This window comes from Pseudomonas asiatica (assembly GCF_040214835.1).
GTDB classification, from domain to species: Bacteria; Pseudomonadota; Gammaproteobacteria; order Pseudomonadales; family Pseudomonadaceae; genus Aquipseudomonas; species Aquipseudomonas putida_Z.
Window position 1 is genome coordinate 3,574,983 of the sequence record NZ_CP157874.1, and the last position, 108,729, is coordinate 3,683,711.

The 108,729-nt window shown below is 62.5% G+C and carries 111 protein-coding genes, 3 tRNA genes and 4 pseudogenes (2 of these 118 running past the window's edge); 73 read left to right on the top strand and 45 right to left on the bottom strand.

Annotated elements, in window-relative coordinates:
* The 4 genes in view from ABNP31_RS15950 to ABNP31_RS15965 are tightly spaced (each overlapping or abutting the next) and all read left to right on the top strand, a layout consistent with a single transcriptional unit that may run on beyond the window.
* Positions 1-727, top strand: partial view of a metal ABC transporter substrate-binding protein gene (locus tag ABNP31_RS15950; protein ID WP_025338673.1) — the 3' portion only. The gene continues 176 nt to the left of window position 1, outside the view; the window shows 727 of its 903 coding nt (coding positions 177-903); its start codon lies beyond the left edge, outside the window; it ends in the stop codon at positions 725-727.
* Positions 724-1,470 (top strand): metal ABC transporter ATP-binding protein, encoded by a 747-nt coding sequence (locus tag ABNP31_RS15955; RefSeq protein ID WP_350012511.1) that lies wholly within the window; start codon positions 724-726, stop codon positions 1,468-1,470. The genes ABNP31_RS15950 and ABNP31_RS15955 overlap by 4 nt, the downstream gene beginning before the upstream one ends.
* Complete coding sequence (locus ABNP31_RS15960; RefSeq protein WP_085665169.1) at positions 1,470-2,369, top strand: metal ABC transporter permease; 900 nt, start codon at positions 1,470-1,472, stop codon at positions 2,367-2,369. The genes ABNP31_RS15955 and ABNP31_RS15960 overlap by 1 nt, the downstream gene beginning before the upstream one ends.
* Positions 2,366-3,229 (top strand): metal ABC transporter solute-binding protein, Zn/Mn family, encoded by an 864-nt coding sequence (locus ABNP31_RS15965; protein WP_350012512.1) that lies wholly within the window; start codon positions 2,366-2,368, stop codon positions 3,227-3,229. Before ABNP31_RS15960 ends, ABNP31_RS15965 begins: the two co-directional genes overlap by 4 nt.
* 177 nt (positions 3,230-3,406) lie before the next feature.
* On the opposite strand, the gene ABNP31_RS15970 is transcribed toward ABNP31_RS15965, so the two are convergent.
* The 5 genes from ABNP31_RS15970 to ABNP31_RS15990 form a co-directional block, all read right to left on the bottom strand.
* A complete protein-coding gene (locus ABNP31_RS15970) occupies positions 3,407-4,459 on the bottom strand; it encodes a DUF1615 domain-containing protein (RefSeq protein ID WP_085665171.1) in 1,053 nt (350 codons plus the stop codon).
* A gap of 26 nt (positions 4,460-4,485) precedes the next feature.
* Positions 4,486-5,037 (bottom strand): hydrolase, encoded by a 552-nt coding sequence (locus ABNP31_RS15975; protein WP_025338669.1) that lies wholly within the window; start codon positions 5,035-5,037, stop codon positions 4,486-4,488.
* Between the two features lie 57 nt (positions 5,038-5,094).
* A complete protein-coding gene (locus tag ABNP31_RS15980; RefSeq protein ID WP_350012513.1) occupies positions 5,095-5,814 on the bottom strand; it encodes a thioesterase II family protein in 720 nt (239 codons plus the stop codon).
* Positions 5,811-6,032 carry an MbtH family protein gene (locus ABNP31_RS15985; RefSeq protein ID WP_016711157.1) on the bottom strand — a complete coding sequence of 74 codons (222 nt, stop codon included), beginning with the start codon at positions 6,030-6,032 and terminating at the stop codon, positions 5,811-5,813. The genes ABNP31_RS15980 and ABNP31_RS15985 overlap by 4 nt, the downstream gene beginning before the upstream one ends.
* Positions 6,033-6,290: 258 nt before the next feature.
* Positions 6,291-6,692, bottom strand: coding sequence for a hypothetical protein (locus tag ABNP31_RS15990; protein ID WP_025338667.1), 402 nt, complete (start codon positions 6,690-6,692; stop codon positions 6,291-6,293).
* 263 nt (positions 6,693-6,955) lie between these two features.
* On the opposite strand from ABNP31_RS15990, the gene purU reads away from it, so the two are divergent.
* From purU to ABNP31_RS16020, 6 genes are read left to right on the top strand one after another with little or no spacing between them, the layout of a single operon-like run.
* The gene (gene purU, locus ABNP31_RS15995) at positions 6,956-7,822 is read left to right on the top strand and encodes a formyltetrahydrofolate deformylase (protein ID WP_350012514.1); all 867 of its coding nucleotides are present in this window, start codon (positions 6,956-6,958) and stop codon (positions 7,820-7,822) included.
* On the top strand, positions 7,819-8,730 hold the full coding sequence (folD, locus tag ABNP31_RS16000) for a bifunctional methylenetetrahydrofolate dehydrogenase/methenyltetrahydrofolate cyclohydrolase FolD (protein WP_350012515.1): 912 nt from the start codon (positions 7,819-7,821) through the stop codon (positions 8,728-8,730). The genes purU and folD overlap by 4 nt, the downstream gene beginning before the upstream one ends.
* Positions 8,712-9,953: an FAD-dependent oxidoreductase gene (locus ABNP31_RS16005; RefSeq protein WP_013973144.1), complete on the top strand. Its 1,242-nt coding sequence runs from the start codon at positions 8,712-8,714 to the stop codon at positions 9,951-9,953. The genes folD and ABNP31_RS16005 overlap by 19 nt, the downstream gene beginning before the upstream one ends.
* 12 nt (positions 9,954-9,965) lie before the next feature.
* Positions 9,966-10,271, top strand: coding sequence for a sarcosine oxidase subunit delta (locus ABNP31_RS16010; protein ID WP_075044863.1), 306 nt, complete (start codon positions 9,966-9,968; stop codon positions 10,269-10,271).
* Complete coding sequence (locus tag ABNP31_RS16015) at positions 10,268-13,171, top strand: 2Fe-2S iron-sulfur cluster-binding protein (RefSeq protein WP_350012516.1); 2,904 nt, start codon at positions 10,268-10,270, stop codon at positions 13,169-13,171. Before ABNP31_RS16010 ends, ABNP31_RS16015 begins: the two co-directional genes overlap by 4 nt.
* Before the next feature lie 3 nt (positions 13,172-13,174).
* Positions 13,175-13,780 (top strand): sarcosine oxidase, encoded by a 606-nt coding sequence (locus ABNP31_RS16020; RefSeq protein ID WP_350012517.1) that lies wholly within the window; start codon positions 13,175-13,177, stop codon positions 13,778-13,780.
* Positions 13,781-14,367: 587 nt separating this feature from the next.
* On the opposite strand, the gene ABNP31_RS16025 is transcribed toward ABNP31_RS16020, so the two are convergent.
* Positions 14,368-15,252, bottom strand: a complete 885-nt coding sequence (locus ABNP31_RS16025) for a LysR family transcriptional regulator (protein WP_085615154.1) — start codon at positions 15,250-15,252, stop codon at positions 14,368-14,370.
* Between the two features lie 145 nt (positions 15,253-15,397).
* Here ABNP31_RS16025 and ABNP31_RS16030 point away from each other — a divergent pair, with 145 nt between their 5' ends.
* Positions 15,398-16,417, top strand: coding sequence for an alpha/beta hydrolase (locus tag ABNP31_RS16030; protein WP_350012518.1), 1,020 nt, complete (start codon positions 15,398-15,400; stop codon positions 16,415-16,417).
* Between the two features lie 40 nt (positions 16,418-16,457).
* Here the strand turns inward: ABNP31_RS16030 and ABNP31_RS16035 are convergent, their stop codons facing one another.
* A complete protein-coding gene (locus ABNP31_RS16035; RefSeq protein WP_236222574.1) occupies positions 16,458-16,844 on the bottom strand; it encodes a hypothetical protein in 387 nt (128 codons plus the stop codon).
* Complete coding sequence (locus tag ABNP31_RS16040; RefSeq protein ID WP_350012519.1) at positions 16,831-17,895, bottom strand: polymorphic toxin type 44 domain-containing protein; 1,065 nt, start codon at positions 17,893-17,895, stop codon at positions 16,831-16,833. Before ABNP31_RS16040 ends, ABNP31_RS16035 begins: the two co-directional genes overlap by 14 nt.
* Positions 17,896-18,120: 225 nt before the next feature.
* On the opposite strand from ABNP31_RS16040, the gene ABNP31_RS16045 reads away from it, so the two are divergent.
* Entirely contained in the window at positions 18,121-18,843 is a 723-nt protein-coding gene (locus ABNP31_RS16045; RefSeq protein WP_085665179.1) for a pirin family protein, read from the top strand.
* A gap of 114 nt (positions 18,844-18,957) precedes the next feature.
* Here ABNP31_RS16045 and ABNP31_RS16050 read toward each other — a convergent pair whose 3' ends face one another.
* Positions 18,958-19,251, bottom strand: coding sequence for a DUF1330 domain-containing protein (locus ABNP31_RS16050; RefSeq protein WP_085665180.1), 294 nt, complete (start codon positions 19,249-19,251; stop codon positions 18,958-18,960).
* Positions 19,252-19,329: 78 nt separating this feature from the next.
* On the opposite strand from ABNP31_RS16050, the gene ribBA reads away from it, so the two are divergent.
* From ribBA to ABNP31_RS16085, 7 genes are all read left to right on the top strand, one after another.
* Complete coding sequence (gene ribBA, locus ABNP31_RS16055; RefSeq protein ID WP_085665181.1) at positions 19,330-20,451, top strand: bifunctional 3,4-dihydroxy-2-butanone-4-phosphate synthase/GTP cyclohydrolase II; 1,122 nt, start codon at positions 19,330-19,332, stop codon at positions 20,449-20,451.
* A gap of 355 nt (positions 20,452-20,806) precedes the next feature.
* The gene (locus ABNP31_RS16060; protein ID WP_025339643.1) at positions 20,807-21,832 is read left to right on the top strand and encodes an ABC transporter substrate-binding protein; all 1,026 of its coding nucleotides are present in this window, start codon (positions 20,807-20,809) and stop codon (positions 21,830-21,832) included.
* Positions 21,829-22,746 carry an ABC transporter permease gene (locus tag ABNP31_RS16065; RefSeq protein WP_350012520.1) on the top strand — a complete coding sequence of 306 codons (918 nt, stop codon included), beginning with the start codon at positions 21,829-21,831 and terminating at the stop codon, positions 22,744-22,746. Before ABNP31_RS16060 ends, ABNP31_RS16065 begins: the two co-directional genes overlap by 4 nt.
* Before the next feature lie 6 nt (positions 22,747-22,752).
* Entirely contained in the window at positions 22,753-23,562 is an 810-nt protein-coding gene (locus tag ABNP31_RS16070) for an ABC transporter permease (RefSeq protein ID WP_015270845.1), read from the top strand.
* Positions 23,563-23,581: 19 nt separating this feature from the next.
* The gene (locus ABNP31_RS16075; protein ID WP_075045597.1) at positions 23,582-24,730 is read left to right on the top strand and encodes an ABC transporter ATP-binding protein; all 1,149 of its coding nucleotides are present in this window, start codon (positions 23,582-23,584) and stop codon (positions 24,728-24,730) included.
* Positions 24,731-24,887: 157 nt separating this feature from the next.
* On the top strand, positions 24,888-26,195 hold the full coding sequence (locus tag ABNP31_RS16080; protein WP_274120601.1) for a substrate-binding domain-containing protein: 1,308 nt from the start codon (positions 24,888-24,890) through the stop codon (positions 26,193-26,195).
* A 300-nt stretch (positions 26,196-26,495) separates the two neighbouring features.
* Positions 26,496-27,560: a TerC family protein gene (locus tag ABNP31_RS16085; RefSeq protein ID WP_238066529.1), complete on the top strand. Its 1,065-nt coding sequence runs from the start codon at positions 26,496-26,498 to the stop codon at positions 27,558-27,560.
* A gap of 327 nt (positions 27,561-27,887) precedes the next feature.
* On the opposite strand, the gene ABNP31_RS16090 is transcribed toward ABNP31_RS16085, so the two are convergent.
* Positions 27,888-29,117 (bottom strand): acyl-CoA dehydrogenase, encoded by a 1,230-nt coding sequence (locus ABNP31_RS16090; protein ID WP_350012521.1) that lies wholly within the window; start codon positions 29,115-29,117, stop codon positions 27,888-27,890.
* 140 nt (positions 29,118-29,257) lie between these two features.
* Here ABNP31_RS16090 and ABNP31_RS16095 point away from each other — a divergent pair, with 140 nt between their 5' ends.
* Both ABNP31_RS16095 and ABNP31_RS16100 read left to right on the top strand, forming a co-directional pair.
* Positions 29,258-30,184: a LysR family transcriptional regulator gene (locus ABNP31_RS16095; protein WP_013973160.1), complete on the top strand. Its 927-nt coding sequence runs from the start codon at positions 29,258-29,260 to the stop codon at positions 30,182-30,184.
* A gap of 195 nt (positions 30,185-30,379) precedes the next feature.
* Positions 30,380-31,534, top strand: a complete 1,155-nt coding sequence (locus ABNP31_RS16100; RefSeq protein WP_085665186.1) for a cysteine desulfurase family protein — start codon at positions 30,380-30,382, stop codon at positions 31,532-31,534.
* Positions 31,535-31,541: 7 nt separating this feature from the next.
* Here ABNP31_RS16100 and ABNP31_RS16105 read toward each other — a convergent pair whose 3' ends face one another.
* The 3 genes from ABNP31_RS16105 to nfsB all read right to left on the bottom strand — a co-directional run bounded on the left by ABNP31_RS16105 (position 31,542) and on the right by nfsB (position 33,229).
* On the bottom strand, positions 31,542-31,979 hold the full coding sequence (locus ABNP31_RS16105; protein WP_015270851.1) for an RES family NAD+ phosphorylase: 438 nt from the start codon (positions 31,977-31,979) through the stop codon (positions 31,542-31,544).
* Positions 31,976-32,425, bottom strand: coding sequence for an antitoxin Xre/MbcA/ParS toxin-binding domain-containing protein (locus ABNP31_RS16110; protein WP_350012522.1), 450 nt, complete (start codon positions 32,423-32,425; stop codon positions 31,976-31,978). The genes ABNP31_RS16105 and ABNP31_RS16110 overlap by 4 nt, the downstream gene beginning before the upstream one ends.
* Before the next feature lie 150 nt (positions 32,426-32,575).
* The gene (gene nfsB, locus ABNP31_RS16115) at positions 32,576-33,229 is read right to left on the bottom strand and encodes an oxygen-insensitive NAD(P)H nitroreductase (protein ID WP_085665187.1); all 654 of its coding nucleotides are present in this window, start codon (positions 33,227-33,229) and stop codon (positions 32,576-32,578) included.
* 104 nt (positions 33,230-33,333) lie between these two features.
* On the opposite strand from nfsB, the gene ABNP31_RS16120 reads away from it, so the two are divergent.
* Genes ABNP31_RS16120 through ABNP31_RS16130 form a run of 3 tightly spaced genes read left to right on the top strand, consistent with a single transcriptional unit; the run spans position 33,334 to position 35,770 of the window.
* Positions 33,334-34,257 (top strand): LysR family transcriptional regulator, encoded by a 924-nt coding sequence (locus tag ABNP31_RS16120; RefSeq protein WP_085615136.1) that lies wholly within the window; start codon positions 33,334-33,336, stop codon positions 34,255-34,257.
* A 47-nt stretch (positions 34,258-34,304) separates the two neighbouring features.
* Positions 34,305-35,135: an AraC family transcriptional regulator gene (locus ABNP31_RS16125; protein ID WP_350012523.1), complete on the top strand. Its 831-nt coding sequence runs from the start codon at positions 34,305-34,307 to the stop codon at positions 35,133-35,135.
* Between the two features lie 50 nt (positions 35,136-35,185).
* On the top strand, positions 35,186-35,770 hold the full coding sequence (locus tag ABNP31_RS16130) for a LysE family translocator (protein ID WP_085665190.1): 585 nt from the start codon (positions 35,186-35,188) through the stop codon (positions 35,768-35,770).
* A gap of 172 nt (positions 35,771-35,942) precedes the next feature.
* Here the strand turns inward: ABNP31_RS16130 and ABNP31_RS16135 are convergent, their stop codons facing one another.
* Entirely contained in the window at positions 35,943-37,142 is a 1,200-nt protein-coding gene (locus ABNP31_RS16135; protein WP_085615130.1) for a sugar transporter, read from the bottom strand.
* A gap of 204 nt (positions 37,143-37,346) precedes the next feature.
* Between ABNP31_RS16135 and ABNP31_RS16140 the strand changes: the two genes are divergently transcribed.
* Positions 37,347-38,666: a hypothetical protein gene (locus ABNP31_RS16140; RefSeq protein WP_350012524.1), complete on the top strand. Its 1,320-nt coding sequence runs from the start codon at positions 37,347-37,349 to the stop codon at positions 38,664-38,666.
* Between the two features lie 179 nt (positions 38,667-38,845).
* On the opposite strand, the gene calA is transcribed toward ABNP31_RS16140, so the two are convergent.
* Complete coding sequence (gene calA, locus ABNP31_RS16145) at positions 38,846-39,898, bottom strand: vanillin reductase (protein ID WP_085615128.1); 1,053 nt, start codon at positions 39,896-39,898, stop codon at positions 38,846-38,848.
* A gap of 180 nt (positions 39,899-40,078) precedes the next feature.
* On the opposite strand from calA, the gene ABNP31_RS16150 reads away from it, so the two are divergent.
* Positions 40,079-40,984 carry an AraC family transcriptional regulator gene (locus ABNP31_RS16150; RefSeq protein WP_054572090.1) on the top strand — a complete coding sequence of 302 codons (906 nt, stop codon included), beginning with the start codon at positions 40,079-40,081 and terminating at the stop codon, positions 40,982-40,984.
* Positions 40,985-41,116: 132 nt separating this feature from the next.
* Here the strand turns inward: ABNP31_RS16150 and ABNP31_RS16155 are convergent, their stop codons facing one another.
* Positions 41,117-41,713 carry a TetR/AcrR family transcriptional regulator gene (locus ABNP31_RS16155; RefSeq protein WP_054572091.1) on the bottom strand — a complete coding sequence of 199 codons (597 nt, stop codon included), beginning with the start codon at positions 41,711-41,713 and terminating at the stop codon, positions 41,117-41,119.
* A 93-nt stretch (positions 41,714-41,806) separates the two neighbouring features.
* Here ABNP31_RS16155 and ABNP31_RS16160 point away from each other — a divergent pair, with 93 nt between their 5' ends.
* Positions 41,807-42,403, top strand: coding sequence for an NAD(P)H-dependent oxidoreductase (locus ABNP31_RS16160; RefSeq protein ID WP_350012525.1), 597 nt, complete (start codon positions 41,807-41,809; stop codon positions 42,401-42,403).
* A 1-nt stretch (position 42,404) separates the two neighbouring features.
* Here the strand turns inward: ABNP31_RS16160 and thpR are convergent, their stop codons facing one another.
* The gene (gene thpR / locus ABNP31_RS16165) at positions 42,405-42,950 is read right to left on the bottom strand and encodes an RNA 2',3'-cyclic phosphodiesterase (protein WP_350012526.1); all 546 of its coding nucleotides are present in this window, start codon (positions 42,948-42,950) and stop codon (positions 42,405-42,407) included.
* A 123-nt stretch (positions 42,951-43,073) separates the two neighbouring features.
* Between thpR and ABNP31_RS16170 the strand changes: the two genes are divergently transcribed.
* From ABNP31_RS16170 to ABNP31_RS16195, 6 genes are all read left to right on the top strand, one after another.
* Positions 43,074-43,877 (top strand): hypothetical protein, encoded by an 804-nt coding sequence (locus tag ABNP31_RS16170; RefSeq protein WP_085665196.1) that lies wholly within the window; start codon positions 43,074-43,076, stop codon positions 43,875-43,877.
* A 148-nt stretch (positions 43,878-44,025) separates the two neighbouring features.
* Positions 44,026-44,925, top strand: a complete 900-nt coding sequence (gene lpxO / locus ABNP31_RS16175; RefSeq protein WP_013973173.1) for a lipid A hydroxylase LpxO — start codon at positions 44,026-44,028, stop codon at positions 44,923-44,925.
* Positions 44,926-45,044: 119 nt separating this feature from the next.
* A complete protein-coding gene (locus ABNP31_RS16180) occupies positions 45,045-45,389 on the top strand; it encodes a carboxymuconolactone decarboxylase family protein (protein WP_013973174.1) in 345 nt (114 codons plus the stop codon).
* Between the two features lie 78 nt (positions 45,390-45,467).
* Positions 45,468-46,037, top strand: a complete 570-nt coding sequence (locus ABNP31_RS16185; protein WP_085665197.1) for a GNAT family N-acetyltransferase — start codon at positions 45,468-45,470, stop codon at positions 46,035-46,037.
* Between the two features lie 78 nt (positions 46,038-46,115).
* On the top strand, positions 46,116-47,324 hold the full coding sequence (gene sstT, locus ABNP31_RS16190) for a serine/threonine transporter SstT (RefSeq protein WP_075045610.1): 1,209 nt from the start codon (positions 46,116-46,118) through the stop codon (positions 47,322-47,324).
* 167 nt (positions 47,325-47,491) lie between these two features.
* Complete coding sequence (locus tag ABNP31_RS16195; RefSeq protein WP_025339663.1) at positions 47,492-48,139, top strand: YceH family protein; 648 nt, start codon at positions 47,492-47,494, stop codon at positions 48,137-48,139.
* A gap of 4 nt (positions 48,140-48,143) precedes the next feature.
* Here the strand turns inward: ABNP31_RS16195 and ABNP31_RS16200 are convergent, their stop codons facing one another.
* The 8 genes from ABNP31_RS16200 to ABNP31_RS16235 all read right to left on the bottom strand — a co-directional run bounded on the left by ABNP31_RS16200 (position 48,144) and on the right by ABNP31_RS16235 (position 55,764).
* The gene (locus ABNP31_RS16200) at positions 48,144-48,332 is read right to left on the bottom strand and encodes a hypothetical protein (protein ID WP_013973178.1); all 189 of its coding nucleotides are present in this window, start codon (positions 48,330-48,332) and stop codon (positions 48,144-48,146) included.
* A 169-nt stretch (positions 48,333-48,501) separates the two neighbouring features.
* Positions 48,502-50,064, bottom strand: a complete 1,563-nt coding sequence (gene ahpF, locus ABNP31_RS16205) for an alkyl hydroperoxide reductase subunit F (RefSeq protein ID WP_075045611.1) — start codon at positions 50,062-50,064, stop codon at positions 48,502-48,504.
* A 125-nt stretch (positions 50,065-50,189) separates the two neighbouring features.
* The gene (ahpC, locus tag ABNP31_RS16210) at positions 50,190-50,753 is read right to left on the bottom strand and encodes an alkyl hydroperoxide reductase subunit C (protein WP_004375926.1); all 564 of its coding nucleotides are present in this window, start codon (positions 50,751-50,753) and stop codon (positions 50,190-50,192) included.
* Positions 50,754-51,079: 326 nt separating this feature from the next.
* On the bottom strand, positions 51,080-52,435 hold the full coding sequence (gorA, locus tag ABNP31_RS16215) for a glutathione-disulfide reductase (RefSeq protein ID WP_238066534.1): 1,356 nt from the start codon (positions 52,433-52,435) through the stop codon (positions 51,080-51,082).
* 188 nt (positions 52,436-52,623) lie between these two features.
* Complete coding sequence (galU, locus tag ABNP31_RS16220; RefSeq protein ID WP_085590936.1) at positions 52,624-53,463, bottom strand: UTP--glucose-1-phosphate uridylyltransferase GalU; 840 nt, start codon at positions 53,461-53,463, stop codon at positions 52,624-52,626.
* A 302-nt stretch (positions 53,464-53,765) separates the two neighbouring features.
* On the bottom strand, positions 53,766-54,680 hold the full coding sequence (locus ABNP31_RS16225) for a c-type cytochrome (protein WP_238066535.1): 915 nt from the start codon (positions 54,678-54,680) through the stop codon (positions 53,766-53,768).
* On the bottom strand, positions 54,677-55,327 hold the full coding sequence (locus ABNP31_RS16230) for a c-type cytochrome (protein WP_350012527.1): 651 nt from the start codon (positions 55,325-55,327) through the stop codon (positions 54,677-54,679). Before ABNP31_RS16230 ends, ABNP31_RS16225 begins: the two co-directional genes overlap by 4 nt.
* Before the next feature lie 77 nt (positions 55,328-55,404).
* Positions 55,405-55,764, bottom strand: coding sequence for a hypothetical protein (locus ABNP31_RS16235; protein ID WP_025339668.1), 360 nt, complete (start codon positions 55,762-55,764; stop codon positions 55,405-55,407).
* Positions 55,765-55,924: 160 nt separating this feature from the next.
* Between ABNP31_RS16235 and ABNP31_RS16240 the strand changes: the two genes are divergently transcribed.
* The 8 genes from ABNP31_RS16240 (at position 55,925) to csrA (ending at position 61,782) form a co-directional block, all read left to right on the top strand.
* Entirely contained in the window at positions 55,925-56,227 is a 303-nt protein-coding gene (locus ABNP31_RS16240; protein ID WP_004375922.1) for a DUF1883 domain-containing protein, read from the top strand.
* Positions 56,228-56,234: 7 nt separating this feature from the next.
* On the top strand, positions 56,235-56,405 hold the full coding sequence (locus ABNP31_RS16245; protein WP_176240905.1) for a hypothetical protein: 171 nt from the start codon (positions 56,235-56,237) through the stop codon (positions 56,403-56,405).
* A gap of 43 nt (positions 56,406-56,448) precedes the next feature.
* Positions 56,449-57,537 (top strand): NAD(P)H-dependent flavin oxidoreductase, encoded by a 1,089-nt coding sequence (locus tag ABNP31_RS16250; RefSeq protein WP_238066536.1) that lies wholly within the window; start codon positions 56,449-56,451, stop codon positions 57,535-57,537.
* A gap of 182 nt (positions 57,538-57,719) precedes the next feature.
* A complete protein-coding gene (gene modA / locus ABNP31_RS16255; protein ID WP_238066537.1) occupies positions 57,720-58,478 on the top strand; it encodes a molybdate ABC transporter substrate-binding protein in 759 nt (252 codons plus the stop codon).
* Entirely contained in the window at positions 58,478-59,158 is a 681-nt protein-coding gene (gene modB, locus ABNP31_RS16260; RefSeq protein ID WP_025339672.1) for a molybdate ABC transporter permease subunit, read from the top strand. Before modA ends, modB begins: the two co-directional genes overlap by 1 nt.
* Before the next feature lies 1 nt (position 59,159).
* Positions 59,160-60,251: a molybdenum ABC transporter ATP-binding protein gene (gene modC / locus ABNP31_RS16265; RefSeq protein ID WP_350012528.1), complete on the top strand. Its 1,092-nt coding sequence runs from the start codon at positions 59,160-59,162 to the stop codon at positions 60,249-60,251.
* Positions 60,252-60,308: 57 nt separating this feature from the next.
* Positions 60,309-61,331 carry a DNA topoisomerase IB gene (locus ABNP31_RS16270; RefSeq protein ID WP_085590921.1) on the top strand — a complete coding sequence of 341 codons (1,023 nt, stop codon included), beginning with the start codon at positions 60,309-60,311 and terminating at the stop codon, positions 61,329-61,331.
* A 253-nt stretch (positions 61,332-61,584) separates the two neighbouring features.
* Positions 61,585-61,782 carry a carbon storage regulator CsrA gene (gene csrA / locus ABNP31_RS16275; RefSeq protein WP_004375914.1) on the top strand — a complete coding sequence of 66 codons (198 nt, stop codon included), beginning with the start codon at positions 61,585-61,587 and terminating at the stop codon, positions 61,780-61,782.
* Positions 61,783-61,827: 45 nt separating this feature from the next.
* Here csrA and ABNP31_RS16280 read toward each other — a convergent pair whose 3' ends face one another.
* The 4 genes from ABNP31_RS16280 to ABNP31_RS16295 are packed head-to-tail and all read right to left on the bottom strand — an operon-like array spanning position 61,828 to position 65,120.
* Entirely contained in the window at positions 61,828-62,181 is a 354-nt protein-coding gene (locus tag ABNP31_RS16280; RefSeq protein WP_013973192.1) for a response regulator, read from the bottom strand.
* Between the two features lie 11 nt (positions 62,182-62,192).
* Positions 62,193-63,638, bottom strand: a complete 1,446-nt coding sequence (locus ABNP31_RS16285) for an ATPase domain-containing protein (RefSeq protein WP_085665204.1) — start codon at positions 63,636-63,638, stop codon at positions 62,193-62,195.
* A gap of 6 nt (positions 63,639-63,644) precedes the next feature.
* Positions 63,645-64,802 carry a two-component system sensor histidine kinase NtrB gene (locus ABNP31_RS16290; RefSeq protein ID WP_085615098.1) on the bottom strand — a complete coding sequence of 386 codons (1,158 nt, stop codon included), beginning with the start codon at positions 64,800-64,802 and terminating at the stop codon, positions 63,645-63,647.
* Positions 64,803-64,844: 42 nt separating this feature from the next.
* Positions 64,845-65,120, bottom strand: a complete 276-nt coding sequence (locus tag ABNP31_RS16295; protein WP_085615096.1) for a hypothetical protein — start codon at positions 65,118-65,120, stop codon at positions 64,845-64,847.
* Between the two features lie 202 nt (positions 65,121-65,322).
* Between ABNP31_RS16295 and ABNP31_RS16300 the strand changes: the two genes are divergently transcribed.
* Together ABNP31_RS16300 and ABNP31_RS16305 are read left to right on the top strand one after the other, a co-directional pair.
* A tRNA-Leu gene (locus tag ABNP31_RS16300) sits at positions 65,323-65,407 on the top strand.
* A 103-nt stretch (positions 65,408-65,510) separates the two neighbouring features.
* On the top strand, positions 65,511-65,924 hold the full coding sequence (locus ABNP31_RS16305) for a DoxX family protein (protein ID WP_025339679.1): 414 nt from the start codon (positions 65,511-65,513) through the stop codon (positions 65,922-65,924).
* 1 nt (position 65,925) lies between these two features.
* Here ABNP31_RS16305 and ABNP31_RS16310 read toward each other — a convergent pair whose 3' ends face one another.
* Entirely contained in the window at positions 65,926-66,123 is a 198-nt protein-coding gene (locus ABNP31_RS16310) for a hypothetical protein (RefSeq protein ID WP_025339680.1), read from the bottom strand.
* Between the two features lie 586 nt (positions 66,124-66,709).
* Here ABNP31_RS16310 and adhP point away from each other — a divergent pair.
* Complete coding sequence (gene adhP / locus ABNP31_RS16315; RefSeq protein ID WP_075045624.1) at positions 66,710-67,720, top strand: alcohol dehydrogenase AdhP; 1,011 nt, start codon at positions 66,710-66,712, stop codon at positions 67,718-67,720.
* Positions 67,721-67,938: 218 nt separating this feature from the next.
* A complete protein-coding gene (locus ABNP31_RS16320; protein WP_350012529.1) occupies positions 67,939-68,175 on the top strand; it encodes a hypothetical protein in 237 nt (78 codons plus the stop codon).
* Between the two features lie 318 nt (positions 68,176-68,493).
* Here ABNP31_RS16320 and ABNP31_RS16325 read toward each other — a convergent pair whose 3' ends face one another.
* On the bottom strand, positions 68,494-69,708 hold the full coding sequence (locus tag ABNP31_RS16325) for an aldose 1-epimerase family protein (protein ID WP_350012530.1): 1,215 nt from the start codon (positions 69,706-69,708) through the stop codon (positions 68,494-68,496).
* 217 nt (positions 69,709-69,925) lie between these two features.
* Between ABNP31_RS16325 and ABNP31_RS16330 the strand changes: the two genes are divergently transcribed.
* The 4 genes from ABNP31_RS16330 to ABNP31_RS16345 all read left to right on the top strand — a co-directional run bounded on the left by ABNP31_RS16330 (position 69,926) and on the right by ABNP31_RS16345 (position 72,564).
* Positions 69,926-70,819, top strand: coding sequence for a LysR substrate-binding domain-containing protein (locus tag ABNP31_RS16330; protein ID WP_025339684.1), 894 nt, complete (start codon positions 69,926-69,928; stop codon positions 70,817-70,819).
* 98 nt (positions 70,820-70,917) lie between these two features.
* The gene (locus ABNP31_RS16335) at positions 70,918-71,622 is read left to right on the top strand and encodes an SDR family oxidoreductase (protein ID WP_085590913.1); all 705 of its coding nucleotides are present in this window, start codon (positions 70,918-70,920) and stop codon (positions 71,620-71,622) included.
* A gap of 56 nt (positions 71,623-71,678) precedes the next feature.
* Positions 71,679-72,233 carry a pyridoxamine 5'-phosphate oxidase family protein gene (locus tag ABNP31_RS16340; protein WP_085665221.1) on the top strand — a complete coding sequence of 185 codons (555 nt, stop codon included), beginning with the start codon at positions 71,679-71,681 and terminating at the stop codon, positions 72,231-72,233.
* A gap of 40 nt (positions 72,234-72,273) precedes the next feature.
* Positions 72,274-72,564, top strand: a complete 291-nt coding sequence (locus ABNP31_RS16345) for a DUF1330 domain-containing protein (RefSeq protein ID WP_085665207.1) — start codon at positions 72,274-72,276, stop codon at positions 72,562-72,564.
* A 123-nt stretch (positions 72,565-72,687) separates the two neighbouring features.
* Here the strand turns inward: ABNP31_RS16345 and ABNP31_RS16350 are convergent, their stop codons facing one another.
* Both ABNP31_RS16350 and ABNP31_RS26245 read right to left on the bottom strand, forming a co-directional pair.
* Positions 72,688-73,134, bottom strand: coding sequence for a hypothetical protein (locus tag ABNP31_RS16350; protein ID WP_137137585.1), 447 nt, complete (start codon positions 73,132-73,134; stop codon positions 72,688-72,690).
* Between the two features lie 264 nt (positions 73,135-73,398).
* Positions 73,399-73,593 (bottom strand): annotated as a pseudogene (locus ABNP31_RS26245) (hypothetical protein); the annotation flags it as partial.
* A 108-nt stretch (positions 73,594-73,701) separates the two neighbouring features.
* Between ABNP31_RS26245 and ABNP31_RS16360 the strand changes: the two are divergent.
* The 3 genes from ABNP31_RS16360 (at position 73,702) to ABNP31_RS26250 (ending at position 74,638) form a co-directional block, all read left to right on the top strand.
* Positions 73,702-73,769 (top strand) — tRNA-OTHER (locus tag ABNP31_RS16360).
* 150 nt (positions 73,770-73,919) lie between these two features.
* Positions 73,920-74,213, top strand: a complete 294-nt coding sequence (locus tag ABNP31_RS16365; RefSeq protein ID WP_085665208.1) for a hypothetical protein — start codon at positions 73,920-73,922, stop codon at positions 74,211-74,213.
* Entirely contained in the window at positions 74,210-74,638 is a 429-nt protein-coding gene (locus ABNP31_RS26250; RefSeq protein WP_371915771.1) for a hypothetical protein, read from the top strand. The genes ABNP31_RS16365 and ABNP31_RS26250 overlap by 4 nt, the downstream gene beginning before the upstream one ends.
* Positions 74,639-75,373: 735 nt before the next feature.
* Here ABNP31_RS26250 and ABNP31_RS16375 read toward each other — a convergent pair.
* On the bottom strand, positions 75,374-75,559 hold the full coding sequence (locus tag ABNP31_RS16375; RefSeq protein ID WP_015270896.1) for a hypothetical protein: 186 nt from the start codon (positions 75,557-75,559) through the stop codon (positions 75,374-75,376).
* A 347-nt stretch (positions 75,560-75,906) separates the two neighbouring features.
* On the opposite strand from ABNP31_RS16375, the pseudogene ABNP31_RS16380 reads away from it, so the two are divergent.
* Positions 75,907-76,347: pseudogene (locus ABNP31_RS16380) on the top strand (Rad52/Rad22 family DNA repair protein); the annotation flags it as partial.
* A 451-nt stretch (positions 76,348-76,798) separates the two neighbouring features.
* Here the strand turns inward: ABNP31_RS16380 and ABNP31_RS16385 are convergent.
* Both ABNP31_RS16385 and ABNP31_RS16390 read right to left on the bottom strand, forming a co-directional pair.
* Positions 76,799-77,095: a hypothetical protein gene (locus ABNP31_RS16385; RefSeq protein ID WP_085665211.1), complete on the bottom strand. Its 297-nt coding sequence runs from the start codon at positions 77,093-77,095 to the stop codon at positions 76,799-76,801.
* A gap of 114 nt (positions 77,096-77,209) precedes the next feature.
* Entirely contained in the window at positions 77,210-77,422 is a 213-nt protein-coding gene (locus ABNP31_RS16390) for a hypothetical protein (protein WP_085665212.1), read from the bottom strand.
* Between the two features lie 289 nt (positions 77,423-77,711).
* On the opposite strand from ABNP31_RS16390, the gene ABNP31_RS16395 reads away from it, so the two are divergent.
* The 3 genes from ABNP31_RS16395 to ABNP31_RS16405 are packed head-to-tail and all read left to right on the top strand — an operon-like array spanning position 77,712 to position 78,465.
* On the top strand, positions 77,712-77,969 hold the full coding sequence (locus tag ABNP31_RS16395) for a hypothetical protein (RefSeq protein WP_238066546.1): 258 nt from the start codon (positions 77,712-77,714) through the stop codon (positions 77,967-77,969).
* Positions 77,969-78,235 (top strand): hypothetical protein, encoded by a 267-nt coding sequence (locus tag ABNP31_RS16400; protein ID WP_054572105.1) that lies wholly within the window; start codon positions 77,969-77,971, stop codon positions 78,233-78,235. The genes ABNP31_RS16395 and ABNP31_RS16400 overlap by 1 nt, the downstream gene beginning before the upstream one ends.
* The gene (locus ABNP31_RS16405; RefSeq protein ID WP_256579069.1) at positions 78,232-78,465 is read left to right on the top strand and encodes a hypothetical protein; all 234 of its coding nucleotides are present in this window, start codon (positions 78,232-78,234) and stop codon (positions 78,463-78,465) included. The genes ABNP31_RS16400 and ABNP31_RS16405 overlap by 4 nt, the downstream gene beginning before the upstream one ends.
* A gap of 370 nt (positions 78,466-78,835) precedes the next feature.
* Here ABNP31_RS16405 and ABNP31_RS16410 read toward each other — a convergent pair.
* Both ABNP31_RS16410 and sohB read right to left on the bottom strand, forming a co-directional pair.
* Positions 78,836-78,909, bottom strand: a tRNA-Cys gene (locus tag ABNP31_RS16410).
* 154 nt (positions 78,910-79,063) lie between these two features.
* Positions 79,064-80,083 carry a protease SohB gene (gene sohB, locus ABNP31_RS16415; RefSeq protein ID WP_023662815.1) on the bottom strand — a complete coding sequence of 340 codons (1,020 nt, stop codon included), beginning with the start codon at positions 80,081-80,083 and terminating at the stop codon, positions 79,064-79,066.
* A gap of 197 nt (positions 80,084-80,280) precedes the next feature.
* Here sohB and ABNP31_RS16420 point away from each other — a divergent pair, with 197 nt between their 5' ends.
* From ABNP31_RS16420 to ABNP31_RS16435, 4 genes are all read left to right on the top strand, one after another.
* Positions 80,281-80,991 (top strand): histidine phosphatase family protein, encoded by a 711-nt coding sequence (locus ABNP31_RS16420; RefSeq protein WP_085665213.1) that lies wholly within the window; start codon positions 80,281-80,283, stop codon positions 80,989-80,991.
* Between the two features lie 56 nt (positions 80,992-81,047).
* Complete coding sequence (locus ABNP31_RS16425) at positions 81,048-81,365, top strand: SCP2 sterol-binding domain-containing protein (protein WP_003257405.1); 318 nt, start codon at positions 81,048-81,050, stop codon at positions 81,363-81,365.
* 294 nt (positions 81,366-81,659) lie between these two features.
* Entirely contained in the window at positions 81,660-82,727 is a 1,068-nt protein-coding gene (locus tag ABNP31_RS16430; RefSeq protein WP_350012532.1) for a phosphotransferase family protein, read from the top strand.
* A gap of 36 nt (positions 82,728-82,763) precedes the next feature.
* Positions 82,764-83,531 (top strand): SDR family oxidoreductase, encoded by a 768-nt coding sequence (locus ABNP31_RS16435; RefSeq protein ID WP_085615066.1) that lies wholly within the window; start codon positions 82,764-82,766, stop codon positions 83,529-83,531.
* On the opposite strand, the gene ABNP31_RS16440 is transcribed toward ABNP31_RS16435, so the two are convergent.
* Together ABNP31_RS16440 and ABNP31_RS16445 are read right to left on the bottom strand one after the other, a co-directional pair.
* Positions 83,532-84,353, bottom strand: coding sequence for a class I SAM-dependent methyltransferase (locus tag ABNP31_RS16440; RefSeq protein ID WP_350012533.1), 822 nt, complete (start codon positions 84,351-84,353; stop codon positions 83,532-83,534).
* Positions 84,354-84,567: 214 nt separating this feature from the next.
* Positions 84,568-84,918 (bottom strand): hypothetical protein, encoded by a 351-nt coding sequence (locus tag ABNP31_RS16445; protein WP_016498900.1) that lies wholly within the window; start codon positions 84,916-84,918, stop codon positions 84,568-84,570.
* A gap of 114 nt (positions 84,919-85,032) precedes the next feature.
* Between ABNP31_RS16445 and ABNP31_RS16450 the strand changes: the two genes are divergently transcribed.
* The 5 genes from ABNP31_RS16450 to ABNP31_RS16470 all read left to right on the top strand — a co-directional run bounded on the left by ABNP31_RS16450 (position 85,033) and on the right by ABNP31_RS16470 (position 89,710).
* Positions 85,033-85,323, top strand: a complete 291-nt coding sequence (locus ABNP31_RS16450; RefSeq protein ID WP_025339702.1) for an RcnB family protein — start codon at positions 85,033-85,035, stop codon at positions 85,321-85,323.
* A 126-nt stretch (positions 85,324-85,449) separates the two neighbouring features.
* Positions 85,450-85,644: a hypothetical protein gene (locus tag ABNP31_RS16455; RefSeq protein WP_085590806.1), complete on the top strand. Its 195-nt coding sequence runs from the start codon at positions 85,450-85,452 to the stop codon at positions 85,642-85,644.
* Positions 85,645-85,718: 74 nt separating this feature from the next.
* The gene (locus tag ABNP31_RS16460; RefSeq protein WP_025339704.1) at positions 85,719-86,102 is read left to right on the top strand and encodes a glycine zipper domain-containing protein; all 384 of its coding nucleotides are present in this window, start codon (positions 85,719-85,721) and stop codon (positions 86,100-86,102) included.
* 214 nt (positions 86,103-86,316) lie between these two features.
* Positions 86,317-88,146 carry an SLC13 family permease gene (locus ABNP31_RS16465; RefSeq protein ID WP_085665216.1) on the top strand — a complete coding sequence of 610 codons (1,830 nt, stop codon included), beginning with the start codon at positions 86,317-86,319 and terminating at the stop codon, positions 88,144-88,146.
* Between the two features lie 139 nt (positions 88,147-88,285).
* A complete protein-coding gene (locus ABNP31_RS16470; protein WP_238067632.1) occupies positions 88,286-89,710 on the top strand; it encodes a GGDEF domain-containing protein in 1,425 nt (474 codons plus the stop codon).
* A gap of 1 nt (position 89,711) precedes the next feature.
* On the opposite strand, the gene ABNP31_RS16475 is transcribed toward ABNP31_RS16470, so the two are convergent.
* On the bottom strand, positions 89,712-90,473 hold the full coding sequence (locus tag ABNP31_RS16475) for a sulfite exporter TauE/SafE family protein (RefSeq protein WP_025339707.1): 762 nt from the start codon (positions 90,471-90,473) through the stop codon (positions 89,712-89,714).
* 97 nt (positions 90,474-90,570) lie between these two features.
* Between ABNP31_RS16475 and ABNP31_RS16480 the strand changes: the two genes are divergently transcribed.
* The gene (locus ABNP31_RS16480; protein WP_085590798.1) at positions 90,571-91,476 is read left to right on the top strand and encodes a LysR family transcriptional regulator; all 906 of its coding nucleotides are present in this window, start codon (positions 90,571-90,573) and stop codon (positions 91,474-91,476) included.
* A gap of 572 nt (positions 91,477-92,048) precedes the next feature.
* Here ABNP31_RS16480 and ABNP31_RS16485 read toward each other — a convergent pair.
* A complete protein-coding gene (locus ABNP31_RS16485; protein WP_025339709.1) occupies positions 92,049-92,402 on the bottom strand; it encodes an SH3 domain-containing protein in 354 nt (117 codons plus the stop codon).
* Between the two features lie 208 nt (positions 92,403-92,610).
* Between ABNP31_RS16485 and ABNP31_RS16490 the strand changes: the two genes are divergently transcribed.
* Together ABNP31_RS16490 and ABNP31_RS16495 are read left to right on the top strand one after the other, a co-directional pair.
* The gene (locus tag ABNP31_RS16490) at positions 92,611-93,654 is read left to right on the top strand and encodes an alpha/beta fold hydrolase (RefSeq protein WP_350012535.1); all 1,044 of its coding nucleotides are present in this window, start codon (positions 92,611-92,613) and stop codon (positions 93,652-93,654) included.
* Between the two features lie 294 nt (positions 93,655-93,948).
* Positions 93,949-94,134, top strand: a complete 186-nt coding sequence (locus ABNP31_RS16495) for a hypothetical protein (RefSeq protein ID WP_025339711.1) — start codon at positions 93,949-93,951, stop codon at positions 94,132-94,134.
* A 332-nt stretch (positions 94,135-94,466) separates the two neighbouring features.
* On the opposite strand, the gene ABNP31_RS16500 is transcribed toward ABNP31_RS16495, so the two are convergent.
* Positions 94,467-102,758 carry a retention module-containing protein gene (locus ABNP31_RS16500; RefSeq protein ID WP_350012536.1) on the bottom strand — a complete coding sequence of 2,764 codons (8,292 nt, stop codon included), beginning with the start codon at positions 102,756-102,758 and terminating at the stop codon, positions 94,467-94,469.
* Between the two features lie 621 nt (positions 102,759-103,379).
* On the opposite strand from ABNP31_RS16500, the pseudogene ABNP31_RS26255 reads away from it, so the two are divergent.
* From ABNP31_RS26255 to ABNP31_RS16515, 3 genes and pseudogenes are all read left to right on the top strand, one after another.
* A pseudogene (locus tag ABNP31_RS26255) lies at positions 103,380-103,523 on the top strand (IS30 family transposase); the annotation flags it as partial.
* 1,201 nt (positions 103,524-104,724) lie between these two features.
* On the top strand, positions 104,725-105,537 hold the full coding sequence (locus ABNP31_RS16510; RefSeq protein ID WP_287169912.1) for a ParA family protein: 813 nt from the start codon (positions 104,725-104,727) through the stop codon (positions 105,535-105,537).
* Positions 105,537-105,932 carry a hypothetical protein gene (locus ABNP31_RS16515; protein WP_287169914.1) on the top strand — a complete coding sequence of 132 codons (396 nt, stop codon included), beginning with the start codon at positions 105,537-105,539 and terminating at the stop codon, positions 105,930-105,932. The genes ABNP31_RS16510 and ABNP31_RS16515 overlap by 1 nt, the downstream gene beginning before the upstream one ends.
* A gap of 766 nt (positions 105,933-106,698) precedes the next feature.
* Here the strand turns inward: ABNP31_RS16515 and ABNP31_RS16520 are convergent.
* Positions 106,699-107,478, bottom strand: coding sequence for a phage portal protein (locus tag ABNP31_RS16520; RefSeq protein ID WP_350012537.1), 780 nt, complete (start codon positions 107,476-107,478; stop codon positions 106,699-106,701).
* 133 nt (positions 107,479-107,611) lie between these two features.
* Here ABNP31_RS16520 and ABNP31_RS16525 point away from each other — a divergent pair.
* Together ABNP31_RS16525 and ABNP31_RS16530 are read left to right on the top strand one after the other, a co-directional pair.
* Positions 107,612-107,995, top strand: a pseudogene (locus ABNP31_RS16525) (P2 family phage major capsid protein); the annotation flags it as partial.
* A gap of 324 nt (positions 107,996-108,319) precedes the next feature.
* Entirely contained in the window at positions 108,320-108,619 is a 300-nt protein-coding gene (locus ABNP31_RS16530; RefSeq protein ID WP_350012538.1) for a hypothetical protein, read from the top strand.
* 54 nt (positions 108,620-108,673) lie between these two features.
* Here ABNP31_RS16530 and ABNP31_RS16535 read toward each other — a convergent pair whose 3' ends face one another.
* Positions 108,674-108,729, bottom strand: partial view of a hypothetical protein gene (locus ABNP31_RS16535; protein WP_350012539.1) — the 3' end only. 505 nt of this gene lie beyond the right edge of the window; the window shows 56 of its 561 coding nt (coding positions 506-561); its start codon lies beyond the right edge, outside the window — the gene reads right to left on this strand; it ends in the stop codon at positions 108,674-108,676.

Here is a 108,729-nt window from a genome sequence, read left to right on the forward strand (position 1 = left end):
CCATGCCTACGAGCCACGGGCCGAGGACATAAAGCGCATCGGCACCCTGGACGTGGTGGTGCTCAACGGCGTTGGCCATGACGATTTCGCCGACCGCATGATCGCCGCCAGCGAAAAGCCCGGCATCAACACCATCGAGGCCAACCAGAACGTACCCTTGCTGGCGGCCACCGGCATTGCCGCCCGTGGCGCCGGCAAGGTGGTCAACCCGCACACCTTCCTGTCGATCAGCACCACCATCGCCCAGGTCAACAACATCGCCCGCGAACTGGGCAAGCTCGACCCGGACAACGCCAAGCTGTACACGCAAAACGCCCGCGCCTATGCCAAGCGCCTGCGCACACTGCGTGCCGACGCACTGGCCAAGGTCACCGAGGCGCCCAGCGCCACCTTCCGGGTCGCCACCATCCATGCCGCCTACGACTACCTGGTGCGCGACTTCGGCCTGGAGGTGACTGCGGTGGTCGAGCCAGCCCATGGCATCGAACCCAGCCCGGCCCAGCTGAAGAAGACCATCGACCAGCTCAAGGCGCTGGATGTGCGGGTGATCTTCTCGGAAATGGACTTCCCGTCGGCCTATGTCGAAACCATCCAGCGTGAATCCGGCGTGCGCCTGTACCCGCTGACGCACATTTCCTACGGCGAATACACCAAGGACAAGTACGAAGTGGAGATGAAGCGCAACCTCGACACCGTGGTCCGCGCCATCCAGGAGAACCGCGCATGACCGCCGCCGCCAACCTGGTGACAGCCTGCGGGCCGCGCATCGAGTTTGCCGGCATCGACCTGACCCTGGGCCGCACCCGCATCCTCGAAAAGGTCAGCTTCAACGTCGCCGCCGGCAGCGTGCATGCCATCGTCGGCCCCAACGGCGGCGGCAAGAGTTCGCTGATCAAGACCCTGCTCGGGCAGATGCCGCACCAGGGCCAGCTGACCCTGCACTGGCCCGGCGAACGCGAAGTGATCGGCTATGTGCCGCAGGCGCTGGAGTTCGACCGTGGCCTGCCGATGACCGTGGACGATTTCATGGCTACCATGTGCCAGCGCCGCCCCGCCTTCCTCGGCCTGTCGCGCCGTGTGCAGCCGGCCATCGACGCAGCCCTGGCGCGGGTCGGCATGCTCGACAAGCGCAAACGGCGCATGGGCGCGCTTTCCGGTGGCGAACGCCAACGCGTGCTGCTGGCCCAGGGCCTGATCCCCGAGCCGCAACTGCTGGTGCTGGACGAGCCGATGTCGGCCCTGGATGAAGCCGGCATCCAGGTGTTCGAACAACTGCTGCAGGGCTGGCGCCAGGCCGGCACCACCGTGCTGTGGATCGAACACGACCTGGAAGCCGTGCTGCGCCTGGCCGACCGGGTTACCGGCCTGAGCCGCCAGGTACTGTTCGACGCCCCGCCCGCCCAGGCCCTTACCCCAGAGCGCCTGCTCGGCCTGTTCTCCGTTCACCCGCGTAGCGAGAGCCTTGCCTGATGAGTTTCGAAATCTTTCGGCAAACGGTCCAGGACTGGGCCACTGCCGGCTACCTGCCCGAGGCGCTGGCCTACGGCTTCGTGGTCAACGCTCTGCTGGCCGGTTTGATGATCGGCCCGGTGCTGGGCGGCCTGGGCACCCTGGTGGTGGTCAAGCGCTTTGCCTTCTTCTCCGAGGCGGTCGGCCATGCCGCGCTGACCGGCGTGGCCATCGGCATCCTGCTGGGCGAGCCCTACACCGGCCCCTACGGCAGCCTGTTCGGCTACTGCCTGCTGTTCGGCATCTTGCTCAACTTCCTGCGCAACCGCACCGGGCTGTCGCCGGACACGCTGATCGGCGTGTTCCTGTCGGTGTCGCTGGCGCTGGGCGCCAGCCTGCTGCTGATGCTGGCGGGCAAGATCAATGTGCACATCCTCGAGAACGTGCTGTTCGGCTCGGTGCTGACCGTCAGCGGCCAGGACCTGGTGGTGCTGGGCATCGTCGCGGTGCTGGTGCTGGCATTGGCCGTGCCGCTGTACAACCGCATCATGCTGGCCAGTTTCAACCCACAGCTGGCGGCCGTGCGCGGGGTGGCGGTGAAATCCCTGGACTACCTGTTCGTGGTGCTGGTGACCCTGGTCACCGTGGCCTCGGTGAAGGTGATCGGGGCGATCCTGGTCGGGGCGCTGCTGGTGATTCCCGCTGCCGCCGCACGCCTGGTCAGCCAGTCGCTGAAGGGCTTTTTCTTCCTGTCGGTGCTGATCGCCACGCTGAGCACGTTGCTCGGCATCCTGCTGCCGATCGTTTTCGACCTGCCGGTGCCGTCCGGCGCCGCGATCATTCTGGTCGCAGGCATCTGCTTCGCCCTGGCGGCGCTGGCCCGCGCCCTCGTCCCCCGCCTGCAAGGAAACCCGGCATGAACCTGAAACGCCTGACCCTGGCGCTGGCCCTGGCCGGCCTGCCGTCGCTGTCCTTCGCCACGCAAGTACTGACCACCCTGCCCGTCACCCACAGCCTGGCCAGTGCCCTGCTCGACGGCACCACGGTGCAGCTCACGCGTGCAGCCCCCGCCAACCTGCCTGCCAGCCGCCAACCTTCCTATTTCAGCGGGCGCGGTGGCGCCAGCCTGCACAAGGCCGCACAGCAGGCCGACGCGGTGATCGGCGTGCGCTCGATCTGGCGTGACGACCCGCTGTATCCGATGGCCCGGCGCAGCAATATCCGGATCGTCGAGATCGACGCCGCACGGCCGGTGGATGGCGCACTGCCGGGTATTGCGATGAGCGGCGACGAGGCCTATGGCGCCTACCCCTGGCTCAACCCGACCAACTTCGGGCGCATGGCCGACGTGGTAGCCAATGACCTGGAGCGGTTGGCGCCGGGCGACAAGGCGAAGATCCAGGGCAACCTGGCCGGGCTCAAACGCCAGTTGCTGGAGCTCTCGGCCAACAGCCAGACACGCTTGGCCAAGGTCGACAACCTGACGGTGCTGAGCCTGTCGGAGCGGCTGAGTTATCTGGCCAGCGGGTTGAACCTGGACGTGGTCGAGCAGCCGCTGCCGGCCGAGTGGGATGCCGCTGCGCTGAAGGCGCTGGAGGACAACCTGAAGGCGCAGGATGTGGCGCTGGTGCTGGACCATCGGCAGCCGGAGGCAGCGGTGGCCGAGGTGATCAAGGCGTCCGGGGCGAAGCTGGTGGTGGTGGAAAGTGACCCTGAGGATGCGTTTGCGGGGTTGAAGGCCAGTGTGGATCAGGTGGTTGGAGCACTGGGCGAAAGCTGATGTTCTCCTCGCAGTCCCACAGGCCTGCACGGTCCCTGTGTAGGAGCGGCCTTGTGTCGCGATGGGCTGCGCAGCAGCCCCAAGGGTTCAGCGGTGATGCACAATCTTGGGGCTGCTGCGCAGCCCATCGCGACACAAGGCCGCTCCTACAGACCGCGCTCGACAGCCAGGCCACCATTAACGCTTCATGCACCGCTGATAACGCTCATCAACCCGCCCGGCAAACCACGCCGTGGTCAGCTTGCGGGTGATCTTCGGGCTTTTCAGCTGAATCCCCGGCAGCACCGCCCGTGGCATCGGCTTGCCGGCTGCGGCATCTGCCAGGGCAAACACCCCGCTGTACAGCTCGCTGTCCTCGAAGGCCAAGCTATCGCCCTCCTCCAGCTGGCTGCGGATCTGCGGGTTGCGCAGGCCCAGCTTCCCTCCCAGTTTGCGCGCCGCCTTTTCCGTGGTCCCGGGCATGATCGAGCCCGGCGCCACCAAGTCGCCGTCCAGCGCCAGCGTCACCCCCGTCGCCTTGCTCAGTGCCGCCTGAAATGCCGCATTGCGGCTGGCGTACCAGCCTGCGTTGAAATCGGCAAAGCGGTACAGCTGGCGATCGTAGTTTGCCGAATAGCCCAGCAAGTGGGCGATACCGAAATACATGCCGCCGCGCCGGGTGAACACTTCCTGGCGAATGCTGCCGTCGTGGCTGTAGGGGTAATCCCGCGCATGCTTTTCGGCAAAGTCGATGCTGACCTGCATCGGCCCACCGGTATGCACCGGGTTCAGCCCGCCCAGCAAGGTCTTGCCCAGCGGCACGCGAGCGATGACTTCGTCATACAGTTCGCTCAACTGCTTCTCGCTGCGCACCGCCTGCAAACGTTGCTGGTAGCTCTTGCCATTACCCGACGGCGTCTTCAGTGCACCATCGACCAGCAGCTTGGGGATATGCAGGCGCGCGGCGCGGCGGTCGATTTCCTCCCGGGCGATACGCCCCAGGTTGGGCACCTGCGGGTCGGCATTGAAGGTCGATTCCTGTTCGGTCACCGCCAGCACCGCACACAGGTTGCTCTTGCTGGGGGCAATACGCTGGGCCTCGAACGCCACCTGAATGTCCCGGGCCCAGCCCTCGCGGTCCTTGGCCTGGGCAGGTAACAGCCGCAGCAGTTGGGCGCGGACCTTGGCCGGGTCCGCCTCGGGTGCTTCCTCACGGCGCCCGGCGCAGCCTTGCAGCAGCGCCAGGGCCATCAACCCGGCAGCCAGTAACCGGCCGTTCAGGGCTGTTCACCGACCAGGTAGGTCTTGCTGATGTGCCGGAACAGCGGGTGGCCGGCACTGCCCATAAGCTCGAACAAAACCATTTCGCGGGTCACCACCTGCGCCCCCGCAGCCCGCATGCGCGCCAGCCCTGCGGCCTTGCTCGCCGGGGTACGGCTGTCGCAGGCATCCTCGACCACGAAAACCTGCTTGCCCAGCGCCAGCAGGCCGAGCACGGTCTGCAGCACACACACGTGGGTTTCCATGCCACAGACAATCACTTGCTCGCGCGCCATCAAACTCGCTGGCAGGCACTCGGCGGCCACGCAGGAAAAATGGCTTTTCTCCACCACCTCGGCGGCCGGCGCTGCGGCCAGCAGTTCGGCCAGGGTATGGCCCAGGCCCTTGGGGTACTGCTCGGAAATCACCGTCGGCAGTTCCAGCTCGTTCGTCGCCGCCAGCAACCAGCGGGCCCGCGCGCGGGTGCCTTCAGGGTCGCTCATGGCGCCGATGAGTTTTTCCTGGATGTCGACGACCAGCAGCGTGGCCTTGTGGGGATCGATCAGCATTGTCTGCCTCTTGCCTGGGAAAAGGCCTAGCCTCCCCCAGGCAAGCGGTGACGTCAATCAGGCGGACAGCCGAAGCGGTTCCAGCGACGCGGTCAGCGCAGCGAGCACCCGGTCCTCATGCTCATGGATGAAGAAGTGGCCGCCAGGGAACATCTGCAGCGAGAACGCCCCGTGGGTTTCCTTGCGCCAGGCCTGCAACTGCTCGTCACTGGCGCGGTCCTGCATGCCGCCCAACACGTGCAGCGGGCACTGCAAGGCCGGCCGCTGGCGGTAGGCGTAGGTACCACACAGCAGGAAGTCCGCGCGCAGGGTGGGCAAGGTCAGGCTCATCAGCTCGGCGTTGGCCAGCACTTCCTCGGGCGTGCCCTGAAGCTCGCGCAACTCGCCGATCAACTCGGCGTCGCTTTTCGGCTCGCGCCAGTTCTTGCCGTCGTAGTCCTCGCGGCGGGTCGGCGCTGCGGTACCGCAGGCGAACAGGGCCAGTGGCGCCGGGCAGCCCAGCGCCTGCAACTCATGGGCAAGTTCAAATGCCAGCAAGGCGCCCAGGCTATGGCCGAGCAGCGCGTAGGGGGTGCTGGCCGCCAGGCGCTGTTCGGCGGCCAGTTGCCGGGCCAGGGCCTGCATGTTGGTGTGCAGTGGCTCGGCCATGCGCGCACCACGCCCGGGCAGTTCCACCGGGCGTACCTGCAGCCACGTCGGCAGCTTGCGCCGCCAGCGGCTGTAGACCATGGCGCTGGCCCCGGAATACGGCAGGCACAGCAGGTTCATTGCAGTCACTGGGCGGCGGCTTCGGCCATTTTCTGGCGCAGGCTCAGAGGGCGCATGTCGGTCCAGACTTCATCGATATAGGCCAGGCATTCCTTCTTCAGGCCGCTCTTGCCTACGGCACGCCAGCCGTTGGGGATGGCTTTGTAGTCGGGCCAGATCGAGTATTGCTCTTCGTGGTTGACCACTACCTGGAACTGGATATCGTCGCGGTCGAAAACGGAAGTCATTGCCTGTCTCCTTGAGTGATGAATGCCGCTGCGCGCCTGGCGCAGGGGGGCTTTCAAGTAGACGTAGCGTGCGGCGAAAAAATTAGTGGGGCTGACGCGGTCCTTGTAGGAGCGGCCTTGTGTCGCGATCGGGCGCGCAGCGGCCGTAATCCAGGCGACCCAGACCTGCCAGGAAGACCGGGGTTGCAGGCTTTGCGGCCGCTGCGCGCCCGATCGCGACACAAGGCCGCTCCTACAAAGACCGCGCCGCGCAGGTCTTCAGGTATCCCGCAACAGGTCGTGGGTATCGAGCAAGCGGAAGGCCACCTGCGGGTTGCGCTCCAGCCCACGGCGGATCGCCGCCGGGATCGACTGCCGGGTCTTGCGGCACAGCCCGGGCTGGTCGTCCAGTTCGATGACAATCCCGCGCATGGTCCGTACTTCATTGAAGCCAGGGGCGATATGCACGCGGATGCCCAGGTTTTCGTACATCCGTTGCTGCAGGCGTTGCAGGTCTTCCAGGTCCTTGAGGTTTTCCAGGCGGTCGAGCAGGCGCTTTTCTTCCTGGCGGGTCAGCAGGAGGATGCGCTGGGCTGTCTGCGGGTGGTCGGCCAGGTGTTCGCGGCCACAAATGCAGGCGCCAGGTGGGCAGGGTTGGCGCAGGGATGGAGAACTGGTCATGGGGCAAGCATAGCCAGTTTTTGTGTCGCCTGTGCGGGCCCTATTGCCGGCAAGCCGGCTCCCACAGGAGCCACGATGGCGTTAAAAAACTTTCCTGTCAGGATAAAAAATTTCACAAACCTCTAGACCGCCACCCCTGACTTCGCCTATAAATCGCCAAAAGGAAATTTATATTCCTACCAAGAAACATAACTTCGCCTGTCGCGAAGCCTCTTTTGCCCTTGTGCCCGACCTGCCCCACTCCATCACGAGGCCTATCCGACATGCATCCCGCTCCCGATCATTTCATCCTGCGCGTCAGCTGCCCGGCCGTGTCCGGCATCGTCGCCGCGGTGACCACCTACCTGGCCGAGCACGGTTGCTACATCAGCGAGATGGCGCAGTTCGACGACGAGGACAACGGGCGCTTCTTCATGCGCGCGGTGTTCCGCTACAACACCGGTGTCACGGGTGACACACCGCAGCTGGAAGCCGGCTTTGCCGATGTCGCCCAGCGCTTCGACATGCAGTGGAGCCTGCACAGCAGTGCCCGACCGATGCGCGTGCTGCTGATGGTGAGCAAGTTCGACCACTGTCTGTCCGACCTGCTGTACCGCCATGCCAAGGGCGAGCTGGACATGCAGATCACCGCCGTGGTCTCCAATCACCTGGACCTGCGCCCGATGGCCGAGCGCCAAGGCATCCGTTTCGTCTACCTGCCGGTCAGCAAGGACACCAAGGCCGAACAGGAAGCCGCGCTGCTGCGCATCGTCGTGGACACCGGCACCGAACTGGTGGTGCTGGCGCGCTACATGCAGATCCTCTCCGACGACCTGTGCCGCCAGCTGTCGGGCCGGGCGATCAACATCCACCATTCGTTCCTGCCTGGTTTCAAAGGCGCCAAGCCCTACCACCAGGCCTACCAGCGCGGGGTGAAGCTGATCGGCGCCACCGCCCACTACGTCACCAGCGACCTCGACGAAGGCCCGATCATCGAGCAGGAAGTGCAGCGCGTGGACCATGCCTACGCACCGGATGACCTGGTGGCCATCGGCCGCGACACCGAGACCATCGCCCTGTCCCGCGCCGTGAAATACCACCTTGAGCACCGGGTGTTCCTGAACCACGACCGCACGGTGATCTTCAAATGAACGCCATTCCCGGTATCAAGCTGATCGACGGCAAGGCCACCGCGGCGCGGGTGCTGGCCGAGGTACGCGAGCGGGTGCAGGAACTGCGCCAGGGCGGCGTGCAGCCGGGCCTGGCGGTGGTGCTGGTGGGTGCCGACGCTGCCAGCCAGGTGTATGTGCGCAACAAGGTGCTGCGTGCTGAAGAGGTGGGCATCCACTCGCTGGAGCATCGCCTGCCCGCCGACACCAGCCAGGCCGAGCTGCTGGCCCTGATCGAGCGCCTCAACCGCGCCCCCGAGGTCAACGGCATCCTCGTGCAACTGCCGTTGCCGGCCCATATCGACGAACACCGCATTCTCCAGGCGATCAGCCCACTGAAGGATGTGGACGGTTTCCACAGCGAGAACGTCGGCGGCCTGGCCCAGGGCCGCGATGTGCTCACCCCGTGCACGCCCAGCGGCTGCATGCGCCTGCTGCGCGATGCCTGTGGCGAGCTGCGCGGCAAGCATGCGGTGGTGGTCGGCCGCTCGAACATCGTCGGCAAGCCCATGGCCGCCCTGCTGCTGCAGGCCGACTGCACGGTGACCGTGGTGCACTCGCGCAGCCGCGACCTGCCGGCGTTGTGCCGCCAGGCCGACATCCTGGTGGCCGCAGTGGGCAAGCCGCGGCTGATCGGTGCCGACTGGCTCAAGCCCGGCGCGGTGGTGATCGATGTCGGTATCAACCGCATCGACGAAGGCGGCCACAGCCGCCTGGTCGGCGATGTCGACTTCACCGCCGCCCTGCCCCAGGTGGCCGGCATCACCCCGGTGCCCGGCGGGGTCGGCCCGATGACCATCGCCTACCTGATGAAAAACACCCTGCTCGCCCTCGACCTGCAACAACAGGCCGCCCACCAGGAGCGCACCCCATGCCTTTCGCCCTGCTGAAATACGGCCTGAGCGCCGACTACCCGGTGGAGGTCGACCTGCCACCACCGTGCGAACTCAAGCCACGCTATGACGTGGTGATCATCGGCGGCGGCGGCCACGGCGTGGCCATCGCCTACTACCTGGCCAAGTACCACGGCATCACCAATGTCGCCGTGCTGGAAAAGGCCTATCTCGGTGGCGGCAACACTGCACGCAACACTGCGGTGATCCGCTCCAACTACCTCACCAGTGAGGGTGTGCGCTTTTACGCAGAATCGGTGCGCATGTTCCAGAACCTGTCGAACGAGTTCGACTTCAACATCATGTATTCCGAGCGCGGCCAGCTCACCCTGGCGCATACCGACGCCACCGTGCGCGCCTTCCGCCAGCGCGCCGAGGTCAACAAGCACTTCGGTGGCCGCACGGAAATGATCGACCGCCAGCAGATCCGCGAACTGGTGCCCAGCCTGAACCTGGACCCGGGGCACCTGCCGGTGCTGGCTGGCCTGTGGCACATCGACGGCGCCACCGCGCGCCACGACGCAGTGGCCTGGGGCTACGCCAAGCAGGCGGCCAAGCGCGGCGTCGAGATCCACCAGCTGACCGAAGTGCAGGACCTGCTGATCCGCAACGGGCGCATCGAGGCGGTGAAGACCAACCGTGGCACCGTGCAGTGCGGTTGCGTGGTGCAGGCCGTGGCCGGGGCCAGTTCGCTGCTGATGGCCAAGGCCGGCATCCGTGCGCCGATCCATACCTACCCGCTCCAGGCCATGGTCACCCAGCCGTTCAAGCCGTTCCTCGATCCGCTGGTCAGCTCGTCGGCGCTGCACTGCTACGTGCAGCAGACCAGCCGTGGCGAGATCGTCTTTGGCGGCGGCTCCGACCCCTACCCGCTGTACAACACCCGCTCCACCCTCGACCTCAAGGAAAGCCTGCTGGCCCACGCCATCGAGATGTTTCCGTTCATGGCCAACGCCAAGCTGATGCGCCAATGGGCCGGGATCACCGACATGACACCGGACTACAGCCCGATCATGGGCCTGTCGCCGGTGCACAACTATTACCTGGACGCCGGCTGGGGCACCTGGGGTTTCAAGGCCACGCCGATCTGCGGCAAGACCATGGCCGAGCTGGTCGCCAGTGGCGGCAAGGTGCCGGAACTGATCGCACCCTTTGCCCTGGAGCGCTTCAGCCGCTTCCAGCAAGTCAACGAAATGGGCGCCACCGCGGCCAGCCACTAAGGAGCGACGACGATGAAGATCCTGACCTGCCCCTTGAACGGCCCGCGCAATATCAGCGAGTTCACCTACGGCGGCGAATTCAGGCACATGCCCGACCCGGCCAGCTGCAGCGACGCCGAATGGGCCGACTATGTGTTCAACAGCGACAACCTGGCCGGGGTGGTGACCGAGTGGTGGCTGCACAACGCCTCCAGCTACTGGTTCCTGGCCGAACGCCACACCGTGAGCGACCAGGTGCTGCGCACCTTCGACCCGAAAGAACTGTTCGACCGCCGCGTCGACTTCACCCCCGCCGCCACCCCGGAGATTGCCGGATGAACATCCACACTCGCCTCCCCGCGCCCATGGGCCTGCTGATCGACCGCGAGCGGCCCCTGCACTTCCAGTTCGACGGCCAGGCCTGCCAGGGCTTTGCCGGTGACAGCATCGCCAGCGCCTTGCTCGGCAGCGGCCGCTGGTTGCTGTCGCGCTCGTTCAAGTACCACCGCCCGCGCGGCCCGCTGAGCATGGCCGGGCAGGATGCCAACACCCTGGTGCAGCTGCCGGACGAGCCCAATGTGCTGGCCGACCTGGAAGCCGCCCGCGATCGCCAGGTGGTCGAAGGGCAGAACTTCAACGGTAGCCTGGCGCACGACCGCGACGCCTACCTGGGCAAGTTTTCGCGCTTCATGCCGGTGGGCTTCTATTACCGCTCGTTCTACAAGCCCAAGGGCATGTGGAAGGTGTGGGAGCCGCTGATTCGCAAGAAGGCTGGCCTCGGCGTGCTCGACCTCGGTTTCAGGCCGCAGTATTACGACAAGGCCTATCTGTTCGTCGATCTGGCCGTCATCGGCGCTGGCCCGGCGGGCCTGCGTGCGGCACTGGACGCGGCCAATGCCGGGGCCAAGGTTTTGCTGATCGAGCAACAGCCGGTGCTGGGCGGCTCGCTCACCTACGCCCGCTTCGACATTGCCGGCACCCGCGCCACCGGCCTGCGCCAGGAACTGCTGGCAGCCGTCGAGGGCCACCCGAACATCCAGGTGCTGCTGGAAGCCACCTGCAACGGCTGGTTCACCGACAACTACCTGCCGGTGATCCAGCACAAACGCCTGTACAAGGTGCGCGCCAGCCGCTGCCTGGTGGCGGCCGGTTCGTTCGACCAGCCAGTGGTGTTCCGCAACAACGACCTGCCGGGGGTCATGCTGACCAGCGCCGCGCAGCGGCTGATGAAGCTGTACGCGGTCAAGCCGGGCCAGCGTGCGGTAATCCTCACCGGCCACGATGACGGCTACCTCGCCGCCCTCGACCTGCAGGAGCAAGGCGTGGCCGTGGCCGCGGTGGTCGACATGCGCGCCGCGCCAGCCGATGCCGCATTGGCCGCCGAACTGAAGCGCCGCGATATACCCGTGCACCTGGGCAGCACCGTGTACGAAGCCCTGCACGAAGCGGGCATGCGCCACGTGAGTGGCGTGGATATTCGCCCGATCACCGGCCAGGGCAAGGTCGGCCCGCATGGCCTGCGCCTGGCCTGCGACCTGCTGTGCATGTCGGCAGGCTACATGCCGGTGTACCAGTTGCTGTGCCAGGCTGGCGGCAAGCTGGCCTACGATGTGAACCGCGACGAATTCGCCATCAGCAACCTGCCGGCCGGGCTGGATATCGCCGGCTCGGTGAACGGCCGTCACGCACTGGGCAATGTGCTGGCCGACGCCACTCGCGGGGCTGCCGATGCGCTGGCAGCGCTGGGCCTGGAAGCGCCGGTGCAGCCCGTGTTCAGTGCCGAAGCCAAGGTCAACTTCCCCTGGCCGATCTTCCCCCACCCCAAGGGCAAGGATTTCGTCGACTTCGACGAAGACCTGCAAGTGCGCGACATCGTCAACGCCACCCGCAGCGGCTACCGCGACGTGCAGCTGGTCAAGCGCTTCTCCACGGTCGGCATGGGCCCGTCCCAGGGCCGCCACTCGGCGCTACCGACCGCCCGCCTGGTGGCCCATGCCACCGGGCGCAGCATCAGCGAAACCGGGGTGACCACCGCCCGCCCTCCGTTCCAGGCGGAAAAACTGGCCCACGTCGCCGGCCGCGCCTTCGACCCGTACCGGCAAACACCAATGCATCGCCGCCACCTGGAAGCCGGGGCGAAGATGATGCCGGCCGGCATCTGGCAGCGCCCGGCCTATTATGGCAAGCCCGAGGAGCGCGAACGCTGCATGCAGGAGGAAGCCCGCCATGTGCGCGAGAAGGTCGGCCTGATCGACGTTTCCACCCTCGGTGGCCTGGATGTGCGCGGCCCCGACGCCGCCGAACTGCTGGAGCGCCTTTACACCTTCGGCTTCGCCAAGCTGGCCATCGGCCGCACCCGCTACGCGCTGATGACCAACGAGCACGGCGTGGTGATCGATGACGGCGTGTGCGCCCGGCTAGGCGAGCAGCACTTCTACGTCACCGCCACCACCAGCGGCGTCGACCGCATCTACCAGCAGATGCTGAAGTGGAACGCGCAATGGCGCCTGGATGTGGACGTCACCAACGTCACCGCCGCCCTGGCCGCGGTCAACCTGGCCGGGCCGCTGGCCCGCCAGGTGCTGGCCAAGGTATGTGACGATGTGGACCTGTCGGCCGAGGCCTTCCCTTACCTCGGCGTACGCCAGGGCACCGTGGCCGGTATTGCCGCGCGCATCCTGCGGGTCGGCTTTGTGGGTGAACTGGGCTACGAAGTGCACGTGCCGGCGCGCCACGCCGAGCGCCTGTGGGATGCCTTGATGCAGGCCGGCGCGGGGTTGGGCATTCGCCCGTTCGGCGTCGAGACCCAGCGCCTGCTGCGCCTGGAAAAAGGCCACGTGATCATCAGCCAGGACACCGACGGCATGACCCACCCGGCGGAGATCGACATGCAGTGGGCCATCGGCCGCAAGAAGGCATTCTTCGTCGGCAAGCGCTCGATCGAGATCCTCGAAGCGCAGCCGCTCAAGCGCAAACTGGTCGGCTTCACCCTGCCCAAGGGCAGCCCGCAGCCGCTGGAGGGGCATCTGGTGCTGGACGGGGCGGACATCAGCGGCAACGTCACATCCTGCGAATACTCGCAAACCGTGGGGCAGATCATCGGCCTGGCATACGCCGGTGCCCATCAGGCCACACCTGGCATGCACATCCCGATCCGCGTGGAGGGCGGCGTGATGGTCAATGCCAAGGTGGTGCCCCTGCCGTTCCACGATCCCGACAACCTGCGCCAGGAGCTCTGAGCCATGACCAGTTTGCAAGCCGAAGCTCTTATTCCACGCAGCCCGCGGGCCGAGCTGTTGCACAACTGCGCGTTGACTGACCTGACCGATCTGGCACGGGTCGGGTTTCGAGGGGGCGACAGTGCCGCTTGCCTGCAGGCGCGTGGCTACCGCTTGCCGTCGCTACCCAACCAGGCCGTGCGCCAGCAAGACGGTGGCTGGGTAGCGCGCTTGTCGCAGACCGAGTACCTGCTGTTGGGCAGCCTGGCGGACGGCGGTGCACGGGTGGCTGGCGAAGAGGCCGGGTGGGTGCAGGATGCCCGGCGCAACTACCTGCTGCCGCGCCAGGATAGCCATGCCTGGCTGCAGCTGTCCGGGGAGTATTGCAGCGCGGTGATGGCCAAGTTGTGCGGGGTGGACTTGCGCGCCCAGGCATTTCCCGTTGGAGCGGTGGCGCAGACCTCGGCGGCGCGGATCAACGTGATCGTGCTGAATGTGGGGAGCGATGAGAGGCCGGCGTTGCAGTTGCTGTTTGATCGGGCGTCGCTGGCGTATTTCCGTGAAGCGGTGCTGGATGCCATGGATGAGTTCGATGGTGGGTGGGTCGGGGTGGATGAACTGATGCATTGACCTGTACCGGCCTCTTCGCGGGTAAACCCGCTCCCACAGGGTCATCACTGGGCTGGGGGCTGTGGAGTACCTGTGGGAGCGGGAAGGCCCGCGAAGAAGCCAACGCGGTGGCTGGCACCGGCTGCGCCGGTGTTCGCGGGCACGCCCGCTCCCACAGGGCCATCACTGGGCTGGGGGCTGCGGGGTACCTGTGGGAGCGGGTTCACCCGCGAAGAAGCCAACGCGGTGGCTGGCACCGGCTGCGCCGGTGTTCGCGGACACGCCCGCTCCCACAGGGTCATCACTGGGCTGGGGGCTGCGGGGTACCTGTGGGAGCGGGTTCACCCGCGAAGAAGCCAGCGCGGTGGCTGGCACCGGCTGCGCCGGTGTTCGCGGGCACGCTCCCACAGGCTCATCACAAGGCTTGGGTGCTGCGGGGTACCTGTGGGAGCGGGTTCACCCGCGAAGAAGCCAGCGCGGTGGCTGGCACCGGCTGCGCCGGTGTTCGCGGGCATGCCCGCTCCCACAGGGTCATCACAAGGCTTGGGGGCTGGGGAGTACCTGTGGGAGCGGGCGTGCCCGCGAAGAAGCTCACTCGGTACCGAAGGTCAGAGCTGCACCAACCGATCGCGCAGGAAGTTCACAAAACCCTGCACCGGCCGCGCCACCTGTCGGTGCTGCGGGTACACCGCCGACAGCTGCAGCGCCGGCGGTCGCCACTCATCCAGCACCGTCACCAGCCGCCCATCCGCCAGCGCCTGGCCCACGATGAAGGTTGGCAGATAAGTCACCCCCATCCCGGCAATCGCCGCATCCCTGAGCAGCTCGCCATTGTTCGCCCGCATCCGCCCGGCCACCTGGATCGCCTGTGCCTTGCCGCCCTGGCTGAACTGCCACTGCACCTGCCGCGAATGCCCATATGGCAGACAATCATGCCCAGCCAACTGCTCCGGCCTGGCCGGCACGCCCCGCGCTTCCAGGTACGCCGGGCTCGCGCAATACACCCGCTCGACACTGGCAATGCGCCGCGCAATCAGGCTGGAGTCCTCCAGCGCACCAATCCGTAGCGCCAGGTCATAGCCCTCGCCGATCAGGTCAACAGCGCGGTCGCTCAAGTCCACTTCCACATCCACCTGCGGGTGCAACTGCAGGAACTCGGTCAGCAGGCAGCCCAGGTGCGCCATGGCGAACGACAGCGGCGCACTCAGGCGCAAGGTGCCACGCAAGGCCTGGGCCTGGCCGCTGATGTCGTGCTCCACCTGCTGCACTTCGCCGAGCAGGCGCAGCGCCGACTGGTAGTAGTGCTGGCCCAGCGGCGTGGCGTCCAGGCGCCGGGTGGAGCGATTGAGCAGGCGCACGCCCAGGCGCTCCTCAAGCTGCATCAGGCGCCGGCTGACCGACTGCTTGGACATCCCCAGGCGGTCGGCGGCCGCAGTGAAACTGCCGGCCTCCATGACCTGGGCAAAGATGCGCATGTCTTCGTAAGGGTTCATTGTCTCGCTCTTGGTGACAGTCAAACGCTTTATAGCGGCTTTTTCCCATCAGCGCATCTCCCTAATCTACGCACAAGTCGCAGCGATGGCCCTGAAGGCCAGGCAAGACGCCCATTACCAACATTCAACAGAAAAGGATTCGCTCATGAACATTGTCCACAAAACCCTTACCGCTTCCCTTCTGGCCCTGTCCGTTTCCAACGCCTTCGCTGCTGGCAGCCCAGGTATCGAACAGCACACCCAGGCCTTCCTCGAAGCCCTGGAACAAGGCGGCGGCAAGCCACTGGAGCAGCTCAGCCCGAAAGACGCCCGCGCGGTGCTGACCGGTGCCCAGGCCTCGGTCAAGGTCGATCTGTCGGGTATCGAGGTGAAGGAACGCACCATCCAGGCCAACGGCAAGTCGATCAAGCTGCAAGTGGTACGCCCGGCCAATGTGCAGGGTGACCTGCCGGTGTTCATGTTCTTCCATGGTGGCGGCTGGGTACTCGGCGACTTCCCTACCCACCAGCGACTGATCCGCGACCTGGTGGTCGGCTCCGGTGCGGTGGCGGTTTATGTGGACTACACCCCCTCGCCAGAAGCGCACTACCCGACGGCGATCAACCAGGCCTATGCCGCCACCCGCTGGGTGGCCGAGCATGGCAAGGAAATCGGCGTTGACGGCAAACGTCTGGCCGTAGCCGGCAACAGCGTGGGCGGTAACATGGCTGCGGTGGTAGCACTCAAGGCCAAAGAAGCCGGCACCCCTGCCCTGCGCTTCCAGTTGCTGCTGTGGCCGGTGACCGACGCCAGCTTCGAGACGGCATCGTACAAACAGTTTGCCGAAGGGCACTTCCTGACCACCGGGATGATGAAATGGTTCTGGGACAACTACACCACCGATGCCAAGGCACGGGACCAAATCTACGCCTCGCCGCTGCGGGCCAGCAGTGAACAGCTGAAAGGGTTGCCGCCAGCACTGGTGCAGACCGCCGAATTCGATGTGCTGCGCGATGAGGGTGAAGCGTATGCCCGCAAGCTGAATGCGGCCGGCGTGACCGTGACCTCGGTGCGCTACAACGGGATGATTCATGACTATGGGCTGTTGAACCCGTTGAGCCAGGTGCCGGCGGTGAAGGCGGCGATGAGGCAGGCGGGTACCGAACTTAAAGTGCATCTGCAGTGAGTCGATAAGCAAAAGACCCGCCTAGGCGGGTCTTTTGCTTCTATTGCGGAAATGGCCCGCAGGCTTCAATGAATCTGCCATCGGTGCGGCTATCGATGGCACCGTCCGCCCCGATGTAAATATCGATCCTGGGCCACTTGGGTTTGGCCCGAATGCAGTGCCACTTTCCACGGTTGTTCCAATCGAGCTGCATGAAAAATTGGTCGTTCGGGAAGATGTGACCGGGGCCGCCGGTGGTTTCACCTGGGTAGATCTCACCTTTTGATATATCGTGCTGGACATTCAGGATGTAGCCAAGACGCCCCTGGCCTTTGTCAGAAAAATGAAAACTTACCCAGGGTGTGGCGACATACCAAAAGACGATTGGGGCGAGCATTATCGCAACCACCCAGCGCCAGAGATGCCGTTTCGGTTTAGTTGCAGACATGATCACGTACGCTACCTCCCCAGCTTGACAGTGGCAATGCTAATACCTCTTCCATGAGCACCTTTGCCGTAATCCCACCGTTTGGGTGCTGCGTATACAGTTTGATGCCAATACTGATGGAGACATGATCGCCTATATCATCCCAAGCCCGCATCCCGTCGATGTCTGCGTAGCGACGAGGCCCATCTTGTTCATCCCAATCTTGAACCTTCCGAATGCTGTCTGATGCAATCTGCTCAAGCCCGGCACCATCCAGAAGAACACTTTCTGAAAGGCCCCCCGCCCGTCCTACATAGCCATAGTGGATGTTCGACCAGATGTCGTAGTAGTAGTCGACTTCACCTTGCTTATGCCAAACCCTGCCGAACCGTTGTGCAATCGCCACCTTGTGATCCCATGGTCTGTTCTGACCCACCCGCTCTGTCCAAAGCGCCATCGCGGCAGCAGTGTTGCCAACCATCATTGCTTGAAAGTCAGGCGGTAAAAGACGTGCGTACCAAGGAAGCTTTCGAAATTTTGCATGTTCCTCTGTCGCGTCAAAGCTGGTTAGCTTCTTCATTTTCACTACGGATGGATGTGTGATGTTGCGGTTCATTTCCCCGGCGATAAATCTGGCCACCTGTTCCATCAGGTCAGGATCTTTGCAGATCACAGGCTGCGGCTTCTTTTCTGCTAGCGAAGTTTTGATGGGTGAAATGGAGCCGGCTTGACCTGATGTTGCCGACTGGCTTGCCTGCTGAGCCGCCGAGGGGCTTGCCGCTAATCCAGGTCCTCCAGTAGCCATGACACGGTTACTGCCCTCTGGACAGCCACACTTGACCATCGCCCCATCTACCACGGCTGGTTTACCTTCGATTTTGAAGAAAGGCAGCCCTTCAGCGATTACACCGGGCTTCTTGCATTCCGGGCACTCTGTCGTGGTGTCCCCCAGGCGCAGAGCACGCTGGTCGTTCCCCCGATAATTGGTACTGCTGGCTATGCAGAGCGCCCCGGTGGTGGTGAGGTCGCCATCGAGTGCCTGTCCTTTGCCATGTATCGATATGCGTGTCATGAGCAACTCCCTGTATGGAAATCCCGACGCTATCACCGGCAAAACAGAAAGAGACCGAGCGGCGGAAAACTCAGAATTGCCCTACAAAAACCTGAGGCAACTGTCACGAATTACAAGACAGTCATTCCTTTCAGACACTATTTTTTAAAGAAATAGGTGACAGTAAAGTTATCTCCATAGACAGCACGGCAGCCCTCCCGGCCCCGGCATTCAAGGAGAATCACCATGCTCACCGTCCGTAACGCCAAAGACCGCGGCCTGGCCTTTCATGGCTGGCTGAAATCGTTCCACACCTTCTCCTTCGGCCACTACCGCAACCCCGACGAGCAAGGTTTCTCGGACCTGCTGGTGATCAACGACGATCGCGTCATACCCGGCAAGGGCTTTGGTCAACACCCGCACCGCGACATGGAGATTTTCTCCTACGTGCTGGAAGGCGCGCTGGAGCACAAGGACACGCTGGGCACCGGCTCGGTGATCCGCCCGGGCGATGTGCAGCTGATGAGCGCTGGCCACGGCGTGGCCCACAGCGAGTTCAACCACAGCCAGGTGCAGCCGGTGCACTTCCTGCAGATCTGGATCGTACCGAACGTGCAAGGCGCAACGCCGCGTTACCAGCAACAGCATTTCAGTGCCGAGGAAAAGCGCGGCAAGCTGCGCCTGATCATTTCGCCGGATGGCGCCGAGGGGTCGTTGCAGGTACGGCAGAATGCGCGGGTGTATGCCGGCCTGTTCGACGGTGACGAGCGTGCCACCCTGACCTTGCCGGAAAACCGCCATGCCTATGTGCATGTGGCCCGGGGCAGCATCGAGCTCAATGGGCAAGTGCTGAACGAAGGGGACGGGGTGCGGGTGAGGCAGGAACAGGTGCTGGAGCTAAGCAACGGGGTGGATGCCGAGGTGCTGGTGTTCGACCTGCGGCCGCATGAATTGCCTGGCATGCCATAAGGCAGGTCCGGCCCTTTCGCGGGTAAACCCGCTCCCACAGGTACGCCACAGTCTTCGAAATCTGTGGCGTACCTGTGGGAGCGGGTTTACCCGCGAAGAGGCCGCAAGTTCAACTCAGGGCTCGAACCCTTCGACGATGATCACCTCAGCCTTCGCCACCCCCTGGCGATGGCTGCAAGCCTCCTGGTACAGCTCGGACCGGTAACACGTCAGCGCCTGCTCGTACGAATCGAACTCGATCACCACGCTACGCTGAGGGGTAGGCCGCCCTTCCATCGCCTCGCTACGCCCGCCACGGGCCAGGAAACGGCCGCCGAATGCCTTGAAGGCAGCCGGGGCGCGCTGGGTGTACTGCTGGTATTGCTCGGGGTCGGTCACGTCCACATGGGCGATCCAATAGGCCTTCATGCGTTGCTCTCCTGTTACGGCGATATTTGTGTATGATGGTATACCATAATCATCACCCCGCCACAGTGAGCGTGCAACATGGCTTTCAACACCATCGAAGAACTTCTCGAGGACTACCGGCAAGGCAAGATGGTCCTGCTGGTGGATGACGAGGACCGGGAAAACGAAGGCGACCTGCTGATCGCCGCCGAGCGTTGCGACGCCCAGGCCATCAACTTCATGGCCCGTGAAGCGCGCGGGCTGATCTGCCTGACCCTGACCGACGATCACTGCCAACGCCTGGGCCTGGAGCAGATGGTGCCGGCCAACGGCAGCGTGTTCAGCACCGCCTTCACCGTGTCGATCGAGGCGGCCACGGGCGTTACCACCGGTATTTCCGCTGCCGACCGGGCGCGTACCGTGGCGGCGGCCATGGCCCCCGACGCCCGCCCCGAAGACCTGGTGCAACCCGGCCACATCTTCCCCCTGCGTGCCCGCGAAGGCGGGGTGCTGACCCGCGCCGGCCACACCGAAGCCGGCTGCGACCTCGCGCGCCTGGCCGGGTTCACCCCGGCGTCGGTGATCGTCGAAGTGCTCAACGACGACGGCACCATGGCCCGTCGCCCGGACCTGGAGGTGTTCGCTGCCCGGCATGGCATCAAGATCGGTACCATCGCCGACCTCATCCACTACCGCCTGAGCACCGAGCAGACCATCAAGCGCATCGGCGAACGCGAACTGCCGACCGTGCACGGCACCTTCCGCCTGGTCACCTACGAAGACCGCATCGAAGGCGGCGTACACATGGCCATGGTCATGGGCGATATCCGCCGCGAGCAGCCGACCCTGGTGCGGGTGCACGTGATCGACCCGCTGCGCGACCTGGTCGGCGCCGAATACGCCGGCCCTGCCAACTGGACGCTGTGGGCGGCGCTGCAGAAAGTGGCCGAGGAAGGCGCCGGCGTGGTGGTGATCCTGGCCAACCATGAGTCCTCGCAGGCGCTGCTGGAGCGCGTGCCGCAGCTGACCCAGCCGGTGCGGCCTTACCAGCGTGGGCAATCGAAGGTGTACTCGGAGGTGGGTACAGGCGCGCAGATCCTGCAGGACCTGGGCGTGGGCAAGCTGCGCCACCTGGGCCCGCCGCTGAAATACGCGGGGCTGGCGGGGTATGAGCTGGAGGTCGTGCAAAGCATCTCCTTCGAGCCCGGACTGGCGAGCTGATACAGGCCCCTGTAGGAGCGGCCTTGTGTCGCGAAAGGGCCGCGAAGCGGCCCCGACAATTCATGTGTCGACGCTGAAATCCGGGGGCCGCTTTGCGGCCCTTTCGCGACACAAGGCCGCTCCTACAAAGGTTCGCGGCAAATTGCAGAGGACGGAGTGATGGCCGGTAGCCTCATACCTCTTGCCAAAAGTTTGGAATACCATAATATGATATCCCGTAGACCTTGAATCTGCAGGCCGGCACCTACAATCAAAAAACGGCCACAAGACACTTTGTTTTAGCTGCTCCCCGAACACTGTTGGCGGGCGCACCACAAGCCCCGCCTCGAATAACAAAAGCAACGAGGGCGTAACCATGCTGTTGAGCAAACGTGTAACCGCAGTGCTGTCCGCCAGCCTGCTGACCCTGGCATGTCAGGCCGCCCAGGCCGCCGACAGCCTGAACTTCGTCAGCTGGGGCGGTACCACCCAGGACGCCCAGAAAGAAGCGTGGGCCGCACCCTTCACCAAAGCCACCGATATCAAGGTCGTCCAGGACGGCCCTACCGACTACGGCAAGCTCAAGGCCATGGTCGAGAGCGGCAACGTGCAGTGGGACGTGGTCGACGTCGAAGCCGACTTCGCCCTGCGTGCCGCCAGCGAAGGCCTGCTCGAACCCCTCGATTTCACCCAGATCAAGCGCGACAAGATCGACCCGCGCTTCGTCTCCGACCATGGCGTCGGCTCGTTCTTCTTCTCCTTCGTGCTCGGCTACAACGAAGGCAAGCTCGGTGCCAACAAACCGGTGGACTGGACCGCACTGTTCGACACCAAGACCTACCCCGGCAAGCGCGCCCTGTACAAATGGCCCAGCCCAGGCGTACTGGAACTGGCCCTGCTGGCCGACGGCGTAGCCCCCGACAAGCTTTACCCGCTGGACCTGGACCGCGCCTTCAAGAAGCTCGACACCATCAAGAAAGACATCGTCTGGTGGGGCGGTGGCGCCCAGTCGCAGCAACTGCTGGCCTCGGGTGAAGCCTCGCTCGGCCAGTTCTGGAACGGCCGCGTCTATGCCCTGCAGCAAGACGGTGCACCGGTGGGCGTGAGCTGGAAGCAGAACCTGGTCATGGCCGACTTCCTGGTCATCCCCAAAGGGGCCAAGAACAAGGACGCGGCCATGAAGTTCCTGGCCAACGCCAGCAGCGCCGAAGGCCAGGCCGAGTTCGCCAACAAGACTGCCTACGCGCCGGTGAACGTCGACAGCGTGGCCAAGCTGGACAAAGACCTCGCGCAGAACCTGCCGACCGCCTACGCCCAGGACCAGGTCACCCTCGACTTCGCCTACTGGGCCAAGAACGGCCAGGCCATCGCAGCCCGCTGGAATGAGTGGTTGGTCAAATGAAAGTCGCCATCAACGCCCTGCATAACGCGCAAGGTACCCCCACGGGCACCGGCGCCCCGGGAACGGCCCCCCGCCGCGTCAGCCTGAGCCAGCGCTGGAAAGGCAGCCGCAATTTGCTCCCGGCGCTGCTGTTCCTTGGCCTGTTCTTCTTTGCCCCGCTGGCCGGCCTGTTGCTGCGCGGGGTGCTGGAGCCAACACCGGGCCTGGGCAACTACGAGCAGCTGTTCGCCAACTCGGCTTATGCGCGGGTACTGTTCAACACCTTCTCGGTGGCCGGCGTGGTCACCCTGATCAGCGTGCTGCTGGGCTTCCCCCTGGCCTGGGCAATTACCCTGGTGCCCAAGGGCTGGGGCCGCTGGTTGCTGAACATCGTGCTGCTGTCGATGTGGACCAGCCTGCTGGCGCGCACCTACTCGTGGCTGGTGCTGCTGCAGAGCTCGGGGGTGATCAACAAGGCGTTGATGGCCATGGGTATCATCGATGCCCCGCTGGAAATGGTGCACAACCTGACCGGCGTGGTGATCGGCATGAGCTACATCATGATCCCGTTCATCGTGCTGCCGCTGCAGGCGACCATGCACGCCATCGACCCGATGGTGCTGCAGGCCGGCTCGATCTGCGGCGCCAGCCCATGGACCAATTTCTGGAAGGTGTTCCTGCCGCTGTGCCGCTCGGGGCTGTTCTCCGGGGCACTGATGGTATTCGTGATGTCGCTCGGTTACTACGTCACCCCGGCCCTGCTGGGCGGTGCGCAAAACATGATGCTGCCCGAATTCATCATCCAGCAGGTGCAGTCGTTCCTCAACTGGGGCCTGGCCAGCGCCGCCGCCGCACTGCTGGTGGTGATCACCCTGGTGCTCTTCTACCTGTACCTGAAGCTGCAGCCGGAATCCCCGGTCGGCAACGCGAGGTAAACCGCCATGCTCCTGTCTCCCAATGCCATGGGCCGCCCGCTGCGTACGGGCCTGTACCTGACCACCGGGGTCATCGCGGCCTTCCTGCTGCTGCCGGTGGTGTTCATCGTGTTGCTGTCGTTCGGCTCGTCGCAGTGGCTGGTGTTCCCGCCACCGGGCTGGACCTTCAAGTGGTACGGCCAGTTCTTCTCCAACCCGGAGTGGATGGACGCCGCGCTGGCCAGCCTGAAGGTGGCCGTGCTGACCACCATCGCCGCCGTGCTGCTCGGCCTGCCCACCGCGTTTGCCCTGGTGCGTGGCCGCTTCCCCGGCCGCGAGCTGCTGTACGGGCTGTTCACCATGCCGATGATCGTGCCGCTGGTGATCATTGCCGTGGCGGTGTACGCGCTGTTCCTCAAGCTCGGCTACACCGGCACGCTGTTCGCCTTCGTGGTCAGCCACGTGATCGTCGCCCTGCCCTTCACCATCATCTCGATCATCAACTCGCTGAAGCTGTTCGACCAGTCGATCGAGGATGCCGCGGTGATCTGCGGCGCCTCGCGCCTGCAGGCGATCTTCAAGGTGACCTTCCCGGCCATTCGCCCAGGGATGATCGCCGGCGGCCTGTTTGCCTTCCTGGTGTCGTGGGATGAAGTGGTGCTGAGCGTGATGATGGCCAGCCCCGACCTGCAGACCCTGCCGGTGAAGATGTGGACCACCCTGCGCCAGGACCTCAGCCCGGTCATCGCCGTGGCCTCGACCCTGCTGATCGGCCTGTCGCTGCTTGTCATGTTCATTGCCGCCGCCTTGCGCCGGCGCACCGAAGCCAACGCCTGAGCGCGCGGAGAAAACAACAATGAGTGCAGTGATCAAAGACAACGCGCACGGCAAGACCCTGGTCAGCCTGCGCGGCCTGAACAAGCACTACGGCGACTTCACCGCCGTGGACAACCTCGACCTGGAAATCCAGGACGGCGAGTTCCTGACCTTCCTCGGCTCCAGCGGCTCGGGCAAGTCCACCACCCTGTCGATGCTGGCCGGCTTCGAAACACCGAGCAGCGGCGAGATCCTGGTCGAGGGCCAGTCACTGGTCAACGTGCCGCCGCACAAGCGTGACATTGGCATGGTGTTCCAGCGCTATTCGCTGTTCCCGCACCTGAACGTGCGCGACAACATCGGCTTTCCGCTGGCCATTCGCAAGCTCGGCGCCAGCGAAACCAGCAAGCGCGTCGACGCCATGCTCAAGCTGGTGCAGCTGGAGAAGTTCGCCCACCGCAAGCCGTCGCAGATGTCCGGTGGCCAGCAGCAGCGCGTGGCGATCGCCCGGGCGCTGGTGTACGAACCGCGCATCCTGCTGATGGACGAACCGCTCGGCGCGCTGGACAAGAAGCTGCGCGAAGACCTGCAGGATGAACTGCGCCAGTTGCACCGGCGCCTGGGCATCACCATCGTCTACGTCACCCACGACCAGGAAGAAGCCATGCGCCTGTCCCAGCGCATCGCCATCTTCAGCCATGGCAAGATCGTCGGCCTGGGCACCGGTTACGACCTGTACCAGAACCCGCCGAATGCCTTCGTCGCGTCGTTCCTGGGCAACTCCAACTTCCTGCGGATCAAGGCCAGCAGCAATGGCGCGGGCAGCTTCGAGGGCCAGCCTGTAGCCATCCGCCTGACCCCGGGCCTGGCCGCCTCGCAGGATGCACTGATCATGGTGCGCCCGGAAAAGGCCTTGGCCCTGACCGCCGAACAGGCCGCGCGCGAGCCGCTGCCGGCGGGCTGGAACGAGGTCAGTGCCAAGGTTGGCGAAGTGCTGTTCCTGGGCGAAAGCCAGACCTGCCATGTGGTGACCGCGGGCGGTACCGAGCTGACGGTAAAGGCGCTGTCGGCGGCGGGCATGCCGATGCAGCCGGGGGATACCGTGAAGGTGCGCTGGGCGGTGGCGGATGCGTGCATCTATACCGAGTGGGCAGAAAGTGACCTGAGCAAGTCTGCCGGGGCGCATTAGCATCTTGAGTGCTGCGACGCCTGGTAGATCGAGCGCCGCGCGGGCGGCGCTCGATCTACCAGGCGCCGCACAACCCAAGATGTGAACAACACCGTCACATTATCATCACGCCACTGTCGTAATCTGCCGGCCATCTCTATGCCATAGGCCTTCCGGCATGCCCCGCCTGCTTGTCTTGCTGCTCACCCTGCTGCCGCTGGCGACCCTGGCCGAGCCCGCTCACCTGCGCGTGCAAGGTTCCAACACCATCGGCGCGGCCTTGCTGCCAGCGCTGGTGCAAGGGCAACTGCGCGCACAGCAAGCTACCGCCATCGAACAATACCCGGGCAAGCTGGCCAACGAGACTGTCATCACCGCTCGCGATACGCGTGGCCAGCCTTTGCGCATCGACATCGCCGCACACGGTTCCAGCACCGGCTTCGTCGCCCTGGGCCATGGCGAGGCCGACCTGGCCGCCGCGTCGCGGCCAATCAACGACAACGAAGCAAGCCAACTGCAGGCTTTGGGCGACCTGCGCGCCGCTGCCGCCGAACAGGTCATCGGCCTGGATGGCGTCGCCGTCATCGTTCACCCCGACAACCCGCTGCCACAGCTCACCACGGGGCAACTGGCACAGATCTTTGCCGGGCAGATCCAGCGCTGGGAGCAATTGGGTGTTGCCGGCGGGGCCATCCACCTTTACGCCCGTGACGACCGCTCCGGTACCTTTGAGACCTTCAAGGCACTGGTGCTGGAACCTCAGCACGGCGAGCTTTCGCCCAAGGCCCAACGCTTCGAGTCCAGCGACGAGTTGGCCGCGCGAGTGAGCACCGACCGCCAGGCCATCGGTTTCAGCAGCCTGGCGGCGGTTCATGGGGCCAAGGTGCTGGCGGTGGCCGAAGGTGACGCGCCGGCCATGCTGCCGGAGCGTGCACTGGTGGCCAGCGAGGATTACCCGCTATCGCGGCGCCTGTACTTCTACCTGCCGGCCAACCCCAAGCCCCAGGCCAAGGCCCTGGCCGATTTCGCTCAGAGCCCGGCGGGCCAGGCGATCGTCGCTCAGCAGGGTTTCGTTGCGCAGCAGATCGAGGCCCAACCTGTAGCCCCCCAGGCCGACATGCCGCCGCGCTATCGCACCCTGGCCCAGCAGGCGCAGCGGTTGAGCGTTAACTTCCGCTTCCAGGAAGGCAGCGCCAGCCTCGACAACAAGGCCCTGCGCGATGTGCAGCGGGTGGCCGACTACCTGCGCCAAGCGGGCAAGTTGCGGCGCAAGGCGGTGCTGGTGGGCTTTGGCGACCCCAAGGAGACACCCGGCCGCGCCGCCCTGCTCTCCCGCCTGCGGGCACAGGCGGTGCGTCGTGAGCTGGCGCGCGATGGCGTGGAGGTGCTGGAGGTGACGGGGATGGGGGATGAACTGCCAGTGGCAGGGAACGAACTGGAGCAAGGGCGACTGCGTAATCGCCGGGTGGAAGTGTGGGTTTATTGAACGGTAGGCCTGCTCTGGCCTGACCGGTGTAGGAGCGTCTTTGTGTCGCGAAAGGGCCGCAAAGCGGCCCCGGCAATTCTGTGGCGATGCCAAGACCGTGGGGGCGCTGCGCACCCCGTTCGCGACACAAGGCCGCTCCTACACAGCGCCCTGGCAAAGAAATGTAACAGCTCCCCATTCGGCATCACCGGCAAACGGGTCTAGGCTCAAGCCCATGTGATACCGGGCCCCTCTGACGGCTGCCAGGCCGCCATGTCGGATCACTGTTGCCATGCAACGTCGACATTCAAGGAGGGGCTCATGACAGCTCTACACACATTCCTCACCACCCCGTTCCTCGGTACCAGCACCTGGTTGTGGCTGGTGTTCATGGCCATCGTCATCGGTTTGCTGGTACTCGACCTGGGCGTGCTGCACCGCCACGACCGGGAAATCGAAATGCGCGAGAGCCTGCTGCTGTATTCGGGCTATTTCAGCGTCGGCGTGCTGTTCGGCGCCGGGGTCTGGTACCAGTTGGGCGCGCAGTCGGCGCTGGAGTTCTACACCGGCTTCCTGGTCGAGCAGTCGCTGTCGATGGACAACGTGTTCGTCATGGCGATGATCTTCAGCTATTTCGCCATCCCCCGCCGCTACCAGCACCGCGTGCTGTTCTGGGGCATCCTCGGGGTGGTGTTCCTGCGGGCGATCATGATCGGCGTGGGCGCGGCGCTGGTGCAGAACTTCGCCTGGGTACTGTATATCTTCGGTGCCTTCCTGCTGTTTACCGGGGTGAAGATGGCGCTGTCGAAGGAGGACAGCCGCCCCGACCTGGCCAACAACCCGATCCTGAAGTTCGTGCGCCGGCACATGCGGGTCACCGAGCAGATCCACGGCTCGCACTTCTTCGTGCGGCAGACCCCGCCCGGGCAGCACAAGGCGCTACGCCATGCCACCCCGCTGTTCATGGCGCTGGTGCTGATCGAACTGGCCGACCTGGTATTCGCCGTCGACAGCGTCCCGGCAATCTTCGCCATCACCCAGGACCCGTTCATCGTCTATACCTCGAACATCTTCGCCATCCTCGGCTTGCGCTCGCTGTATTTTGCGCTGGCGGCGCTGATGCACCGGTTCGTTTACCTCAAGTATGCGCTGGCGCTGGTGCTGATCTTCATTGGCTGCAAGATCTTCTACCACGGCATGGTGGGCAAGGTGCCGGCGTTGCTGTCGTTGGGGGTGACGTTCGGGTTGTTGCTGGGTGGGGTGGTGGTTTCGCTGGTCAAGACGCGGGGGGAGAAGCCGGAAATCAAGGGTACTCAATCCAGACAGCCTTCAAATGCCGATCGCACAGTCAGCGAGAAGGAGGAAGACCCGCAGATGCGGGTCTGACCATCCAGAGTGAGCCTTCAAGGGCCTCTTCGCGGGCTTGCCCGCTCCCACAGGTATTGCGCACAGCTTGGAGGCGGCACAGTACCTGTGGGAGATTGCCCAGCCCTTTGGGCTGCGCTGTCGCACAGAAAACTGAACTCGCAAGCGATCCTTGTACCCTGTGGGAGCGGCTTTAGCCGCGAAGAATCCAACGCGGTGCATGGCACCGGCTGCGCCGGTGTTCGCGGCTAAAGCCGCTCCCACAGGGCCCCTGCTAATTCAATGAGTTATGTGCAGTTCCATGAGAGCGGGCAAGCCCGCGAAGAGGCCGGAACAAGCGGGCAAAAATCACCGCCCGCTACGCATCATCTCCGCCGGCACATACTTGCCAATCTCATACTTGCCAATCGCCGCCCGGTGCACTTCATCCGGTCCGTCGGCCAGGCGCAAGGTGCGCTGCATGGCGTACATGTAAGCCAGCGGGAAATCGCCACTTACCCCTGCCCCGCCATGAATCTGGATCGCCCGGTCGATCACCTTCAGTGCCACGTTCGGCGCCACTACCTTGATCTGCGCAATCTCGCTGCGGGCGACCTTGTTGCCGACCGTGTCCATCATGTACGCCGCTTTCAACGTCAGCAGCCGGGCCATGTCGATCTCCATGCGCGAGTCGGCGATCTTGTCGACGTTGCCGCCCAGACGCGCCAGTGGCCGGCCGAAGGCGGTACGCTCCACCGAGCGCTTGCACATCAGTTCCAGCGCGCGCTCGGCCATGCCGATCGAGCGCATGCAGTGGTGGATACGGCCGGGGCCAAGGCGCCCCTGGGCAATCTCGAAGCCACGGCCCTCACCCAGGATCACGTTCTCATACGGCACCCGCACGTTCTCGAAGAGCACCTCGGCGTGGCCATGGGGAGCATCGTCATAGCCGAACACCGGCAGCGGGCGGACAATCTTCACCCCAGGCGTATCGGTGGGCACCAGTACCATCGAGTGCTGCTGGTGGCGTGGCCCTTCTGGGTCGGACAGGCCCATGAAGATCATCACCTTGCAGCGCGGGTCGCAAGCGCCGGAGGTCCACCACTTGCGGCCGTTGATTACCCATTGGTCACCGTCACGCACGGCGGTGGCGGCCATGTTGGTGGCATCCGAGGAGGCCACGTCCGGTTCGGTCATGGCGAACGCCGATCGGATCTCGCCACGCAGCAGCGGCTCCAGCCACTGGCGCTTCTGCGCTTCGCTGCCATAGCGCACCAGCACTTCCATGTTGCCGGTGTCTGGCGCCGAACAGTTGAACGGCTCCGGACCGAGCAACGAACGGCCCATGATTTCTGCCATCGGGGCGTATTCCAGGTTGCTCAGGCCGGCACCGTATTCCGATTCGGGCAGAAACAGGTTCCACAGCCCTTCAGCGCGGGCCTTGGCCTTGAGTTCTTCCATGATCGCGGTGGGCTGCCAGCGGTCGCCCTCGGCGACCTGGCGCTCGAACACCGCCTCGGCGGGGTAGACATAGGCGTCCATGAACGCGCTGACGCGCTCACGCAGTGCCTGGACCTTGGGCGAATAGGCGAAATCCATCGGGGCTACCTTCACGGTTCGGAGTACATGGGCCAGAGCCTAGAGCAGCACGGCCCCATCCACCTAGTCTATTTTCCGCGTGTATAAACATTCATAACCGATATATGATCGGCCCATAATTCCAACAAAGAGCGGCGCCCATGAACCTCAGCAAGGTCGACCTCAACCTGTTCATCGTGTTCGATGCGATCTACACCGAAGCCAACCTGACCCGCGCCGGGCAGATCGTCGGCATCACCCAGCCGGCAGTGTCCAACGCCCTTTCGCGGCTGCGCGAAACCTTCAACGACCCGCTGTTCGTGCGTACCGCGCAAGGCATGGTGCCCACGCCCATGGCGCAGAACATCATCGGCCCGGTGCGCAACGCCCTGGCACTGCTGCGCACCTCGGTGCAGGAAAGCCGCATCTTCAACCCGCAACAGGCCAACAAGACCTTCCGCATCAGCATGACCGACCTGACCGAAGCGGTGATCCTGCCGCCGCTGTTCCAGCGCTTGCGCCGCCTGGCGCCGGCGGTGCTGATCGAAAGCTTTTTGTGCAAGCGCCGCGAGACCACCAAGGAACTCGCCGCCGGCCGCCTGGACTTCGCCATCGACGCACCGTTGAACACCGACCCGCAGGTACGCCACGTCAAACTGATGCAAGACCGCTATGTCTGCGCCCTGCGCCAGGGCCACCCGCTGGCCGACAGCAAGCTGACCCTCGACAACTACCTGGGCATGACCCACATCCATATCTCCAGCCGCCGCAACGGCCTGGGCTATGTCGACCTGGCCCTGGGCAAGATGGGCGTGCAGCGCAAGGTTGCCTTGCGCTCGCAGCACTACCTGATGGCCTCGCAGGTGTTGCAGCAGACCGACATGGCGATGACCGTCCCCGAGCGCTTCGCCCGCCGCCATCAGTTGCGTTACCAGCCACTGCCGGTGGAGGTGCCTGCGCTGGAAACGCACCTGTACTGGCATGAAAGCACCGATCAGGACCCGGCCAACCGCTGGATGCGCGAGCAGATCACCGAGTTGTGCGAACGTGTGGTGGCCGAGGAAGAGAGGGCCTTGGAACCAGCCTGAAGAGGCTGACGAGGGGCCTTTGCTGAGCCCCTCGCGATGCGGAGAAAAATTTTCCAGGAAAAGTTCAATAAAGAGAAATTTTTATTGCGCATCCTGAGAATAGAGCCGCTGGAAGGGAAAAAATGTCTCTCGAACAGCGGGTACGCTTGCCCCAACGATCGCCGATTTCACGGCGACAGAAACGGACCCGCCCCAATGCCCAGCGCCCCGCTCTACTTCGATTACGCCGCCACCACTCCGGTCGACGACCGGGTCATCGAAACCATGCTCGCCTGCCTTGGCAGCCAGGCCAACTTCGGCAACCCGGCGTCCAGTGGCCATGCCTTCGGCCAGGCCGCCCGCCACGCCGTGGAGCAGGCCCGCCAGCAAGTGGCCGAACGCGTCGGCGCACAGGCCGATGCACTGATCTGGACCTCAGGTGCGACCGAGTCCAACAACCTGGCGCTCAAGGGCATTGCCCAGGGTCTCGGCAAACCCGGGCACCTGATCACCAGCCAACTGGAACACAAGGCCGTGCTCGACACGGTGGCCGAACTGGAGCGCCAGGGCTGGGCCGTTACCCGCCTGGCACCGGATGCCGTCGGCCTGATTCAGCCTGCGGCGGTGCAGGCAGCGTTGCGCGCCGACACCCGCCTGATTTCGCTGATGGCGGTGAACAATGAACTGGGCACGATCACCGACTTTGCCGCGATTGGCGAACAGGTACGTGCCCACGGTGCCCTGCTGCACGTGGATGCGGCGCAGGCGGTGGGCAAACTGGCCATCGACCTGAGCGCCATGGCCGTGGACCTGATGTCGTTCTCGGCGCACAAGGTGTATGGGCCCAAGGGCATCGGTGCGCTCTACGTCGGGCCACGCGCCCGCACGCTGATGCGTGCGCAGATGCACGGCGGCGGCCATGAGCAAGGCCTGCGCTCCGGCACCCTGGCGACCCACCAGATTGCCGGCATGGGCAGCGCCTTTGCCCTGGCCGGCCAGCCCGGCGACAGCGAACACCTGCGCCTCGAGCAACTGGCCAGGCGCCTGCGCGAAGGCCTGCTGGCCCTGCCCGGCGTCACCCTCAACGGCTGCGCCAACCAGCGCATTCCCCATACGCTGAACCTGTGTATCGACAGCAAGGGTTTCAACAGCGCGGCGCTGGCCAGTGAGCTGGCGTTGTCGACCACCTCGGCCTGCAACTCGGCGAGCAATGCGGCCTCGCATGTGCTGCTCGCGCTGGGGCTGGATGAACGCCAGGCACGCAACAGCGTGCGGCTGAGCATCGGGCGTTTCAGCAACGACGCTGAAGTGGACAAGGCGCTCGAAGTGTTTGGCCGGGTGCTGACAGCGGCATCAGCGGCACTTTGGTGAACCGGCCCTAGAACAGCCGGCTGTCCGGGGTGAAGTCCTCGACCTCGAGCCTGGCGCTGTTTGCCTGCGGATGGCGCGGGTTGAACAGGTAATTGGTGGTGCTGGGCATGATCGCGCTCGGCACCGGCAACAGCAATGCCGAGCACTCATCCAGAAAGCGGTTGCCCAGGCCCCGGGTCAGTTCGGTCTGGCTCGACCAGCCAGGCTGCAAGGCGGGCAACTGCGCTTGCGAAACGGTGTCGGGCAACTCGATACGCAGCAGCCGCATGGTGGTGGGGAAATCCTCAGGGTCGATCTCCAGGTGCACGAGCACCTCCAGCATTGCACCGGCCGGGCTGGTGGCGGCATACACCACTGGCCGACCCGCCTGGTGCCAGCGGCCGCTGACACGCAAGCCGCCCGTTCCGCTCAAGTCTGCATAGGCGCTGATACGCCACAGAATCACAGGCCGAAGCCCTCGGCGATCTGCAGCAACATCTCTTCGACCTGAGTGGTGCCCTGCTGGGTGGTGAGCATCTGCATCGGCGTCAGCCCCGAGAAGCGCTCCTTGGGCTTGGACAGCCAGCGCTTGGCCTTGCCCGCCTCACCGAACACGGCTTCGGCCATGGCGGTGATATGGGCCGAGCGGAACAGCCGGTCGCTTTCTTCCACGGTCAGTGGCTGGTCACGTTCGATGCGGGTTTTCAGCGTGCGCAGGGGAATGATCTGGTCACGCTCCACAGGGGTGAACACGCCGAGTTCGGTCAGTTTCACCAGCCAGGTGGCAGCGAAGCCATGGGTGATGCGGGTGTGGATTTCGAAGTCACTGGCGAGTTCGGGGATTTCCAGCAGTGCATGCAGGCGCGCCCGGTACTCGTGGTAACTGTTGTCGCGAAGCACTTCGGCAAGCATGGCGCTCTCCTTTCCGGCGTTTGCCGACAAGTATGCGGCATATGCCGGACATATGCCAGTTCACGAGGCCTGTGAAAGCCTTGAAGGCGATGCCATCCTGTGGGAGCGGCCTTGCGCCGCGAAAGGGCCGCAGGGCGGCCCCGGGCAATCTCACAGGAAGGTGAACACCTGCGAAGCCGGCAACCGCGACTTGTTCAAGCCAGCGTTGAAGTCCGTCTCGCTGCGATAGCCCAGGCTGAGAATGACCACACTGGTGAAGCCACGCTCGCGCAAGCCCAGCTCGGCATCGAGAATCTTGCTGTCGAAGCCCTCGATCGGCGTGGCATCCAGCCCATGTGCCGCAGCCCCCAGCAAGGCAGTACCCAGCGCCAGGTAGGTCTGCTTTTCCATCCAGTGCTGCACGTCCTTCTGGTCAAAGCGGTGCAGGTCGACGTAATGCCGGCGGCTCTGGTTCTGCCCGGCACGCGCCTGATCATCGCGGAAGCGGCCATCGGCAGCTTCCTGGTCGAGCACGGCATTCAGGTGCGCTTCGGTCATTTCGGTGCGGGTGCAGAACACGATCACATGCGAGGCATCGAGGATCTTCGGCGAATTGTAGGCATAGCGCTCTGTGGTGCTCTTGGCCAGGCGGGCCTTGCCTTCGACGCTGTCGGCAACGATGAAATGCCACGGCTGCGAGTTGACCGAGGACGGGCTGTGACGCAGTTGTTCGAGCAAGGCATCGACAGTGGCCTGGGGAATACGGCGCGAGGCATCGTAGGCTTTGGTGGTGTAGCGGCGCTTGGCCAGCGAGACGGTATCCATGCAACAACTCCGGGAATGAACAGGGGATTTGCCGGGCATCTTATCTTTCCTGCAGAAAAGAAAAACCGGCACAATGCAGCAACACTTTCATCCCAGGAGTGAAAATGCTGCGCATCGCCGACCTCGAACTGTTCGTCCGCAGCAGCGTGCTGGGCAGCTTCACCGCCGCCGCCCACGAGGCCGAACTGCTACCGGGCCAGGTGGCCGCCGCGATCAAGCGCCTGGAGCGCGACCTGGATGTGCGCCTGTTCGCCCGCACCACCCGCAGCCTGCGCCTGACTGCCGAAGGCGAGCTGTACCTGCCTACTGCCCTGAATGTGCTGGAGAGCCTGCGCCAGGGGCGTGAAGACCTGCATGGCAACGCCAACACCCTGCGCGGTACCCTGCAGGTGTCGGCACCGTCCGACCTGGGCCGCAACATGCTGCTGCCGTGGCTGAGCGCCTTCCGCCGCGAGCACCCGGCCCTGCACCTGCGCTTCCTGCTGTCCGACCAGATCGCCGACCTCAACCGCGACCCGGTAGATGTGGCGATCCGCTATGGCCTCAACCAGGACGCCAACTACATTGCCCTGCCGCTGGCCGACTGGAACCGCCGGGTGCTGGTGGCCGCGCCCGACTACCTGGCCCGTCACGGCCGCCCGCTCACGCCCGACGCCCTGCAGCAGCACGCCTGCCTGCTGTACATGCAGCACAACCGGGTCTACGACAAGTGGCGAGTGGGCAACCGCACCGTGCAGGTGCGCGGGCCACTGGTCAGCGACGATGCCGACGTGATCCGCCGCCTGGCCTTGCAGGGCGAAGGCATCGTCTACAAGTCGTGGCTGGACGTAAGCGCCAACATCGCGGCCGGCGAGCTGGAAATCATCCTCCCCGAGCACCTCGGTGAGCCCGCCCCGGTCACCCTGGTGTGCCCGCACCGCAAGCAGCTCACGCCCGCGGTGGCGCAACTGCACCTGTGGCTGCGCGAACGCTTCGAGGCCTTGCGTAACCGGGCACTGACCAACGGCTGCACAATCGTTCCAGACTGAGCCTGGCCGTTGCGCTAAGGTAGTGATTTCTGCCACGGCACGCCCCCATGAGCAACTGGATCGACCTCAAGCAAGACGCCGACACCGGCATCGAGTCGGTCCGCGCGCATTTCATCGGGCATGCCTACGACCCGCACTGGCACGACAGCTTCCTGGTTGGCGTTACCGAGCAAGGTGTGCAGCAATTCGATTGCCGACGAGTACGCCATCGCAGCACGCCGGGGCACGTGTTCCTGCTGGAGCCCGGTGAAATCCATGACGGCCATGCGCCCACCGAGGACGGCTTCACCTATTCGACCCTGTACCTGGAACCCACCTGGGTGGACAGCCAACTGCGGGCACTGTTCGAACACGCGCCAAGCGACAGCCTGCCCAGCTTCGCCGATACCTTGTGCCACGATGAGCGCCTGGCGCGTGCCACTGCCCTCACCTTCCAGGCCGTGCATACCCAGGACTTGCGCATTGTCCGGCAGACGGCCATGGACGACCTGCTGGCCTGCCTGACCCGCCACCTGCACTGGCGCCGGCGCCTGAACCCGGACCCGCGCCTGCCGCTGACCGCGCAGCGCGCACGGGATTACCTGCACGCCAACCTGGAGCGCGACATCGGCCTGGAAGACCTGGCCCAGGCCTGTGGCATCGACCGCTTCCGCCTGACCCGTGCGTTCAAGGCCGCATTCGGCCTGGCGCCACATGCCTATCTGATCCAGCTGCGCCTGGCCCGGGCGCGGCGCCTGCTCGCCCGGGGCCAGACACCCACCGAAGTGGCCATGGCCCTGGGCTTTGCCGACCAGAGCCACCTGGGGCGCTGGTTCCGCCGTGCCTACCAGCTGACCCCGGCCGACTACCGCAGGCGCTGCTCAAACCTTCCAGACTGAAAGGCGGCAGGCAGCGAGCATGGTGCTTCGTTTATCCGGAGCCCTTGATCATGTCGCAGTCGTTGTTGCCCTTCATCCTGTTTGCCCTGGTGTCCAGCATCAGCCCGGGGCCGACCAACCTGTTGATACTCGCCCATGGCGCCCGCGTTGGCCTGCGCGCGAGCCTGGCGCCGATCGTGGCGGCCTGCGGTGCAGCAGCAGCGATCGTGCTGATGGTGGGCCTGGGGCTGGGTGAACTACTGCTGCGCCACCCGCTGACCCAGCAGTTGATGAGCTGGGCCGGGGTTTTGTGGTTGAGCTGGCTGGCGTGGAAGATGCTGCGCAGTGCTGCCGCCCCGCTGCAGGCGCCTACGGCGCAAGGCTTCAGTGCACTCAGTGCAGCCTCGTTGCAGGTGGTGAACCCCAAGGTGTGGTTGATGGCCGTGGCGGTGGTCGGGGTGTTTGCCGCGCCGTCGTTGCCGGTATGGCAGCTGGCGCTGGTGTTCTTGCTGATTGCCCTGCCCTGCATGGCGGCGTGGGCGCTGCTGGGGGTGGGCAGCGCGCGATGGTTACAGGCACCGCGGCGGTTGCGGGTGTTCAACCAGGTGTTGGCGGGGGTGTTGTTGATTTCTGCGTGGGCTGCCGTACTGGCTTGAGCCTGCAACAGGTGTTCCTACAGGCCTGCAGAGGACCTGTAGGAGCGGCCTTGTGTCGCGATGGGGCGCGCAGCGCCCCCCGGCGATATCCGCTGTAACGCTGAAATCCGGGGCCGCTGCGCGCCCCATCGCGACACAAGGCCGCTCCTACAAAGAACGCGCCAGCCCCAGATCAGTGCGTCAGCGCCTCGCGGAACCGCCGGGTGCTGGCCACCGCCAGCAGCAACCCGGCCACCGCCACGCTACCGCCCACCAGGCCGATATCCGCCACGTCCAGCTGGCTGCTGACGATACTGCCCAGCAACGCACCACCGCCAATACCGATGTTGTAGATACCCGAGAACAGCGCCATGGCCACATCGGTGGCATCGGACGCCAGCTTCAGGGTCTTGGACTGCAGCGACAGGCTGAAACTGAGGATCGCCACACCCCAGAACATGCTCAACACGGCAAACATGTAGAAGTTGCCCGACAGCGGCAACAGCAGCAACAGGCACGCCGCCAGCAGGCCGATCGACCCTACCAGGAAGCCATGCGGGAAGCGGTCGCTGTAACGGCTGAACAGCAATGAGCCGAACACCCCGGCACCACCGAACAGCAGCAGCAACAGCGTGGTGCGCTCACCGCCTATCTGCGCCACGTGCAGGGCGAACGGTTCGATGTAGCTGTAGGCAGTGAACTGCGCGGTAATCACCAGCGTCACCAGCACATAGGTGATCACCAGCGCCGGGCGCTTGAACAGGATCGGCAGGCTGCGCAGCGAGCCCGAGTTCTGGCTGGGCAGCAGCGGCAGCGACTTCATCAGGCACAGCATGGTCGCCAGCGCCACCCCGGCAATGCTCAGGAAGGTGATGCGCCAGCCCAGCGCTTCGCCCACCACGCGGCCCAGCGGGATGCCCAGGACCATGGCCAGGGTGGTGCCAGTGGCCAAAAGGCCCAGCGCCTTGGCCTGCTGCCCTGGCGGCGCCACGCGCACCGCCAGGGAGGCAGTGATGGCCCAGAACACCGCATGCGCCAGGGCAATACCGATGCGGCTGACCAGCAACATGGCAAAGCTCTGTGACAGCCACGACAGCAGGTGGCTGACGATGAACACCAGGAACACGAACAGCAACAGGCGCCGCCGCTCGATGTTGCGGGTCAGCAGCATCATCGGCAGCGAGGCCAGCGCCACCACCCAGGCGTAGATGGTCAGCATCAGGCCGACCTGCGCGGTGCTCATGTCGAAGCTGCGGCCAATGTCGCTGAGCAGCGCCACCGGGACGAACTCGGTGGTGTTGAAGATGAAGGCCGCCAGGGCCAGGGCAATGACGCTCAGCCAGCTGCCGCTACCCGCCGTGGGTGGCATGTTGGTGGGTGTGGGTCCGTTCATGGGTGCAAACCGCTTCTCCGCAGGCAAGGCAACAGGACGCACGCCAGCCACCCGCTTGCCGGGGTGTGGACGCACGCTTTGTTATTGGAAGGAATGCCCGGCATGGTACGCGTCAAGCCGGGGGCTCACAACCGCGAGGCGGGCAGAAGGAGTAACATGCGCGCTTTGTGCGAACGCGTATGCAACAAGGAGCCCGATCCGCTCATGGACCAGCAGCACTCCCAGCAGCAACAGTGGCAGCAGGCGGTCACTGCCTATGCCCAGGCCGTCAACGACTATGTCGCGCAGAGCCGCGCGCAAGACTGGGATGACCTCGAAGAGCCCCTGCCGCAAGCCACCGAGCATTTGCTCGATGCCTGGCTGCAAGCCCTGCAAGCCGCCAACCGGCCTGGCGTCGAAGCCTTCGAACAGCAAGCCTTCCGCGAAGCCTGGCCGCCCGCCCATCACCCATTGCTGCCGCTGATCAAGGAGCACGGGCAAGGCATCGGCAACGTCCTGCTGCTGGAGGATGGCAGCCTGCTGGCACGTATCGGCATGCCGCATGACAAAGGCCAGGTGGTGCGCATCGACCCTCTCGGGGTGACCCCGGTGATCGGCGTCGATCACTTCGGCCGCTGCCCGGCCCGCCGCTATTTCGCCCTGGCCAATGCCGAGGGCATACGCGTGACCGATGGCTGGGGCGGCCCGCAGGTGCTGCGCCTGGCCTGGCCCACGGGGCTGGAGGGGTTGCCGCCGGGTTACCCGTTCGAGCCGTTCGACCTACCGCCCACGCCGACCGCGCTGATCCCCTTCCCGGATGGCCAGCGGGTGCTGCTGGTGAGTGCCGAGGGTATCTTCCTGCTGACGCGCCACGGCGCGACCCGCCTGCTGCCGCACCAGGCGCGGGTGCTCGACGAGCTGGACGAAGGCACCGACCCCGACGACATCAGCCTCGGGCTGAGCATGGAGCACGGTGCGGTGTCGGCGGATGGCCGGTTGATCGTGGTCGGCGAGCAAGGCAGCCGTCACCTGGTGCTGGACGACCAGCTCAGGCCCGTGGCAGCAATCGGCCCGGCCAGCGAGTATCCGCACTTTGCGCTGTTCAACCGCGCGGGTGACCAGTTGGTGGTCAACGCCTGCCATTTCTACAGCGGTGCCACGCTGGCTGTCAGGGTGGCCGACTTGCCGGGGCTGGATACCGACTACTACAGCCAGGACCCGCGTACCCCGCTGGTACAGGATGGCGCACGGGTGTATGCCGGCGTGGCGCGCGACGGCGAGTACATCGTGGGGGATGCCTATGGTTACCTGCGGGCATTTGGCGAAGACGGCATGGAGCATTGGCAGCATTACCTGGGGTCGACCATCAGTGCGCTGGATATCAGTGCGGACGGGCGTACGCTGGTAGCGGCGAGCCATGCCGGGTTCGTTTCGGTGATTGCCCTGGACAACGGGCGGCCGGCCTGGCAGATCGGTACCGGGGCGCATGGCGAGGTACGGCGGTGGTTGTTCTGGAAAGGCTGGGACAGGGCATTGGCCTGGTAACAGATCCAGCATTTTCATTGCCTGTACCGGCCTCTTCGCGGGTAAACCCGCTCCCACAGGGACATCACAGGCGCCAAGGTCTGCGCAGTCTCTGTGGGAAGGTTCAATACAGAACCTGAAACCTGCACGATACCTGTGGGAGCGGGTTCACCCGCGAAGAGGCCGGGGCAGGCAACCAATCAGCCCTGCAAAGTAGCCATATCGATCACGAACCGGTACTTCACGTCCCCGGCAATCATCCGCTCATACGCCTGGTTGATGTTGCGGATATCCAGCAACTCGATATCACAACGAATCGCGTGCTCGGCACAGAAATCCAGCACTTCCTGGGTCTCGGCAATACCACCGATCAACGACCCCGCCAGCACCCGGCGCTTCATTACCAGATTGGCCGCATGCACCGCCGGGTCGATCGGCTCGATCAGCCCGACCAGGATGTGCACGCCATCGAATTTCAGGGTTTCCAGGTACGGGTTGAGGTCGTGCTGCACCGGGATGGTGTCGAGCAGGAAGTCGAAACGGCCCGCCGCGGCGTGCATCTGCTCGGCATCGGTGGACACGATCACATGGTCGGCACCCTGGCGACGGGCTTCCTCGGCCTTGGCCTGGGAACGGGTGAACAGGGTCACTTCGGCGCCCAGGGCCTTGGCCAGCTTGATGGCCATGTGGCCCAGGCCGCCCATGCCGAGGATGCCGATCTTGTGACCGGGGCCGACACCGTGGTGCTTGAGCGGCGAATAGGTGGTGATGCCAGCGCAGAGGATTGGCGCGGCACTGGGCAGGTCCATGCCGGCCGGGATGCGCACCACGAAGTGCTCGCTGACCACGATGCTGCTGGAGTAACCGCCCATGGTGTTGCTACCGTCGACCCGGTCCGGGGTGGCGTAGGTCATGGTCGGGCCTTCCAGGCAATATTGCTCCAGGTCCTTGGCACAGGCTTCGCAGTGGCGGCACGAGTCGACCATGCAGCCAACGCCGACCAGGTCGCCGACCTTGTGCGCGGTCACTTTGTCGCCCACCGCGGTGACGCGGCCGATGATCTCGTGGCCCGGCATCAGCGGGTACACGGCAATGCCCCATTCGTTGCGCGCCTGGTGAATGTCGGAGTGGCACACGCCGCAGTACAGGATATCGATGGCGACGTCGTCAGGGCGCGGGCTGCGACGCTCGAAGGTCATGGGAGCCAGAGGGCTGGTGGGGGTCTGGGCGGCGTAACCGATGGCGGTGTACATGCAGGGCCTCGCTATGAAGTGAAACGATTCAGGCGGCGCATTCTGCGCGCCATGCGCCGCCTCGCCCACGGCTGATTCTCCGGCATCGATGCCTGATTCTCCGAAGATGCCCTGCAGCACCTGGCGCCGAGCGTTCATTCTGCGATGATCAGACTGTCTGATCCTCTGCCCAGGTCCATCATGCAACTGACCCGCCACGTCGACGCCAATGCGCCGCTTTGCACACTGATCCGCAGCCTCGCCACGCGCCCGGGCTTCGTGCCCACGCACCTGCCCCAGGTGCAGGTGCTGAGCTGGGACCACTATGTGGCCAGCAGCCCGCAGATCTACGAACCCAGCCTGATGATCCTGGCCCAGGGCAGCAAGCTGGCGCGCCTGGGGCCGCGTACCCTGGAGTACGGCGCCGGGCATTACCTGGTGCAGGCATTGTCGGTGCCGTTCATGTGCGAAACCTTCGCCACCCCCGAAGCACCGTTGCTGGGCGTGGCGGTGGACATCGACCGCGGCGTGCTGGGTGAACTGGTGCAAAGCATGGCCCTGGCGCCGGATGCCGCTGTGCAGGCGCAAACCCCGCAGTCGATGACCTCGGCGGCACTCGATGCACCGATGCGCGAATGCGTGGAACGGCTGCTGCGCTGCCTGCAGGACCCAGTGGACGCCAAGGTGCTGGGGCCGGCGCGGGTACGCGAGGTGCTGTACACCGCCTTGCGCGGCCCACAGGCAGGCGTATTGCGGGCGCTGGTGGAGCAACAAGGGCACTTCGCCCGCATCGGCGCCGCCCTTGCCCACCTGCGCGAACACTACACCGAGCCGCTGAGCGTGGAAGCGCTGGCCGCGCGCGCCAACATGAGCGTTTCGACCTTCCACGAGCACTTCAAGCGCTGCACCGACATGGCACCAATGCAGTACCTCAAGCGCCTGCGGCTGCTGAAGGCGCAGCAGATGCTGATCGGCGAAGGCCTGGGGGTGGCGCAGACCGCGCACCGGGTGGGGTACCAGAGCACCTCGCAGTTCAGCCGCGAGTACAAGCGCCAGTTCGACCGCAGCCCGGGGGATGAATTGCCGTACCAGAGCCTGCCAGTGTAATCGCCTGCCCTGGCCCCATCGCCGGCAAGCCGGCTCCCACAGGGACTGCACATGGCTTGAAACCGATGCGGTTGATGTGGGAGCCGGCTTGCTGGCGATGGGCTGCAGAGCAGCCCCGGCACTCTCAAAGCTTCATTGCCGCTCGACCATCGCCACTATTGCTGCCCGCAATTCGGCCTTGGCCTGCCCCACCTCCAGCTCCCCTGCGGCAGCCGCCTGCGACAAGGCATCCGCCGCCCCCACCAGCAGGCGCATGCCCGCCACCCCAATGTTGCCACTGGGCGAAAACCCGGCCAGCGCCTCACGGCATTTGTCCAGAAACGGCTGCTCATAGGCCCGCTTCAGCGCTTCCATTTCCGGCGAGCCGGCCAATGCCGCCGACACTCCGGGTATCTCCAGCCCCTGGCTCATCACACAGTCCACATACGCCTCGGCAATCACCCCGGCGCGACTGGCCAGGCTAGCGTCACAACACGCCAGCGCCTGCTCCAGCATCCGCGACTGCCGTGCATCGTATTGCTGGTACAGCGCCACCAACAGCCCGGTGCGGGTCTCGAAATGGTCATAGACCACCGGCTTGGTCACCCCCGCCTGCTCGGCCAAACGCCCCAGGCTCAAGGCATCGGTGCCCTCCTCCCGTACCAGCTGCCAGGCCACATCGAGCAACTGTCGACGGCGCTCTTCGCGGCTCAGGCGCTTGCGCGAGCGGCCTTGATCATCGCTTGACATCGTTTACCTACCAAAAGTAACTTACTAAACGTAACTTACCTTGAGTATATAGCGCTCCGGGTAACCCTGCATCCCCATCTTGGAGAGCCCACCATGCATGCCCTGATCGTCGTCGGTCATCACGACCCGCAATCCCTCACCCATGCCCTGGCCCGACAGATCGCCGCCGGCCTGGCCAACGCCGGCCACGACAGCGAAATCGCCGACCTGGCCAGTGAAGGTTTCGACCCGCGTTTCGGCCTGGCCGACCATGCGGTGCACCGCAGGCTGGCAGCCCCGCCGGCGGATGTACTCAGGGAGCAGGCGCGTATCGAACGCGCCGATGCGTTGGTGCTGGTCTACCCCATCTATTGGTGGTCGCTGCCGGCCTTGCTCAAAGGCTGGGTCGAGCGGGTGTTCAGCAATGGCTGGGCCTTCGATTATGAAGGGGGCATCACCGTCAAGAAGCTGCGCGGCATGAAGGTGCACCTGGTCGCCGTCGCCGGTGCCGACAGCGGCACTTTCGAACGTCACGGCTATGGCAAGGCGATGCATGTGCAGATCGAGCACGGCATTTTCGACTACTGCGGCGCCGAAGTACTCAGCTCCACCCTGCTGGACGACAGCGAGGGCGCAGCCCCGGCAGCGCATCTGCACACTGCACGCACGCTGGGCGAGCAGATGTTCGCAGGCTGCGAGGCCATGGCCTGAATCAGCTTGAAAGCGGCCATTGCGCCAATGGCCAGTAAGCGCCCTTGCGCGACTCGTACAGTGTGAAATGGCGGGCGGCGAGGTAGAAATCCGGCGCGCTGCTGGCTTCTGGCGGCTGGCCGCGGTAATCCCTGGCCAGCGTCAGGTGCGGGCGATACTCGCGGTCGGCCGCTTCCACCCCCAACGGCAGCAGCGCCTGCTGCAAGCTGTACACCAATTGCAACAGGGCCGGTGGGGTCTGTTGCGCCTCCAGCACCAGGGCGCTGGCCCGCTGCCACACCTGCAGGCGGTCCAGCAACAGCCGTGGTGCCGTGGCCGGTAGCGCCAGCTGGTCGACCGCCGCGCAAATCGCAGGCACATGGGCGGTATCCACATCGCCGAGAAACAGCAGTGTCACATGGAAGTTGGCGGCCGGCACTGGCTTGCCGCTGCGCAGGCTCAGGCCACGTCGCCACTGGGCCAGGGCGCGGCGCTGGGCATCGCTCACCGGCAAGGCGAAGAACAGGCGCTTGAATGGTTTTTCGATTCGTCCGCTGACCGGTGTCATCGTGCCGCTCCTCGAGATGCAAAGCACGTACTGATGCGTTGGGAAACCCGCAGGTCTGTCAGTTTCGCGGGCAGAGACCCAAACCATACGCTGAGGCCTCAATTCAATCACATAGATACGGTCATGAAACAGCACCAGCAAACACGGAATACCCAGCCTGCCATGCAAGCGCAACTGAAGTGGGGCCAGCGTGAATACGCGTTCAAGGCTAATGAAGTAGATACGAATATCAGTTCTGGCAACTGCTCGTTCTTTGCCCCTCATTACAAGGATAATTCAGAGAACGTTCATAGCTTCATAATCATGAATATCCCGGAAAGCCGCCTGGTAACAGGCGAATCCCACAAGATCGGTCCAGGCGAGAAAGCCGAGATCAACGCCTATTTCGGCTCGAGTTCGATTGGCCGCTCAGGCTGGGCGACCGAAGGGGAAATCCGAATTGTCCAGATGGATCAGACTACCAAGGCGCTAGTGGCAACGTTCCACTTCACCATCGTAGACACCATGGGCCAGGTCGATATCGTGGATGGCTCGCTGTCCTTGTCGCTGGCCGACCATGCGACGCAATACATCTCCGGCACCGGCTGGGTCAAGGCCAACCTCGACCCCGCTATATTCCCCTTGCTAGGCAACCTTGACGCTCAAACCATCAAATCCAAGGAGTTGGAGGACGGGCGCATCCGACTCACCGCAAAACAGCAAATGGACAACGCGACCCAAGGCATCATGATGCTGTTCAATCAGCAACATGCACGCCTGCTCTTCTTGATTGGCGGTTTGTACTATCCCCTGACCGGGGGCCGCCTGCAGCATGAGTGGAACGTGGAGAACAGGACCCTGACCGCCACATTCACTGATTATGTCATCAGCTACGATGGCAAGGACCATCGCATCACCGATGGCAGCATCGAGGTTACTCTGGCCTGATGCATCGCCATGCAGACCTTGGTACAGCGGTGACGCTTGTACCAAGGTCTGCCATCGCTGCGTAACATTCTCCTACAAAGCATCGGCTCGATTGTTTATGCTGGCGGGCTTAGCCATCACGCATGGCCATTACTTGACGTATCCGCCCATGAAAATCGCCTTAGTCCTCATCTTCGTCCTCTCGATCGCCTATGTTCACCTGCGCGGTCGCGTTCGCCACAAGCTGACCCGTCAGCTGGGCGACCACTCCAGTTTCCTGGCCCCGGTCAACAGCTTCCTGTACCTGTTTTCCAGGCACCCGGCCAAGCCATACCTGCCGGTAGAGGCCTTCCCCGAACTGCAGACGCTGCAGGACCACTGGCAGGAGATCCGCGAGGAAGCCCAACAACTGCTGCATGTGGGCGAAATCAAGAAGTCCGACAATTACGATGATGTCGGTTTCAACTCATTCTTCAAGACCGGCTGGAAGCGCTTCTACCTGAAGTGGTACGGCGAAAGCCATCCGTCGGCGATGACCCTGTGCCCACGCACCACCGAGTTGCTCAAAGGTATCGGCACGGTCAAGGCCGCCATGTTCGCCACCCTGCCGCCGGGCGCCAAGCTGGTGCGCCACCGTGACCCGTATGCCGGTTCGTACCGCTACCACCTGGGCCTGGACACGCCGAACGACGACGGTTGCTACATCGACGTGGACGGTGAGAAGTATTCCTGGCGCGATGGCGAGGGCGTGGTCTTCGACGAGACCTACATCCACTACGCGGCCAATACCACCGAGCACAACCGCATCATCCTGTTCTGCGACGTGGAACGCCCGCTCAAGTACCGCTGGGCGACCGCGTTCAACCGCTGGTTCAGCCGCAACGTCATGGCCGCTGCCGCCGCACCCAATGATGCCGGCGACAAGACCGGTGGCATCAACCGGCTGTTCACCCGCATCTACAAGATCCGCGAACGTGGCAAGGCAATGAAGAAGCGCAACCGCACGCGCTACTACCTGGAGAAGTGGGCATTCGTCGCGGCGTTGGTGCTGGTGTTCATCTACATCTGATCGGTGTGGTTGCGCGCAGCCAAAAGGCCTGCGCGCAACCAACCAAAGTACAAGCCTCACACTTTCCACTCTTCGACTAGCCTGAAAGCTCCACTCGCAACCTCCCCAAGGTGAAGACGATGAGCATGATGGACTGGGACGCCTACCGTAAGCAGTTGATGGCCGGCATCGGCGATCTCAAGCAGCTTTCCCCTGACACCGTGGCCGGCTACATGACTGCCAGCGGCGCAGGGGCCAAGACCAACCACCTGGACGCCAAGACCCGCGAGCTGATCTCCCTCGCCGTGGCCGTGACCACACGCTGCGATGGATGCATCGCGGTGCATTCGCAGCAGGCCGTCAAGCACGGCGCCAGCCGCGAGGAAATCGCCGAGGCCCTTGGCGTGGCCGTGGCGATGAACGCCGGTGCCGCGCTGGTCTACTCGGCACGTGCCATGGATGCGGTGGGCAAGGCCAACGGCTGAGCGCAATTGGCGTCGCCGCCCTTGCGCGACGGCGCCGCGCCACCCAGACTTGGCGGCCCAGCCCTTGCAGGAACCCGCATGATCCACATCCGCCCCATGACACCGGAAGACTTCGAACACTTCTGGTCCACCTTCCAGGCCGTCGTACAGGCCCGTGAAACCTACGCATTCGACCCGGCCCTCAGCTTCGATCAGGCCCGCCAGCTGTGGCTGGAACTGCCCGTGCGCACATTCGTGGCCGAGGAAGACGGCGCGATGCTGGGTTCGTATTACCTCAAGGCCAATGCCGCCGGGCCTGGTGGGCACGTGGGCAATTGCGGCTACATGGTCTGTGAAGCGGCACGCGGCCGCGGCGTCGCGCGCTTGATGTGCGAGCACTCACAGAAACAGGCGCGCCAGGAGGGCTTTCTGGCCCTGCAGTTCAACTCGGTGGTGGCCACCAATGAGGTGGCAGTGGCGCTGTGGCACAAGTTGGGCTTCGAAACCGTTGGCCGCCTGCCCAAGGCCTACCGCCATGCCCGCCTGGGGCTGGTGGACTGCCTGGTGATGTACAAGTGGCTGGCGGACGAGCCGGTAGTGGAAAAGCCGCCGCTGCTGATCGGGCGCAAGAACATCGAGGCGCGGGTGTCGCGGCGGCGCGGGCGCTGACTTCTTCAGGCCGCCCTGCTCGACGAAGGTCTATGGTAAAGTCGCGCCCTTTTTGAACATGCTGGGATATCGCTGCACATGACCCCCGTCCTCCGCTTCCTCAACCGCACCAGCCTGGTGACGCAGATCGTCATCGGCCTGATCGCCGGCATCGCCCTGGCCCTGCTCGCGCCCGCCATCGCCCGCGACATGGCCTTCCTCGGGAAGGTGTTCGTCAGCGCCCTCAAGGCGGTGGCACCCGTGCTGGTGTTCATCCTGGTCATGGCCTCGATCGCCAACCACCGCCACGGCCAGGAAACCCACATCCGCCCGATCCTCTGGCTGTACCTGCTGGGTACCTTCGGCGCCGCGGTAGTCGCGGTGGTCGCCAGCATGCTGTTCCCGTCGAACCTGGTGCTGAGCACCGGCGACGCTACGCTGAGCGCGCCGGGCGGCATCACCGAGGTGCTGCAGAACCTGCTGCTGAGCGCGGTGGACAACCCGATCAACGCCCTGCTCAACGCCAACTTCATCGGTGTGCTGACCTGGGCCATCGGCCTGGGCGTGGCCCTGCGCCATGCCGGCGAAACCACCCGCACCGTGGTCGAGGACCTGTCCAATGGTGTGACCCTGATCGTGCGCGTGGTCATCCGCTTCGCCCCGCTGGGCATCTTCGGCCTGGTCAGCGCCACCCTGGCCCAGTCGGGCCTGAACGCCCTGCTCGGCTACCTGCACCTGCTGGCGGTGCTGATCGGCTGCATGCTGTTCGTGGCGCTGGTGATGAACCCGCTGATCGTGTATTGGAAAATCCGCCGCAACCCCTACCCGCTGACCCTGCTGTGCCTGCGCGAAAGCGGTATCACCGCGTTCTTCACCCGTAGCTCGGCGGCCAACATCCCGGTCAACCTGGCCCTGTCGGAGCGCCTTGGCCTGCATGAAGACACCTACTCGGTATCGATCCCGCTGGGTGCGACCATCAACATGGCCGGTGCCGCCATCACCATTACCGTGCTGACGCTCGCGGCTGTACATACCCTGGGTATTCCGGTGGACCTGCCGACCGCCGTGCTGCTCAGCGTGGTGGCGGCGGTCTGTGCCTGCGGCGCCTCGGGTGTGGCCGGTGGCTCGCTGCTGCTGATTCCGCTGGCGTGCAGCCTGTTTGGCATCCCTAGCGAAATTGCCATGCAGGTGGTGGCGGTTGGCTTCATCATCGGCGTGCTACAGGATTCGGCCGAGACGGCGCTGAATTCTTCGACCGATGTGCTGTTTACCGCGGCGGCGTGCCAGGCTGAAGAGCGTAAAGCCTGAGTTTGCCGGGGCCCTGTGGGAGCGGGTTCACCCGCGAATCAGACGACGCGGTGCATGGCACCGGCTGCGCCGGTGTTCGCGGGTGAACCCGCTCCCACAGGTGCCAATTGCCTAACACGATGGCATTACCTACCCTAGTGGCCTTTCCCCAGCAATGAGACAGGGCCATGTCAGAACACGAAACCGCCGGCGAAGGCCGCTTCAACAGCATCGAGATCCGTATTCTCGGCTCGCTGATCGAAAAGCAGGCCACCAGCCCGGAAAGCTACCCGCTGACCCTCAACGCCCTGGTCCTGGCCTGCAACCAGAAAACCAGTCGCGAGCCGGTGATGAACCTCACCCAAGGCCAGGTAGGCCAGGCCCTGCGCGCCCTCGAGGGGCAAGACATGACCCGCCTGCAGATGGGCAGCCGCGCCGACCGCTGGGAACAACGGGTGGACAAGGCGCTGGAGCTGGTGCCGGCGCAACTGGTGCTGATGGGCCTGATGTTCCTGCGCGGGCCGCAAACCCTCAACGAACTGCTGACCCGCAGCAACCGCCTGCACGACTTCGACGACACCGAGCAGATCCAGCACCAGCTGGAGCGCCTGATCTCGCGCGGCCTGGCCTTGCACCTGCCACGCCAGGCCGGCCAGCGCGAAGACCGTTACACCCATGCCTTGGGCGACCCGGCGGAAATCGAGGCGATCCTGGCCGCACGGCAGCAGGAAGGCGGGGCACGCAGCAGCGGTGGCAATGTGTCGGAAGAGCGCATCGAAGCCCTCGAAGCGCGCATCGCGGCGCTGGAGGCACGCCTGGCCGAACTGGAAGGCTGAGCCGTCACGGCTCGGGGTCGGGGAAGTTGCGGCAGCTCTTGCGCTCGGCCAGCTCCCGGTCACTGGGGCGCTGGTCGACGAACACGGTGCGGCCGTCGGCGTAGATTTCCAGGTAGCCCCAGTGCAGGTCCTGCTCTTGCTGCCCGGGCTTTGGGGGGACTAGCCACCAGGGTTCGCGGCTGATCAGGGTCATGGGTGTGGTTCCTGAGGGTGTCTGCAGTAATCATAGACATCCTCAGATTCAGCTTTGTCAGTTCTGACGCATTCGCGGGCATGCCCGCTCCTACAGGGCTCATCACAAATCTCAAGACCTGTGCAGAACCTGTGGGAGCGGGCATGCCCGCGAAAGGGCCGGTACGGGCTTACGCCGGTGCCGAAGTGCGGATCAGGTGGTCAAAGGCCGCCAGCGATGCCTTGGCCCCCTCACCCACCGCAATCACGATCTGCTTGTACGGCACAGTCGTCACGTCACCCGCCGCAAACACTCCCGGGATGCTGGTCTGGCCCTTGGCATCGACGATGATCTCGCCACGCGGCGACAGCTCGACGGTGCCTTTCAGCCAGTCGGTGTTCGGCAGCAGGCCGATCTGCACGAAGATGCCTTCCAGCGCCACTTCATGCTGCTGGTCGGTGGTGCGGTCCTTGTAGCGCAGGCCGGTCACCTTTTCGCCATTGCCCAGCACTTCGGTGGTCAGCGCACTGGTGATCACCTTCACGTTCGGCAGGCTGTGCAACTTGCGCTGCAGTACCGCATCGGCACGCAGCTGGCTGTCGAACTCGATCAACGTTACCTGGGCGACGATACCCGCCAGGTCGATGGCCGCTTCCACACCCGAGTTGCCACCACCGATCACCGCCACGCGCTTGCCCTTGAACAGCGGGCCGTCGCAGTGCGGGCAGTAGGCCACGCCACGGGCGCGGTATTCCTGCTCGCCCGGCACATTCATTTCACGCCAGCGGGCACCGGTGGCCAGGATCACGGTCTTGGCCTTGAGCGAGGCGCCGCCAGCCAGGCGTACTTCGTGCAGGCCGCCATCGGTGGCCGGGATCAGCGCTTCACCGCGCTGCAGGTTCATGATGTCCACGTCGTACTGCTTGACGTGTTCTTCCAGCGCCGTGGCCAGCTTCGGCCCTTCGGTTTCCTGTACCGAGATGAAGTTCTCGATGGCCAGGGTATCGAGCACCTGGCCGCCGAAACGCTCGGCCGCGATACCGGTGCGGATGCCTTTACGCGCGGCATAGATGGCTGCCGAAGCGCCGGCTGGGCCACCACCGACCACCAGCACGTCGAAGGCGTCCTTGGCGTTGATCTTCTCGGCCTGGCGGCCGGCTGCGTTGGTGTCGATCTTGCCGAGGATTTCTTCCAGGCCCATGCGGCCCTGGCCGAACACTTCGCCGTTCAGGTAGATGCTCGGCACCGCCATGATCTTGCGCGATTCCACTTCCGCCTGGAACAGCGCGCCGTCGATGGCCACGTGGCGCACGTTGGGGTTGAGCACCGCCATCAGGTTCAGCGCCTGGACCACGTCCGGGCAGTTCTGGCACGACAGCGAGAAGTAGGTTTCGAAGGTGAATTCGCCTTCCAGCGCCTGGATCTGTTCGATCACTTCGGCACTGGCCTTGGACGGGTGCCCACCGACTTGCAGCAGTGCCAGCACCAGCGAGGTGAATTCGTGGCCCATGGGGATGCCGGCGAAGCGCAGGCTTATGTCGGCTCCCGGGCGGTTCAGCGAGAACGATGGACGACGAGCATCGCTGCCGTCCGCGCTGAAAGTAATAAGGTTCGACAGGCTGGCAATTTCCACCAGCAGGTCGTGCAATTCGCGGGATTTCGCGCCGTCGTCGAGGGAGGCAACGATCTCGATCGGCTGGGTGACCCGCTCCAGGTAGGTTTTCAGTTGCGATTTAAGCGTGGCGTCCAACATACGGGCGATTCCTTTTACAAAACTCGGATACAAAAACGCCCAGGCGAGGTCGCCCGGGCGCTTTTACGGGGCGGTAGGTACTTCAGCTTTGGCGGCTGGCTACCGCCCGCGATATGCGCATCGGCTTAGATCTTGCCGACCAGGTCCAGCGATGGAGCCAGGGTGGCTTCGCCTTCTTTCCACTTGGCCGGGCAAACTTCGCCTGGGTGAGCGGCAACGTACTGGGCAGCCTTAACCTTGCGCAGCAGTTCGGCAGCATCGCGGCCTACACCACCGTCGTTCAGTTCGACGATCTTGATCTGGCCTTCCGGGTTGATCACGAAGGTACCGCGATCGGCCAGGCCGGCTTCTTCGATCAGCACGTCGAAGTTGCGCGAGATGACGTGGGTCGGGTCACCGATCAGCGGGTACTGGATCTTGCCGATGGTGTCCGAAGTGTCGTGCCAGGCTTTGTGGGTGAAGTGGGTGTCGGTGGACACGCCGTAGATTTCCACGCCCAGCTTCTGGAACTCGGCGTAGTTGTCAGCAAGGTCACCCAGCTCGGTCGGGCAGACGAAGGTGAAGTCGGCCGGGTAGAAGAACACGACAGACCACTTGCCTTTCAGGTCGGCTTCGCTGACCTGGACGAACTCGCCCTTGTGGTAGGCGGTGGCGTTGAACGGTTTGACCTGGCTGTTGATGATTGGCATGAGAGACGCTCCTTCATGGGGTTGGAATCAGTTGATGGAGAGAATCCTAACCGCTGGTCCCGACAAAGGCTCATTGGCAAAGCTCATGCTTGTGATTGGTTTTGGCTATAACCGAGGATAATTAATAGAAGGGAATGGGCTGAGCAAAGGATTGCGGGGTCGTACCTCCTGACTCCATGGTCGGATCACTCCTGTAGGAGCGGCCTTGCGTCGCGATGGGCTGCGAAGCAGCCCCTGTGTATCTCACGATTGCAGAAATACTGGGGCTGCTTCGCAGCCCATCGCGACACAAGGCCGCTCCTACAACGGTATGCGTTGCGTTGGGATCAGCGTGTCGCTGTGCGCATGGTCACGAACTCTTCGGCCGCGGTCGGGTGCACGCCAATGGTTTCGTCGAACTGCTGCTTGGTCGCACCGGCCTTCAGGGCAACGCCCAGGCCCTGGATGATCTCGCCGGCGTCGGGGCCAACCATGTGGCAGCCCAGCACCTTGTCGGTCTCGGCATCGACCACCAGCTTCATCAGGGTCTTTTCCTGGATGTCGGTCAGGGTCAGTTTCATCGCACGGAAGCGGCTCTCGAATACCTGCACCTTGTGCCCGGCCTCCAGCGCCTGCTCCTCGGTCAGGCCCACGGTGCCGATGGGCGGCTGGCTGAATACCGCGGTGGGTATGTTCTGGTAGTCCACAGGGCGGTATTGCTCGGGCTTGAACAGGCGCCGGGCCACGGCCATGCCCTCGGCCAGAGCCACTGGAGTCAATTGCACGCGGCCAATCACGTCGCCAATGGCCAGGATCGACGGCGCGGTGGTCTGGTACTGCTGGTCAACCCGAATGTAACCGCGTGCATCCAGCTCGACACCGGTGTTTTCCAGGCCCAGGTTGTCCAGCATCGGGCGCCGGCCGGTGGCATAGAACACGCAATCGGTGACCAATTCGCGGCCATCCTTGAGGGTGGCCTTGAGGCTGCCGTCCTCGAGCTTGTCGATGCGCTGGATGTCGGCGTTGAACTGCAGGTCGAGGCCGCGCTTTTCCAGTTCTTCCTTCAGGTGCGTGCGCACCGAACCGTCGAAACCACGCAGGAACAGGTCGCCACGGTACAGCAGCGTGGTAGCCGCCCCCAGGCCCTGGAAGATGCCGGCGAACTCGACGGCGATGTAGCCACCGCCCACCACCAGCACCCGGCGTGGCAGGTCCTTGAGGTAGAAGGCTTCGTTGGAGGTGATGGCCAGTTCCTTGCCCGGAATGTCCGGCACCTGTGGCCAGCCACCGGTGGCGATGAGGATGTGCTCGGCGGTGTAGCGCTGGCCGTCCACCTCCACTTCGTTGGCACCGGTCAGGCGCGCATGCCCCTGCAGCAGGGTGACCCCGCTGTTGACCAGCAGGTTGCGGTAGATGCCGTTGAGGCGCTCGATTTCCCGGTTCTTGTTGGCAATCAGGGTGCCCCAGTCGAAATGCCCTTCTTCCAGGGTCCAGCCGAAGCCTGCGGCCTGCTCCAGTTCGTCGGCGACATGTGCGCCGTACACCAGCAGTTTTTTCGGCACGCAACCCACATTGACGCAGGTACCGCCCAGGTAGCGGCTCTCGGCCACTGCCACCTTTGCGCCAAAGCCGGCGGCAAACCGCGCCGCGCGCACCCCGCCGGACCCGGCACCAATCACGAACAGATCAAAATCGTAGGCCATGTATTCACTCCCCTAGGCAGGCGCCCAGCATAACGCACTGGGGCCGCTTTGCGACCCTTCGCAGGCCCGCCCGCTCCCACAGTACCGGCGCAACCTTGAAGGCCTGCACAATACCTGTAGGAGCGGGCGCGCCCGCGAAGGGCTGCAAAGCAGCCCCAGTTATCAGCTTTGATACAAGTAGCGGCTTATCAGTAAGCCTTGCCAGTCTTGTAGTAGTTCTCGAAGCAGAAGTTGGTCGCGTCGATGTAGCCCTCGGCGCCACCGCAGTCGAAACGCTTGCCTTTGAACTTGTAGGCGATCACGCAGCCGTTCTGCGCCTGTTGCATCAGGGCGTCGGTGATCTGGATCTCGCCACCTTTGCCCGGCTCGGTGTTGGCGATGATGTCGAAGATGTCCGGGGTCAGGATGTAGCGACCGATGATCGCCAGGTTCGACGGGGCATCTTCCGGCTTTGGCTTCTCGACCATGTTGGTGACGCGGAAAATGTCGTCACGGATCATGTCGCCGGCGATCACGCCGTACTTGTTGGTTTCCTGCGGATCGACTTCCTGAATGGCGACGATCGAGCAACGGAACTGGTTGTACAGCTTGACCATCTGGGTCAGTACGCCGTCACCTTCCGGGTTCACGCACAGGTCGTCCGCCAGCACCACGGCGAACGGCTCGTCGCCGATCAGCGGGCGGCCGGTCAGGATGGCATGGCCCAGGCCTTTCATTTCGGTCTGGCGGGTGTAGGAGAACGAGCACTCGTCGAGCAGGCGACGGATACCAACCAGGTATTTTTCCTTGTCGGTGCCCTTGATCTGGTTTTCCAGCTCGTAGCTGATGTCGAAGTGGTCTTCCAGAGCACGCTTGCCGCGCCCGGTGACGATGGAGATCTCGCTCAGACCGGCATCCAGTGCCTCTTCAACGCCATACTGGATCAGTGGCTTGTTGACCACCGGCAGCATTTCCTTGGGCATGGCTTTGGTAGCGGGCAGGAAGCGGGTGCCGTAACCGGCTGCCGGGAACAAGCATTTTTTGATCATATACGTCCTTACAAAAGGCTAGGCCTGTGGAATTCGGCGCAGTCTAATCAGGCGGCAGTCACCTTACAATGCCCTACCTGTGGCCGATCGATGGGAAGATAGAGATAACCCAGTGTAGATAGTTCCGGGGGATCGTAAATATTGCTGTCATCCATGACCGTTGGATGACAGGAAATCGGGGTTGCCTGTACTGGCCTCTTCGCGGGTAAACCCGCTCCCACAAGGATCACCACAGGCTCTGAATGCTGTGCAGTACCTGTGGGAGCGGGTTTACCCGCGAAGAGGCCGGCACAGGCAATACATCAGCTACCCGTGCCCTGCCCGATCAACACCCCATCGACCTTCTGCCCATACAGGTTCACCCCGTCATTGGCATGGAACTTCACCCGCGTCTTCTCGATGGAGCCTTCCACCAGCCGCGGATCCTGCGGCCGTTCATGGCGGTTGACCCAGGCCGCCACGTCCCAGGCCTGCTGGTCACTCAGGCTGCCCGGCTTGCCCAGCGGCATGTTGTGTTTGATGAACGACGCCGCGGTGTTGATGCGGTGCATGCCGGCCCCCCAATTGTAGGAGTCCTTGCCCCACAGCGGCGGCATCACATACTCGCCCGCCACCTTCTGCCCCTCGCCGTTGTCGCCGTGGCAGATCGCACACTGCTCGCGATAAACCTGCTGGCCGCGCTTGAAGTCGTAACCGCCCTTGGGTTGCGGCACCTCCGGGTAACCTCGCCCGGCGATCTCCACGCCAGTCGGCGCCTTGGTCGACAGCCAGTACGAATACACCGCCAGCGCCGTCATCTGCGGGCTGTCGGCCGCAGGCGGCTTGCCGTTCATGCTGAACTGGAAACAGCCCTGGATACGCTCGGCGTAGGTGTTGACCTTGTCGTTTTTCTTGCGGTACGCGGGGTACATCGGGTACGCCCCCCACATCGGCGCGGAATGCGCCAGCCGCCCCTGGTCAAGGTGGCAGTTGCTGCAGTTCATGCCATTGCCCACGGCCTCAGGCATCAACCTGCGGGTGTCGACGAACAAGGCATGCCCCTCGCGCACCATCTTGCCAAAGGCATTGTCAGGCAACTCGCTTTCCGCTGGCGGCACGAACTGCGGCGCGGCCTGCACGCCAGGCACTTTCAACTGCGACTGGTCTTCCATGGCGATCTGGGCGGCCTGGGCGCTGCCCATGGCCAGCAGCAGCAGGGCTGGAATCATCGGTTTCATGGCTTGACCTCCTGGCTGGCGGGGCGGGCGAAGAACTCGGCAACGGCCTTGATCTCGTCATCGGTCATGGCCTTGGCCACACCGACCATCAGCTGGTTGGGGTCATTGCTGCGGGTGCCGTCCCGCCAGGCATTGAGCTGCGCCACCAGGTAACTGGCGGGCTGGCCGGCCAAGGGCGGAAAGTGTTCGCCAACCCCGCCACCGCCCGGGCCATGGCATTGCACGCAACCAGGAATCTGCCGGCTCCAGTCACCGTACAGGGCCATGCGGGTGGTGGGGTCATCGGAAATCTGCTGGCGACGCAGGTCGCCTGCAGGGTCTGCCGGCAGGCTGGCCAGATAGGTGCTGACAGCCTTGATCTCATCCTCGCTCAGGGCCTTGGCAAGCGGCTCCATCACCGGCTGCTTGCGGCTGCCGTTGCGCCAATCATGCAATTGCTTGCTGAGGTAAGCGGCCGGCAGCCCGGCCAGGCGTGGGAAGCCGGCAGCGGCAATGCCCTTGCCGTCCGGGCCATGGCAACCCAGGCAAGCCATGGCGGCGGGGTTGGCCCCGCCCTGGGTGAAGACTTTCTGGCCATCGGCGGCATGCGCCGCGGGCCAGGCCAGGATCAGCAGGCTGCCGATCACGACGCGACTCAACGGTGTCATCACGAATCTCCTTTTCTATTGTTATATGCTTAGGCCTAAAACATATAAGCAAAAGGAGCGTGATCAGTTGCCCTGGATCAACTACCGGAGATGCATTGGGTGGCTGCGGTGCGCACGTCGCCCAGGCGCAGCGGGAAGTTGTTCAGCCGCTCGTGCAGCTTGATGCTGCTGCCGCTGCCACGCTTGTCGATATCCACCAGCGCCGCCGGGCCTACGCCCGAGCTGATCTTCTGCGGCACGATCAGCCGCAGGCCATCGCCGCGCTGCTCTTCCACCAGCGGGTCGCGGGTATCGGCCAGCTTCTGCTTGACGCAATCGGCATACGCGCGCGGGGACTTGCCGGAGATCACATCCAGCGTTTCACGCGACTGTTCCAGTTCCGTAACACTCACACAGCCACCCAGCGTCACCGCCAACGCCGCCACCATCCACTTCATTTGCAGCACCTCTGCCTTCAAGAATCCGCTTCGACCACAGCCAGGCTGTTTTGCTCCCTGCTTTGGCAGATTTATCTACGCCTGGCGGAACAGCGCGGCAGTGTAACCCGACATCGTGGTATCTTTCGCCTTTGCAGAACCAATCCTTGCGGAGCATCACATGAAATTCGTACACCAGCGCGAGCACCTGAACGAGGACGACATCGTCGTCATCGAGTGCTCCCAGCGCTGCAACATCCGCCTGATGAACGACGCCAACTTCCGCAGCTTCAAGAACGGCGGCCGTCACACCTACCACGGTGGCCATTTCGACAAGTTCCCGGCGAAGATCACCGTGCCCAGCACCGGTTTCTGGAACATCACCATCGATACCGTGACAACCCGCCCGATCTCGGTCACCCGCAAGCCAACCTTGACCCACAAGATCAAGATCGTCCGTCGTTCATCGTCGAAACTCAGATAAGGCCACCATGACCCAGACCACCAAGTACGTCATCAAGTACAAGCTCGACGGCCAGCGCCGCTGGGACTTCGCACTGATGCCCGACGCCTCCCTCGAACAAGCCCTGGAAGCCCTGCGCAAGATTCACGGCGAAGACGCCGACAAGATCAGCGACATCCAGGTCAGCAAAGCCTTGTAAACACCCGCCCCGCCGTACCGCTCGCCCGCGCAAGGAGAACCGCATGAGCCACTGGCCCGACCGCCGCATCCTCGACCTGCTGGGCATCGAGTTGCCCATTCTGCAGGCCCCCATGGCCGGTGCGACGGGCTCGGGCATGGCCATTGCCGTGGGCCTGGCGGGCGGTTTGGGCGCCCTGCCCTGCGCCATGCTCACGGGCGACCAGGTGCGCGCCGAGATCGCCGCCTTCCGCGCCGGCTGCCCGGGCCGCCCGTTGAACCTGAACTTCTTCTGCCACCAGCCGCCAGCGCCCGATGCCGAGCGCGATGCACGCTGGAAGCAGGCGCTCGAGCCCTATTACAGCGAAGTGGGCGCAGACTTCGCGGCGCCCACGCCGGTGTCAAACCGCGCGCCTTTCGACGAACAGAGCTGCCAGCTGGTCGAGCAACTGCGCCCGGAGGTGGTGAGTTTCCACTTCGGCCTGCCCCAGGCCGACCTGCTGCAACGGGTAAAGGCCAGCGGTGCCAAGGTGCTGTCCAGCGCCACCACCGTAGAGGAAGCCGTGTGGCTGGAGCACCACGGCTGTGATGCGATCATTGCCATGGGCTATGAAGCGGGCGGCCATCGCGGCATGTTCCTCAGCGACGATATCACCAGCCAGATCGGCACCTTCGCCCTAGTGCCACAGGTGGCCGATGCGGTCAGCGTGCCGGTGATTGCCGCCGGCGGCATTGCTGACCACCGCGGCCTGTTGGCGGCACTGGCCTTGGGTGCTTCGGCAGTGCAGATCGGAACAGCGTACCTGTTCTGCCCCGAGGCCAAGGTCTCGCCGGCGCATCGCCAGGCCCTGGACAGTGCACCCGCCAGCGACACGGCGCTGACCAACCTGTTCACCGGCCGACCGGCGCGCGGCATCAACAACCGCATCATGCGTGAGCTGGGGCCGATGAGCGACCTTGCGCCACGCTTCCCACTGGCCGGCGGAGCGCTGATGCCTTTGCGGGCGATTACGGATCCGCAGGGCAACAGCGATTTCAGCAACCTGTGGTCGGGGCAGGCGCTGCGGCTGGGCAGGCATATGCCGGCGGGCGAGCTGACCCGGGAGATTGCCGAAAAGGCGCTGGCCGTGATCGGCCGCCAGGCGTCTGCATAAGCAGGTCTGGCCTCTTCGCGGGTGAACCCGCTCCCACAATTCGAATATTGGGGGGCCCCTGTGGGAGCGGGTTTACCCGCGAAAGGGCCTGGCCTGCTTACGCATTACCTTGCCCCTTCCCGGCCCACGGCCTATCGCTATATAGTTCAGGCTATAACGATAACCCCCAAGGAACTGCCTTCATGCGTATCCGCCCGTCCCACCTGGCTGCCACCGCCCTGGCCAGTCTGCTCGCCTTCAACACTGCCCGGGCCGATGAAGTCCAGGTCGCGGTCGCAGCGAACTTCACAGCCCCCATCCAGGCCATTGCCAAGGACTTCGAAAAAGACACCGGCCACAAGCTGGTCGCCGCCTATGGCGCCACCGGCCAGTTCTACACGCAAATCAAGAACGGGGCGCCGTTCGAGGTATTCCTGGCTGCCGACGACAGCACCCCGGCCAAGCTCGAGCAGGAAAAGGCCATTGTCCCGGGCTCGCGCTTCACCTACGCCATCGGCACCCTGGCCCTGTGGTCGGCCACGCCTGGCTATGTCGACGCCAACGGCGAAGTGCTGAAGAAGAACCAGTTCAAGCACCTGTCCATCGCCAACCCGAAAACCGCTCCCTACGGCCTGGCCGCCACCCAGGTGCTGGACAAGCTGAAACTGACCGAAACCACCAAGCCCAAGCTGGTCGAAGGCCAGAACATCACCCAGGCGTTCCAATTCGTCTCCACCGGCAACGCCGAGCTGGGCTTTGTCGCCCTGTCGCAAATCTACAAGGACGGCAAGGTCGAAAGCGGTTCGGCCTGGATCGTTCCCTCTTCCCTTCACGAGCCCATCCGCCAGGACGCGGTAATCCTCGAAAAAGGCAAGGACAACCCCGCCGCCAAGGCCCTGGTCGACTACCTGAAAGGTCCGAAAGCCGCGGCAGTGATCAAATCCTACGGTTATGAAATCTGATGCCACTGGACGCCAGTGACCTGGGTGCCATCTGGCTGACCGTGAAACTGGCCAGCCTGACCACCCTGATCCTGCTGATCGTCGGCACGCCCATCGCCTGGTGGCTGGCGCGCACGCGCTCGTGGCTGCGTGGGCCGGTGGGCGCGGTAGTGGCCTTGCCGCTGGTGCTGCCACCCACGGTGATCGGCTTCTACCTGCTGATCGCCCTCGGCCCGCATGGCTGGCTGGGCCAGGCGACCCAGGCGCTCGGCCTGGGCAGCGTGGTGTTCAGTTTCACCGGCCTGGTGATCGGTTCGGTGATCTATTCCATGCCGTTCGTGGTCCAGCCGCTGCAGAACGCCTTCGGCGCCATTGGCCAGCGCCCTCTGGAAGTGGCTGCCACACTGCGCGCCAGCCCCTGGGACACCTTCGTCCACGTGGTGCTGCCGTTGGCCCGCCCGGGCTTCATCACCGCCAGCATCCTCGGTTTCGCCCACACGGTGGGCGAGTTCGGCGTGGTGTTGATGATTGGCGGCAACATCCCCGACAAGACACGCGTGGTCTCGGTGCAGATCTTCGACCATGTCGAGGCCATGGCCTATTCGCAAGCACACTGGCTGGCCGGTGCCATGCTGGTGTTCTCGTTCCTGGTGCTGCTCCTGCTGTACGCTGGGCGCCGCGGCAAGGCTGGCTGGAGCTGAAATGAGCGCATCGATTGTGGCGCGCCTGAAACTGGCGCGCGACGACTTCACCCTGGACGTCGACCTGCACCTGCCCGGGCGCGGCATCAGCGCGCTGTTCGGCCACTCCGGCTCTGGCAAGACCAGCTGCCTGCGTTGCCTGGCCGGGCTGGAACGGGTCGCCAGCGCCTACATCGAGGTCAACGGCGAAGTCTGGGAAGACAGCGCCCGTGGCTACTTCCAGGCACCACACCTGCGCCCGGTGGGTTACGTGTTCCAGGAGGCCAGCCTGTTCCCGCACCTGTCGGTACGCGGCAACCTGGAGTTCGGCTGGCGCCGGGTGGCCGCTGCCGAGCGCAAGGTCAGCCTCGACCAGGCCTGCCAGCTGCTGGGTATCGGCCACTTGCTGGCACGCCGGCCGGCAACCTTGTCCGGTGGCGAGGCGCAGCGGGTGGGCATTGCTCGCGCCCTGCTCAGCAGCCCGCGCCTGCTGTTGATGGACGAGCCGCTGGCTGCCCTCGACGGGCCGCGCAAGCGCGAAATCCTGCCCTACCTGGAACGCCTGCACGACGAACTGGACATCCCGCTGGTGTATGTCAGCCATGCCCAGGAGGAAGTGGCGCGGCTGGCCGACCACCTGGTGTTGCTGGAGCAAGGCCAGGCAGTGGCCAGCGGCCCGATCGGCGAAACCCTGGCCCGTCTCGACCTGTCGCTGGCCGAGGGCGAGGATGCCGGTGTGGTGTTCGAGGGCCTGGTGGTGGGGCACGACCCGCACTACGACCTGCTCGACCTGCGCCTGCCCGGCAACGCTGGGCCGCTGTTGCGTATCGCCCACCCAGCCCAGGCGATGGGCAGCACCTTGCGGGTCAAGGTGCAGGCCCGTGACGTCAGCCTGGCCCTGGCAGCCGACAGTACTTCCAGCATCCTCAACCGCCTGCCGGTGCGCGTGCGCGAAAGCCGCCCGGCCGCCAACCCGGCGCATGTGCTGGTCAGCCTGGATGCCGGCGGCAACGCCTTGCTCGCACGCATCACCCGCTTCTCGGCAGACCAGCTCGGCCTGCACCCGGGCCAAGTGCTGTTCGCCCAGATCAAGTCGGTGGCGTTGCTGGGCTGAGCATCGGCCCCGTGGCTGGTGTCCATTGATCAGTGACCTGATCGAGGCCTGCCAGCCATGCTTGACTGCCCCCTGCCGCGCTCCCTGCACTACGTCGACGACAGCCAGCCGGGCCTGACCCGGCGGCGCTGGCGGGGGCGCTTCATCTACCTGGATGCCGACGGCCAGCGGGTGCGCGACAGCGATACCCTCGCCCGCATCGCTGCACTGGTAATCCCCCCGGCCTATACCGAGGTGTGGATCTGCGCCGACCCGCAGGGCCACCTGCAGGCGACAGGTCGCGATGCCCGTGGCCGCAAGCAATATCGCTACCATGCGCAGTGGCGCGAAGTACGCGACCAGCACAAGTACGGGCGCATGCTGGCGTTTGCCCAGGCCCTGCCGAAACTGCGTGCACAACTGCACGCCCACCTTGCCCGGCCAGGCCTGGACCGGGAAAAGGTAATGGCGCTGGTGGTCAGCCTGCTGGACCACACCCTGATCCGCATCGGCAACCAGCGCTACCTGCGTGAAAACCAGTCCTATGGCCTGACCACCCTGCGCAACCGCCATGTCGAGGTGAAGGGCAGCAGCATCCGCTTCCAGTTCCGCGGCAAGCGTGGCGTCGAGCATAACGTCAGCCTCAACGATCGGCGCCTGGCCAACCTGCTCAAGCGCTGCATGGAGCTGCCCGGGCAAGCGCTGTTCCAGTACCTGGACGACGACGGCCAGCGCCACAGTGTCGGCTCCAGCGAGGTCAACCAGTTTCTGCAGCAGCTGACCGGCGCCGACTTCACCGCCAAGGACTACCGCACCTGGGCCGGTAGCAGCCTGGCCCTGGACCTGCTCAGGCCCTTGGCCTGGGAACCCGAGAGCGAAGCCAAGCGCCAGGTCGCCGCCATCGTCCGCCAGGTAGCATCACGCCTGGGCAACACGCCGGCCGTGTGCAGGCGCTGCTACATTCACCCGGCTGTACTTGAACACTATGCCCTGGGGCGCCTGGCCAACTTGCCGAAGAACCGTGTACGCAAAGGCCTGGACCGTGAAGAAGTAGCCTTGCTGTTATTTCTTCAGGCACTCGAGGAACAGGATGACCATTAACCCGGTCTATTCAGACCATGATGCGAAGAAATTTCCCATTGGCCGCCAAGCCCCCTATTCTTGCCACCGAGCACCTTGGCCGACAAACCGCTGGCGGTTTGCTTCGGCACCTGCGACTGAAGACACGCAACAGAATTTGTCTGTCGGGGAATTACTATCCGCCGAAAGCGTCTTTAATGAGAAGGAAGAGGGACAAGCTCCCGCCGCCGTGGCAACTAGCCCGACGGACTTTTACATCACCAAGGAGAACTACATGCTGATACTCACCCGCAAGGTTGGCGAAAGCATCGTCATCAACGATGACATCAAAGTCACCATTCTGGGCGTCAAAGGGATGCAGGTGAGGATCGGTATCGATGCACCGAAAGACGTCCAGGTCCACCGCGAAGAAATCTTCAAGCGTATCCAGGCTGGCAGCCCGGCCCCGGAAAAGCACGACGACTCGCACTGAGCGACCTGCCTCAAGCCGCACGGACGCGCTTGATCGCCCCGCGCCTCAGGTGCCCAGCAGTTCGTGCACCTTGGCGATCATACAGTCCATGTCGAACGGTTTGTCGAACACCGCGGCGAACAGTTCCGGGCATCCCTGGTTGGCCTGCGCGCCACTCATGAGGATGACCGGCAACTCGCTCAAGGCCGGGTCCTCACGCATCGAGCGCACCAGCTCCTCACCGTTGAGCAGTGGCATCATGTAGTCGGTGATAACCAGCTGAACGCGCTTTTCCTTCAGTGCCTCCAGCGCCTTGCAGCCGTTGCTCGCCTTTTCCACCAGAAAACCTTCGTCCTCCAGGGCAAAACCGAGGATATCGGCAATCAGGTACTCGTCATCGACGATCAGGATGGTGTTCATCGCCCGCCCCGTCACCCGCTCCCCTGCGACACCGGCGTTCCCGAGAGCACACCGCAGGCGCCTTCGAACGCCTTGCGCAGGGTAATGCCTTGCGGCCCGATCAGCAGCTCGTGCAAGGCAGGGTCATGGTGGCTGTCACGCACCTTGAGGATCGACAGCATGCGCCGCAGCTGCGAATCCAGCTCGACGAAGCGCATCAGCATCAGGTTGTCGACGATACTCGACAGGTCCGGGGCCGGGGCGCTGATCTCCGCGCCGAAGATGTCGCGCATTTCCCAAGTGAGCATCACGCTGATATCGCGTGCGCGCAGCTCGCCGGCCAGAGCGCGGAAAAACGCATTGAGCCGCGCCGGGTCGATGGCCAGGCGGCTGAACGCCCCCAGGCTGTCGATCAGCACGCGCTTGCTGCCTTGCGCTTCGACTCGCTCGAGCAGGCGCGCACCGACCTGGTCCAGCAGGCCCTCGGTGGTCGGCTGCCAGCACAGCTGCAGGCTGCCGCCCTGCTCCATGGCTGCAAAATCGTAACCCAGCGACGCGGCCTTGATTCGCAGGCGCTCCGGCGTTTCGTAGAAGCCGAAATGCAGCCCCGGCGCCTGCGGGCTGCTGGCACCGAGAAAAGCCAGGCCCAATGACGTCTTGCCAATACCCGAGGGCCCGATCAGCAGGCTGACCGAGCCCGTGGCCAGGCCGCCACCGAGCATTTCATCCAAGGTCGCCACCCCGCTACTGACGCGCTCCAAGGTGGCGCTGCCCGCCTGGCTGGGGTGGCTGAACAGCGACTCCAGGCGCGGGTATACATGCATGCCGGCTCCATCGATGAGGCATTCATGGCGCCCCGACAACGCCGCACTGCCCCGTGTCTTGCGCAGCTGGATATGGCGCACGGCGCGGCTGCCGAACAGTTGCTCGCCCAGTTCGATCACGCCGTCGACCATGGTGTGCTCCGGGCTGCCCTCCTCCAACCGGGCACTGGTCAGCAGCAGCACGGTGCAACCGGCGAAGGCCGCATGGCCCTGTAGTTCGGAAACGAATTTCTTGGTGTCCAGCGCTGTTTCCGCACGCACCCGGGCATTGAGCACGCCATCGACGATCAGCAGGCTGGCCTGCTGGCGGGCGATTTCCTGGCGCAGCAGCCGTACCACGGCGTCCAGGCCTTCCTGCTCCAGGGTGTCGAAAGCACTGACGAACTGGATCGGGTCGCCGACCAGTGCCGGGTCGAAGAACTCCAAGGTCGCCAGGTACTGGAACAGCCGCTCGTGCGACTCGCTCAGCAAGGTGGCCACCAGCACCCTGCCACCGCCGCGCACATGCCCGCAGGCCAGCTGGTTGGCGAGGATGGTCTTGCCCGCGCCCGGCGGGCCCTGAATGATGTAGGACGCGCCAGCCACCAGGCCACCCTGGAGCAACGCATCGAGCCCATCGATCCCCGTCACCAGCCGCCTGAGTGCCTGTGCCATGGTGTTCTACCTGTCGAGTTGGCTGTCCGCCTGCTGATAGATTGGCAAGTAAAGTTGCATGCAAGTTCCCCGGCCGGGCTCACTGTCCACGCAAATGGCACCACCGCTCTGCCTGGCAAAACCATACACCTGGCTAAGGCCCAGGCCAGTCCCCTTGCCAAAGGGCTTGGTGGTGAAAAACGGTTCGAAGATCCGCGGCAGTACCGCTGGCGCGATGCCCTCGCCGCTGTCTTCCACCTCGAAACGCACAAACCCGCCGTGCAGGCCTTCCACCTCGCCGGCCAGTTCGACCACATCGACGGTCAAGCCGATCCGGCCCTGCCCCGTGATGGCATCGCGGGCATTGAACAACAGATTGAGCAGCACCATCTGCAATTGCCCGGCATCCACCTCGATCAGGGGCAGGTCTGGCTGCAGCACAACCTCCAGGTCAATCGAACCGGGCAGCGCATGCTCCAGTAGACCACGGGTGGCGGCAATAAGGTTCGCCGGGGCGACGCAAGACACATCAAGCTTGCGGTGGCGGGCAAAGCTGAGCAGCTGCTGGGTCAGTTCGGTACCCCGCTGCCCGGCATCCAGAATATGCTGCAGCATGCGCTGGGCGCGTGCCGGGTCCTGTGTGGCCAGCGCCAGGCGCGCCGAGCTGATGATGATGGTAAGCATGTTGTTGAAGTCATGCGCCAGGCCACCGGTCAACTGACCGAGGGCCTCCAGCTTCTGTGCCTGGAACAGCTGGGCGCGTACCGCGTCCAGTTGCAGCGCCGACTCGCGGCGGTCGGTGATGTCCCGGGTCACCTTGGCCAGGCCGACGACCTGGCCCTGGTCATCGCGAATCACATCCAGCGCGGCCAGCGCCCAGAACTGCGTGCCATCCTTGCGTACGCGCCAACCTTCATCCTGCGCCACGCCCTGCTCCAGCGCCTGGCGCAACAAGCGCTCCGGGCGGCCTTCGGTGCAATCCTGCGGGGTGAAGAACAACGAGAAATGCTGGCCGATCACTTCATCGGCACGGTACCCCTTGATGCGTTGCGCGCCTGCGTTCCACGACACCACATGGCCGGACGGGTCGAGCATGTAGATGGCGTAATCCACCACCGACTGAACCAGCTGTTCATAGCGGTGGGCAGGCATGACAGGGTGGTCGAGGCAGTCAGCTGAAACCATGCGAGCTCCACCGGTACGGCAGGAGGGAAGATAGGGCGAGGTTCAACGCTCTGGCTCAACCAGCACCGGGCTGATGCGCCGCGGCATCGCCACTTTCAGCAGCCACAAGCCGACCAGCAGGATAAGCCCGCCACCGGCCAGGGCCATCAGGCGCTGCGGTTGAGGGTGTTCGGCATCGAACCCCAGCATCAGCAGGTAACCGCCCAGGCTGATCAGGCTGAGGTAGAGAAACGCCCCCAACACGACTACCAGCACGAACAACAGTCGCCAGAACAGCCGTGGGCGTACGATACGCTCGGAAGCACTGGACTGATTCATCACCGCATACTCTTTGGATCCAATAAAGGGGCAACAGTGGCGTAATGACAGCAAGGTGTCAATTGCCCAATCGATCGACCCTTCACTCTGTTGATCATAGGTGCTGTGGTTGACTCAACTATAACAATGGGTTATAAAGCGCGCTTGATTGCGAAGCCCTTCTGCTTAGAAGCGAGCTGGTCGTCACGACCCCTTCAAGCGTGCGAGTGTGGTGGAATTGGTATACACAGCAGACTTAAAATCTGTCGGCGTGAGCCTTGCGGGTTCGAGTCCCGCCACTCGCACCAAATTCTTTGCGAAGGCGCCCTTGCGGCGCCTTTTTGCTGCCCGCCAGCAATCCTTTGCGCAGCTGCTAGAGTGGAGCTTGTACCCGTCCACTGGAACACCGCCATGCGCTACTCCCTGTTCGATGGTCAACGCGACATCATTATCCTGATTGCCCGTGTGCTGCTGATGATCCTGTTCGTCTTGTCTGGCTGGGGCAAGCTGACCGGGTTCGAAGGCACGGTCGGCTACATGACTTCACTGGGCGCCCCTGCCCCCATGCTGGCAGCGGCAGTTGCCGTGCTCATGGAGTTCGTCGTCGGCATACTGCTGATCCTCGGTTTCTACACCCGGCCGCTGGCCTTCCTGCTGGCGCTGTTCGTGCTGGGCACGGCGCTGCTGGGTCACCCGTTCTGGAGCATGGTCGACCCTGAGCGCAGCGCCAACATGACCCAGTTCCTGAAAAACCTCAGCATCATGGGCGGCCTGTTGATGCTGGCAGTGAGCGGCCCAGGGCGTTTCTCGGTAGACGGGCGCTGAGTCAGTCGTCTTCGCAGTCGTCGAACCAGGCTGGGTGATCGCGCTCCTCGTCATCGAGGTCATCCAGCGTTTCCTCGTCTTCCTCAACCTCGTCCTCGGCGCCCTGGGCATCCGCTTCAGGCTCGATATCGTCGTAGAGGAATTCGTGGTCAAGCAGGTGATCGTGCTCGGGTTCGTGCAGGTCGTCTTCGTCGTGCATGCTGGCTCCTGGGCTGGTGGCAGGCCTGTATAGGCTGATCGGCTGCGCAGGTCAATGCGTTACCGCTTAATGCTCGGTTAACCGGCCGGGTCCACTCTGCAGGCTCTCCCTTCAAACGTTGCTTGCCCGCCTTCCAAGGCGGGCTTTTTTATGACTGTGTCGGCGGCAGGGCCAGACCAGGCAAAATGCATGCATGACAGCCTCATGACCTGACCTTCACGAAATACTGACATCCGGATGGGCACACTGGCCCTGCTCCGTATGTTCTTGCAGCCCGCCGCATTATTGCCGCGGGCTTTTCTTTTTGTGGCGAGCCTTACGCAGAACCCGGCAGGAGCGGCCTTGTGTCGCGATGGGCTGCAAAGCAGCCCCAACAACTTATGCGCCACCGCTGAAATCCCGGGGCCGCTCTGCGGCCCTTTCGCGACACAAGGCCGCTCCTACAAGTGCCCGCGCAGGGCAGGTACCTGCTGCGCGCGAGCCTCCCACCCCAGACCATGACCTGAAGCAGTTTTGCCCCACCCGGCAAGGGCTATGCTAACCCCGGCGATAACCCAAGCTCATTCGGATAGACACGGAGGCTCCTATGAAAGCTGCTGTTGTTGCACCAGGCCGTCGCGTGGATGTGGTGGAGAAAACCCTGCGCCCCCTCGAGCACGGTGAAGCGCTGCTGAAGATGCAATGCTGCGGTGTGTGCCACACCGACCTGCATGTGAAAAATGGCGACTTCGGTGACAAGACCGGTGTGGTGCTAGGTCACGAAGGCATCGGCGTGGTCCAGGCAGTAGGGCCAGGCGTCACCTCGCTCAAACCGGGCGACCGCGCCAGCGTGGCCTGGTTCTACCAGGGCTGCGGGCATTGCGAGTATTGCAACAGCGGCAACGAAACCCTGTGCCGCGAAGTGAAGAACTCCGGCTACACCGTGGACGGCGGCATGGCCGAAGCCTGCATCGTCAAGGCCGACTACTCGGTAAAAGTGCCCGACGGGCTCGACTCCGCTGCCGCCAGCAGCATTACCTGCGCCGGCGTGACCACCTACAAGGCGGTGAAGATCTCCAACATCCGCCCCGGCCAATGGATCGCCATCTACGGCCTCGGCGGCCTGGGCAACCTTGCCCTGCAATACGCCAAGAACGTCTTCAACGCCAAAGTGATCGCCATCGACGTCAACGAAGAGCAACTGCGCTTCGCCAGCGAGATGGGCGCCGACCTGGTCATCAATTCACGCACCGAGGATGCCGCCAAGGTCATCCAGGCCAAGACCGGTGGCGCCCATGCCGCCGTGGTTACCGCCGTTGCCAAGGCTGCCTTCAACTCGGCCGTTGATGCCCTGCGTGCGGGTGGCCGCCTGGTTGCGGTCGGCCTGCCTTCGGAAGCGATGAACCTGAATATCCCTCGTTTGGTGCTGGACGGTATCGAGGTGATCGGCTCGCTGGTCGGTACCCGCCAGGACCTGCAGGAAGCTTTCCAGTTTGCGGCGGAAGGGAAAGTGGTGCCGAAGGTGACCTTGCGGCCGATCGAGGATATCAACCAGATCTTCGAAGAGATGCTGGAGGGCAAGATCAAAGGGCGGATGGTGATTCAGTTCGAGGGGTGATGGCCCATGTGCGCTGGCTGTTGGTGCAGCGCACGCTACCCTGCTGCATTCAAGCGCAGGCAGTCAGAAATCGCTTCCGTCCCTTGTAAAGCGAACCAATGGGCGCGCCTTGGGCTCTGGTTTCGAGTAAACGCTATGCTCCATATACGTTTTTGTCCAAGTCGTGGTTTGTAGTTGCTTCGCAAGCCGCAAACTGGCTAGCACATCGGGGTCAATGTATGGGCATCCGCAGCTTGGCGAAAAACCTGCCACCCGATCCGGACAATGACGGCTGGGTGCTTGGATGGGGCGTACTGAGAGACCGGCATCCCTGGCATTTCGTCGATGTTTATGCCGACCAGAAGACTGCCAGGGCCGAGGCGGAGCGCCGCGGGGTTGGCTATGTTGTGGAGTTCGGCTCGCACCGCCTGGGATTGGATGAATTCGTTTGCGGGATATCCCCGCCTGAAGGCTAGCGTTTGAATGGACGGAGCGGCGGGCGATGGATCCTGCGGCCGTAGGCGACAGACAGCTATCGACCCTTGGCTGTCATTTTGCCCAACAGCAATCATTGTGGGAGCGGGTTTACCCGCGAACACCGGCACCGCCGGTGCCATCCACCGCGGCGCCTGCTTCGCGGGTAAACCCGCTCCCACAGAGTACGCGTCGCGCTTACGAAACCAGTTATCTTTTAACGTCCGCTTTGGGTCGAAAGCAGCCTTTCAGCAAAGGCATGAAAACAACAACTTTGATAGTTCTGACTAGTCGACGAGGCCGACATGCCCTGGCCGGCGTTACCCCTTGGTCAGATCAACCAATGGCGTCTGCCGCACCTCGGTTTCGCGCCCTCCTTGTATCTCGCCAACCTGCTTCAAGGCCTTGTCCACTGCCACCTTGTCCGCCAACAAGCTGTAGCTGATGTGGAACTGCCTGTGTTCCTTCGGTCCGATTGTCGGCACCAGGTTCAGTGGCCGCTGGTAACGGCGGTTGTAGGAAAAACTCGTCCCCGGCTCGAGCCCGGTCACATAACCCTGGCCTTGGGTATCGGTATTTTTCCACAGTGAAAATACAGGCAATGTCCGAGTATCGAAGCCGACCGAAACGCCCAGACTGCCAGCCTTGTCATGCAACACGGCCAACGTATTGCCCTGGGCATCGGCATACGGCACCACGTTATAAACCGTTTCGTCATAGTCCTTGGTGGGCGCTCGGTAGGTTTGCCAATCGGCCAGATCTTCCCTTGCCTTGTCGTTGAACGGCGACACCTGTTTCACTGGCGCGGCGAACCGAGCGCCCTGCTCCAGAAACGGGGTGCTGAAGTTACTGTGATACAGCGCCTGGTATTCCTTCGGATAATCGCCGTTGTTGGTCAGGGTATCGTTGAGGGCGAACATCACGCTGCCCGGTTCGGTGACCAATTCAGTCACGACGGAGAAGTCGACCTTCTTGAACGCCTGCTCTTTCAGTTCGCCACGCAGGCTGATGGCGTATGGTGGTTTCTCATCGATGTGCAGGGTGACTTTGTTCGCAGGTATGTTGGCGGCCCGACCGTGCAGGGTCAGCAGCTCGCCATTGTCGACGCCGGGGTGGCCGACCCATTCGTAACCGCAGCGGGCGACCAGTTCGTTGAAGCCCTCCAGCCAGCCCAGACCATTGCGCCCATTGAGTTCGATGAAGGACGGGTTGACCACTTCCTTGACCGGCGAATCCCAGCCCATGCGCACATTGCCGACCGACGCCTGCAAGACGTTCATTCCGCGGGTCGGCACTACCGAAAGTTTCATCGTACCGTTATCGATGTCGACGATGCTGACACCCTCTTGCCGGCCTCCGTGCAAAGTGCGCAAGGTAACGCTGAAGGGCTTGTCGGTTTTTATGCCAAGTTGCTGGCTGGTGATCTGCCAATTCTGGGCGGCTTTGTCTGTGTCGAGCAGAACGTAATCCCAGGCCATGGTGTGGGAGGCTGCGGACAGGGCGCCGAGAGCAACGAAGAATTTGAGGAGGGGCATGACAGGTTGCCTTTCTTGGAGTTGTTCCCCTTTATAGACACGAAGAAACGTTTCAGCAAGCTAGCCAAGCGATGCTTTCGATTGGCACAGGTTTCTTTAGCTAGTTTCAGGGAGTAGCCTCGGCACAGTGAATCTTTCGAGCCCGATCAGGTTATCAACCTTGTGAAAGCATCAGAGAAACAGAACAATTGCCAAACTCGATAGAATCTTCATTGCCATGCCAGACGGTTTCCCTGATTTGCCCTCGCTGAACGCGTTGCGTGTTTTTGAAGTGGTGGCTCGCCGCTTGAACTTCCGTGTGGCTGCCGAGGAGCTGGGCGTGACCCAGGCGGCAGTTGCCCAGCAGATACGCGGGCTGGAGGCGAGCCTGGATCTGCGTTTGTTTGAACGCCTGCCCCGTGGCTTGGCGTTGACTGATGCGGGCCTGGGCTACAGCGGAAGCATTCGCAGTGCACTGGCCATGATCGACGAGGCAACACGCCTGCTTCGGCCGCAGACTTCTCACCTGACAGTCAGCGTTACACCTACCTTCGCCTCGAAATGGCTGATTCCCAGGCTCGGCAATTTTGCGCAGAGCCACCCAGACATCGATTTGCGTGTGCTGGCAACCGACCGGCTGTCGCACTTCAGCACCGATGGTGTGGATATCGCTGTCCGCTATGGCAAGCCCGAGTTCGGAGCAGGTTTGAATAGCGAGCTGCTGATGGAGCAGCGAATCGTTGCGGTGGCCAGCCCAAGGCTGTTCGAAGGCAGTGAAATACCTGCCAGCTTTGCGCAGTTGCAGGATTTCGTCATGTTGCACGATGCCCATAATTTCTGGCCTCAGTTCCTGGCAGAGCTGTTCCCGCATCACCTGCAACCCACAGCCAGAAATCTGCGCTTCAATCAGACCTCATTGGCCATTGAAGCGGCAATCAGCGGCCAGGGCATTGCCTTGGCCAGCCCTGCGTTCGTCGGTGATGACATTGCCGCAGGCCGACTGATGCAGGTTTTTACCCAGCAACTCAGGGTCGACAAGTCGTTTTATCTGGTCTGGCCACGCAAGATGAAACAGCCGGACTCATTGAGCGTCGTCCAACACTGGCTCAAGCAACAAGCTGTCGATAGTTAATCTATCGCAATAGTGAAGTTTAGCTGTCTCCCTCACCAGTAGGACTGCTGCTAAGGTGAATGCACCTGAAAAATCAGCATTGAGAGATTGGAGGTAGCATGTCAGTAGAAAAAGTTGCGATTATCACGGCGGGTGGCAGCGGCATGGGCGCAGCGGCAGCACGACGCCTGGCCGCCGACGGCTTCAAGGTTGGGATTCTCTCCTCTTCGGGCAAGGGCGAAGCGTTGGCTGCCGAACTCGGCGGTATTGGTGTAACCGGTAGCAATCAGTCGGTTGAAGACCTGCAACGCCTGGTCGACGCTGTCGTGGAGAAGTGGGGCCGTATCGATGTGCTGGTCAATAGCGCCGGCCATGGTCCGCGCGCGCCAATCCTGGAAATCAGCGACGAGGATTGGCACAAGGGCATGGATACTTACCTGCTCAATGTCATTCGCCCGACTCGCCTGGTGACGCCTTACATGCAGCGTCAGAAGAGCGGAGTGATCATCAACATCTCCACTGCCTGGGCGTTCGAACCCAGCGAGCTGTTCCCGACTTCTGCTGTATTCCGCTCGGGCCTTGCCGCGTTCACCAAGATCTTCGCCGACAATTTCGCCGGCGATAACGTGCGCATCAACAACGTCCTCCCTGGCTGGATCGACAGCTTGCCGAGCACCGAGCAACGCCGCGACAGCGTGCCGCTCAAGCGCTACGGCACCAGCGAAGAGATCGCTGCGACCATTGCGTTCCTTGCTAGCGAAGGCGCGGCCTACATCACCGGGCAGAACATCAGGGTCGATGGCGGCGTAACACGCAGCATTTGATCGTCCGTGGCCGCAGCATTGCTGCGGCCCTCGTTTCATGGAACATGGGTTTTTTCATGCTGGACGATCTGCTTCAGACCATATGGGCGCAGTTGGCGATCCCGGTCGGCCCCGTGCGCAACCCTTATCGGCTCATGCAACTGTCCACCCTGGACGAGCAAGGATGGCCCGTGTCCAGGACAGTTGTGCTGCGGGATGCCGATGCCCGTGCACGCGCGCTGTACTTTTACGCGGACAGGCGCTCGGCAAAATGCACACAGATAGCCGTTGACCCACGCGTTGCATTAACGGCACTGAGCCCCTGCGGCCTGACCCAGGTGCGCATGGAGGGGCTTGCCACCCTGGTCGAGGATATCGGGCATCGACGACGCTGCTGGTCGGCGGCGCGTGACAAGACACAGGCATTGTTCCGTCATGGCGCTGTGCCGGGACAGGTGATTGAAAGCCCTGAAGTCGCCTACGAACGCATCCTGGGCGGTTTCGAGCACTTCGCAATCATATGCATCGAGCCACGAGCGCTGGAGTGGTTGGATCTCACACGACCCGTTCAGCAACGGGCGCGCTTCCTGCGCCATGAAGGATTGTGGCAATCCTCCTGGCTGGCTCCCTGAGGCAGGCTTCTCGTACAGAACATGCAAACAGGAGTAATTGATGAAAGGTTACTGGATCATTCTGGGGACTGCTGTTACCGACACGCAGGCGCAGCAGGAATATGGCCGGTTGTGGGCGCCAATCGCCGAGCATTATGGCGCCAGGCTCAAGGTTCTCGATTCGACAGCGCTGGTCGAGTCGCATACCAGCACACGGGCGCTGGCGGTCGAGTTCGACAGTTATGCCCAGGCCCAGGCGTGCTATGCCGATCCCGCCTATTCGCAAGCAAAGGCGATGGCATTACGCGCCTATCGTCGTGAGTTGCTCATCGTTGAGGGGGATTTAGGCTGATCAAGGGTTCGCTGATACGGATGCCATGGGACGATAGCGTCCGGCATCGTTCCCCTCCTCCAGCGCAATACTGAACAGCTCTGCCAAAAGAAAAGGCACCCGCAGGTGCCCTCTCGATACCGTTTACGGAATGAATCGAGTGCCACAAGCGTGGCACATCCAAGTGCGGCGCCACTCTTCCAATTTGTCGTACTGTGCGACGTTGAATTTCCAGTGGCGAACGAAGCCAATTACACCGACGGTGATAAATATCGCGCCTATGAAGAACCTTGACCAATCAACGCCCCAGAAGGTGTTCATAAGCTTGAGGCCATCGTACAAGATGATTGCGCCAACCCCCGTAAGAATGACCGGGCCAAGCAAGCGCTTACCTGGAGGTGGGCCGACGCTTGCCGCCAAATTGGTCTGATGCCGACCTGAAGTTTCAACGGTCACGCTTGGTCCGAATCCGGATTGGGACTGCGCTTGGTGGGTTGCTTGTATGTGAGAAGTGCCAGCAGCATGGATGATAGACAGAAGCTGGACGTTTTGACCTTGGCATTGCGGGCAGCAGATTGCGTTATTGCTCACCACGTATTCATTCCTTTGAGGGGTGAAAGGCGAGCATTCTAAGGCAATTGCATACATCAGCGCACTACGCGACTTTATCCGAGCGCTATTCACGACTTACCACGCCCACAAACAAACCTACTATCCACCCCATCTGTGTACCTTACACCCGCCCAACTACTCACATGAAGGGCGCGAACGCCCGATGATGAGAAGCGGAGATTTACCAAGGGGCTGGAGCACTGGGCTGATGCTTCTACGGCATACAAAACGCTCATGCACATCGTCATTGGTCGGTTCGGTGCTGCCAGTGATGGTGCCGACCACCATGTCTTCAGTGATCTCGAAGTCATAAGGGCCGTAATAGGCCACGGCCTGGAACATCCAGCGGCCACCAACACGGATCGTCCGGCCGCCGCAGGCTGCCTCGAGCTTCTGCAGCACGTTCGTACGCTGCTCGTCGGCACCGATCAAGGCTGATAGCGCCAAGTCCGCCTGACGTTAACTGCCCGATGCCCTGCTCCCCATCGCAGGGTGTATCGGTGATTCATCTGCTCGCGGAAAAGGCAGGCATGCCAATGCCGCTTGAGGCTGGTAACTCAGTCAGGTAGAGGCCAGTGCACGGGAGGTCGCGGGTTCGAATCCCGCTCAGCCGAACAGATGAATCACCTATGCATCCCGCATCCCCTTCCTTCACATACGACCGCATTGGCAGGCGCCAGGCCACCTTTCACGGGGGGGGGGGGGTTGGTCACCTTCGCCTGGCTCCTGGCCAATGCGGCCGCACAACCACCAGGAGGACCGCCATGGGCGCACTTCGAGCAGCACAATGGCAGTACGACAACCAGTTGCCGCCTCCGGTGAGCGAGAGCGCGGCTGAGGAAGCTGAGGCGCGCTGGTTCGACGATGGCATCGCGGAACTGTTGGCGCGCCGTAACGTAGTCTTCCAGCGCAACTTCCACCAGCGTGGCGTGACCTACGAGCGCTTCGCCCAAGCGGTGGATGAGTTCGCGATGGTCCAGCTTGAAGAGATAGCCCGGCAGCTACTCACTCCTTTTGCCAAGGAAGCGGTGCTGGCCCAGGCCGAGGACGCGGAATGAATCCCCACAGCGTGGCGGTGAGCGCCATCGAGGCAGCAATCGAGACGATGCTTCTACCGGGCTCTGGCCCGGTGGAGGATGCGAAGGCCGAGACGATGGTCGTCGCCTACTTCTCCATCCTCGATCCTCGTCATCGACTCCAACGAGTTCAAACATTACTGCGAGCGCATTCGGCGTATTGCCGTTCGGCGCAAGGAGGCTGCATGACAACGCCACTGATCACCACGCTCATTGATGAGCAGGTCGCTGAACTGCCCGAGAGTCAGGCAATGCCCGGCGACCGGGTGCTGATGTTGTTCAAGGGTCCGACCTTCGCGGCCGCGATGCACCAGGCCGAACTGGCCAGTATCGAAAATCCGCAGGCCTGGAACTGCCGGGCCTGCATCTGCGGAGAGTGGACCGTGGGCTACGAGGTTCGGGTGTGAACTCCTACCAGCGGGCCCGCCACTTGGTCATTTGGCGCGAAATCAACACCCAAAGAGCCCGGCACCGGGCCAGGCTTTTACATTTAGGCCCATCTACAGCTGAACGTTATTCCAATGGGCGCTTGTGATAACTATAACGCTCTGCATGGGATACCCTCGATGGGTCCGGCGGGCCCTGCTTCTGCCCTCTTCGAAAGGGAGGGCTGTCGAAATTGTCGTCACAGTTCTCTTGGAAAGCGCTCTCACTCTGATCGACTGATCTCTGTAGCCGCCCCTCATTATCGGCTGGCTGACTGACCTGTCTGTCACTATCTACGCCATACCTATCTCTGGACATACACACCTCTCAATGCTCAGAAGTCCTGAGCTATTTGAGTATGCGCTTCCCACTCTTCCAGAAGAGATAAAACGGACCACTGGGACAGGGCTTGGGCTGACTTGGCGTCCAGATCGTATGCTCAATCCAGCTCACTCATACGCCTGTCGCCTGTTTCTTTAATCTTGAAAAGGAGGGTGAAACTGCCAGTAAGGCTTTGCCGTAGCTCTTGGGGCATTGCGAAGGAAAAATGGATGAGCCACGAACCATCTTTCAATCGAAATGTATCACCCCGGTAAAGAGCTACATCCGCCTCGCTCACTCCAATCCGCACGGAAATATCTGAATCACTTGGCGCATCAAACACGGTTGTGCCCTCACGTTCACCATGGAGCGAGCAAGCAGTGCATCTGGGCGCGCTATCGTTTGTGAATCGGCTTGGCCGTGTGAGGGTTCGTCCAAACGACCTTCGGCTTGCTCGCTAGCACGCCGCTGACTCCAGAAGGAACGCTTTCAATCTGGCCTCCCTGCTTGATGAACAAGTCAGTCTGTTCATTCAAGCGCTCATGGGCACGCTGCGTCTCTGGGGATATGGCCTGGTGCATAAAAGCTACCTCTTAGTGAGAAGCCGCAGAAAACGGCTACGCAGTCACTATACAGGGAATTTGAAGCACCCATGGGAATTAGAGCCAGATACTGAAAAATGCCGACATAATAAACGCAAAATCCTGCAAGTTTTGTTTAGAAATCCGTAAACCAAACCATCCGCCGCCGCTATAACGCAGCATCTGCAAGAATTTATCGCCGCTTTTCTTCGCGTCTCGGTGAGGCGCAAATGCCCGCCAGAGCGCACAACCATAGCCGACGCCCAGGCCGCTTGGCCTACATCAGGGCTTGACCTGGCATTTCCCCTATTTCAACTGACGGCGCCGGCCTGGCGCGAGGTTTTCCAATGTCCACAACCAACATGCGCATCTGGGAGCAGGTGCAGACCACCGATACCCGCTACACCAAGAACGCCGAGGTCGGCGGCCAGAAGATCACCAGCCTGAACGGCACCGCGATGGTCATGAAGGCGACCGAAATGTTCGGCCCGGTCGGTATCGGTTGGGGCTGGAAGGCGCTTGAGGAGCGATTCGACGACGGTCACGAGGTGTTTTCCGGCGAAGGCGACAAGCGAATCTGCTTGGGCCGGGGGATCGGCCACACCGTCAAAGTCCAGCTCTGGTTCATGCAGGACGGCCAGCGCGGCGAGGTCGAGCAGTACGGGTGCACCCGGCACCAGTACAAGACCAAGTACGGCATGACCACTGATGGTGAGGCGCCGAAGAAGTCGTTGACCGACGCCATCAAGAAAGCTCTGTCCATGCTGGGCTTCAGCGCCGATGCGTATGCCCATCCTACGTCGCCGGCGTCATCAAGGTGAACGTGGCAGCTTTCTGGGCCGAGCAACCTTTTGACCTTGGCATGGACTCGGACTACGGCAACTGCGACCTTTGCTGGAAGAAGAACGAGGCCAAGCTGATTAGGACCATCCAGGAGGATCCTTCCCGGGTGATCTGGTGGTCCGGCACCGAAGAACGGTTCGGCCAGGTGTTCAGACAGGACCGGCCTAATTACCGAGCGCTTGCCTGGTCAGCGGAAGGTTTCATGCCTCTCGGCGCCTGCGCCTGCATGCGAAGCTTTCGACCTATACGGTCGTCATCCTGTCTCTGGTTCTGATCCTGGTAGCGAGCAAGAACTGCGCAAGGACAGTAATGGCTTCGAAGACCAGCGCCCCCGCAGCGACCACCTGCTGTTCCTGGCTGGCTACCGCGAAACGCACCAGCAACCCCTCTCCCCTATCACGAGCAGGCTACCTGGTCGAGTTTTGGGAGAGTTTCTGTAGCAATGCGGCGAGCCCGTCCAACGCCCCAGGCTAAAGCCCTGGTCATTGATTCACCGGGACGGGAATCGAACGCCTCCTCGTGAAGGGCCATGCCCGTCGAGGCATAGACTCCAATGAACATTTGCGTGCTACCTGCGCGCGACAGTCGCACCTGGACATCTATGTGCGTTCCATCGCCAAGGGTCTCGTCATGAGTGCGGTGGTGAAGCGAAGGATCAGCCCATTGCCAGAAAACTTCACCGCGTATCCTCATGTCGATCTCCTACGACTTTAGTTGTATGCGATAGGTGAACTTTCACAATAGCGAACACGAAGCGGTTATCAACCGCAGCGGGAGATACTGAAAACTGAATCGGACAAGCGGCGATCAGTCTTCGTCCGGCGGCTCAGGCAGGTGCATCGTTGCAGCAAAAGCCATCCATTCTTCAAAAATGCGTCGGTGCTGGTCGCAATCCGATCGCCAGTTGGAGGAGGACGTCACACCATACACAACCTGACTCATCGTTTGAGCCGTGTAGGTATCGAGCTTTCGAAGCAGTTCGTACGCATGAAACTGTTGATCCTTGCTAATAGAGCTCATGTGATCCACAGCTGATGAGGAGCGAAGCACTCCTCGTGACCGGTGGACACCCCGCCACAGATTAAAGTCACCAGAACTTAAACTTTTTTCGCCAACTGCCGCGATATGGCTGCCAAGGACGAAGTCATGCCTGAAGACAGCAACCGGCTTGGCCGGACCACTTCCGCTATATCGACGAGATTAGCCCTGACGGGGTGACGATTGTCTGCCAGCGCTTTGTCGTGGTTCGCGAGTCGGAACACTGCTATTGGATTGCTCCCTATCGCTTTGTTGGCCTGGCCGGATGTGCGTGGCCGAAGGTCGCAAGAGCCCGCACATCAAGCGCGTGCTGAGAGCATCGTATAGGCGCCGGTTTGCGTACCCGGATAAAGCGAAGGCCCTTCATTCCTACAAAGTGAGGAAGCGGCGCCAGCTCGGACATGCCCAGCTCGCCATGGAGCGTGCCAAGACTGCTCTGGAAGATCTCAATGGCGTGGACGCGATTGCAGACGAGCGACTGTGCTCGGGTGGCGACTTCATCAAAGAACTGAACTGGGATGACTATTAATGACCCGCCTCGCCCTCTGCCTCCTGCTGCTGGCCACCGGCGCCAGCGCAGGCGAATTACCCAAAGGTGTTGACGTCTTCCACGACGACGAGCGCGGCGCAACCTGCTGGACCTTCGGTTTCGACTGGCGCGACGGCATCAGCTGCATCCCCGACAGCCAGCTGCAGGCCGGCAACCAGCTCCAGCTTTCCCCGCACGAAACCCAACCCGAACCTACACCCGCTCTGGCGCCTGGGCGCTGGATTGATGAGAGGTATCAGCCGTGAGCAAGAAGAAAACTCACTTCACCATCGTGTCCAGCGCGGAGCTCGAGGAATTGCGCCGGGATCGTGAACGCTTGGCCGACGGCACCAGGGTGCTCATGAGCTGGCACAACTACCTCGGGCCAATGTTCTTCCGCGACCGCCATGAGCAGCGCGAGATCGAAGACTGGTACGAAAACCCGCTAATCTACGACGCGCTCGACTGGTTCTGCGAACGCGGCCACCGCGCCTAACCCCTCCCCTACAACTCAAGCCCGCCGACATGCGCGGGCGAGGACGTTTGCACTCATGAAAACACGAGAGCTCACGTACGAGCGCCTGAAAGAGAAGATCCACTACGACCCCGACACCGGCAAATTCACGAGGACTTGCCCCGATCACAACCGCAAGGTTGGGCAACTCGACAAGGATGGGTACCTGGCCATCGCAATAGACCGAGTAGGGCGCTGCTCGATAGTGACCATGCACCGGATCTTGCCGGGGACCCGTGGGACATGCAATATCTTCGAGTGTCCCAGGATTGTCCCAAATGGCCGGGGTCAACAAAATCCGCAGGCATTAAAAAAGCCCCGCAACCTCAATGGTTGCGGGGCTTTCGAATGGTGGAGGCCGAGGTCGGAATCGAACCGGCGTAGACGGATTTGCAATCCGGAGCATAACCACTTTGCTACTCGGCCTCAAAGGTCGGATCTAGCAGCTTGCGCTTCGCTATCTCCTTGAAACGCTGAACCTTTTTCAAAGTTTGCTGCGTTTCGATGGGCGCCATTATGTCTTCATTCCTTTAACCTTGCAACCCCCTGAACGAAAAAAAATTTCAACGGGTTCAAGGTGTTAGCGCAGACGGCCGAGTTTACTCCACAAGCCCACCACTGTGTTCTCCACGGTGCCACTGGCAGCCATGCCGATTCGCTCCTGGAGGCTCTTGCGTTCGGCGTAGTGCAGGTGGAACAGGTTGGCGTTGCGCGCGCGTTCGCTGAGGTACTCGTCGCTGGTCTGCAGCTCGTCCACCAGCTTGCGGTTGAGTGCCGCGACGCCCAGCCAGACTTCGCCGGTGGCCACTTCGTCGATGTGCAGCTGCGGGCGATAGCGGGCAACGAAGTCCTTGAACAGCTGGTGGGTGATGTCCAGGTCTTCCTGGAACTTCTCCCGGCCCTTCTCGGTGTTCTCGCCGAACACGGTCAGGGTGCGCTTGTATTCACCGGCGGTCAGCACTTCGAAATCGATGTCGTGCTTCTTCAGCAGGCGGTTGACGTTGGGCAGCTGCGCCACCACGCCGATGGAACCCAGTACCGCGAACGGTGCGCTGACGATCTTCTCGCCGATGCAGGCCATCATGTAGCCGCCGCTGGCGGCCACCTTGTCGATACACACGGTCAACGGGATGCCGGCCTGGCGAATGCGCGCCAGCTGCGATGCAGCCAGGCCGTAGCTGTGCACCAGGCCGCCACCGCTTTCCAGGCGCAGCACCACTTCGTCACGCGGGGTGGCGAGGGTCAGCAGCGCGGTGATTTCGTTGCGCAGGCTTTCGGTGGCAGAAGCTTTGATGTCGCCATCGAAATCCAGCACGAAGACCCGGCCCTTTTCCTCGGCCTTGCCCTTCTTCTGCCGCTTTTCCGCCTTGGCCTGCTGCTTGCGCAAGGCCTTGAGCTGGGCCTTGTCGAGCAGGCCGGATTCCAGGCGCTCGCGCAGGTCCTTGTAGAACTCGTTCAGGCGAGTGACCTGCAATTGCCCACCCGATTTGCGCCGCCCCTTGCCGCGCAGCCCGGCGATGGCCGACAGCACTATCAGGATGGCGATGACCAGGGTGGCGGTTTTGGCGAGAAAGCTTGCGTATTCTGCAAGAAACTCCACGTTGACTCCTTAAAGACTTGCGCCACTACGGCGCGTAACTGTAGCAAGCATACCGTTGCGCCTGAGGTGCTGCCAGCCGTGGCAAACGCTGGCAACACCTTTCAAACAACCTTTTCAAACGCTTGTATGTTTTTTCGTTGACAGCCCGTGTGCCGCATCCTAACCTCGCAGCAACCTCCAACAGGCCGGAACCTTTCGTGGGCAACCTCTACCTGATCCGACATGGCCAAGCCTCCTTCGGCGCCGATGACTACGATGTCCTCTCGCCCGTGGGCGAGCGCCAGAGCCAGGCCCTGGGTGAGCACCTGGCCCAGCTCGGTGTAAGGCTGGACCGCTGCGTGGCAGGCGACCTGCGCCGCCAGCAGGATACCGCGCGCCTGGCCCTGGATGCATTGCACGCCAATGGCTGCCCGGTGCCGGCTGTTGAGACCGATGCAGCATTCAATGAGTTCGATGCCGATGGTGTGATCCGCGCCTTGTTGCCCGGGCTGCTGCCTCAGGAGCCCGACGCCCTGCACATCCTGCGCAATGGCGCGCAGCACCGCAGCGAGTTCCAGCGCCTGTTCGCACTGATGGTGCAGCGCTGGCACGATGGCGAACATGCCGACGATGGCCTGGAGACCTGGCAGGCGTTCACCGCCCGCGTGCAAGGCGGCCTGCAGCGCGTACTGGATGCCGCCGGTAGCGGCGACAATATCGCCATATTCACCTCGGGCGGCACCATTGCCGCCCTGCTCCACCTGGTTACCCGTATTACCCCCGGCCAGGCGTTCGCGCTGAACTGGCAGATCATCAACACGTCGCTCAGCCAGCTGAAGTTCCGCGGCCGCGACGTGGCACTGGCTTCCTTCAACAGCCAGGCCCATGTGCAGCTGTTGAGGGCGCCGGAGCTTGTCACCTATCGATGAGCCCGGCTTGTTGTGTCCCTGCGGGGACGTGTAAATCACTCTATAAGGAATGCGCCATGACCTCCGTAGCTGATGCCGTCAAAAAGATGCAAGAGAAGTTCAACCCATCCGCTGCCGCCGGCCTGGACCTGGTGTTCGGCTTCAACATCACCGACGAAGACAAGCACTACGCGCTGATCGTCAAGGACGGCACCTGCGACCTGCAGGAAGGCGAAAACCCGGATGCCAACTGCACCCTGGTAATGGACAGCGAAACCCTGAAGGGTATCGTCAGCGGCGAAACCGACGGCATGCAGGCATTCATGGGCGGCAAGCTGCGCGTTGAAGGCGACATGATGCTGTCGATGAAGCTCAGCGAGCTGTTCCCGTCCTGAGGGCTGGAAATAGCGGATGATCGAAAAACCGAAGCCTGACCGGCTTCGGTTTTTTTTTGCCCGCCTGTTCGGGCCCTATCGCCGGCAAGCCAGCTCCCACAGGTACAGCGTTGCTCTCGAGGTTGCCGCTGTACCTGTGGGAACTGGCTTGCCGGCGATAGGGGCAGTCGCTTCATCAAGGCAGTTGATCAGGCAGCAACACCCTCACCTATATGGCATCTGGCACGCTTGTCCCATCCCCGGCGGACCATTAGATTAGCCAATAGTCCTTGCGATCGAGAATAAGGAAAACGCATGACGCTCACCGACCAGTCCACCCAGGTACGCCCCGGCGAAGAACTCGACGCGGCTGTCATCGACCCTTACCTCAAAGCCAACATCCCCGGCCTGGATGGCCTGCCGAGCATCAGCCAGTTCCCTGGCGGCGCCTCCAACCTTACCTACCTGGTCAGCTACCCGGGCCGCGACTTCGTGCTGCGCCGTCCACCGTTCGGGCAGAAGGCCAAGTCGGCCCACGACATGGGCCGCGAGTTTCGCATCCTCAACCAGCTGAACAGCGGCTTCCCCTACTGCCCCAAGGCCTTTGTGCATTGCACCGACAGCAGCCTGATCGGCGGCGAGTTCTACGTGATGGAACGGGTCAAGGGCATCATCCTGCGCTCGGACATCCCGGCCGAGCTGGACCTTGACGCCAACCGCACCGAGGCCCTGTGCAAGAGCTTCATCGACCGCCTGGTGGAACTGCACCAGGTGGACTACAACGCCTGCGGCCTGGCCGACCTGGGCAAACCGGAAGGCTATGTGCAGCGCCAGATCGAGGGCTGGACCAGCCGCTATGAAAAGGCCCTGACCCCTGACGCCCCGCGCTGGGAACAGGTGACCGCGTGGCTGCACGAGAAAATGCCCGCCGACCACCCGCGGCCCGGCATCGTGCACAACGACTACCGTTTCGACAACGTGATCCTCGATGCCGACAACCCCATGCGCATCATCGGTGTGCTGGACTGGGAAATGGCCACCCTCGGCGACCCGCTGATGGACCTGGGCAACAGCCTGGCCTACTGGATCGAGGCCGATGACCCGGCGCCGGTGCAGCTGATGCGTCGCCAGCCGAGCAACGCGCCGGGCATGCTCACCCGCCGCCAGTTCGTCGATTACTACGCCGAGCGCGCCGGCATCCGCCTGGACAACTTCGATTACTACTATTGCTATGGCCTGTTCCGCCTGGCCGGCATCGTCCAGCAGATCTACTACCGCTATTACCACGGCCAGACCCAGGACAAGCGCTTCGCCCAGTTCATCCACATGAACCGCTTGCTGGAGCAGATGACCTTGCAGGTCATCGCCAAGTCCTGCCTCTGAGCCCCGACCTCGACGACGGATAACAAGGAAAACAGCATGTCCAAGACCCACCTGTTCGACCTCGACGGCAAGATTGCCTTCGTTTCCGGCGCCAGCCGTGGCATCGGCGAGGCCATCGCCCACCTGTTGGCCCAGCAAGGTGCCCATGTGATCGTGTCCAGCCGCAAGCTCGACGGTTGCCAGCAGGTGGCCGATGCCATCATCGCCGCCGGTGGCAAGGCAACGGCGGTGGCCTGCCACATCGGTGAACTGGAGCAGATCCAGCAAGTGTTCGCCGGCATCCGCGAACAATTCGGGCGGCTGGACATCCTGGTCAACAACGCCGCTACCAACCCGCAGTTCTGCAACGTGCTGGATACCGACCCAGGAGCTTTCCAAAAGACCGTGGACGTGAACATCCGTGGCTACTTCTTCATGTCGGTCGAGGCCGGCAAGCTGATGCGCGAGCATGGTGGCGGCAGCATCATCAACGTGGCTTCGATCAACGGGGTTTCGCCCGGCCTGTTCCAGGGCATCTATTCGGTGACCAAGGCGGCGGTCATCAACATGACCAAGGTCTTCGCCAAGGAATGCGCGCCGTTCGGGATCCGCTGCAACGCCCTGCTACCGGGCCTGACCGACACCAAGTTCGCCTCGGCACTGGTGAAGAACGACGCCATCCTCAATGCCGCGCTGCAGCAGATCCCGCTCAAGCGCGTGGCCGACCCCAAGGAAATGGCCGGCGCCGTGTTGTACCTGGCCAGCGATGCCTCCAGCTACACCACCGGTACCGCACTCAATGTCGACGGTGGTTACCTGTCCTGATCAGGCTTTTACTGCAACCAGGGTGTAGCTCAGGGGCAGGCGTGCGGGCTGCTCGCGCAGGCGATATTCACCGTCGTCGCCCTTGACCATCTGCCCCGGCAGCGCCTCCCAGGGGATGCTCTGGTGCTCGACCAGGGCGGTCAGCTGCAGACCGTGGGCCAGCAAGGCGCTGATCACCTCGCCCAGGCCGTGGTTCCACTCGTGGGTTTCGGTGTGGGAAAGGCGCTGCTCGGTTTCGACGTAGGTCTGGTCGTTGTGCCACACCGTCGGTTCTTCGTGCTCGAAATACGGGTATTCGAGTTGCAGGCGGTCCTGGTGGTCTTCGTTGACTGCCATCAGCATCGGGTGCCCGTCGCGCAGGAACAACCGCCCGCCCGGCTTCAGCAGGGCCGCGACTGTACGCGCCCACGGCTCGATGCGAGGCAGCCAGCAGAGCGCGCCGATGCCGGTGTAGACCAGGTCGAACGTGCCGGCCGGCAACACCTTGTCGGCGTCGTAGACATCGGACTCGACATACGCGATGGGTGCCGCACAGCGCTGGGCCAGCGCCCGCGCCTCGGCCAGCGAAGCCGCGGAGTAGTCCAGGCCACAGACCTTGGCGCCAAGGCGCGCCAGTGAGAGGGTATCGGTACCGATGTGGCACTGCAGGTGGACGGCGTTGAGCCCGTCGATATTGCCAAGCAACGGCAGGTCGAAGCGTACGGTTTCGGAAAGGTGTTCGGGATGCTGGACGAGCCGTTCGACTTCGTAGTCGTTGGAAGCAGCGTGCAGCGGGGCACGTTCATCCCAGCTGGCGCGGTTGAGTTGCAGTGAGCGGTCCATGGTGTCTTCCTTGATTCGCGGGGGCTCATGCTAGCCTCCACCAATCTCCCTGCGACACAAAAGCCTTGCTAAAAATTGTAATGCTGGTGCGGTCCCTGTGGGAGCGGGCGTGCCCGCGAAGAAACAACGCGGTGGCTGGCACCGGCTACGCCGGTGTTCGCGGGCGCGCCCGCTCCCACCCGACCCCACAGAGCCCCTGCCAAGTCGCCAGCCCTTACAGGCAGGTCGCCGCCGCCGCCCGGCGCTGCAGGGCCACACCGTCGTTCTTCTGCGCGTAGTAATCCACCCGCGCCCCACCCGCCTGCGGGTACACATCCACGAACGCCTCGGCTTCACGGGTATACACCGTGAACCCACCCTGCTTGCGTGGTTCCAGATAACCACTGGCGTCGTCACCGAAAACCTTCTCTTCCTGCCAGCTGAACTGGATGCACTGGGCCACCAGTTCCGGCGCCTTGTGCGAGTCGAGCTGCGCGGTCGGCTTGCCGCCGCGGGCCGTTTCCATGGTCGCAGAAGCACAACCGACCAGCATCAGCGCCGCAGCCATCGGCAGAATCGCACGCATGTTCCATCCTCAGGGTAAAAAAGAAGGCGACTCTAGCACTGGCAAGCATCGCGAGTGAATTGTCACGCGCAGGTGGCTGTCGCAGATAAGGCATTCCGCCACAAGGAGAACGTCATGAAATTGCACTACCTGCTGTTCGCCGCCCTTCCCTGCCTGCCCCTCGCTGCCACCGCAGCCCCCTCCGGCGAAGAAAGCATCACCGCGCCAGAAACCCACAACCGCGAGCTCAAGGTCGGCGACAAGGCACCCGACCAGTACAAACGCGATGACCAGGCAATCAAGGACTGGAAAACCAAGGGCCTGCCAGCGCCGGAAAAGGAGAGCCACTGGGTAAACATGGGGGGGCGCTACGTGCTGGTGCAGATCACCAACGGTGTGGTGCTGGCAATTCAGCCAACCCACTGATTCCACATTTTCCCCGCCGCTCATCGCTGGCACGACAAATTTTTGCCTGCCAGCGAAACCAAATGGATCCTTTCCAGTCTCAGAGGGTGTGCCGTAAACCTTTGCGGATCAAGGACCTATATCGTGATGACCCGTCTTGCAAGCCTTTCGCTGATTGCCGTTGTCCTGCTGACCGCAGGGTGCCATAGCCATCGCTACCATGACGACGACGATGGCTGGCGTGACCGTGATCGCGATCGTGGCCATCGCCACCACCATCGGCATGACCGCGACGACGATGATGACAATCGTCAATACCGTGGTGACCGCTACTACCGCTGAAGCGTCTTTTTCAACCCTGGCCCGCCGCCCGTTGCGCGGCACCTTAACCTGATGATTCCTTTGAGGTTCGTATCATGCGTCTGACTCTGCCTTCCCTTGCCCTTGGCCTGCTGCTGTGCCAGGGCGCTTTCGCCGGTGACGGTACCGCCGCCATTGGCGGTGGCCTGGGTGGTGTTCTGGGTAACGTTGTCGGTCAACAGATCGGCGGCAAAACGGGGGCGGCCATCGGCGCCGGCCTCGGCGGCGCAGCCGGCAGTGCGGTAGGTGCACGCAAGGGCAACCGTACCGAAGCCGCCATCGGCGGTGGCCTGGGCTCGGCCGGCGGTTCGCTGCTGGGCGGCGCGGTAGGCGGCAAGACCGGCTCCACCGTGGGCGCTGGCCTGGGTGGCGCAGCCGGTGGTGCCATCGGCAACCACCTGGGCGACAACAACGGCAAGCACCGCCGTCACCGTCACTGATCCGGTGACCTGAGGGGCTGCTGCGCAGCCCATCGCCGGCAAGCCAGCTCCCTGACCTCAAGCCATGCGCAGTCATTGTGGGAGCCTGGCTTGCCAGCGATGGGCCGCCTAGCGGCCCTTTTTGTTGCAGCACATCAACACCCCCTTCACCGCAATCCGGCACACTGGCTGCTACTGTCTATCGTGCCCCCGTGTGAAGGAACACCCCCTCCCCATGAACCAAGAGCTGCTCTGGGTCCTCGGCCTGCTGGCCATCGTCATCACCCTGTTCGTCATCAACCGTCCGCGCATGGACGTGGTCGCGCTGCTGGTGATCCTCGCCCTGCCGCTGTCGGGCATCCTCACCGTGGAGCAGGCGCTGGCCGGCTTCAGTGACCCCAACGTGGTGTTGATCGCCGCCCTGTTCGTGATCGGTGAAGGCCTGGTGCGCACCGGCATTGCCTACCGTATCGGCGAATGGATGAGCGAGCGGGCCGGCAACAGCGAGGCGCGCCTGCTGGTGTTGCTGATGGTGGCCGTGGCGGGGCTGGGTTCGATGATGAGCTCCACCGGCGTGGTGGCCATTTTCATTCCGGTGGTGCTGAGCATCGCCGCACGCCTGCAGCTATCACCCGCCCGCCTGATGATGCCGCTGGCTTTCGCCGGCCTGATCAGCGGCATGCTCAGCCTTGTGGCCACACCGCCCAACGTGGTGGTGCACAGCGAACTGGTGCGCCATGGCGAAGCGGGCTTCAGCTTCTTCAGCTTCACCCCGTTCGGCCTGGTGGTGCTGGTGCTGGGCATCGGCTACATGCTGCTGACCCGGCACTGGCTGAATGGCGAAGTGCGCAAGGACGGCCGCGTGGAAAGCCGCCGCACCCTGCTGGACCTGGTGCTGGACTACAAGCTCAACGGCCGCGAACGGCGCCTGCGCATCCGCCCTCACTCGCCGCTGATCGGTCATACCCTGGGCGAGCTGGAGCTGCGCACCCGGCATGGCGCCAACGTGATCGGTATCGAGCGCCAGCACAAGTTCACCACGCGGGTGATCGCCGCCGACTCCAGCACCGTGCTGCACCAGGGCGATGTGCTGCTGCTCGACCTGTTCGCCAACCGCGACGACCTGCGCAGCCTGTGCCAGACCATGCAACTGGAGCCACTGCACTTCAAGGCCGCCTACTTCATCGACCAGTCCCAGGAGCTGGGCATGGCCGAGGTATTGCTGCCACCAGGCTCGAAACTGCTCGGCAAGAGCATCCTCGAACTGGCCTTCCGCACTCGCTTCGACCTCAACGTGGTGGGCTTGCGCCGCGAGCAGGTGGCGATCGAAGAACAGCTGGTGGAAGAAAAGCTGCGCCTGGGCGACACCTTGCTGGTAGTCGGCCCGTGGAAGGCCGTGCGCCAGTTGCAAGGCAAGCCCAAGGACTTCCTGGTACTGAGCCTGCCCGCGGAAATCGACCTGGTCGCGCCCGCCCGCACCCGCGCACCACAGGCGCTGCTGAGCCTGGCGGTGATGGTCGGGCTGATGGTCAGCGGCGCGGTACCCAATGTGATTGCCGCGCTGATCGGATGCCTGCTGATGGGCGCAGGCCGCTGCATCGACATGAACAGCGCCTACCGGGCCATCCACTGGCAAAGCCTGGTGCTGATCGTCGGCATGCTGCCCTTTGCCCAGGCACTGCAGAAAACCGGCGGCATCGACATGGCGGTGGGCGGCCTGGTCAGCGTGCTGGGCGGTGCCGGCCCCAGCGCCATCCTCGCCTGCCTGTTCGCGGTCACGGCGGTGATCGGCCTGTTCATCTCCAACACGGCCACTGCAGTACTGATGGCCCCCGTGGCCGTCAGCACCGCCACGCAGCTGGGCATGTCGCCCTACCCGTTTGCCATGACCGTGGCGCTGGCCGCCTCGGCGGCGTTCATGACGCCGGTGTCATCGCCGGTCAACACGCTGGTACTGGGCCCGGGGCAATACCGCTTCGCCGACTTCGTCAAAGTCGGCGTGCCGTTCACCGTACTGGTGATGCTGGTGACCGTGTTGATGGTGCCGTGGTTCTTCGGGCTGTGAGGTGACACATCTCGAATGAAGGCAATTTGGCATTATCTCGACCGATCGCGGCAGATTGACATCAAGTCCTCTGACGAAACACACTTATGCGCAATTGCCCCAGGTGCTTCAAGCCGTTGTCCTGGATTTCGTTTCCGCTTTGCCGGTCGAGCCCATGGTTTTTCCAGCCCAATCGCGCTTGTTGCACTACGTCGTTCTACTCGGCCTGACCTTCGCCCTGACGCTGGGCGGCATCCTCGCCCGCCCGATCGAATCCCTGTCGCTGTTCTGGCCGGTCAACGCGGTATTGGCCGGCGTGCTGCTGCGCTACCCCCGCCAGGCCACGCTGACGGGCTTTGCCCTGGTCTGGCTGGCCATGGTCGGCGCCGACCTGCTGTGTGGCAGCGCCTGGGTACCGGCCCTGTGGTTCAACCTGTGCAACCTGGGCGTGGTGGTCACCCTCTGGCTACTGCTCTCGCGCTTGCCGCGCCTGCACCGGCGCATGCGTACCCCCCACGGCGTGCTCAGCGTGTTCGGTGCCTGTGCCGCCGGGGCGATAGTGGCGGCCAGCATGGCGGCGGCAATGGCCGCGCCGTGGTTCGAACAGTCCTTGCGCGCCACTTGGCTGGCCTGGTTCAGTGAACAGTTCTCGACCAGCGTGCTGGTGCTGCCAGTGCTGCTGACGGCGCCCTCGGCGCGAGCCCTGGTGCGCGGTGGCGCCCAGGCCATCCGCCTGGCGCCGTTGTTGATGCTGCTGGCCTCGCTGGCGTCCAGCATTGCCTTCGGCGGCCCCGGGGCCATTGCCTTCCCGATTGCCGCGCTGCTGTGGTGCGCCTGGACTTATTCACCGTTCCTGGTCTCACTGCTGACACTCACCGCCGGCAGCACGCTGATCGTGGCGGTGGCGCAGAACCTCATGCATTTCAGCGTGCCGCAGAGCGAGCCCGGGGTAACCACGCTGATGTCGGCGCGCCTGGGCATCGCCATGCTGGTGCTCGGGCCGCTGGTGGTGGCCTGCGTCAGCCAGGCCAACCGCAGCCTGATGGCCCGCCTGGCGCATCAGGCCACCATCGACCACCTCACCGGCGCACTCACCCGCAGCGCCTTCACCCGCCGCGCCAACGCGCTGCTGGAAAGCCGCCAGCAACACGCCCAGGCGCTGCCGCTGACCCTGATGATGCTGGATATCGACCACTTCAAGTCGATCAATGATGCCCACGGCCATGCGGTCGGTGACCAGGTGCTGCGCCAGTTCGCCGGCACCCTGCAGGACCAGCTGCACGATGGCGAACTGTTCGCCCGCCTGGGCGGCGAGGAGTTTGTCGTGATCCTCCCGGGCCTGGCACCAGACCGGGCCAAGTTCACTGCCGAACGCCTGCGCCGCGCCGTGCAGGACCTGCATGTGGTGCAGGCCGACCAACACCTGCAAATTACCGTGAGTATCGGCCTGGCCGGTTGTGCCGCCGACATGCCGGCCCCCACCCTAGACGAACTGCTGGCGCGCGCCGACCAGGCGCTGTACCGGGCCAAGGCCCATGGCCGCAACCGCGTCGAGCAGGCCGAGCCGCAACGCCAGGTGATGTGAACTAGCCGGCCAGCAAGTCCCACGTCAACTTGGCGATCAGCACGCACAACAGCACCAGGAACAGCCCGCGTACAAAGCCCGCGCCCTTGCGCACCGCCAGCCAGGTACCGGTCAGCGCACCGAGGATATTGCACGCCGCCATGGGCAAGGCGATGGCGTACAGCACGTTGCCCGATGGCACGAAGAACACCAGTGCCGCCAGGTTGGTGGCGATGTTCACCACCTTGGCCGATGCCGAGGCATGCAGGAAGTCCAAAGCGAAGAAGCGGATGAACAGGAAGATCAGGAAGCTGCCGGTGCCCGGCCCGAACAGGCCATCGTAAAAGCCGATCGCGCCACCGATCAGCACCGCCAGGCACTGCTCCTTGCGGCCGATCCTTGTGGGTTTGTGCAGCGTGCCGAAGTCCTTCTTGCAGAAGGTGTAGATGGCCATCAGCACGATCAGCACCAGCACCGCCGGGCGCATCACGCTGGGCGGCACCAGCGACACCGTGGCGGCACCGGCGAACGACATGACGAAGGCACTGAGCGCGGCCGGCACGATCAACCCCCAGTCCAGCGTCACCCTGCGGATGAACGAACGCGCAGCGAAGGCCGTGCCACACACCGACGCCAGCTTGTTGCTACCGAGCAATGCCGCCGGTTGCGCGGTGGGCAGCACGTTGAACAAGGCCGGGATCTGGATCAGCCCACCGCCCCCCACGGCGGCGTCGATCAGCCCTGCGGCGAAGGCGAACACGGAAAGCACAGCAATATCCATCATGACTCGGTTCCAGGCAGTGAAGACGCTGCAAGGCTAATCAAAGTGCCGCGCTTGTGTTGAAATGCCATATTGCAAAAACTGCAACGAGGAGCAGGCAATGGCATTGGACATGCTGCGGGAAATCCAGGCGTTCGTCAGCGTGGCGCACAAGCGCAGCTTCGTCGCCGCCGCACGCGCCCTGGGGCGCTCACCCAGCGCGGTCACGCGCGCGGTACAAACCCTGGAGGACAACGCCGGGAGCAAACTGCTCAACCGCAACGCCAATGCCGTGACCCTGACCGAAGCCGGCGAGCGCCTGCTGCCACACGCCGAACGCTTGCTGGATGTGCAACGTGATGCCGCCGACGAACTGGCCGCGCTCAGCGGTAGTGCACAAGGCTGGATCCGCTTCGCCGTGCCGCAGGTACTGGGTGAACATGTACTGCCCCAGGTGCTGGCCGAGTTTTCCCGCTGCCACCCCCAGGTAACCCTGGACGTGCAGTACAGCGACGGGGCCCTGGACCCGCTGCAAGGCAAGTTCGACTTCGTGGTGCGCGGTGCCTTTCCGCAGTCGAGCGAGCTGATCGGCTACCCGCTGTGGGATTACCAGCGCCACCTGTATGCAAGCCCTGAATACCTGGCACTGGCCGGCACGCCACAACAACCCGAGGACCTCGAAGGCCACGCGCTGATCCTGCACACTGCCCCGCGCATACTCAAGGCCTGGCACTTCTGCCGCGACGGCCAGATCACCAGCCTGCGCCCCAGGCCCAGGCTGCGCCTGGACTCAGGTGACGCGGTGTACCACAGCACCCTGGCCGGTGCCGGTATCGCCCGCCTGGCCGCCTGGGTCGGCGAAGCGCAGGTCAAGGCCGGGCGGCTGGTGCGGGTATGCCCGCAGTACCGCCTGACCTCCAGCAACGGCCAGGACCCGCAGATGCATGCCGTGTACCCCGCCGGCGAGCTGCCGGCGCGGGTACGCGACCTGCTGGCTGCCCTGCGCCGCGCCGGCCTGGCCTACTGAAACAACGCCCTGAAATGGCTGTTCAAATTCTGCTCAATTTAACAGAGCCCGCCGCAGGCCTGGCTTGCAGCACTTTATCCACAGACCTACCCACGTTTTTTGTGGACAGTTTTCCCAGTGCAAAGAACGACTTATCGTACAAATCGGTAGGGTGAATCGGCCAACAATGAAGAGGAATGGGCCCGCCCGAAGGAAAGGCAGGCCGCGAGGGATATAGGTGGTTAACGTCAGCTTGGCGGAATGGTGCCAAGAATACCGATCAGAATGGTCAGCAGCAGAAAACCACCCAGGAATAGCGCGAGCTTGCCCATTGGAACCTCTACAAGTGTGATGCGGGAATGGGCATATTGTCGGGCTTGGGCTGATACCGTTACAGATTCAGGTTTATGGAAAAAAAGCGGATCAGATGTGAGGCACCGGTCTTTTGTGGGAGCGGCCTTGCGTCGCGAAAGGGCCGCGCAGCGGACCCAGGGGTTCGATGCATCCCGCAAAATTGCCGGGGCCGCTTTGCGGCCCTTTCGCGACGCAAGGCCGCTCCCACAAGAGCTGCGTACTTGGAGAGAACGCGTACATCAGGTCAGCTGCTGAAGCTTCTGCGCAGGCAACCAGCCAAACTCATCGCTGCCATGGCGCCTGCACCAGACCCAGCCATTGAGCGGGCGCACCATCTGCACCAACTGCCCCGGATCGGCATCCAGTTCATGCGCCGAGTAGTGGTCCAGCGCCCTGCCCTGGCACACGCTGAGCCGCTCGATCAATTGGGCCGGCACCCAGCCGGGCTCCTGGCCGGTGCAGGTGCACAGGTACCAGTCCTGCCAACCTGCCTCGCCCTCGTAGCGTGGGCCAATGTTCAGCAAGGTGCCCTTGGCGAAGCGGATGGGCCGCGGGTACTCACTGCGGTGAGGTTCAATCACAACGTAATGCATGGGCCTCTCCTTGGCCGGGAAAACTCATCGATCGTAGCAGAAGCGGCAAAACCCGCTGCCAGCCGGTGTTTGTATCTTCATGTGTACAAATTGAGACCTGATACACAAGAACGTTTCCTACCGGCCGAGCGGACACATCCGCGATACAGCCGTCATCTTTACTGGCACCCATCAACCCGCACCGATGGCTTCGCCAAGGAGATGCCCAATGTCTGCCCGCCACTCGACCACCGCCCTGCCACGCCGCTTCAGCCGTACGCTGCTCGCCTGTGCCCTGCTGCCACTTGGCCTGCTGGCGGCGAACATGGCCACGGCTGCACCACAGCAGCCCCAGCCAGCCGCCGCAGCGGCGGATGACTTCGGCCCGCTGAAACACGTCAACGCTGGCGTGCTCGATGTGGCTTACGTAGAGCAAGGCCCGGCCGATGGCCCGGTGGTGATCCTGCTGCATGGCTGGCCGTATGACATTCACAGCTTCGAGCAAGTTGCACCCGCCCTGGCGGCAAAAGGCTACCGGGTGTTGGTGCCCTACGTACGTGGTTACGGGCAGACCCGCTTCCTGTCTGCGGCAACCCCACGCAATGCCCAGCCCTCGGCACTGGCCAGCGACGTGATCGCCTTCATGGATGCGCTGCATATCCAGCGTGCCGTGCTCGCCGGCTTCGACTGGGGCGCACGCACCGCCGACATCGTCTCGGCGCTGTGGCCAGAGCGGGTAAAGGCACTGGTATCGGTCAGCGGCTACCTGATCAGCAGCCAGGAAGCCGCCAAGGCCCCCCTGCCCCCCAGTGCCGAGTTGCAGTGGTGGTACCAGTACTACTTCGCCACCGCGCGCGGCCAGGCCGGCTATGAAAAGAACCGCCATGCCTTCGCCAAGCTGATCTGGCAAACCGCCTCGCCCAAGTGGGCCTTCGACGACGCCACCTTCGAGCGCAGCGCCAAGGCCCTGGACAACCCCGACCAGGTGGCGATCACCGTGCACAACTACCGCTGGCGGCTGGGGCTGGCCCAGGGCGAAACGCGCTACGACCCGCTCGAGGTCAAACTGGCCAGCTTCCCCAGCATCGGCGTACCGACCATCACCCTGGAAGGCGACGCCAACGGCGCCCCGCACCCGCCAGCCGAAGCCTATGCGCAGCGCTTTACCGGCAAGTACGAGTACCGACTGATCAGCGGCGGCATCGGCCACAACCTGCCGCAGGAAGCGCCGCAGGCGTTCACCCAGGCGGTGGTGGATGCGGACCACCTGTAGCTTGCGGGGCGGCAATTGCTACATAAGGTTTCGAAAGGAATGGCAGGCCCTGGTTTGAGCCGCGTCGAGGGCCTGCATTGTCGAAAACCGGTTGTCCCCAGCTACCGCGCGGTGTTGAGGCGAATTTGAAAGACACGATTTGAAATGCGGCTTGTAGGATCTTTTACCTCGCAGTGTAGGAAGAATCGAAGTAGTGAGATTTGCCTGTATGAAACATCAGTTTCTCCAGCAAATTCGAGCTGCTACGGTCCAGTTTTCCTACAACGGCACGGAAGCCTACAGCGTGAGAAAAGCATGGATCCGTTCAATACCTCGGCCCTGAAGCTGCAGAAGAATTTGCTTAACCTGCGCCTTGAGCGTGATCGCCTGAGAAGGGAGGGCAAGGACAAGGAAGCGGACGAACTCGCGGCACCGATCGCGCGGATGGAGGCAGCTATCCAAAAGCTGCCGGATGGCATGAAGCCGGTGACCCTGCAGTAAAACCTGTGGGAGATGTCTAGCGAGACCCGGACTTTGCGCCAAGCCATGAGAGGTGTGTTGCCTGTGCTGGCCCTTTCGCGGGCACGCCCGCTCCCACAGGATCTTCACAGTAATCAAGACTTGCACAGTACCTGTGGGAGCGGGCGTGCCCGCGAATGGGCCAGCACAGGCAGTCGAGAAACTTGAGGGGATTCAACAATAACCACAGAAGACACCTGACTCACCATCGGCAAGCCCACTCTGACGGCCTACAGCCTGAGCGTCACGCCCTTCATCGAAACAGGCCGCCGGGGGAACCCCGCAGCGGCCTGGCGGCCGCCGCGGGGCGTGGCTCATTGCCCGGAGTGGTCGATCTTGATGGTTGGATCACCACCACTGACCAGCGAACTGACCGTGGTGTTCGACCAGTTCACACCTTCAAGCTTGATCGACACGTCAGCGCTGCTGGTGTCACCGCCGGGTGTGAACTTGCCCTGGGTGCTGACCTGCAAGGTCGACTCGCCATCGACCGTGGTGATCTTCAGGTAGCTGTCGATGGACGATAGCGATTCGCCCTGCAGCAGGGCACTCAGGTCCAGGCGGTCGCCTTCTTCAGCATTGAAGTTCCTGACCACGTCATGGCCGGTATCACCTGCCGTCCACACAAAGGACTCGGCGATGCCGCTGCTGCCGGTGACGGTGCTGTCCCCTGCCCCCACGAACAGGATGTGGTTCTCGCTGCCAAGCAGGGATGTGGAGGCGCTGTCCGATGTGTCGCTCGCCATCAGCGACATCGTGCTCATCGACGCCGACGAGGCTGCGTCACCATGGGATGTCACCACGAACGAGCTGCTTGCCGAATCACCATCGTGGTCGGTGCCGATGACATGGACCGTGAAGTTCAGGTCGCTGGCAGGTTTCTCCTCTACATAGGTCAGTTTGGTGAAGGTGGTGTCAAGCGAACTCTTGCTCGGTGCAGCCAGGGTAATCGTGTCGAAGGCGTGCCCGGCAAGGCCCGTGAAGTCACTGGCCAGAATCTTTATGGACTCGGAGCCAGAGGTGATGGTGTAAGTCTTCGTTGCTTCATGCACAACACCATTGGCGTCCTTGTAGGAGGCGATGATATTGACGTCACCGCTGACCTGAAGCCGCGCAATGCCTAGCGTGACCTCTTTCATCGAGACGGCGTGCTGCTGGGCATCGGTGAACGCCACGGAGAACTTTTCGTTGGCAGAGAAGTGGTTGTTACCTACCCCCAGCCCATTGCCGACGTTGATCGTCGGCTTCCCTGTAGCACTGGCCAAGGCTTCAAAGGTGGCCGTTATGCCACTGGTGAAAGTGACAGGCAGGGTTGAGGTATTCCCGGATTTCAAACTTTCCAGGTTGAACGTATCTCGGCTACCTTCACGCATGCTGTTCTGGGTGACGGTGTAGTGCCCATCCGCTCCCAAGGCAAGCGTGAACACCTTCGTGGTACCGTCGAAAACTTCCACCGTGGTGCCGCTTGCATCCGTTGCCTTGCTGCTCCAGCCCGAAGGCAGGCCAACGATGGTGCCGAACTTCAGCGTGCCCACGCCATCACCGCCCGCCAGGAAGTGCGTGTCGCCAACCGCCGTGTACCCGACAGTGTTCCACATGCCGGCATTGTCACTGGTGGCGAAGGTCGGGCTGTCGTCTTCGACGCTGATCGTCAGCGTGCCGGTCGATGAGGTGCTGCCGTCGGAAACGCTGACACCAACGTTGAGGGACAGTACATCCTCGGCCGCCTGGTTCGGATGGTCGAGCGGCCCCTTCAGTTCCACGGTGTAGTTGCCGGCGTTGTCGATCCTGATTTCGATCACGTCCTTGCCACCGGCCGTGCCGGTCAGGGTCTTGCCGCCATTGGACAACGCCCATTGCACACTCTGGCCAGAGGACGTCAGCGCTGTCGATGGTGCTGCCAGGCTGACCGAGAGGTTGGCCGACGGCGTATCGATATCGCTGACCGTCAGCTTGCCAGCGTACAACTTGCTGTCGCTTTGGTCGGCTGGTGAACCGACGGTGTCTTTGTTCCCGCCGATCAGCCCCTCCTCGGACACCAGCGCGGCACCCGAAGTGATGGTTGGCGTGGCATTGGTCATGCCCACCGCAACGCTGGCGCCCGGGACCAGGTTCTCGAACACCTTGCTACCCGTGCCATTCTGCGTGATCTGGTCGATGCCCACGGACACGCTGCCACCACCCACGAAGACACCGTCGGGAATGGCACCTTTCACCGTGCCGGTGGTGCTGCCCGCCGCCACCATGATGGTCAGGCCATTGTCCAGCTTGATGGTCAGGCCGCCATGGTTGCTTGCGCTCATGCCAGCCGGCGCTTCCAGATTGACCGTGTAGGTCACCTCCTGGCCCTTGGCTGCCGGGTTGGGCGAAGCGCTCAGCACGACAGTCACGGTGTTGATGGTATCGGTGACCGTGACGGTCGTGGTGGCGCTGGTGTTCAGGTTTTCGAAGTTGTGGTTGCCTACATTTGTCACGCTGACGGTCTGGGTTTCGCCGTCACGGAATACGTCATCGCTCTGGGCCACGAACGGTGCGGTGGTTGCGGTGGTGGCGCCCTCGGCAAAGCTCAGGGTCTGGCCGTTGCTCAGGGTGACGGTGAACGCCTGGCCTGCCGGGTGGCTCAGGGTGCCGGTGATGGTCGTGGTGTGGCCTTCCTGCACGGTATTACCGGTGAGGGTCAGCGTCACTTCATCGCCGCCATTCGGCGTACCCGGGGTGCCAGGGTTGCCTGGAGTACCCGGCTCGTCGGTGATCTGCAGGGTTACCGGGTCGCCTTTGACCAGGTTTTCAAAGACCTGTTTACCAGTGCCTTGCTCGGTGATCCCGTTGATGGCGATGCTTGGAGCACTGCCGCCGACATAGACGTTGTCCGCCAGGTTGGCGGTTTGCGAGCCAGTAATTTCCCCGGCCGGGATGTGAATGACCTTGCCATTGCTCAGCGCGACATCAAGACCACCGTGCTGACTCAGGTCGGCACCGGCCGGGCCAGTCAGGGTAATGGTGTAAGTCACCGCCTGGCCTTCGACGGCCGGGTTCGGCGAGATGCTCAACTCGGCCTTCACGGTGTCGACGGTGTCGCTCACGGTGATCGTCGTGGTGGCGCTGGTGTTCAAGTTCTCGAAGTTATGGCTGCCGGCATCGATCACGCTGACGGTCTGGGTTTCGCCATCCTTGAACACATCATCGCTCTGTGCCACGAACGGTGCGGTGGTTGCGGTGGTGGCGTCCTTGGCGAAGATCAGGGTCTGGCCGTTGCTCAGGGTGACGGTAAAGGCCTGGCCTGCCGGATGGCTCAGGGTGCCGGTGATGGTCGTGGTGTTGCCTTCCTGCACGGTATTTCCGGTGAGGGTCAGCGTCACTTCATCGCCGCCATTCGGCGTACCCGGGGTGCCAGGGTTGCCTGGAGTACCCGGTTCGTCGGTGATCTGCAGGGTTACCGGGTCGCCTTTGACCAGGTTTTCAAAGACCTGTTTGCCAGTGCCTTGCTCGGTGATTCCGTTGATGGCGATGCTTGGGGCACTGCTGCCGACATAGACGTTGTCCGCCAGAACACCCGACTGCGAGCCACTGATCTGCCCGGCTGCGATGTGAACCACCTTACCGTTGCTCAGCGCGATATCGAGACCACCGTGCTGGGTCAAATCGGCACCGGCCGGGCCGGTCAGGGTAATGGTGTAGGTCACCGCCTGACCTTCCACCGCCGGGTTCGGCGAGATGCTCAGCTCGGCCTTCACGGTGTCGACGGTATCGCTCACCGTAACGGTCGTGGTCGCGCTGGTGTTCAGGTTTTCGAAATTGTGGTTGCCCGCATTCGTCACGCTGATGGTCTGGGTTTCGCCATCACGGAATACGTCATCGCTCTGGGCCACGAACGGTGCGGTGGTCGCGGTGGTGGCGTCCTTGGCGAAGGTCAGGGTCTGGCCGTTGCTCAGGGTGACGGTGAACGCTTGGCCTGCCGGGTGGCTCAGGGTGCCGGTGATGGTCGTGGTGTTGCCTTCCTGCACGGCATTGCCGGTGAGGGTCAGCGTCACTTCATCGCCGCCATTCGGCGTGCCTGGAGTGCCAGGGTTGCCTGGAGTACCTGGTTCGTCGGTGATCTGCAGAGTGACCGGGTCGCCTTTGACCAAGTTCTCAAAAACCTGTTTGCCGGTGCCTTGCTCGGTGATTCCATTGATGGCGATGCTTGGAGCACTGCTGCCGACATAGACGTTGTCCGCCAGGTTGGCGGTTTGCGAGCCAGTAATTTCCCCGGCCGGGATGTGAATGACCTTGCCATTGCTCAGCGCGACATCAAGACCACCGTGCTGACTCAGGTCGGCACCGGCCGGGCCAGTCAGGGTAATGGTGTAAGTCACCGCCTGGCCTTCGACGGCCGGGTTCGGCGAGATGCTCAACTCGGCCTTCACGGTGTCGACGGTGTCGCTCACGGTGATCGTCGTGGTGGCGCTGGTGTTCAAGTTCTCGAAGTTGTGGCTACCGGCATCGATCACGCTGACGGTCTGGGTTTCGCCATCCTTGAACACATCATCGCTCTGTGCCACGAACGGTGCGGTGGTTGCGGTGGTGGCGTCCTTGGCGAAGATCAGGGTCTGGCCGTTGCTCAGGGTGACGGTAAAGGCCTGGCCTGCCGGATGGCTCAGGGTGCCGGTGATGGTCGTGGTGTTGCCTTCCTGCACGGCATTGCCGGTGAGGATCAGCGTCACTTCATCGCCGCCATTCGGCGTACCCGGGGTGCCAGGGTTGCCTGGAGTACCCGGCTCGTCGGTGATCTGCAGGGTTACCGGGTCGCCTTTGACCAGGTTTTCAAAGACCTGTTTACCAGTGCCTTGCTCGGTGATCCCGTTGATGGCGATGCTTGGAGCACTGCCGCCGACATAGACGTTGTCCGCCAGGTTGGCGGTTTGCGAGCCAGTAATTTCCCCGGCCGGGATGTGAATGACCTTGCCATTGCTCAGCGCGACATCAAGACCACCGTGCTGACTCAGGTCGGCACCGGCCGGGCCAGTCAGGGTAATGGTGTAAGTCACCGCCTGGCCTTCGACGGCCGGGTTCGGCGAGATGCTCAACTCGGCCTTCACGGTGTCGACGGTGTCGCTCACGGTGATCGTCGTGGTGGCGCTGGTGTTCAAGTTCTCGAAGTTATGGCTGCCGGCATCGATCACGCTGACGGTCTGGGTTTCGCCATCCTTGAACACATCATCGCTCTGTGCCACGAACGGTGCGGTGGTTGCGGTGGTGGCGTCCTTGGCGAAGATCAGGGTCTGGCCGTTGCTCAGGGTGACGGTGAACGCTTGGCCCGCTGGGTGGCTCAGGGTACCGGTAATAGTGGTCTGCCCCCCTTCCTGCACAGCATTGCCCGTCAGGGTCAGCGTCACTTCATCGCCGCCATTCGGTGTGCCCGGGGTGCCAGGGTTGCCTGGGGTGCCCGGCTCGTCGGTGATCTGCAGGGTCACCGGATCGCCTTTGACCAGGTTTTCAAAGACCTGCTTGCCGGTGCCTTGCTCGGTGATGCCATTGATGGCGATGCTTGGAGCGCTGCTGCCGACATAGACGTTGTCCGCCAGGACGCTCGACTGCGAGCCACTGATCTGGCCCGCTGGGATGTTGATTACCTCGCCGTTGCTCAGCGCGATGGACAGACCACCGTGCTGACTCAGATCGGCACCGGCAGGACCGATCAGGGTGATGGTGTAGGTCACCACCTGGCCTTCCACTGCCGGGTTCGGCGAAATGCTCAGCTCGGCCTTCACGGTGTCGACGGTGTCGCTCACGGTGACGGTCGTGGTGGCACTGGTGTTCAGGTTCTCGAAGTTGTGGTTGCCGGCATTGATCACGCTGACGGTCTGGGTTTCGCCGTCACGGAATACGTCATCGCTCTGGGCCACGAACGGTGCAGTGGTCGCGGTAAGCGCGCCCTCGGCGAAGGTCAGGGTCTGGCCGTTGCTCAGGGTGACGGTGAACGCTTGGCCTGCCGGATGGCTCAGGGTGCCGGTGATGGTTGTGGTGTTGCCTTCCTGCACGGTATTGCCGGAGAGGGTCAGCGTCACTGCATCGCCGCCATTCGGCGTACCCGGGGCGCCAGGATTGCCTGGAGTACCCGGTTCGTCGGTGATCTGCAGGGTCACCGGTTCACCTTTGACCAGGTTCTCAAAGACCTGTTTGCCGGTGCCTTGCTCGGTGATCCCGCTGATGGCGATGCTTGGAGCACTGCCGCCGACATAGACGTTGTCCGCCAGGACGCCCGACTGCGAGCCACTGATCTGCCCAGCTGCGATATGCACCACTTTGCCGTTGCTCAGCTCGATATCCAGGCCGCCATGCTGGGTCAGGTCGGCACCGGCCGGGCCACTCAGGGTGATGGTGTAGGTCACCGCCTGGCCTTCCACGGCCGGGTTCGGCGAGATGCTCAACTCGGCCTTCACGGTGTCGACGGTATCGCTCACGGTGATCGTCGTGGTGGCGCTGGTGTTCAAGTTCTCGAAGTTATGGCTGCCGGCATCGATCACGCTGACGGTCTGGGTTTCGCCATCCTTGAACACATCATCGCTCTGTGCCACGAACGGCGCGGTGGTCGCGGTGGTCGCGTCCTTGGCGAAGGTCAGGGTCTGGCCGTTGCTCAGGGTGACGGTGAACGCTTGGCCCGCTGGGTGGCTCAGGGTACCGGTAATAGTGGTCTGCCCCCCTTCCTGCACAGCATTGCCCGTCAGGGTCAGCGTCACTTCATCGCCGCCATTCGGTGTGCCCGGGGTGCCAGGGTTGCCTGGGGTGCCCGGCTCGTCGGTGATCTGCAGGGTCACCGGATCGCCTTTGACCAGGTTTTCAAAGACCTGCTTGCCGGTGCCTTGCTCGGTGATTCCGTTGATGGCGATGCTTGGAGCGCTGCTGCCGACATAGACGTTGTCCGCCAGGACGCTCGACTGCGAGCCACTGATCTGGCCCGCTGGGATGTTGATTACCTCGCCGTTGCTCAGCGCGATGGACAGACCACCGTGCTGACTCAGATCGGCACCGGCAGGACCGATCAGGGTGATGGTGTAGGTCACCACCTGGCCTTCCACTACCGGGTTCGGCGAAATGCTCAGCTCGGCCTTCACGGTGTCGACGGTATCGCTCACGGTGACGGTTGTGGTGGCACTGGTGTTCAGGTTCTCGAAGTTATGGCTACCGGCATCGATCACGCTGACAGTCTGGGTTTCACCGTCACGGTACACGTCATCGCTCTGCGCCACGAACGGTGCAGTGGTCGCGGTGGTGGCGCCCTCGGCGAAGGTCAGGGTCTGGCCGTTGCTCAGGGTGACGGTGAACGCTTGGCCTGCCGGATGGCTCAGGGTGCCGGTGATGGTTGTGGTGTTGCCTTCCTGCACGGCATTGCCGGAGAGGGTCAGCGTCACTGCATCGCCGCCATTCGGCGTACCCGGGGCGCCAGGATTGCCTGGAGTACCCGGTTCGTCGGTGATCTGCAGGGTCACCGGTTCACCTTTGACCAGGTTCTCAAAGACCTGTTTGCCGGTGCCTTGCTCGGTGATCCCAGAGATGGCGATGCTCGGAGCACTGCTGCCGACATAGACGTTGTCCGCCAGGTTAGCGGTTTGCGACGCACTGACCTGGCCCGCTGGGATGTTGATCACCTCGCCGTTGCTCAGCGCGATGGACAGACCACCGTGTTGAGTCAAATCGGCACCGGCCGGCCCGGTCAGGGTAATGGTGTAAGTCACCGCCTGGCCTTCCACGGCCGGGTTCGGCGAAATGCTCAGCTCGGCCCTCACGGTATCGACGGTGTCGGTCACAGTGAGGGTAGAGGTTGCACCGGTATTGAGGCTGCCAAAGCCATGGTCGCCCGCATTGGTGACGGTGATGTTCTGGATTTCACCGTCCTGGAACACATCATCGCTCTGGGCAGCGAACTCACCGGTCGTTGCAACCGTTTCACCTGCTTTGAACGACAAAGTCTGGCCATTGCTCAGGGTCACCGTGAAATCCCTGCCCGCCGGCTGGCTCAGGCTACCGGTGATGCTGGTCAGCCCCCCTTCCTGCACATTGGTGCTGCTCAGGGTCAGCGTGGCCGCAAGCGGCTGAGGCTCGGGTGGTAATTCAGGTACTAGCACCGCTGCCTGCTGTGCCGGTGTTGCATTGCCCACGAACTCTCGCGCTTGCTCAACAGCAACGCCAAGTGGCCCGGTGGGGAAACCAATGGTGGGGGCGACCGACCCGCCCACTGCTTCAAGCATCACAAACGAGTGGCCGCCCCCGATGCCACCAGGGTTCGCACCTGCCCCGGTTGGGCCTGCCGCGGTCGCTTCGAGTGCGGTTGTCGGGTCAGCACCGGCGGCGATGGCTTGTTGCAGTTCGTCAACGGATGGCGCGGCCTGCGCAGTGGCTGCGCTCAGGTCGGCCACGCTATCTGGGGCATCGGCACTCCACTGGGTGTCGCGCCCCAAGTCGAGGATGCGCCCATCGGCCAGTTCCAGGCTCACCGCGCCACCAGGGCCGGTCTGGATCTGTTCACCCGCGAACACTCGATCCCCTTCCACAAGCACACGCTGGGTGCCCTCTGGGGAAATAGCGATTACCTGGCCAACAATACTTTTGACTATGGCGATGCTCAAGGCGGCTCTCCCGGGTAACGTGTGCGATTGGCTTCCATGTTCGGCCATGCTTCGAGTGTTGTCGGCTGGCTACAAGGATGGTTTATTTTTATAAGTGTTTATTTTTTGACGCCAACTATCAGGCTTCTTGATTCAACCTTTATATAACACCGCTATTGATATCAGTTACCCAATAATAAACAACAAAACAAATAATGGCCTAATGACATTTCGATATTAAAGAAGATATTTTTTGCTTCTTCCTGCAAGCTACAGCCACCCTACTCGCAATCTGGAACATTGGTACCAGCGGCTATAGAAAAAAATTAATGCGAGCGTCACTCGTTTACTCTATTCCGTTTGTCCTCGCTCCGACCGGGGCGGCCCGAAGCCTGCCCAAAGTGTCAGGTTTTGAAACAGCTTCATGCCTGTTCAGGTAAGCCGACAGACCTGCAACTTTTTACATCGGGTACTTGTTCCCCAGCATCTTGCGAGCGCGCTGCATCCAGAGGAGATATTTAACATTCGCGGTCCGACAAGATATTGGCTTGCTCCGAGCACAAAATATTGTCGCGCGTAGAACTGCTCGCCGTCGTTTACGAAACCCCTAACGATCCAGCGGGAACTGGCGCGCGTAGTTAACGTAAATGGGTCAACGACTGGTCACCCGAATAGATTATCAACCGTCTACAGATCGACTTTCCGGACGATAAGTCTATGCGGCTCTGTGAGGGAGCAATTTGTCAGGCTCTCTACATTCAGGCACGAGAGGCCCTCAAACGTGAACAAGCGGCAAGTTCATAGGCCTGAACCATTCTGCAACTGGAACGCTGATCGAGCGCTCAACCCGATTCACAGTGCTCGTCCATCTGTCTCGTGAGGGAGGCCAAGGGCTTGCTCCCGGGTGAAGGGGCAAGGCCCAAAAAACAAAAAAGCCCTGAATAATCAGGGCTTTAATGAGGAATGATGGCGGAAGCGTAGAGATTCGAACTCAACAAAATGGCGAAAGCTGGGCTGAAGGCCTTGATTTCTGTGGGCTGGAGCGCGCGTTTGTGAGCGTTTTTGTTCCCAGAGTGTTCCCAAGGTGGGTGTGCACGTCACCCTGCTAGGGTGCTTCCCCATAGGGAATCGCCGTTTAAGGTTGACCCATCAAAAAAAGGTAATTTTGGTAATTGATCCTTGGAAATGCTCTGTAGGCCACGTAAATCAAGGGCTGTATGGATTTTGAAAAAGGTAATTTTTTGGTAATTGAAAGGTAATCGAATTACCTCTGTGACTGGTTGTGTAAGGGAAAAACCATATCCTTTAGAATCAAGCACTTATGGAAAAATTACCTTTCTCCTTACCTTTAATTACCTTTTTTGGTAATCGCTCAAACCCTTGCCCCATAAGGCTTGCTGGGGTGTTACACCCCCCTCCTAACCGAAATTACCTTTTTTTGATGGGTCCTCCTAAAAATGGAAGGAAGCGAGCCCTATGCCCGCGAAAATAGGCCTTGCTGCAGGGATTCGCAGAAACGCGCCCTCCCCTATACCTACCCGGCCGCTCAGTAACTGCGCTGAGCTGGTGGTCGTGCAGGTGCGCAGAAATTCTGACACGTTTAGCCCGCAGGCGTGGCGTGGGGACGAGTGCGCGCGCCAAGGTAAAGCCACGCGTTTACCGCCATTATCCTTCTTAGCTCGATTGCGGAACTGGATTGGCGAATTCTCTCGCAATGAAAAGGAGTCGTTGGAATGCAGGCAGTTTTTGAGGACCGACCTCAGCATGCTTAGCCTGTCAGCCGCAACTAGAAGGTTCGCCAGGCTAAGGTCCGTGCTTTGGGAGGTGCGATGGAACGAATCAGCAACCCGCACAGTATCTGTAGGGTTTCGACTGAATCGAGTAGCATGTAGAGCGCTCCAGCAAGGCCCTGGAGGGCAACCCAGAGCTCTCGGCAATCATGGTGTGATGTGGTCTAATGATGGCACTTTACAACCAAGGAACGGAAATGGCTGCTGCAATCATCTCGTGCATCAATTTGAAAGGTGGGGTTGGCAAAACAGCTCTAGCAGTAAATCTCGCAGCGTACTGCGGTATACAAGACAAAAAAACGCTGCTGATTGATCTGGACCCGCAAACCAACGCTAGTTTCTCGTCCATAGGCGTTCAGGCTTGGCAAGATCATGTAGGGCAACATGGCTCCGTAGCCGACCTACTTGGAGCGCGCAAGCATACAAGCGCCGACGGCACAACAAAAAATGCGCATGAAACAATCATCACTGATGTTTTTGAGAATGTGGACTTAATCCCATCGCACATCGACCTGTTTACAGTCGACCTCGACTTAGCAGGAGCTACTTCGCGAGAGACCAGACTGCGGAGAGCGCTAAAAGATGTCATCGACGAGTACGACGTCATAATTTGCGACTGCCCACCCAACTTAACCATACCAACGCAAAACGCCTTGGCGGTTTCCACGCATTATGTTGTTCCGGTGTCTCTCGACTTCCTATCTGCAATCGGGGTAGGCCTCCTACTTAAACGCGTACAAGAGTTCTGCACTGACCTTGAGCATAGTTTAGAAAATATAGGGGTAGTAATTTCCAGAGTTGGCAGGCCTGCACTACACCGAGACGAGACTGAAGCCACCCTTAGAAAACAGTTTGGCAAATCAGTTATAAAAACAAAAATTACAGAAAGGGTCGCCGTAAGCAGATGCGCACAACAGCAAATCTCAATCTTTGAATCTAAAGATGAGACTTCAATTGCCGAGTTTAGCTTAGTCTGCAAGACACTGCTAAAAACTGCAGGGGTAATTTAATGAGAACTCACGAACTCTCGAGAGCACTTCAAATACTATCAAAAATCCTCAAATCCGGACCAGATATGGACCTTGAGGACTGGTCCTACACGACAAAAAAGAAGGACTTTTCAAGCGAGGACATCAGCATAAAGGACGCAGACATCCCGGCCGCCCTCTACACTCTCGTCAAGCTCAACGATGTAAGCAAATCCCAATGGATTGCACTAATGAAAGAGTACAATATTGACATCGAGATACGTCCTCGCGATGCCAATCGTGACATTGTCGGAAAAATTCTTAGCTACTTGGCATCCAATCCTAACGCAAGAGAAAGCTTAATTAGTAACAATTCAAAAAAATCTGTATCCGTCTCAAGCGAACTCGCCAACGCACTCAACTTATTGCTTAAATAATGGAACAATTAAAATCTGAGATTCAAGCAAACTTTGAGCGAAGTTTCGTCGCCACGAGAAGCAGCGTGACGGATACCTTGCGGGCCTTGGAAACCCACAAAGATAAGTTTGCCTCCAGCTACAGCAGACTGGTGTCGCTGCAGGCATGGCGCTCTGAACTGCTAAATACTATACTCGCATCTGACGCAGAAGCGTTCTTTAAGGAGGCGCATAACGACGCACTAATGTCCCATGCGTTGGCTAGACAAGGGGCATGGCGCGTTGCACTAATGTCGTTGCGAAGCTTGATCGAAAACACTGTCTTCGGACTGTACTACTGCGACCATCCCGTTGAGCTCCAGCAATGGCAGATTGGAGAGCACAAGCCAGGGTTCAGCGAAACGATATCCTACTTACTTCGACACCCTAAACTTAAGGACCTCCCAGCTGCGATCACTGGAATCGACTCTCTGAAAGCTGAGTACGCCACGCTCTCAAAAGCTGTTCATGGCTCAGCCAAATCTTTCAGAATGACTCGCGACGGGATGGTAACAGGCCTCAATGTAAACTCCGCCTCAGACTTGGGTGCTTGGACAAGCAGAGAAAGCGCAACCATATGTTCGATCAACCTTCTACTCATCTCGTTTTTCTCAGAACATGTAAAGGGAGCAGCCCTACCGAATTTACGAAAAGCCATTAGCCTTTCGATACCACAGAGCAAGCATGCAGCGATCAAGGCAGCACTTCACGTTAGTTTAAGAAGTTAGCACAGAGGTGCTGAGCGATTTTACATCTGCTCAGCATCCTCAAAACTGACTACATCATCACCTAGCCAATCATTTATCTGTGTAAGCCTCTGCTTAATCGGCTTCAACTCATTACTCACCCAAATTTTGCTAGCTTCCAAAACCGAACCGAAACCACCGGCATTTTGCGGAACTATACCCATTAACTGAGGCGGTATCCGTAAGGCTGCAAGTAGATCATCTCGACTTATATTTTTGATAGAGCCAAAGTCATCCTTGGCCGCCACCTCACTGATCGGTAGCAGCTGAATCCCGTCCTTCTTACCGTTGGGCGCGTACATGAATAGATTACGAAAATTTCCCGGTCCTTTGCTGTTCCTCATCGCGTCCCGCAGGTCGTCAACAAATTTCTCGCTATGGGCCGGGTCGGTCATGTAGAGGATAAAGCCCGCGTGGCTGCCGTTTTGGTAGTATTTACGTCTAAACAACGTGGCACTTTCGTTCAACAGCGCACTCTGCAGCGCGGGAAGCCACTCAGGTAGTCCGTAGATTTCCTGGTTAATATCAGCTTCACGTAGATGACAGATGCTTCCGGTCTTGAAGACGTGCTCATCCTTCCAACCGCGGACCTGATAGTAGGTTTCAAGGTCTATCCCGCGGCGCATGTACTTGGCCAGGCAGGGCAGCAGGCCCAAGGCCTGGCGCAGCATGTTGTCGCGTTTCTCCAGATATAAGTTACCGCACCATCCCCAATCCATAACGATTTGCTCGAAAGCTTGCCGGCTCAAAAGTCGGTGTGGGATGAAGCTGCGCACCAGCATGTTACGCTTGGTCACCCGCCTGGGCAGCACCCAGGACCACACCCAGAAGGATCGCCCATCGGTTCCCGGTGGCAGCGGTCGCGAACTCACCGACTGCTGATCGACGATAAATCAAGGAACACCGGAGACCACCATGCGTAACGAAACCCGCCTGCTCTTCAACGAATACCTGGCCCAACTGGCCAAACTTCATGGCGTACCTGACGTCACCACCAAATTCACCGCCAGTCCGGCTGTGGCCCAGAAACTGGAAAGCCGTATCCAGGAGTCGAGCCAGTTCCTGAGCGCGATCAACATCTATGGCGTCCCCGAGCAGATGGGTGAAAAGATCGGCCTGGGCGTGACCGGCAACATCGCCGGCACCACCGACACCGACGTCAAAGCCCGCGAGACCCGCGACCCAACCGGCCTCGACAACCGCGGCTACGTCTGCACCCAGACGAACTACGACACCCACCTCAAGTACCAGAAGCTCGATGCCTGGGCCAAGTTCCCGGACTTCCAGGCCCGTACCCGCCAAGGCACCCCGTTATAGCCGGGCGGTGCCAGCCTAACGTCCAGACCTTCCGCCTTTCCGACGGCCCAAGCCAGCTGCTCTCCGACTAGGTCGGCCGTCTTCACCTCGAACACGTTGAGGTCCAGCACAAGTTTTTCGGGCATGACGATTCCTTGGCCGCCATATCGCGGCAGTGAGTTGAACAAGGGGTTGGAGTTGGTGCAAGAAAATCGGCCGGTGGTCCGATTCAGTTCTCAAACTAGGATTCCGCAGTTGCGTGCCACCTGGCCTTAGCTATGGTGAGAGTTCACCCGTGGCATACAACTAAAGTCGTAGGAGGTCGACATGAGGATTCGCGGTGAAGTTTTCTGGAAATGGGCTGACCCTTCGCTTCACCACCGCACTCATGACGAGACCCTCAGCGATGGAATGCACATAGATGTCCAGGTGCGACTGTCGCGGGCAGGTAACACGCAGATGTTCATTGGGGTGTATGCCGTGAGTGGCATGGCCCTTCATGAAGAGGCGTTCGACTCCCGTCCCGGTCAATCAATGACCAGGGCTTTGGCCTGGGGCGTAGGACGGGCTCGCCGCATTGCCACAGACACTCACCCAAAATTCGACCAGGTAGTCTGCTCGGGATAGGGGAGAGGGAATACAGCTGGGCGGAGTACAAATGTGCTCCACTCTGCATATAGCTTACCGGGCGGTGTTCGTCTGAAGAGCGAGACCCTTCACGGCCTCGCTATAAATGA

What these genes read in the sequence shown, in the direction of transcription:
- ABNP31_RS16495 (WP_025339711.1), top strand. Translation starts at nt 93,949, where the DNA reads ATGGATCCGTTCAATACCTCGGCCCTGAAGCTGCAGAAGAATTTGCTT.
- ahpF (WP_075045611.1), bottom strand. Translation starts at nt 50,064, where the DNA reads ATGTTGGACGCCACGCTTAAATCGCAACTGAAAACCTACCTGGAGCGG.
- sstT (WP_075045610.1), top strand. Translation starts at nt 46,116, where the DNA reads ATGACCCCCGTCCTCCGCTTCCTCAACCGCACCAGCCTGGTGACGCAG.
- ABNP31_RS16325 (WP_350012530.1), bottom strand. Translation starts at nt 69,708, where the DNA reads ATGCCCCTCCTCAAATTCTTCGTTGCTCTCGGCGCCCTGTCCGCAGCC.
- ABNP31_RS16110 (WP_350012522.1), bottom strand. Translation starts at nt 32,425, where the DNA reads ATGCTTGCCGAAGTGCTTCGCGACAACAGTTACCACGAGTACCGGGCG.
- ABNP31_RS16465 (WP_085665216.1), top strand. Translation starts at nt 86,317, where the DNA reads ATGAACCAAGAGCTGCTCTGGGTCCTCGGCCTGCTGGCCATCGTCATC.
- folD (WP_350012515.1), top strand. Translation starts at nt 7,819, where the DNA reads ATGAACGCCATTCCCGGTATCAAGCTGATCGACGGCAAGGCCACCGCG.
- ABNP31_RS16330 (WP_025339684.1), top strand. Translation starts at nt 69,926, where the DNA reads ATGCCAGACGGTTTCCCTGATTTGCCCTCGCTGAACGCGTTGCGTGTT.
- ABNP31_RS16225 (WP_238066535.1), bottom strand. Translation starts at nt 54,680, where the DNA reads ATGAAACCGATGATTCCAGCCCTGCTGCTGCTGGCCATGGGCAGCGCC.
- ABNP31_RS16125 (WP_350012523.1), top strand. Translation starts at nt 34,305, where the DNA reads ATGAGCAACTGGATCGACCTCAAGCAAGACGCCGACACCGGCATCGAG.
- ABNP31_RS16510 (WP_287169912.1), top strand. Translation starts at nt 104,725, where the DNA reads ATGGCTGCTGCAATCATCTCGTGCATCAATTTGAAAGGTGGGGTTGGC.
- nfsB (WP_085665187.1), bottom strand. Translation starts at nt 33,229, where the DNA reads ATGGATACCGTCTCGCTGGCCAAGCGCCGCTACACCACCAAAGCCTAC.
- ribBA (WP_085665181.1), top strand. Translation starts at nt 19,330, where the DNA reads ATGGCTTTCAACACCATCGAAGAACTTCTCGAGGACTACCGGCAAGGC.
- ABNP31_RS16075 (WP_075045597.1), top strand. Translation starts at nt 23,582, where the DNA reads ATGAGTGCAGTGATCAAAGACAACGCGCACGGCAAGACCCTGGTCAGC.
- ABNP31_RS16440 (WP_350012533.1), bottom strand. Translation starts at nt 84,353, where the DNA reads ATGGACCGCTCACTGCAACTCAACCGCGCCAGCTGGGATGAACGTGCC.
- ABNP31_RS15955 (WP_350012511.1), top strand. Translation starts at nt 724, where the DNA reads ATGACCGCCGCCGCCAACCTGGTGACAGCCTGCGGGCCGCGCATCGAG.
- ABNP31_RS16305 (WP_025339679.1), top strand. Translation starts at nt 65,511, where the DNA reads ATGCGCTACTCCCTGTTCGATGGTCAACGCGACATCATTATCCTGATT.
- ABNP31_RS16285 (WP_085665204.1), bottom strand. Translation starts at nt 63,638, where the DNA reads ATGGCACAGGCACTCAGGCGGCTGGTGACGGGGATCGATGGGCTCGAT.
- ABNP31_RS15960 (WP_085665169.1), top strand. Translation starts at nt 1,470, where the DNA reads ATGAGTTTCGAAATCTTTCGGCAAACGGTCCAGGACTGGGCCACTGCC.
- ABNP31_RS16430 (WP_350012532.1), top strand. Translation starts at nt 81,660, where the DNA reads ATGACGCTCACCGACCAGTCCACCCAGGTACGCCCCGGCGAAGAACTC.
- modA (WP_238066537.1), top strand. Translation starts at nt 57,720, where the DNA reads ATGCGTATCCGCCCGTCCCACCTGGCTGCCACCGCCCTGGCCAGTCTG.
- ABNP31_RS16290 (WP_085615098.1), bottom strand. Translation starts at nt 64,802, where the DNA reads ATGGTTTCAGCTGACTGCCTCGACCACCCTGTCATGCCTGCCCACCGC.
- ABNP31_RS16130 (WP_085665190.1), top strand. Translation starts at nt 35,186, where the DNA reads ATGTCGCAGTCGTTGTTGCCCTTCATCCTGTTTGCCCTGGTGTCCAGC.
- ABNP31_RS16515 (WP_287169914.1), top strand. Translation starts at nt 105,537, where the DNA reads ATGAGAACTCACGAACTCTCGAGAGCACTTCAAATACTATCAAAAATC.
- adhP (WP_075045624.1), top strand. Translation starts at nt 66,710, where the DNA reads ATGAAAGCTGCTGTTGTTGCACCAGGCCGTCGCGTGGATGTGGTGGAG.
- ABNP31_RS26250 (WP_371915771.1), top strand. Translation starts at nt 74,210, where the DNA reads ATGAATCCCCACAGCGTGGCGGTGAGCGCCATCGAGGCAGCAATCGAG.
- ABNP31_RS16450 (WP_025339702.1), top strand. Translation starts at nt 85,033, where the DNA reads ATGAAATTGCACTACCTGCTGTTCGCCGCCCTTCCCTGCCTGCCCCTC.
- ABNP31_RS16425 (WP_003257405.1), top strand. Translation starts at nt 81,048, where the DNA reads ATGACCTCCGTAGCTGATGCCGTCAAAAAGATGCAAGAGAAGTTCAAC.
- ABNP31_RS16040 (WP_350012519.1), bottom strand. Translation starts at nt 17,895, where the DNA reads ATGACACGCATATCGATACATGGCAAAGGACAGGCACTCGATGGCGAC.
- ABNP31_RS16045 (WP_085665179.1), top strand. Translation starts at nt 18,121, where the DNA reads ATGCTCACCGTCCGTAACGCCAAAGACCGCGGCCTGGCCTTTCATGGC.
- ABNP31_RS16080 (WP_274120601.1), top strand. Translation starts at nt 24,888, where the DNA reads ATGCCCCGCCTGCTTGTCTTGCTGCTCACCCTGCTGCCGCTGGCGACC.
- ABNP31_RS16475 (WP_025339707.1), bottom strand. Translation starts at nt 90,473, where the DNA reads ATGATGGATATTGCTGTGCTTTCCGTGTTCGCCTTCGCCGCAGGGCTG.
- ABNP31_RS16020 (WP_350012517.1), top strand. Translation starts at nt 13,175, where the DNA reads ATGACCAGTTTGCAAGCCGAAGCTCTTATTCCACGCAGCCCGCGGGCC.
- ABNP31_RS16480 (WP_085590798.1), top strand. Translation starts at nt 90,571, where the DNA reads ATGGCATTGGACATGCTGCGGGAAATCCAGGCGTTCGTCAGCGTGGCG.
- ABNP31_RS16155 (WP_054572091.1), bottom strand. Translation starts at nt 41,713, where the DNA reads ATGTCAAGCGATGATCAAGGCCGCTCGCGCAAGCGCCTGAGCCGCGAA.
- ABNP31_RS16010 (WP_075044863.1), top strand. Translation starts at nt 9,966, where the DNA reads ATGAAGATCCTGACCTGCCCCTTGAACGGCCCGCGCAATATCAGCGAG.
- ABNP31_RS16240 (WP_004375922.1), top strand. Translation starts at nt 55,925, where the DNA reads ATGAAATTCGTACACCAGCGCGAGCACCTGAACGAGGACGACATCGTC.
- ABNP31_RS16250 (WP_238066536.1), top strand. Translation starts at nt 56,449, where the DNA reads ATGAGCCACTGGCCCGACCGCCGCATCCTCGACCTGCTGGGCATCGAG.
- ABNP31_RS16170 (WP_085665196.1), top strand. Translation starts at nt 43,074, where the DNA reads ATGAAACAGCACCAGCAAACACGGAATACCCAGCCTGCCATGCAAGCG.
- ABNP31_RS16270 (WP_085590921.1), top strand. Translation starts at nt 60,309, where the DNA reads ATGCTTGACTGCCCCCTGCCGCGCTCCCTGCACTACGTCGACGACAGC.
- ABNP31_RS16390 (WP_085665212.1), bottom strand. Translation starts at nt 77,422, where the DNA reads ATGAGCTCTATTAGCAAGGATCAACAGTTTCATGCGTACGAACTGCTT.
- ABNP31_RS16050 (WP_085665180.1), bottom strand. Translation starts at nt 19,251, where the DNA reads ATGAAGGCCTATTGGATCGCCCATGTGGACGTGACCGACCCCGAGCAA.
- ABNP31_RS16280 (WP_013973192.1), bottom strand. Translation starts at nt 62,181, where the DNA reads ATGAACACCATCCTGATCGTCGATGACGAGTACCTGATTGCCGATATC.
- ABNP31_RS16100 (WP_085665186.1), top strand. Translation starts at nt 30,380, where the DNA reads ATGCCCAGCGCCCCGCTCTACTTCGATTACGCCGCCACCACTCCGGTC.
- ABNP31_RS16195 (WP_025339663.1), top strand. Translation starts at nt 47,492, where the DNA reads ATGTCAGAACACGAAACCGCCGGCGAAGGCCGCTTCAACAGCATCGAG.
- ABNP31_RS16310 (WP_025339680.1), bottom strand. Translation starts at nt 66,123, where the DNA reads ATGCACGACGAAGACGACCTGCACGAACCCGAGCACGATCACCTGCTT.
- ABNP31_RS16385 (WP_085665211.1), bottom strand. Translation starts at nt 77,095, where the DNA reads ATGAGGATACGCGGTGAAGTTTTCTGGCAATGGGCTGATCCTTCGCTT.
- ABNP31_RS16015 (WP_350012516.1), top strand. Translation starts at nt 10,268, where the DNA reads ATGAACATCCACACTCGCCTCCCCGCGCCCATGGGCCTGCTGATCGAC.
- ABNP31_RS16295 (WP_085615096.1), bottom strand. Translation starts at nt 65,120, where the DNA reads ATGAATCAGTCCAGTGCTTCCGAGCGTATCGTACGCCCACGGCTGTTC.
- ABNP31_RS16455 (WP_085590806.1), top strand. Translation starts at nt 85,450, where the DNA reads ATGACCCGTCTTGCAAGCCTTTCGCTGATTGCCGTTGTCCTGCTGACC.
- ABNP31_RS15990 (WP_025338667.1), bottom strand. Translation starts at nt 6,692, where the DNA reads ATGACCAGTTCTCCATCCCTGCGCCAACCCTGCCCACCTGGCGCCTGC.
- ABNP31_RS16485 (WP_025339709.1), bottom strand. Translation starts at nt 92,402, where the DNA reads ATGCATTACGTTGTGATTGAACCTCACCGCAGTGAGTACCCGCGGCCC.
- ABNP31_RS16140 (WP_350012524.1), top strand. Translation starts at nt 37,347, where the DNA reads ATGGACCAGCAGCACTCCCAGCAGCAACAGTGGCAGCAGGCGGTCACT.
- csrA (WP_004375914.1), top strand. Translation starts at nt 61,585, where the DNA reads ATGCTGATACTCACCCGCAAGGTTGGCGAAAGCATCGTCATCAACGAT.
- ABNP31_RS16245 (WP_176240905.1), top strand. Translation starts at nt 56,235, where the DNA reads ATGACCCAGACCACCAAGTACGTCATCAAGTACAAGCTCGACGGCCAG.
- ABNP31_RS16035 (WP_236222574.1), bottom strand. Translation starts at nt 16,844, where the DNA reads ATGTCTGCAACTAAACCGAAACGGCATCTCTGGCGCTGGGTGGTTGCG.
- ABNP31_RS15975 (WP_025338669.1), bottom strand. Translation starts at nt 5,037, where the DNA reads ATGCTGATCGATCCCCACAAGGCCACGCTGCTGGTCGTCGACATCCAG.
- modC (WP_350012528.1), top strand. Translation starts at nt 59,160, where the DNA reads ATGAGCGCATCGATTGTGGCGCGCCTGAAACTGGCGCGCGACGACTTC.
- ABNP31_RS15985 (WP_016711157.1), bottom strand. Translation starts at nt 6,032, where the DNA reads ATGACTTCCGTTTTCGACCGCGACGATATCCAGTTCCAGGTAGTGGTC.
- ABNP31_RS16335 (WP_085590913.1), top strand. Translation starts at nt 70,918, where the DNA reads ATGTCAGTAGAAAAAGTTGCGATTATCACGGCGGGTGGCAGCGGCATG.
- ABNP31_RS16150 (WP_054572090.1), top strand. Translation starts at nt 40,079, where the DNA reads ATGCAACTGACCCGCCACGTCGACGCCAATGCGCCGCTTTGCACACTG.
- ABNP31_RS16445 (WP_016498900.1), bottom strand. Translation starts at nt 84,918, where the DNA reads ATGCGTGCGATTCTGCCGATGGCTGCGGCGCTGATGCTGGTCGGTTGT.
- ABNP31_RS16060 (WP_025339643.1), top strand. Translation starts at nt 20,807, where the DNA reads ATGCTGTTGAGCAAACGTGTAACCGCAGTGCTGTCCGCCAGCCTGCTG.
- purU (WP_350012514.1), top strand. Translation starts at nt 6,956, where the DNA reads ATGCATCCCGCTCCCGATCATTTCATCCTGCGCGTCAGCTGCCCGGCC.
- ABNP31_RS16065 (WP_350012520.1), top strand. Translation starts at nt 21,829, where the DNA reads ATGAAAGTCGCCATCAACGCCCTGCATAACGCGCAAGGTACCCCCACG.
- ABNP31_RS16185 (WP_085665197.1), top strand. Translation starts at nt 45,468, where the DNA reads ATGATCCACATCCGCCCCATGACACCGGAAGACTTCGAACACTTCTGG.
- ABNP31_RS16375 (WP_015270896.1), bottom strand. Translation starts at nt 75,559, where the DNA reads ATGCACCAGGCCATATCCCCAGAGACGCAGCGTGCCCATGAGCGCTTG.
- ABNP31_RS16490 (WP_350012535.1), top strand. Translation starts at nt 92,611, where the DNA reads ATGTCTGCCCGCCACTCGACCACCGCCCTGCCACGCCGCTTCAGCCGT.
- galU (WP_085590936.1), bottom strand. Translation starts at nt 53,463, where the DNA reads ATGATCAAAAAATGCTTGTTCCCGGCAGCCGGTTACGGCACCCGCTTC.
- ABNP31_RS16005 (WP_013973144.1), top strand. Translation starts at nt 8,712, where the DNA reads ATGCCTTTCGCCCTGCTGAAATACGGCCTGAGCGCCGACTACCCGGTG.
- ABNP31_RS16345 (WP_085665207.1), top strand. Translation starts at nt 72,274, where the DNA reads ATGAAAGGTTACTGGATCATTCTGGGGACTGCTGTTACCGACACGCAG.
- lpxO (WP_013973173.1), top strand. Translation starts at nt 44,026, where the DNA reads ATGAAAATCGCCTTAGTCCTCATCTTCGTCCTCTCGATCGCCTATGTT.
- ABNP31_RS16435 (WP_085615066.1), top strand. Translation starts at nt 82,764, where the DNA reads ATGTCCAAGACCCACCTGTTCGACCTCGACGGCAAGATTGCCTTCGTT.
- ABNP31_RS16070 (WP_015270845.1), top strand. Translation starts at nt 22,753, where the DNA reads ATGCTCCTGTCTCCCAATGCCATGGGCCGCCCGCTGCGTACGGGCCTG.
- ahpC (WP_004375926.1), bottom strand. Translation starts at nt 50,753, where the DNA reads ATGCCAATCATCAACAGCCAGGTCAAACCGTTCAACGCCACCGCCTAC.
- ABNP31_RS16230 (WP_350012527.1), bottom strand. Translation starts at nt 55,327, where the DNA reads ATGACACCGTTGAGTCGCGTCGTGATCGGCAGCCTGCTGATCCTGGCC.
- ABNP31_RS15965 (WP_350012512.1), top strand. Translation starts at nt 2,366, where the DNA reads ATGAACCTGAAACGCCTGACCCTGGCGCTGGCCCTGGCCGGCCTGCCG.
- ABNP31_RS16135 (WP_085615130.1), bottom strand. Translation starts at nt 37,142, where the DNA reads ATGAACGGACCCACACCCACCAACATGCCACCCACGGCGGGTAGCGGC.
- ABNP31_RS16400 (WP_054572105.1), top strand. Translation starts at nt 77,969, where the DNA reads ATGACCCGCCTCGCCCTCTGCCTCCTGCTGCTGGCCACCGGCGCCAGC.
- gorA (WP_238066534.1), bottom strand. Translation starts at nt 52,435, where the DNA reads ATGGCCTACGATTTTGATCTGTTCGTGATTGGTGCCGGGTCCGGCGGG.
- ABNP31_RS16025 (WP_085615154.1), bottom strand. Translation starts at nt 15,252, where the DNA reads ATGAACCCTTACGAAGACATGCGCATCTTTGCCCAGGTCATGGAGGCC.
- ABNP31_RS16095 (WP_013973160.1), top strand. Translation starts at nt 29,258, where the DNA reads ATGAACCTCAGCAAGGTCGACCTCAACCTGTTCATCGTGTTCGATGCG.
- ABNP31_RS16180 (WP_013973174.1), top strand. Translation starts at nt 45,045, where the DNA reads ATGAGCATGATGGACTGGGACGCCTACCGTAAGCAGTTGATGGCCGGC.
- modB (WP_025339672.1), top strand. Translation starts at nt 58,478, where the DNA reads ATGCCACTGGACGCCAGTGACCTGGGTGCCATCTGGCTGACCGTGAAA.
- ABNP31_RS16460 (WP_025339704.1), top strand. Translation starts at nt 85,719, where the DNA reads ATGCGTCTGACTCTGCCTTCCCTTGCCCTTGGCCTGCTGCTGTGCCAG.
- ABNP31_RS16120 (WP_085615136.1), top strand. Translation starts at nt 33,334, where the DNA reads ATGCTGCGCATCGCCGACCTCGAACTGTTCGTCCGCAGCAGCGTGCTG.
- ABNP31_RS16520 (WP_350012537.1), bottom strand. Translation starts at nt 107,478, where the DNA reads ATGCTGGTGCGCAGCTTCATCCCACACCGACTTTTGAGCCGGCAAGCT.
- ABNP31_RS16235 (WP_025339668.1), bottom strand. Translation starts at nt 55,764, where the DNA reads ATGAAGTGGATGGTGGCGGCGTTGGCGGTGACGCTGGGTGGCTGTGTG.
- ABNP31_RS16530 (WP_350012538.1), top strand. Translation starts at nt 108,320, where the DNA reads ATGAGGATTCGCGGTGAAGTTTTCTGGAAATGGGCTGACCCTTCGCTT.
- ABNP31_RS16365 (WP_085665208.1), top strand. Translation starts at nt 73,920, where the DNA reads ATGGGCGCACTTCGAGCAGCACAATGGCAGTACGACAACCAGTTGCCG.
- ABNP31_RS16090 (WP_350012521.1), bottom strand. Translation starts at nt 29,117, where the DNA reads ATGGATTTCGCCTATTCGCCCAAGGTCCAGGCACTGCGTGAGCGCGTC.
- ABNP31_RS16340 (WP_085665221.1), top strand. Translation starts at nt 71,679, where the DNA reads ATGCTGGACGATCTGCTTCAGACCATATGGGCGCAGTTGGCGATCCCG.
- ABNP31_RS16085 (WP_238066529.1), top strand. Translation starts at nt 26,496, where the DNA reads ATGACAGCTCTACACACATTCCTCACCACCCCGTTCCTCGGTACCAGC.
- ABNP31_RS16320 (WP_350012529.1), top strand. Translation starts at nt 67,939, where the DNA reads ATGGGCATCCGCAGCTTGGCGAAAAACCTGCCACCCGATCCGGACAAT.
- ABNP31_RS16200 (WP_013973178.1), bottom strand. Translation starts at nt 48,332, where the DNA reads ATGACCCTGATCAGCCGCGAACCCTGGTGGCTAGTCCCCCCAAAGCCC.
- thpR (WP_350012526.1), bottom strand. Translation starts at nt 42,950, where the DNA reads ATGACACCGGTCAGCGGACGAATCGAAAAACCATTCAAGCGCCTGTTC.
- ABNP31_RS16160 (WP_350012525.1), top strand. Translation starts at nt 41,807, where the DNA reads ATGCATGCCCTGATCGTCGTCGGTCATCACGACCCGCAATCCCTCACC.
- calA (WP_085615128.1), bottom strand. Translation starts at nt 39,898, where the DNA reads ATGTACACCGCCATCGGTTACGCCGCCCAGACCCCCACCAGCCCTCTG.
- ABNP31_RS15970 (WP_085665171.1), bottom strand. Translation starts at nt 4,459, where the DNA reads ATGGCCCTGGCGCTGCTGCAAGGCTGCGCCGGGCGCCGTGAGGAAGCA.
- ABNP31_RS16030 (WP_350012518.1), top strand. Translation starts at nt 15,398, where the DNA reads ATGAACATTGTCCACAAAACCCTTACCGCTTCCCTTCTGGCCCTGTCC.